The sequence below is a fragment of the Bacillus sp. EB01 genome (genome assembly GCF_000613125.1).
Lineage (GTDB): Bacteria > Bacillota > Bacilli > Bacillales > Cytobacillaceae > Bacillus_D.
Genome location: NZ_HG964497.1, coordinates 2,868,971 through 2,984,313, shown reverse-complemented (window position 1 = coordinate 2,984,313; position 115,343 = coordinate 2,868,971). Strand labels below are relative to the sequence as shown.

Genomic DNA, 115,343 nt, shown 5'->3' with positions numbered 1-115,343 from the left:
AAGCATTCGCAATGGCTCTCTGGAAGTTGAAAGCAATGATTTCGAAAAGGTTCTGGGACGTCCAGCTACACCGGTCAAAGAGGCATTAACTGAAATTGTTAATGAAATTTCCCAGACAAAATAAACAAACAAAATTCAACCGGCCTATCTTAAATAGAAATGGCCGGTTTTTATGTTAATGTATGTTTTAAAAGTGGGAAGGCTTCTTCTTTAGATACCCTTATGATGACACCAGGCAAATGCTTTTTAAAATACTTGGCCACACTTTCATGGATATCGTTACGGTACCATTTGGACAAACCCTGTTCTTCAAATAGTTCCGGCATACCAAGCCTCTCTGAACGTTTTCCAAAAGAACCATCGCCTATCGACAGTGTATCAATCCAAATCGCATCTGCAATTCCACTTAGTCTTTCCGGAAAATCAGGCGTAAACGGCAAAACAGGCGAAATAGCAGCCTGGGTAAAAATACCCGCATCATGGAGTTGTTTAAGAGCTTTCAACCGCAGTTTTATGCCTGGTGCAAGGGGGGCGAATAAACGCTTGATTTCTTCTCTATCTGTTTCGACAGTCATCGATACAAGAAGCCTGCATTTATCTTTTAACTTAACTAGCAGATCGATATCTCTTGTAATTAACGGCCCGCGTGTTTGGATTTGCAGAAAATCCGGGGGATGTTGGACCATTTCCTCCAAAATAGACCTGGTTATTGCTGTTTTCCGTTCAATTGGCTGATAGGGGTCGGTTGCAGAAGACATAAAGATGTTACTGGGCTTGCCTTTCCTTCGAAGTTTCAACAGTTCATCCCGATAATTTTCTGCGGCATTCTTTTTAATGTCCAGCCACTCTCCCCAGGGGACATCCCTGAATTTTTGAATAGGCATTTCCCTGACATAACAGTATCGACATGAAAAACTGCATCCGCTATATGGATTTAAGGAATGGGTAAAACCTACATCCAAATACCCGGTAGCTTCAGTTAGGATTTTCTTGGCACTAATTTCTCTTTGCTGAATTTGCATATGGTTAACTCCTTTATTATAGTGTAACTCATTTCTGCAAACACGAGGAGAAATCATTACTTTTGCGGTGGTAAACAAAAAACCCAGTCTTAAACTCACTGGGCTGGCTGTTTTTATGGTTTTAATACAACTTTAATGCAATCTTCTGTTTTGGTGTCAAAAACCTCATATCCATGCTTAGCCTGGTCGAGCGGGAGGACGTGTGTAATAACATCGCTAGGATCTACTTTTCCGGAATTGAACAAGTCATATAGGAAAGGCATATACGGAATAACTGGTGCCTGTCCCATTTTTAGATCAATATTTCTCTGGAACAAGTCTCCAAGCGGAAAAGCATTGTATCGTCCTCCATAAACGCCTGTTATTTGGATAGTGCCGCCTTTTCTAACCGCCTGGCTGGCAATTACGATCGCCCCCATCGCTCCGCCCTGAAGCTTCAGTCCGCTTGCAAGGAATTCCATTTCGGTCCACTTTCCATCCATACCGACAGCATCGATGACTATATCTGCTCCGCCCTTTGTAATTTCCTTTAGGTACTGTCCGGTGTTTTCATGCTGTTCAAAATTCACAATCTCAACCTTGTTGTGTCTCTTAGCATGCTGCAGCCGGTAGTCAATGTAATCTACAGCAATAACCCTTTTTGCTCCTTTGTACCAGGCGAACTTTTGGGCAAGCAGTCCAACCGGGCCGCAACCAAGCACTATGACTGTATCTCCCTCTTTGACGCCGGCATGGTCAACCGTCCAGTAGGCGGTTGAAGCTGCATCGGCAAGCAAACAAAGCTTTTCATCTTCAACTTCGCAAGCTTCAGGAATTTTAAAAGGCGTAAAGTTTCCGTAAGGGACACGCATATACTCAGCTTGCCCGCCAGCATAGCCGCCAGTGAGTTCAGAGTAGCCGAAGAATCCGCCCATGTCACCATGGGGATTGGAATTATCACATTGGCTGGTTAGATCATGATTACAATACCAGCACGAGCCGCAACTCACGTTGAAAGGGATAATGACCCGGTCACCTTTTTTTAAATTCCTTACATCTGGCCCGATTTCCTCAACAATCCCCATCGGCTCATGCCCAATGACAAAGTCAGTAGGCATGCTTGGAATCATACCATGAATTAAATGAAGGTCCGACCCACAAATTGCGGAACTTGTTATTTTAACGATAATATCATCGGAATTCTTAATTGTGGGATCTTTCACTTCTCTTACTTCTACATTTTTAATCCCTTGATAGGTAACAGCTTTCATCTAAGTATTTCTCTCCTTTTATTCATTTGGAGTAGCGAACATTCCGCCCCGGTCGGTGTCATTATGGAAGAGAGTCATTTGTCCAATTTGAACGGCTGTCTCTGCTCCTTTTAAATCAACTGGATACTGCTCCTTAAAATTATAGGGGTGAAGCCATTTTCTCTCGATCATTAAGTCGGAAATTTCTCCGTGTAAATCAATTGCTTGCATCAATTGTTTAGTTAATACTCTTTTAAGTTCCGGATTCGCAACTTCTGCAATGGCAAAGCCATAATTACGAATACCATTTTTTACAGAAAGCAAGAAATCCATTGCAAATGCAGAATCAGCCAGATTCGGCATGCCTTCCGCGTTTCTCGGGTCTAGATAGTCTTTCATGATTCCACCTCCTGGTTAATGAAGAATTTCACTTTGTTTATAAAAAGGCAGTAGCTCATTTATAGCATCTGTTGATTGTTGAACATCTTTTTGCATTAACTGTTTCAACTCATTATTAAAGCAAATCCCTTGCATTAATTTTGACCTAAGTAAACATACAGTTTTCATATTGATGATTTCATGTGTCTCCAAAGTTTCGTGTAGAGCCAACTTTTGCTGCTCCATCAATTCTTCACCTCTCCTTTTTTATATTCAAAAGTATTTTCCCAATGAGGTTTTCTTTTTATTCACAATCAAAGGGAGAATATATTTTCTGACATGAATATTCCATTCATGTCATTCAAATAAATAAGAAGGTAAAAAACTTTAATGGGAGTGAAAATGATGGTCAAATATCTAGGATTGCATGAGACTCTGGAAGTACACGAATTGTTAACCTTTAAAAACCTGTGTTTAACCAAATCAACAACAATGGGTCCTTTGGCACAGGATGAAGAATTAAAAACAATTCTTTCAAATGATGTTTCTGCAGGACAGCAGCAAATTCAGCATTTGCAGCAATTTTTAACAAATCGGGGGGCCAACCAATGAATGAATTTATCCAAAACATGGTAGGAATGGGCGGTATGACTGACCAGGTTATCGCAACTGATTTCTTAATGTCTGCTAAAGCAGGAATAAGAAATTACACAATTGCAATAACAGAAGCGGCTACCCCGGAATTAAGAACAGTATTAAGAGAACATTTACAGGCTGCTATTCAAACTCATGAAAATATCAGCAGCTATATGATGTCAAAAGGATACTATCATCCGTATAATCTAAGTGAGCAGCTGCAGGTTGATTTAACTGCATCACAAACAGCAACAAACCTGGCACAGCAATAGGTTTTTGTTTATTAAGGGAAGGCTTAACAAGGTGACGCACTTACGAATGAGCCTGTGTAGAATTGACTTTGCACAGGTTTATTCTTTTACAGGTTACGATCTTTTGGTAAATATTTTTTATAGATAGTCTAAAAAGACTTTAGTAAGAAAACAGCATGGAAGTTTAACAATGTTGAAGGCAGCGCAATATTTTCAAAAATTACTCTATCAATCTCCTTGAATAAAAGAAATGCAATGATTAGATCATTTATCTGGGTTAAGAGAGGAGATTGTCTTGAAAAATAAGCTAACAAATCAACCTTTGTCTCCATCCTTGGCGTGGGGCCAAAAAACTGATGTGAATCATTACTGTGCAGCAATGGAGAAGATGCCGGTCAAAACTTAAAACAATTGCTCGATTACCTTGTCCATCGTGAATGTTAGAGAATATTCAAGCTGAAAACCTGTTCCTGCATGAGGGTTTCTTTTTAATAGAAGAACCGGTGTTCTCCAAGCGGAGTTTCGTCTGATAAAACGTTGTTAAATAAAAGAATCGAGGGTCTGCAGGAGGAGTTTTGTCTAATAAAAGATTTTTTTTGAACTGTAAATGAACCAGCCCTTTTACAATAAATAAGAGCGCTAATCTCATTGAACTGCATCCCAATTGTTACACAAGGAGTTAATAATTGGAGGTGTGTTTTTTATGGCGAGATTTACTGTTGAACAAAAACTAGATGCCGTTTTTCGATACGAAAACGGAGGAGAAAGTCTTAATTCTATTGCCTAATCTTTAGGAATTTCTAATACAGTAAAGGTTTATTTTTTGATAAAAAAATATAAATTACACGGGTTGGAAGCACTAAAGAAGAGCTATACAGCATTTACATTAGAATATAATCTAAACGTACTCAATTATAGGGACGAAAATGGGTTGTCTACCAACTGCAGTGCGGTTCAATTTATCTTCTCCAGGCAATATTGTTAACTACCTTCACTGACAGCAGAATGATCGTCAAGATTTAAAAGAACAGGCTGCGAAGTGTATCGCAGCCTTACTTGTACTCTCTATTAAATGGATAAAGGTTCAAGTTCGAAATAACAGTCCACTTTTATTTTTGCACTCTCCCAGAATTTTATCCATTCTTCTTCTGACATGGGCTTTGAAGCGGGTCCCATTGTCTGTCCGCCTATTTCAAGGGGATCCACTTTCAATTCCTGGAATTTTTTCAGCAGTGAAACGGTGCCCTCTTCCATATAGTCCTCGAGCTCGTCGGCTAATTCGTAAATGCTGTCCTGCCTGTCCAGGTCTTTGGTGCCTCGGTATTCATCGATTCTGCCTCTATAATGAATCTTAAATGAAACCGTATGGTCATGTAGATTTACATGTGTCGTAACACGTGAACGGACTTCCCCCAGAGAGACGTCCAATGGTGTAATGATCATGTTATTAAGAAAATGATAGTTGTTAAGAAGCTGAAAAAATTGGTCTTGATTCTTATCAGAACCCCCTTTTAACTTTCCATTCCTAAAAAATCCAGTGCCCTCATAGCTAAAATCGTCTTTATCCACCTTAAATACCGGAATGAACGGATCTGAATAAGGAGAATACACTTTTTCCATAAACTCATGAATATTTGTAACTGTAATTTCTCCCTTTTGACCCTTTTCGTAATGCTTAAACATCCTGTATAGATAGTAATCCAAATCTTTTTGCTGCTCCATACGATTCTTGATAAAGGCTTCGAAATCACCTTTCAATACTACGAGATAAAGCCGCGGAGATACATCTGGATCGGCTAATAGCGTGTCAATCAATGATACAATTCCATTTCTGGCAACCTTTTCATCAATAAACAGCATACGGAGCTGCCCGAGCTTAATTTCCCGGTAATATTTCAAATTAAAGCTCCTCTTTCCCTGATCTAATAATGTGACATTGGTGGAAAAAAATTGTTTATCTTCCTTCATGACGGGAGGAACCAATGTAGAGACTTTTAATTTACCTTTTTCTCCTCCCGGTTCAACGGACAAAAAGGTCACAGGCGCAATTTCTTCAACTGTGTTGTCATTTGTAAGAGGAGAACAGCCAGTTAAAAGACATATACTGCTTAATATATACATAAATGAAGTGAGTGCCCTCATAGACTGGAACGCCTCCCCTTTATTTTAGTGGCAGCCAGGAGGAGAGATGGAATTAGTAAATAAGTAAAGGCACCAGACCATAATTGCACGTTTGCCCAGCGGTTTAGTTCTTTTCCTTCTCTCCAATAGAACAGCTGAATTAAAAACACACCTGCCAGGACAAGTAAGCACACAGCGAAAAAACCTTTACGTGTAGTTTCTTTATACTGAGTTCCTGCAGAAATGCGTATAGCACCATATAAACAAAGCAGCAAAACGGATATAAAGAAAACATAGTGAAACATATGCAGGGAAATCATGATAATTTCCACTCTCTCAAAAACAGGAGACTGAAGGTACCTGATCATATTAACTACCGGAAAACCTATTTTCCCCAGGTAAGTGGTTCCGAAAAAGAACAGACATGCCAAGAAAAGCAGCAAATACTCTAAAATAGAAATCGCATTTGCAATCGATAAATATCTAAGCATCTTTTGCTTGGAATTTATCCAAGGCAGCAACAGAATTAAGTACTCCGGTCCTGATAAAGAGGACCAGACCATTAATATGCCTTTCCAGGGTTTATGTGACCAATCTGTTGGGATCAAAGGATATAGATCATGCAGCTCAGCTGCAGGAGGAAAGAAATATGGAATATAAAGCAGTATGATCCAAAAGGTACATAGGAAAGCAATAATGCCAAAGCGCAGTGTTTTTTCCATCCCCTGACTGGCAATATAGGTGCTTATTAGTAAAATTAACAGGATAATCCAAGGTCGCTGCATAGCAGGAAAAATAAATTGATGGACGATTTCAGCATATCCCAGAATAATCATACTCATCTTTATAAAAATGAACGCAATCCCGGCAAAGGCTATCATACGAAGCGTCCTCCGGCCTAAAAGATCAGCGAATCCATGATACCCCTGCTGCGTATATTTAGAAGACAGGCACTTTGATAAAATAAACAGGTTAATCTGAGATAGGATTCCTACTGCCAGTATCCCTAATAATAAATACGGCATCTCTAAAAACTTTGGCAAAAATAATATAAAATAAAGCATTTGTGAACGGTTAGCGAATGCAATAATATATCCTTTTCCAAGTTGAGCAGTCTTATCAAATAATATAAAATCCCCCATTTAGTGATCATCTCCTCGGTTATATCTCCATCTAAAGAGAGGATGTAAATGTGCTGGACGCTTTTTCATCCATGGAATAGGAGCCCGAATGAAGAAATCCATCCAATCTCTCCAATAGAGGGGCGCAACCGGAGCAAAATATGGCTGCTTCAAGCTTGTAAGTCCATTAAGGTGTGCGAGCATATAGACCATTCCTAACACAATTCCTGGAATTCCCAGTAACGATGCTAAAATTAAAAATACAAATTGTATGAGTGTGTTAGTCTTACTTAACAGATAATTTGGAACTAAAAAAGACGCAATTGCAGCTACACCCACTAAAACAATCAACACCTTGCTTACAAATCCTGCTTCCACTGCTGCCTGGCCAATAACAATACCACCGATTGTACCCAGAGTTGTGCTTGTTTTTGTTGGCATCCTCAAACTGGCTTCTTTAATAATTTCCAGAATCAGAAGCATTAATAGCGCTTCCCAGAAGGGGCTAAATGGCAGTTTACTCCTGGATTCTAATAAAACAAACAGAATCTGCAGCGGAATGATCTGATAGTGATGGGCGGTTAACGCAACATACATAGGGATTAATGTAATAGACGCCAAGTAGCTTACATACCGAAGGCATCGCAGGAAACTGGCAACCATCCATTTGTGGATATAGTCCTCTGGTGATTGAAAGAGATGAAAAAAGGTGATAGGAGCAACTAACGCAAACGGTGTATTTGCCACAAGAATGACGATTTTTCCAAGTCCAAGAGAATAGGCACATTGATCGGGACGATCTGTCTGCTGAAACTGCGGAAAGACCGAATGGATGTGATCCTCCATAAACGCTACCAGATTCGACTGTTCAATCACCATATCAAAATTTATTTTGGTAATTTTTTTGCGGGCGATATCTACAATATCTGGATTGGCGATTCCCTCTACATACAGTAATACAACCTTCGCTTTAGTCAGGTACCCGGCAGAAAACTTTTCCGTTTTAAGTTCAGTCAGAGGAAGCCTTCTTCGAAGCAAAGTGATATTTTGGTCAATCTGTTCGGTGAAGCTGTCCTTAGGACCGTATAATATAGTTTCTGTTTCCGATGATTCAATGCTTCTCCCTAAAGGATTTTCAAATGGAACAGCCCACCAGCGTCCCTTGCCGTCATCAAGGAGCACATGTCCCAACATCATCAGCCGCTGTGCTTCATCAAGGCTGGTCAGAGCAGCCGCTTTTACTGAGGCAATGCAGGTATGGATCATATCTTCAGAACAATTTTTTAACGGCTGAATGATTGATTCATTTAACCTTTCCACGTCAATCAATGTTCGGATGAAAATAAGAGTTATATTCCGGTCTTTATTAATACTGTGTTCTATCATTTCTCCATCATCCATATTTGAAATCAGGGCCTTGACAGCAGCTATAGATAAATCATTATTTTTTTGAAAAAGCTGGTTGCCGTCCTTATTTTCATAACGGATTGGTTTGCTCTTCTTTTTCCAAAACATATATTTTCTCACCTGAAATCCTTAATAAGTTCTGTAAAAACTCCCTTTCTTTCCAGACTTTATTATGCTCATTCCGCCTTTTCTTATCCATTTCCACATCGGAAAAGCGCCCCCGTCAATGCGGAGACGCCCAGTGTAATTCATGCTAATTGTAAATAAAAAACTAATTTATGAAAGAGAGTTAAACCTGGGTTTATGATCTTTCAGGGGAGCTGCAACCTATCCATAATAATGCAGTTTACCGTTTCTTTACATAAATTCCCATTACATCTTTCTGTAACCTGTTAAATTAAAGGAATTAGGAATACGAAAAGAGGCTCCGGAGCCGCCGTATTATGCGGTCATTTTTACCTCACAGCTAACACCGAAGATATCTCCTATGGCTGGACAAGCCTGCATTTTTTGAAAGAATGAAAGGCGGAAAGAGCTTGTACAACCCGGCAGAATTGAAGAGGAGTGGTGTATTGCTGGGGAAGTTGGAGGCGGCGACCGGAGAGGCAAAGCAGGCTGGAAGAATGGAAGCAGATGAGAAAAAAAGCATTGGCGTCATCAGTTTTTACTGAGAGCAGGTGAAAAGGATTGACCGGATGCTTATGCAGGAATTGCGCTTGCCTCACTTAACGATCCGCACGGGGACAGTGGACCGATTCCAGGGGATGGAGATGGATTTGATTTTGTTAAGTATGTTGTGCAATCACGATTCTTAGCATGACGATATCGGCTTTACCAAAGGCTACCGCAGGCTGAATGTCGCTCTGTCGAGGGAAAGGGAGCTGCTTGTGATGATTGGCAGTACACAGATGTTTCAAAGCCAACAAAACATTCGGGTGCTAGACAAATGTATTCTCACGTATTGGAATCTGTAAAAAAACACGATGGCCTGCGAATCCTTGAAGAGGTGAGCCTGGGCGTTTGGCCGGGTAACGGGTTGAAAATGGACATTCTCATGAAGATGATACTCCTCACGTTCGAACAATCCCAAATCCGACGCGCAGCCAATTTGTCCGAGTTCCTATTGGTAGAGGAACTGTTCATTGAGGATTTATTGAAGAAAATGCAGCGTATGGGCTTGATCCGTTTGGAAAATGGAACTTACAAACTGACATCGAAAGGGCAGGACCAGCTAAAGACCAGAATCATGGAAGAGGAACTGGAAGAAGAGTTGACCGTACTTTCATACAGCCCGCTCCACGATGAGATTTGGCTAGAGATGAATGAGCCTTTGCCTGAATCGGACGAAGAACTGCTTCTTTATCGGTATGCATATAATCAGAGTGTGGCCAGTTTAGAGCTGATCTTGCAATTTCTCGCTGAAAGAGAAAACCGAGTGGACGAAGACAGCTTTCAAACAGTGGTGTCCGCCGTGAATAGCTTTAAGTAACAGAAAGTCGAATACCTCCCGTGCCTGGATTTTCAATTGTACAACAAAGAACAGGATACCTATTATGCGCGTGTCTGGAATACTTGGCTCGGACGCTGGGATGACATTTGAGAAACAGATAGAAGAGAACGGTTGGAGTGGCGTGACAAGTAATTGGGTTTTCTCGACGGAACTCCAATAGGGAAAAGGGGATTCGTCGAGTAAATAGGATTTTCTAGACGAAACTTCAGTAAGCAGATGGAGATTCGTCGAGTAAATAGGGTTTTCTAGACGAAACTTCAGTAGGCAGATATAGATTCGTCGAGTAAATAGGGTTTTCTAGACGATACTCCATTAGGAAGAAGGGGATTCGTCCAGTAATAAGTATTCTAGATCATATTCCAACAGCCGTAGAATTACCGAGTAGTATGTAACGTTAAAGCGAATTAATTGATCCCTCTAAGAGTAAGCTATTAAAAAACTCTGGAGGGAAAGCAATGAGAGACAACAAAGAAAAGCATCAGAATACTCAATCCAACATTCAAAATGAATCTGTACACGAGATAAATAATATAGATTATGGACTTGAATCAGTGGCAAAAGGCAATGATTTCGCCGAGGGAGATAAAGATAATCCTCCAAACTGCGGTGGGTTATAAGGTGGCATTACCTCTAAGCAAGCTGCCAGGTTTCTAACAACTGAAGGCCTGCAAGTGTATGTAAGAATGTATCCGTCTTATGGAATTTCGAATAATGAAAAGTATACGGATTGGTTTTTGTAGGTAAATACCCAAAAGAAAAAAACGCACAAATGTTGAAGTAGTAACATTTGAGCGTTTCTTTTATATTGGCTCTGTTAAACTATTATATGTTTATTTTACTATCCAGCCACCGTCAACTGGTACAATTGCCCCGTGCATAAAGGAAGCATCTTCGCTTGCCAGGAATAATGCAACATCAGCAATTTCCTCTGCTTGGCCGTATCTGCCTGCAGGAACAGAGTTTACAGCTTCCATTACGGCTGCTGAACCTTCTTCAAAAATTTGTTTTGTCATACCAGTTTCAACTGCTCCAGGGGCAATAGCATTTGCTCTTATTCCTTTTTGACCGTAATCAAAAGACAGCTGTTTGGTATACCCGGCAATAGCATGTTTAGATGCTGTATATGCTGCACCACCGCCTCCAGCTACAAATGCAGCAATGGAAGCAATATTAATAACGACACCTTGACCGTTTTCAATCATTTGTGGAAGAACGGCATTCGTTACGTAGTAAACACCTTTCAGGTTGATGTTAATAGTTCTGTCCCAAAGTTCTTCTGAGGTTTCCAGGGTAGGAGCGTATCCATCCAGAATCCCGGCTGTATTACTTAAAATATCAATTCTTCCATACTGCTCTAATCCTTTGTTTACGGCAGCTTCTACACTGGCTTTAATTGACACATCTATTTCTACTGCCAGTGCATCGCCTCCTTCAGCATTAATTTGTTCTACAACTTTTTGTACCCCATTAAGATTGATATCAGCGGCTATAACTTTTGCCCCTTCTTTTGCAAAAAGGCTAGCTTGAGCTTTACCCATTCCAGATCCTGCACCTGTAATAAACGCAACTTTGTTATCTAATTTCGCCATGTTTACCTCTCCTTTTAATTATATTCAAACGCTCCAAATTAACTTAAGAGCTAATTTGTAACAGGAAGATTGTGTAGTATATCAATTGCTAGTTCCACAAACCCGCTTCGTTAGTAAAAGAAGGACATCACATTGGATTTTGATAGTTGCAAACTATGTATATTTATCAACCATTCCAAAAGTAATTAATATTTTAAAATATATTGTTTTCGAGATTAGTGTAACTCTACTAAAAAAATTGTTCAAAGATAACGGTTTCTAGGTGCCTGTCACTCCCTGGGATTTTGTCGAATGTTATCTAATTGTATAACGGGCAGAATTACGAGAATGATAGGGATTATTTTATGCCAAAAGGGTGGGTCTTTCATTATCTAAACGACAGCTATATGCCAAGGTAAATCGTGTCTTTTTACCCTATTTTTCAAAAACAGCTAGGACTATATATTCAAAATTTATAATATTCAGTCAAATATTTGCTAACCTTCTATTCTTTTCCTTACCATATAAGTGAATGAATGAAGAGGAGGGGTTTGTATGAAGAAAGTTTGGAGAGTCGGTTTGTTTGCATTACTATCTATTCTATTATTGGTTGGGACACTACCGCTCAACGGGCAGGCTAAAAAGCCAAAGTTCAGTTATGACGGTTACAGTCAAGTTGACGTTGGCAAGGACGGAATGGTGGCAACTGCCCATCCGCTCGCCTCTGAAATTGGAGCGGACGTGCTCAAAAAAGGGGGCAATGCGATTGATGCTGCTGTAGCAATCCAGTTTGCCCTTAATGTTGTTGAACCGATGATGTCAGGGATTGGCGGCGGCGGTTTCATGATGGTGTATGATGGCAAGACAAAGGAAACAACAATTGTGAACAGCCGTGAACGTGCCCCAGCTGGCGCTACACCTGATATGTTCCTCGATGAAAATGGCAATCCAATTCCTTTTGCTACTCGTTCAACTGGCGGGAAAGCTGTTGGCGTTCCCGGAACATTAAAGGGGCTTGAAACGGCACTTGAGATGTGGGGAACGAGAAATATGCAGGAATTGATCGGACCTGCCGTTAAGCTTGCTCACAAAGGGTTCCCGATTGATTCTGTCCTTGCCGAAGCGATTGCCGACAATCAGGCAATGCTCTCGCGTACAGCTGCTAAAGACGTCTTCCTTCCGGGTGGTAAACCCCTTCAGGAAGGAGATATCCTCGTACAGGAAGATCTGGCTAAAACTTTTAAGCTAATCCGCTCAAAAGGGACAGATGCCTTCTATAAAGGAGAAGTAGCTGAAGCGATTGCGGATGTTGTCCAGGATTTCGGCGGTTCGATGAAGGTCAGTGACCTGCAGAAATATGATGTCAGGATCGACAAACCAATCTGGGGAGACTACCAGGGATACCAGATTGCCAGCATGCCGCCTCCAAGTTCTGGCGGAGTATTTCTTCTGCAAATGCTAAAGATTCTTGATGGTTTTGATTTGTCCCAATACGATGTAAATTCTGTAGAGAAGTATCATTTGCTTGCGGAAACGATGCATCTGGCCTATGCCGACCGTGCTGCATTTGCCGGTGATCCTGAGTTTGTCAAAGTGCCTGTTAACGGATTGCTGCATCCAAATTATATTAAAGAGCGCCAGGCACTAATCAGCCTGAACAGTGTGAACAAGAACGTAACAGCAGGCGATCCTTGGAAATATGAAAATGGCTCTGCAAATTATAAGGCAACAAGCCAGCCGAATGACCGTAAATATGGGGAGACTACCCACTTTACTGTAGCCGACAGGTGGGGGAATGTCGTTTCGTATACAACGACAATCGAGCAGCTTTTCGGGACAGGCATCATGGTTCCGGGCTACGGAGTTATGCTGAACAATGAATTAACCGATTTTGATGCCGTTCCTGGCGGTGCGAACGAAGTCCAGCCGAACAAACGGCCATTGAGCAGTATGACGCCGACAATTGTGTATGAGGATGGCAAGCCGGTATTGACTGTTGGTTCACCGGGTGGTCCGACAATTATCACTTCTGTCCTCCAAACAATTATCCATGCAATCGAATATGACATGGAGCTCAAAGCGGCTGTCGAGCAGCCACGGATTTACACAAATAACCTAAATTCGTACCGTTTCGAAGAGGGAATTGGCCAAGATATCATTTCGAGGCTGAATGGAATGGGGCATAAATTTGGACCTGCTCCAACTACAATTGGCAATGTCCAGAGCATCCTCATTGACCATGAAAAAGGAATCTTCAAAGGAGTTGCGGACTCCAGCCGAAATGGCGCCGCAATTGGTATCGATTTAAAGGGGAAAAGGAAGTAAGTTTTACGCAAAGAGGGACGGTTCTCATTCGCTTAATGAATGGGGACCGTCCTATTTTACGTCCATGACTATCGCTGAAAATAAATGAAAGCGACCAGCCAAGAAGTTCCCAATAAATAAGGTAAGGCTGCTTACCTGAATTCTGTTTTTTAATAAAAGCTCTTCTTGCAATGGTTTTTGCCCTTTTTCGCTGCCAGAAAAACCGATTTTTATTACCATCGAAAAAATATACGAAAATTCGTGAATTTATAGTAAAAAACTATTTAAATGATATTGGATTTGTGTTGTAATTAAAATTGTAGAAAAAGACGATAGGAGGTCGTGCAATGGGATATCGTCAAGGAGCTTTTGAGTTTGTCGGGAGTTTTTCAAATGAGCTATTGACGTTAATTGTTCAACTAGAGGAAGCATTATTTACACAGCCTCAGACTGTCCTTATGCAGGCTCGGCTTTATACTGAGCAGCTGGTCAAGCTTGTCAGTAAGGAAGAAGGAATTGAGAATGTATATCCTTTAAAGCATGCTGAACGTATACATAAACTTTACCGGCAGAACGCGATTGAGGAAGATTTATATATAAAGCTGGAATGGATTCGGAAAAAAGGGAATAAGGCTGCCCACGATGTGTCTGCCGTTAGTATTGAAGATGGTTTAAAGGCCCATAAATACCTGTTTGATATTAGTGTTTGGTATATGCAGGTTTATGTGAGCTATGATTTTGAAGCGCCGATCTACAAGCTGCCTGTCCCGGAAAAAGGAAGTGGCGCCCTTTCGGAACAGGAATTGAGCGTGCTCATTAAACCGTACCTGGAACAAAGCTTCAAACAGATGGATGAAATGAAGAAGGAAATCCAGCGGGAACTGGATGAACTGAAACGGATAAAGGATAACGCGATTTCTAGCACAATAGAAGAAACTGAAGTGGAAAAAGAAGTCGTCAGTTTCTCGCTGCTCAATTATCTGGAGGAGAAACAGATTCCCTATATTGATAACCGGACTAAGAATGGCGCACTTTGGGTCATAGGCGGTTGGGAGCTGAACGAGAAGCTGTTTCCGCTGAAAGAAAACCGAATTTACTTCCGTTTTATGAAAAAGGGAGGAAGGGCGACTAATTACAAGCCTGGCTGGTTTTTACTGAATAAAAACCTTAATGACCCTAAAGTAGAAAAAGTGGCAGGCGTGAATGAAGTAGAAACTAAATATGATGTGCCTAATGGGGTGGAAGAGCATCCTGTAAAACCTGAACCAATCACGGCCATTCAACTTGAAAAAGTGGCAGCTGGTTTTTGGAGGAAGGCTGGACAGCTCCTTATACCTACAACATTGTTTACTAAAGATATTAGTGAATTTCCGCTTGATGGATTAAAACGTCTGCAGCAGCATACTTCCATCCAAAAGCTTGGCGATTTAACAGAAGAGCATTTGCGAGACATTTATAAGTCATCTCGGGATGATTTTCATGCTGTGCTTGAGGATTTATTCTGGCTTGGCTTCCGCTTTGACGGGAGGCTGGCTTCGTTTCAGCCGCTCTCTGCCACCGCTGTTGAACATCAAATTGTGGTTGCTGGACATGGCGAAGAAGACATCCGGCAGCTTCTTTCACCTCTATTGGCCAAGAAATTCCTAGATAAACAAATAAACAAATTAATAGATTTACATGGCTATCTAGGCCAATCGATTAAATGGCTGACAAAGATGGAAGCGGAGAAGGTAGTCGCGCAAATTGAGGGTGGATTGCAATCAGGAAAAAATTATGATCAGGAAACTTCAAAGGTTCACGAACATCCACATTCTGAATCAAGAATTGTCAATACCAAGAATGCGCCACATTTGGAAGAACCTTACCAAGAAGGCACCTTGGAGTTAAGTTTTCAAGGTGAAAAGATGACTGTTCGCAGTGATCTGGCCAGAATGAGAATCGACGAGCTTGGTATTCTTGGATGTAATAATATGATTCGTCAGTTAATCGGGTTGGGCATGATTTCCTTACGTGATTTTCCACATTCTCTCGATGGACTGCACCTTAGATTGATAAGTGTTGGTGAACGAACGATCAGGAAGTTCTGGGATCAGGTAGGAGAAAAGAATGGACAAGAGAATGTACCGGAACTGCCAGCTTTCGATTCGGAAGGAAATAAACTGGTTTACTTTTATAGTAAAACACTTGTCATACCAAAGTATTTAATGGATTTTCCTATTCGAAAAGAAGATTTTCCTTTTGCAGAAAAAGCGGTTGACGGTATGGCTGCAAACGGGATGGAAAAAGTCGGGGAGCTGCCGACTCAATTTGAGGAGATCGGTAATGTTGAAGGCGCCGGTAAGAAACGAGTTCAGATGATTTTTGACAAGTTGACCTCGCTAATTGAATTGGCGAACCAGCACTATCAACTTCAACAGCTCCCTTTGAACGAAAGGCTGGCTCTTGAACTTGCTTCCTATGAGAACTGGATGACAAGGCTAATGGAAGATGAGGATTTCTTAAAGGCGGAGAAGATATCTCCGCGCTACTTGGATCTTATGCAAAGGCGTTACAATGCAATGCTGTCTGGTACTCATTTGACACTTGAGGTACTAGGTGAACAGGAAGGTGTAACCAGGGAACGGATTCGTCAAATTCTTCAAAAAGGTGATATTCGTGTTGCCCGGAGAATTCGTGGATTGATTGCAATCATTAAGCAGTTAGTTGAGGAATCGGCTCAATTTTTCTCTGCTTCATTCCTGGATCGTGGCCTTTTCTCTCACTATATTCTAACCGTGACACTTGAGGAAGCAGGCCTCTCCATTGTCAGCGTGAATGACTCAATGTTCCTGTCCCTTCTTGATAAAGAGAAAATTGAAGATTACAAAATTGGGATAAAGAAGGAACTGGAAGAAGTCTTCTCTCTACATGTTATAACGCCAACAGACTTTATGGACTTTTGTCAGGATAAGGGGAAAGAGGATGGCGTAAATCCAGAATTTATTGAGAAAACAGCTGAACAACATGTCAACTGGCTGAATGCCGACCAGGGGCTTTTAAAGGGGATGCGCAAATTCCAGGCAGTTGAAATGGTCATGCTTCAATATCCGAACGGGGTTGAAGTGTATAAACGTGAGGAAGAGCTGCTTGAAAAAGCCAATGATCTTATGCCCGGGGAATTTACGGGGGAACGTGACTTTTATGCCATTGCCACCAGGGCGGATGTTTCGGACCGTATTTTGTTATGGGGACGGGGTGTATATATTCATTCCTCATTTGTTACGACCGACTCAGAATGGGTTCAGAGTGTAGAACGGCTTGCACACACAATGCTGGAGTCCGAAGAGTTTATTCACGTCCGTAAGCTCTATGATGCTGTCATTGAAGAGGCAGAGAAGCGAAAAGTACCGAATGAATACGCTCTTTATACATTACTCAGGAAATATTCGACGGGTCTTGTGACAATGACCAAATTTCCGTACATTCAGCCTGAAGGCTCTGTTAGACGGGCAAATGCAGACTATATTGAACAATTTATCCGCGATAAAGGTGGTTCTGTTCAGTTTGATGAACTTTATGAGCTATTTGTTGAAAAACGGGGCTGGAAACGGTTTACGCTTGAACTTAATCTGTCGTCAAACGAGCAGTTCGTTCAGTACAAATATGGTCATTATACATTGCTGTCATTATTCGATCATATTCAGCTAGACCAAATTCCGTTTGTTGTTCAGGCTATCCATAACAATCTTGAGGAGTCTCCATTAATCTCGATTCATTCTGTTTTCATGGAGCATGAGGTTGTTTTGAAGAGCATGGGGATTGAGTCGAAGCAAATCTTATATGCAATCCTGAGAAACCGGGGTGTACCCCATGCGATTTTTGCCCAATATCCTTATATTCTAAAACCTGGACATAAGATTGATTCATTATCGGGAACGCGCTACATTGAACAATTTATCCTGGAAAGGGACGATATTGTTGCCCGCGAGGAAGTCATGGAGTGGGTTGAAACCGTCTTCGGCGGGGACGAAAGAATTCTTGATATTACGTTGAGCAAGGTGCCGGAGATTCTTTACTATGCCAAAGGACAATTTGGAGAATATGTCCACAAGCAAACAATTGGTCTAACCCAAGAAAAAGAAGAAATCCTTCATCAGGCCATTAAGAAACGACTTCCTGAAGTAATGGCAGCAAAGGGTAGGGATTATGCGCTTGTCAGCGATATTTTCGATGAGACAATGCTCCCTGAATTAGATAAAGGGATATTCTGGACATCGGATTTACTGGAGGATGTTATTAAGAAATCTGGTAAGTGGACGGTTCTCGGTTCCTATAACGAGGTTATTTTGCCGCTGGATTCACCGATTAAAAACGAAGTCGATTTTGTTGAATATATTTTATCGCACCATTTCAATGGGGCGGCAAAAGTAAATGAACTGCTCCGGTTCTTAACAGATATTCGCTATTCTTCCGGCAAGATGCTGTTTGCAGTTGAAGAGGCACTCAAGAATGGGGAAGCGCCATTTATGGTAGACGGTGATGAAATCATGTTAAAAAGTTTAATTTTGGGAGGAACAAAAGGGAATGGATAATGTATTGATCGCCCGCTTATCCTCCTTATTGGAGGAAGAAGACCCGCTGGTGCTGGAGCTTATCATTGATACCGTCAAACAGGTAGAGGAAAGCCAGCTATCGGTCGAGGCACATGCAAAAAAACTTGAACGGGTACTGGACAGAAAGCTAATGCAGATGGGAGGTGGTGGTAAATGATTATTCATTCTCTTGAGATGGAGAACTTCCGCCAATATTACGGCCAGCAGGCCATCCAATTTGCTGCTTCAAACGGAGAACAGATTGTCACAGTTGTGCTCGGAGAAAACGGAAGAGGCAAAACCGGAATTTACCGGGCAATTATGCTTGCGTTATTTGGAGATACGAAGCTTGACCAAGATTCCTCTGAAGCAAATATCATCCTGACTAATCTGAAGGCGCTCGAGGAAAATCCAAAAGGGGTACAATCTGCTGTTACTGTCCGGTTCATGAATCAACAGCATTCCTTCCGGTTAACCCGGTCCTTTTTCGCTTTGAAGGCCGAGGACGGAACGATAAAGGAACAACCGTTCAGTATTGTCCTTGAAAATGAGACAACCAATGAATCATGGACGTCTGAAAAAGACATCCAGCCGCTCATTCAAAAGATGGTCGATGAACGTGTTAAGCATTACTTCTTTTTCGATGGAGAGAGGATTGAGCGGCTGACCCGCGTTGCCCTTCAACAGCGCGAAGAGATTGCCATCGGGGTAAAAAATCTGCTGAAGATTGACCATGTGATGAAGTCCAGGGAAGTATTGAAAAAACTCTTTTCAAAAGTTAAAAAAGAGCTTGAACAGCATTCAAAAGGTGAATACAAACGAGCACTTTTAGAGCTTTCGGAAATGGAACAAAAAGATGCGAGCTTGGCCGAACAGCAAAAAGAACTTATGTCAAGCAGGATTGCTTCAGAAGACAGGCTCCAGGAAGTTGACGGGCTGCTGAAGAATTTTGAAAGCATAAAGGGCTTATTTTTAGAACGGGAAGGTCTTGAGAGGGAAGCACTCCAAATCCAGAACTCAGTTTCTGCAAAAATGGACCAGGCCAGGATGATGAATAAATACTTGCCGCTGCTTTTGGGTGAGGACAGCTACCATGCAACACTAGCTAGACTCCGAGGGGAAATTGATTACTCGGCTACTATCGGCATTGAATCATCGTTCATTTCCCAGCTCCTTGAGGACATGAGATGTATTTGCGGGAATGACCTCCATCATGAACGGCATGCACAGCAGCAACTCGTCTCACTAAAGGAATCCGTCGAGGCCTACGAAAAGAACAAAACACTCCATGATTTGTACCAGGCAATTGAGAAGCTATTGTCCTTTCTTGAGGGCAGGGCTGATACATGTGCGGTGATTTTAAATGAAGTTAGACAACTCCATACACAGCAGGAAGAGGTAAGATGGAAGCTTGAACAAATTAACGGCCGTCTCCGTTCAGTTGGAGAGGATGAAATTACGTCTTTGAACGAAGAGCGGACACAACTTTCCCAATCACTTGTGCAGATGGATTTCGATTCGAAAAAGCTTGAAGAGGAACAGGAAGAATTAAAGAAGGAGCTAATACGCAAGGAACAGGAGGTCCAGGAACTTAAACGTAAATCTGGCATCCGCGAGCAGCTCCTTCAGAAGCACGACGTCTTAAAAAGGTCGATCGCTTCCATGACTTCGCTCATCGCAGCCTTTGAGAAGGAAGTCATTGAAGAACTGGAAAGGGCAACAGAGCAAAACCTGCACTATCTGCTTGATGATGCAGGCCGTGCGATGATTAAAAAAGTGAAGATAAAGCCAGATTATTCGATTGAGGTTTTGAATGCCTTCAACCAACCGTTCCTAGCCAACATTTCACAGGGACAGCGTCAGGTTTTATCAATCAGCTTTATAACTGCACTTGCCCAGGTGGCAGGAGGGAATTCCACTCTTGAAATGCCGCTATTGATGGACACGCCATTTGGCCGATTGTCCTCTGTTCACCAGCAAGGTTTGATTGAATACTTGCCTCAGATTTGTTCGCAATGGGTACTGCTAGTCACCGACCGCGAATTCGGACCGGAGGAGCAGGCATTGTTCTCTGAATCAAATGTGATTGGCAGATATTATAAATTAACATCGCTTGAGCCAGGTGTCACAGTCATTGAAGAGGCGAACACAATGGAGCTTGCCAAAGGGGTGAGAATGAATGGATGAAATTGGACAGCTGAGGATTTACGTAGCGGAAAAGCACTTTCCAGTTTACCATGAACTAGGAAAAACGTTATTCTCACAAAACAGTGAATTCTTTATCCTTTGTACATTTGTCGGACGCCGTCTGAACGAACAGGAAGATATACCGAAAAAACAGGAGCTGTGCAGGGCACTAACGCTCACCGATCACGACTGGATTTCGTTGCGTTCCTTGTACTTTAACAAGAATGGAAGTCTTGGAACCTATAAGCAGCTGACCCAGGAAGCCGAGAGATACGCTTTTTCCGGCCTTGAGCATCTGCTCAATAACGAGTTGAAGGACTTTGTCGCAAAAGACGAAGCGGGGAAAGTTCATTTGAATGGAAACCTCGAGGAGCTTCAGTTGCGAATTCTTGAGTATGTAATACAGCAAAAAGAAGAGGCACCGTTTTAATGTAAAGGCAATATATTAATAAGCAAACTCCTTGGGATGAAAGGTAAGTTCCCAGGGAGTTTTTTAACGTTTCCTTTTTCGTTTTAAAGATGGTATAAGTTCTTAATAAAGAATATAATTAGGACAAAAGGAGGGGATTGAAATGAAGCTTAATAGATTAATTTCTAGCAGTTTAATAATTAGCTCTCTGATTTTGTCACTGCCTTTTGCTGCCTCGGCGAAGAATGCTGTTAAAAAGGATTTTGATTATGTTGCATTGGGGGATTCGCTTGCAGCAGGGAGAACGCCTTACGGGGAACATAAAGATGGATATGTAGACTACCTGTCTGACAGATTTGTACAGTCACAATATAAAATTGAGTTGGACAATTATGGGGTTTCGGGATATAGGACTACAAATATATTAAATGAACTGACTAACCAAGCCAATCCAAAGTATAATTCATTAAGGGCTTCTATAAAGGACGCTGAGCTGGTAACAATTGATATAGGGGCAAATGATTTGCTTGCTAAATTAGAAGACATACAGAAAAACCCTTCACTTGCCACGAGTGTCCTACAAACAATTGGTGGGAACTTGCACTTAATTCTCAGCCAGATTGATAGTTTTAATGATAATACAAAGGTTTATGTAATGGGCTATTACAATCCATACCCGCATCGGACTAACCAAGCTAGCTGTTTTATTACCTTTGCTGTCTAGCTTTAATCAAATGATTGAAAGGGTGGCATTGGCAAACGGTGATGTTTTTGTACCGACAGCCGACTTGATTAAAAAATACGAAAAAGAATACATTCCAAACCATGCCGATATCCATATTAGCCTAGAAGGATACGAAGCAATTGCCAAACAGTTCTGGAAAACATACCTAAGAACAAGAAATTCATAGTTAATAAGGGCGGTTCTCCTTTGCGAAATGAAAGGAGGGCCGTCCTTTTTATTATTGATTGGATAGTGTTACATGTGGCTGCGTGTGTCAGAATTATGAATAGTGGGGATATATGCTTCGTTGTGGGTGAAATAATTGTGAATAAGGGATAAAAAAGTTCATTCAACGCGATAAATTTTTAGAAACGGCCGATATTTTATTTAGGCTGCCAAGAGGGGAGGTTCTCATTCGTAAATAATAGAAAGACGGACCCTTTTTTTGTTCCTTCCTGCTGGCGCAGATGGGGACGATTCTACTTTGCCAAATGAAATAGCAACAAGAGCGAGCGGATAGGAAAAATAGGAAACTTGCAATATTGTAGCCTAAAAGAACTAGAGTCTATTAGCTTATGAATAAGCCGAATTAATCATTTTCCCACTATAACAACCCGCTTTACAAAACCTTAAAATACTCCTGGCATACACTTAACAAATCCTCTTTATAATCACCTTGTACTCGATTATTAAAGGGGGAAAATTCATGGCGCGGTTAAGCAACAAAGTATTGGCAGCTTCCATGTCTATTAGTCTATTAATGACTGGAATGATTGGAAGTTCAGTTTCAGCTAAAGAACATAAAGTTCCACCAGGTCTTGCGAAGAAAGAAAATGTTAAAGTTCAATTGTTGAGTGTAAACGATCTTCATGGCAAAATCAATGTAAGCGAACAGCTCAATAATGACCCAAATACATATGGAAACGCTGCTTACCTTGCTACATATCTTCGTGATCGTGAACAAACCAATGAAAACACATTAATCGTCCATTCCGGAGACATGGTGGGAGGAAGCCCGCCTGTATCAGCCCTGTTTCAAGATGAGCCAACTGTTGAAATTATGGAATCGATTGGATTTGATGTAGGAACTGTTGGAAACCACGAATTTGACGAAGGTGTTGACGAACTTCTTCGTTTAACTTACGGTGGAGACCATCCTGATGGAACACCTAACTTTGACGGCACCAATTTTCCAATGGTCGCGGCCAATGTAGTCTATAAGGACAGTGGAGAACTGGTACTACCACCATATTACATAAAGAATGTAAAAGGACAAAAAATTGGCTTTATTGGTGTTGCAACAACCGAAACACCAAACAATGTGGTTGCAAAAGGAATCACAACTATTGAATTTACTGATGAAGCAGAAGCAATCAACAAGTATATTCCAGAACTGACCAAGCGCGGCGCGGAAGCAATTGTCGTCCTTGCCCACGTTCCTGGAAGTCAGGCCGGTGAATCTGCAAATGGAGAAATTGAGCAAATGGCCACCGAAATCAGTGATAAGGTTGATGTCATTGTTGCCGCTCACAACCATCAAAAGGTAGATGCCGTAGTCGACAATAAGCTGATTGTTCAAGCCGGGGAATATGGAAAAGCCTTTGCTGATATCGATCTTGAAATTGATCGAGTGACAGGGGATATTGTTAAAAAAGAAGCAGAGATCGTAGATGTCATCCAACAGGGAGTCACTCCTGACCCTGAGGTATCCGCTATTTTGGAAAAATACTCAACCGCTATCGCGCCTAAATTGAATGAAGTCATCGGGCAGGCAAGCGTCTTTTTACAAGGTGGTTATATAACAAAAGATTATTTTGGCGACAATGCTCTTGGGAATTTGATTGCAGACGGAATGAATGCAGCAATGGGAAGTGACTTTGCCATGATGAATGGCGGAGGAATACGTGCCAACCTGAATGCAGGCGAAATTACCTGGGAAGAACTGTACAATATCCAGCCATTTGGCAACACATTGGTCACAGTCGAAGTACTGGGATCGGAAATGGATGAAATTGTGAATGCACAAATTTCATCTTACGGCCCAGATGCATCCATTGGCGGCTTCCGCTATAAATGGGACAGCGCAACCAGCAAAGTGACTGAAATAACCCTGGCCGATGGAACTCCTATTGATCAGAATGCAACGTATACACTGACTGTCAACAATTATATGTATGACCATTACTCTGACAAGTATAAGCTCCGTGAGTACGGCGAAAATCCTGCCCAAGGCCCGGAAGACCTTCAGGCAACCGTTGATTTTGTAAAGAGCTTCACATCTCCAATCGCTTACGAAGCAGAAGGACGGATTATTAATATATCAGCGATGCATTAAAAGATAGTTTCCAAGAAGAGTTTGCTCTTATCGGGCAAGCTCTTTTTATATTTTGAGCAAGTGGAGTAATCAGTTTTCGTTCTCTTGGTAGTGTTAACGGGTGGGCGGTTGTGTCTGACTTGTGAATAGAGGCGATATATTATTTGTTCAGGGTTATAAAATTGTAATTGAGGGTTATAAAATTTTTATTCAGGGATAAAAAAAGTTCATTCAGGGCGATAAAGTGAAAATTCAATCGGTGTGGGTTCTTCATTCCCCGCTGATTAATCAATGGGTGATAAACCACTCACCAATACTTGAGAGCCCTCGCTTCATTGAATTTTTGCAGCATTGACACTATTCATAAATGACTCCTATGTCGCAATTCTAGGTTTAGTTTTAACTGAATCTAGCAGTATGTCCCCTAACTCCCTGATATTGGCATTGGACCGGCGAGGGTTTTCTGTTTGCATAAAAAAATATTCTATGATACTCTCAATGTGTAAACGGTTACACATTAGAGGTGAAAGAATTGGTTACCATCCGGGATGTTGCCAAAAGAGCTGGAGTATCGGTCGCGACCGTTTCCAGAGCTTTGAATGACAAAGGCTATGTGCATGAGGATACTAGGAAACTAGTAAACAATGCGATTGATGAACTGAATTACAAACCAAATGAAGTAGCAAGATCGTTATATAAAAAGAAATCAAGGTTAATCGGTTTGCTGCTTCCGGATATAAGGAACCCATTTTTTCCTGAACTCGCCCGTGGTGTTGAGGATGAAATGCAGGAGCGTGATTTCCGTCTGATTATTGGAAATGCTGATGAACAGCCAGCTAAAGAAAGTGACTACATCCAGACATTTAAACAAAATAATGTAATCGGTATCATTTCGGCCACGAACCGGAACGAAACAGATTCCTACGAAAATTTATCCATCCCAGTGGTTTTTCTCGACCGGACAAGCACCATGCATCCTTCGGTTTATGCAGATGGGATAACTGGCGGTAAGATGGCAGCGAGAGAAATCATTAAAAGGGGAAGCAAGCGGATTACGCTGCTTAGGGGACCGGTTGAAATGAGGACCGCGCAGGATCGATTCAAAGGAGCTTTGGACGAACTTGCCGATTCCAATGTCGATTTTAATGTGATGAGTACGGGTTCGTTTACTTTTGCCGATGCCGAAAAGACAGCTAAGGAATTATTTCATAAATTTCCCGAGACAGATGGAGTGATTGCCGGGAATGACCTTGGTGCCGCAGCGATTTTGCATGAGGCATTAAGAAGGGGTATATCGATTCCTGATGATCTGCAAATTATTGGGTATGATGATATACCGCTCAGCAGTTTGCTATTCCCGCCGTTATCGACGATTAGGCAGCCTGCCTATGATATGGGAAGAGAGGCGGCAAAACTGTTGATTCAACTTCTTGAAGAAGGAAATGTGGAAGAAAAGAATATTCAGTTGTCAGTTACATTTGTGGAAAGACAGACGACTAGAAAGGTGGAGGACAATGGCTAAAATAACAGTGATCGGAAGTTCCTCGATGGATTTGGTAGTAACCGCTTCGAAAAGACCGGACAAAGGTGAAACCATTTTGGGTGAATCCTTCAAGACTGTACCGGGCGGCAAAGGAGCAAACCAGGCGGTTGCAGCGGCCCGGTTAGGGGCAGAGGTATATATGGTTGGCTGTGTGGGGGACGATGCATTCGGAAAAGAAATCCTCGACAATTTTAAAAAGAATAATGTTAATACGATGTATGTGGAACCGGTTACAGGAATAGAGAGTGGGACGGCTCATATTACTCTTACCGAAGGTGACAACAGCATCATTGTTGTAAAAGGAGCGAATGATTATGTCACTCCTGGCTTCGTAGAAAAAGCCCTGGATGTGATTCGTGACTCGGACATTGTCCTGATCCAGCAGGAAATCCCTGAAGAAACTGTTGAGTATGTTAGTGAAAAATGCCGGGAATTCGGTGTTCCACTTCTATTAAATCCTGCACCAGCCCGCCGGATTAGCAAGAATGTTATCGAAAAAGCTGCATTCATCACACCGAATGAATTGGAAGCATCAATCCTGTTCGATGGAAAGGATTTGCACGAGGCTTTATTGGCATATCCAAACAAAGTATTTATCACTGAGGGCAAAAATGGCGTCCGTTTCCATGATGGAGAGAAGGAGATTGTTGTTCCTTCTTATAAAGTAGAAGCTGTTGATACAACAGGTGCGGGGGATACATTCAATGCGGCATTTGCGGTTGCTCTTGCTGAAGGGAAAAGCTTTGAGGAAGGCCTGAAATTTGCAAACCGGGCTGCTTCACTTTCAGTTACAAAGTTTGGTGCGCAGGGCGGCATGCCTAGCCGGAAAGAAGTAGAGGAGAGGTTGTAGACATGAAACGCCATGGTATATTGAACAGTCATATTGCCAAAGTGCTAACTGACCTTGGCCATACTGATTTTATAGTGATTGCCGATGCTGGATTGCCAATACCGGAGGGAGTGACCAAAATTGATTTGGCTCTCCTTCCGGGAAAGCCTTCTTTTCAGGAAGTGGTCGAAGCGGTCGCAGACGATATGGTCATTGAAAAATGTGTAATCGCTTCTGAAATTGAAGCGAATAATCCCAAAGTAAAAGATTATCTTATCGGGAAATTTGCTGACATTGATGTGGAACGGGTTACACATGAAGATTTTAAACAGTTAACGAAAAATGCCAAGGCGGTCATTCGCACAGGCGAAATAACTCCATATGCAAACTGTATTTTACAATCAGGTGTGTTTTTTTAAAAAAAGGGGTGAAAAACATGCAAGTTACTATGCAGAACATTCATAAAGCGTTTGGGGCCAATCAAGTCTTGACGGGTGTGAATTTTGAAATGCTCGATGGAGAAGTTCACGCTTTGATGGGAGAAAACGGCGCCGGGAAATCGACGATGATGAACGTCCTGACAGGGCTTCATGCACGTGATACAGGTACGATTCTCATTGATGGGAAAGAGACCTATTTTAAAAACCCGAAAGAAGCTGAGCAAAACGGAATTACATTTATCCATCAGGAACTGAATATTTGGCCTGATATGACGGTGCTCGAGAACTTGTTTATCGGAAAAGAATTGAAGACCTCGTTTGGTCTTCTTAATACAAAAGAAATGAAAACCCTCGCAAGGAAGCAGTTTGAACGGTTGAACGTCACGATTCCTTTGGATAAAGAAGCAGGCCTTTGCTCGGTTGGTGAACAGCAGATGATTGAAATCGCCAAGGCACTGATGACGGATGCCAAGGTCATCATCATGGACGAGCCGACTGCCGCTTTAACTGAAAGGGAAATCAGCAAACTTTTCGACATTATCTCTTCCCTTAAAAAGGAAGGCGTTTCGATTGTGTATATTTCACACCGAATGGAAGAGATTTTTGCCATCTGTGACCGGATTACCGTCATGAGGGATGGAAAGACAGTCGATACAAAAGCAGTTTCCGAGACGAATTTCGATGAAGTAGTAAGGAAAATGGTCGGCCGGGAATTAACGGACCGATTTCCAAAACGGTCTTCCAATCCGGGGGAAGTGGTCCTGGAAGTGAAAGGATTAACAAAACGCGGTGGGTTTGAAGATGTTAGCTTCTCAGTTCGGTCGGGAGAAATTGTTGGCGTATCCGGGCTGATGGGTGCAGGCAGAACAGAAATCATGCGGGCCATCTTTGGGCTTGATAATTTTGACAGCGGTGAAATTTGGCTGAACGGGAAGAAAACGGTCATTAAATCTGCTGATCGGGCTGTAAGAGCCGGGATTGGTTTTATTACAGAGGACCGGAAAGACGAAGGCTTAATTCTCGATTTTTCGATTAAGGACAATATTGTGCTGCCTTCTTTATTCAGTTTTGCACCGAAAGGCATTATCAACGAAAAAAGCGAAAATGATTTTGTGGATCTGCTAATCAAACGCCTGACCGTTAAAACAGAATCCCGGGAGATTGCAGTTGGGAATCTGTCAGGGGGCAATCAGCAAAAAGTCGTTATCGCCAAATGGATTGGAATTGGCCCGAAAGTGCTGATTCTCGATGAACCGACAAGAGGCGTGGACGTCGGTGCTAAACGGGAAATTTATCAGCTGATGAATGAATTGACAGACCGGGGCGTGGCAATCATTATGGTTTCCTCGGAACTGCCTGAAGTGCTGGGAATGAGCGACCGGATCCTTGTCGTTCATGAAGGGAAAATTAGTGGAGAATTGACACGTGATCAAGCTACTCAGGAAACTATTATGACATTGGCAACAGGAGGTCAGTGAGATGAATGCAACCAATTTACCAGTAAAAAACGCAAAAGGGAACTATGTTAATACGGTAACCCAAAAACTTGGGCCGCTGCTAGGACTTATCATTCTGATTGCAATCGTTTCTGTACTCAACCCTAGTTTTCTTGAACCTTTGAATATATTAAACTTGCTGCGCCAGGTGGCTATTAATGCCCTGATTGCATTTGGGATGACGTTTGTTATTTTAACAGGGGGAATTGATTTATCTGTCGGTGCGATTCTGGCATTATCAAGTGCGTTAACGGCTGGGATGATTGTTTCTGGTATCGACCCTATTTTCGCAATCGTGATCGGCTGTATTCTTGGCGCTGTCATGGGGACTGTGAATGGCCTGCTGATTACAAAAGGCAAAATGGCTCCGTTCATTGCCACTCTGGCAACAATGACGATCTTCAGAGGATTGACACTTGTCTATAAAGACGGTAATCCAATTACCGGACTCGGAGATAATATCTTGTTCCAACTATTTGGCCGAGGCTATTTCCTTGGAATACCTGTTCCTGCTATTACGATGATTGTTACGTTTGTACTGTTATATATTCTTCTTCACAAAACGCCATTTGGTAGGAAAACCTATGCTATTGGCGGGAATGAAAAAGCGGCGCTCATTTCCGGGATTAAGGTTCCAAATGTGAAGGTAATGATTTACGCTCTGTCTGGTTTAATGGCTGCCCTGGCAGGTGCGATTTTGACATCCCGATTGAATTCTGCCCAGCCAACAGCAGGTACTTCCTACGAACTGGATGCCATTGCAGCGGTAGTATTGGGCGGTACAAGCCTATCCGGCGGGAAGGGACGTATTGTTGGAACACTGATTGGTGCGCTGATCATTGGGATTTTAAATAATGGCTTGAACCTTCTCGGCGTTTCTTCATTCTATCAAATGGTCGTAAAAGGGATTGTTATTGCCATTGCTGTATTACTTGACCGAAAGAAATAAGCATAAGGAGCGGAATTTTTATGAAAAAATTGGCCTTACTTATCATATCAATGTCAGTCTTGCTTTTAGGAGCATGTTCGATGCAGCCGCCTGAATGGGCTAAGCCTGCAAAAAAGGATGATATAAAGGATTTGAAGATTGGACTTTCTGTTTCCACCTTAAATAACCCGTTCTTTGTTTCCTTGAAAAATGGTGTTGAAAAAGAGGCAAAGGCACTCGGCGTGGAAGTAAAGATTGTCGATGCCCAAAATGACTCAGCAAAACAAATTAACGATGTTGAAGACTTAATCCAGCAGGGTGTCGATCTTCTTCTCATCAACCCAACCGATTCCGCAGCCATTTCAACCGCTGTCGAATCGGCGAATACAATTGGAATCCCTGTTGTTACTCTAGACCGTTCCGCAGAAAAAGGAAAGGTTGAAACGCTGGTTGCATCCGATAACATTAAAGGCGGCGAAATGGCAGCCGAATATATTGTCGAGAAACTCGGAGAAAATGCCAAGGTAGCAGAGCTTGAAGGTGTACCAGGTGCCTCCGCAACCCGTGAAAGAGGGAAAGGGTTCCATAATATTGCCGATGAGAAGTTAGATATTGTCGCAAAACAATCGGCTGATTTCGACCGTACCAAGGGGTTAACCGTAATGGAAAACCTGCTTCAGGCAAACCCTGATATCCAAGCAGTCTTCGCGCATAATGATGAGATGGCACTTGGCGCTATTGAAGCGATAAGCAGCTCAGGGAAAGACATCATGGTCCTTGGCTTTGACGGAAATGATGATGCGCTAAATGCGATTAAAGCGGGGAAAATGGAAGCCACGGTTGCCCAGCAGCCAGAGCTGATCGGAAAACTTGCTGTCGAAGCCGGTATTGATGTAATTCAAGGTAAGAAGGTGGAGGAAAACATTCCGGCACCGCTGAAGCTAGTTGTAAAAGAATAGTAAATAGGGACGGTACTCCACTTTTTAATGGAAATGGAGGGCCGTCCCTTTGTGTAGGGTTGATTATAGGAATATGGTGACGTCGATTAGAACGTGTTTTGGGTGGTTCAGGACAATTTCCCAAGTTTATAGGACATTTCCCAAAAAATACAGGACACATTTTAAACTTTTCAGGGCAGATTTCGATGGATTCAGGACAGATTTTTAAAGAAACAGGACAAATTGAAATTGAGGATGCTGCACTGCCCTTTAACTTGGGCTCCTTGGTGGGTTAAACTGGAAAATAACCTATAGATTCAGGCGGTTATAAAAGAAAAACGGGAGTAGCCCTCCCGTTTTCGTCTATTGTTTTAAGTGAGCAGGATTTGGCAACTAGATTCCTAGTAAAAAAACATCCGAAATCCAATTCCGACTAGAAGAACGGAAAGCAATTGAATGATCACCTTGCCCGGAATTTTTTGCGAGAGGAATACTCCGATTTTCTTTTGCTTTCCTTGAAAATCAAATTTAATGGTAGCAAATAACGGAAAACCCATTAGAAGTGTTGCTAATTAACCATGTAATCAAGACAGTCACTAGTCAGGGTACGTGAGCATGACTATGCACCCTAATGACCCGGGCCAGACCCTTACTATATTGCCGCTTGAAAAATAGTGAAAAGTTACTATCAGCGGCATAGCTAGTTAACCATGTTATCACCAACAGTCACTAGTTAGGTACATGAGCATGACTATGCACTCTAATGACCCGGGCCAGACTCTTACTACATCACTGGAGGAAAAATAGTGAAAAATTGCTATTAGTGACATAGCTAATTTACCATGCTAGCACGAAAAGTCACTAGTAACTAAACAGATGAGTGAGGAAACCAAGTGAAAATAACAGGTACATCTTCTTATATATTAATAGAAGTAGACAATAAAGTGGTGAAAGTGCAGGGAGAGCTGCTAGTGAATGGTTTCGCTGCTTATACCGACACGATGAAAAATTGGGAACCTCCGCATGAAAAAGAGACAATTGACAGCGAGTTGAAGCAAAAAATCATTCAGGAGGCACTTGATTATACAAAAGACTCCCAGTTCAAAATCGAATTTGTTTAAGCCTGTCACGACCCGCGTTTGTAGAACAGAAAATTTTCGGGCTATGACAGGCTTTCTCTACCCTTTTAGTCTTTCTAATTCTGTAAGCAACCGGATGCCCTGTTTTGTGATGTGAAGTGTTTCTGTTTCACAGGAGAAATAAACATTGTTCGTCAAGTCGGCTAGGGAAAGTTTTCCTTCTTTAAAGATGCTTGCTCCCGTATCGCATGATACAAACCTTTCTGTTTGATACACAAACGGATAAGGCGTGTGTCCGTGGACAATTTTTCTGTTGCCAATCCGTTTTGTCATGGGGTTTGCCGGCTGAAGGTACAACTGCCTTAGTTGCATGAAGGTTACATCTTCTTTTTGGTTTGTGAGTGGTTCGAACGAATCGATCCCAGCATGGGTAAAGAAATGTTCTTCATCCTTAACATAGAGGGGGAGGTTGGCAAGCCAGACTAGGTGCTCGTTCCGTTCCGTTATTGTTACAAACTCTGTATTTAACTCTTTAATTACTTCAGTTCCCCCATGATACAGCCACATATGGCTTTTCCCCTCAAAGGCATAGCGCCGCATCATAATTTCATGATTTCCGAGTGTAACAAAAATGTTTTCCGGATGCTGTTCCTGCATCCTCTTTAAGAAACGGACGACCTTCGCTGATTGCGGGCCCCGGTCAATCATATCACCGACAACAACAAGCGTATCCTGTTCCGGATTGAATTTTGCCTCGGCCAACAAGGCTTTCAAAGGTTCAAACTGGCCGTGAATATCTGATATAGCGAACTTTCTATTCATATGTCCCTCCTTATTTTCATTCTAGCTTTTTTTAGGAAAGGAGCTAAGATCTTCCTTCTTCTCTAATAGTATAGTAAAATTTTAGCAACAATGAAATTTCGACAGGGGTAATCATGCAGGTTGAAAAGCGGTTGATTGTTAATTCGGATAAAGGGAATTTGCTTCAGGAATTGGTAGATTCAATGAATGAGTGCAAGAGATTTTATTTTAGTGTTGCCTTTATTAACTTCAGCGGACTTCAGCTGTTGCTTGATCCGCTGCGTGAGGCAGAGAAAAAAGGTATTACTGGAAAGATTATTACTTCTACGTATCTTAATTTTACAGATGCGAAAGCATTGGAGAAAATTAGAGAGTTTAGCAACGTGGATTTAAAGGTGTTTGTGACTGATAAGGAGATCGGCTTCCATACGAAGGCTTATATTTTTGAATATATAGATTCATATAAAGTCATCATCGGTTCATCCAATATTACGCAGAGCGCGCTGAAAAGTAATGTTGAATGGAACGTGGAGGTCATTTCAAAGAGCGATGCTTTTTTTATAAAAGAGGTCTTGAAAGAGTATGATGCTCTATGGGAAAGGTCCCAAGTTGCAGACGAAAAGCTGATTGCGGAATACGAGGAATTCTTAAAGACTCTAAAGGGAGCCCAATCCCAGCAGCGATTAATTTTTGAAAAACCGGAATATATCACTCCGAACCGGATGCAGCGGCGTGCGATTGATAATCTTGCCCGACTCCGTGGGTTTGGGGAAAAGAAGGCGCTTGTAATTGCTGCAACAGGAACAGGGAAAACGTATATGTCCGCGTTTGATGTGAAAAGCTTTCGGCCCAAGAGGCTGATTTTTGTTGTACATAGGGAAGAGATTCTCAGAAAAGCGAAGGAAACGTTTGAAAAGCTGCTACCGAATGAAAACCTTACATTTGGTTTGTTGACAGGAAATCATAAAGAGAAGAATGCGGATTTTGTGTTTGCAACAATTCAAACTCTGTCAAAGACCTACCAAGAGTTTAAACAGAGTGAGTTTGATTACCTTATCATTGATGAAGCTCACCATGCAACCAGTCCAACCTATCAAGATGTTTTGAACTATTTTACTCCGAAGTTCACACTTGGGATGACTGCGACACCGGAACGGAGCGACGGGTACAATGTGTTTGACCTTTTTGATAATAATGTCGCACTTGAGGTACGGCTGCACGAGGCGCTGGATGATGAGCTGGTTATTCCGTTCCACTACTTTGGTATTACCGATATAGAGGGAATTGATTTAAGCGATGTTTCGATTGATGACATTGCCGAAGTGACAAAGCGCCTCAAGGTGAATGAGCGGGTAGATTTTATCATAGAGAAGATGGAATTCTACGGACACGATGGAGATAAGCGCAAGTGTCTTGGCTTTTGTGCGAGTATCGAGCATGCCGAGTACATGGCTGCAGAGTTTAACCACAGAGGCTATAAGAGTGCATGCCTGACTGGAGGAGACTCCGCTGACATTCGTGAACGAACCATTAACCGTTTGGAAAATGACCAGGATGAACTGGAGTTTATTTTTACAGTCGATATTTTTAACGAAGGTGTGGACATTCCTTCGGTGAACACAGTTCTTATGTTAAGGCCGACCAACTCACCGATTATTTTTATCCAGCAGCTTGGGCGCGGTTTACGTAAGTATGCTAACAAGAGCTTCCTGACGGTGCTCGATTTCATCGGGAATCATAATAAAACATTCTTGATTGCCCTGGCGCTTAATGGCAGCCGCTATTATGACAAGGAAAGCCTGAAGGTGGCAATAGCAACGGGTTTTGCGAATATTCCCGGCTGTACTCATATCCAAATGGACAAGATCTCCCAGGAACGAATCCTCGAGCAGATTGATCAGGAAAACTTTAATTCAATGAAGTATCTGAAGGAAGAGTACTTTGAGTTTAAAAAGCTTAACCAGGGACGAATTCCCTACTTCTTATTGGATTATCTGAAATATGACGGGGCACCCGACCCGGTGAAGTTCATCGACAAAGAGAAAACGTATTTGCAGTTTGTCGCTAAAGTGGAGAAGACGGAGCGGTTGAAAGCGTTATTGAGCGACGATGTTTTTGAAAAAGCACTAAAGGAACTTTCAGGTAAATTACCGCTAAAGCGGGTGTATGAGTTTGTTGTGATCAAGTATCTGCTTGACCATGACCATATCTCGTCCGCGGTGGCAAAGAATGAAATCTTGAAGTGGATCCAGTTTGTCGATGATGATAGTGTTCTTCATGCGCTGCAAACCTTGAATCAGGACTTTTACGACAGTGGGGAATTGAGCCGGAATTTGAAGCTGTTTGATTTGCAGGATGGAATTTTAGTGCGGACACCCGTTTTTGAAAAAGTTCTCCGAAATGAGGAGTACAGGAAGTATTTAGAAGACATTGTGATGTATGGCATTTTCCGGTATGAAAAAGAATTCAAGAACGAGTACTATGGTGTACCGCATTTCAAATTGTACGAACAGTATAAAATGAATGATGCAGCCTTGCTGTCCAATTTTAGAAAAATCCATAGTTCATTTAGAGGATCAGGCCTGCTTACCCATGGAAATGACTACTTCTTGTATATTGATTTGCATAAGGACGCAGACGTTGAGGAAAAGCTTGCCTATAAGGATGAAATAATCGACACACGGCATTTCCAATGGCAAACGCCTCATACAACTTCTCAGCATACAAATACTGGACAAAATATCATCTACAACAGGGCCAGGGGAATACATCTGCACTTGTTTATCAGGAAATACAAAGTTATCGATGGCAAGAATGAACCGTTTATTTATATTGGTAAAGGCAACACGACCAGCTTTGAAGGCAACAAACCAATCACGGTCCAAATGGAACTTGAACATGAGCTTCCATACAATCTATTCATTGAATTTACGAAAAAAGTATAGTCACCTGGACTATACTTTTTCGTTTATCAACTTTTCGACTGCTGGAATGTCTGCCGGTGCCCATACTAGGGAGTTCAGGTTTTCGCGTTTTAGCCAGATTAGTTTTGAATGCTCAGTAGGGATTGGCGTACCGCTAACGATCTTGCATTTAATCGCAATCAAATTAATGATGAATGTTTCATATTCTTGGATGATGTCGTTATGTATATCTGAAGGTTTAACCTCGCAATGCAGTTCCTCTTTAATCTCCCTCGTAAGTGCAGTAAATATATCCTCATCCGGCTCTACTTTCCCGCCTGGAAACTCCCACATATTCGGAATCGACATTTCTGGAGACCGAAGTGCACACAGAATCTCGTTTTGTTCATTTTCAATGATAGCCGCTACTACTTTTACAGTTTTCTTCATGGGGTCCTCCGTTTCTAAAATATATTTATTATAATAACATTTTTGCGAGTTTTAGACAGGTCAAATAGGGGTCTTCCTTTGAAGAGAATCTTCGCTGCTTCTCCTTATACCGAAAACAATCATCTTAAATTAAAGAGTCTGATTTTGCACAAATAAACCGGGCGATATTTGGTCTACTTTTTGCACGCTATTCGCAGTATAGTATAGACAAGCGGCAGGGAAACCATTAATAATAAGGTTTTCACTAAGAATGGCGGGATATTCACAATCTAGCTGCCATCCCGCAAGTAAGCACATCTTTGCACTTGCTTCAGTATGACAAAGTCCTGTTTTGCACAAAGTAATAGTGCGGAAATCAGACTAAAGTTATACTAACGGGGCAAAGGAGGCGAGAAGAATGTCATTGGATCAACGAAGCAGTGCTTTATTGGCATATTTGTCCCGGTCGGATTCGTATGTTCCTATTAAGGAATTAACCGAACAATTCAATATATCGCGGCGGACGGTTTACTACGATGTTGAAAAAATCAATGGATGGCTGTCAGAGCGGAAGCTTCCGGAGGTCAAATATGTTAGGTCTGCAGGCTTCCATCTTGAAGAGGAAGCAAGAAGCGAAGTTCCTGCATTGCTTGGTACAACGCCTTCGTGGCAGTATGAGTATTCTGCTGATGAGCGAAAGGCATTAATTGCAATCTTTTTAATGGCCAGAGAGGCACCTCTTTTCCTTGAGGATTTAATGGAAGAAACAAGGGTAAGCCGGAACACAACACTAGAAGATGTGAAAAGTCTAAAACATGAGCTATCCAAATTCGAGCTCGAGCTTGTTTCCAGGCGCAAGTCAGGTTACTTAATCCTTGGGGATGAGGATGATAAGAGAAAGGCACTTGTTTTTTATCTCCAACAAGTATTGTCCGACCAAAAGCTCCAGTCATTCTTCAGTCAAATTCCTTTTCTTATCAATCAAAACCGTGAGCGACCCACTATTTTTGATTTTGAAAAAATGAAAGCGGTTCAGGGCATTCTGACAGAAACCGAAAAAGAACTGAATGTCATTTTTACGGACGATTTCATGCAAAACCTCACACTGCGGCTAGTGCTATTTGGACGCAGGCTTGCTCAGGGGAAACGGATTGAAATTGATTCGGTTGAAAAAGAAATCCTTAGGGATGCACGGGAATACAAGGCAGCAAAAGAAACAGCAGCCAAACTATCAAAACTTTTCGAAGTCGATTTTCCGGAGGATGAAATATTCTACCTAACCAAGCATCTGCTCAGTTCAAGAGTCCAGTTTTCAGAATTACATGATGAGAATGTTTCGCCTTTGCTTGAGAAGGTTGTTGATTCCATGGTGACCGACTTCCAGAAATATGCTTGCGTATTTTTTAAGGATGTTCATGAGATAAAGAAAAATCTTCTCCTTCATATCAAGCCTGCATACTACAGGCTGAAATACTGCCTGGAAGATCAAAGTGATACAGCGGATATGATCAAAGAAAAATATCAAGATATTTTTCAACTGACAAGGAAAGTAGTCCATTACCTGGAGGATGCGGCGGGAAATCGGGCAAATGACAATGAAGTGGCTTTGATCGCGACCCACTTTGGCGGATGGATGAGAAGAGCCGGGGCAAAGGCTCCCGAGCGAAAGAAGGCTTTGCTTGTTTGTACGCTGGGGCTTGGGACTTCAAAACTATTGCAGCATCAGTTGGAAGGCTTGTTTTCGACAGTCGATATCCTTGGAAGCGTCTCGCTACGGGAATACCGAAACGGAAAAAATGACGCCGATTTCATTATTTCAACCATCCCGCTTGAGAAAACGGACAAACCAATCTTTGTAGTATCGCCGATTCTGTCAGATGCCGAAAAAGCCGGCCTCCTGAAAAAAGTAAATGCACTCATGAACTCGGGTCCGCAGCAACAAAGGAATTCAACCGAGGCATTGCTCAATTTAATTGGACAATATGCAGATATTCATAATCGTGAAGCATTGGAAATTGGGCTGAAGAAATTCCTTTTGTCATCACCAAAAATTGAGGCAGGTATAGAGAAACCGTCGTTATCCGATCTTCTTCCAATTGAAAACATTTTGATTAGAAAAGAAGCAGGCGATTGGAAGGAAGCTATCAAATTGGCTTCCGAACCTCTTCTAAACAAAGGCATGATCACGGAGAAATATGTACAGGCAATGATCGATTCCCTGGTAAAAATGGGACCTTACGTTGTGATAGCACCGTATTTTGCAATACCACATGCCCGGCCTGAAGAAGGGGTCAATAAGCTTGGCATGAGTCTTATGAAACTCGACAGAAGCGTGGAATTTTCCGGGGCAGGCAGTCATCCTGTCAATCTAATACTCATCCTTGCTGCCACAGACGGGGAATCCCATTTAAAGGCAATGGGTGAACTGACAAACTTATTGGGAGACCAATCAACCATTAGGAAAATCATGGCGGCAAAAACGCCTGAACAAATTGTTGAAATGCTGTCTGCCGGACAGGTCTAGATTTTAAGAATAAAACTAAAATTTTATTGAAAGGGTTTTCAAAATGAAGTTTTTAGATATGAATCTCGTAGCCCTTGATGTAGATGCAGGAACTCCGGATGAAGCAATCCGGGCGGCGGGTAACCTTTTAGTAGAAGCGGAGGTGGCCGAGGCGAAGTATGTTGATGCGATGGTTGAATCGTATCATAAAAATGGGCCGTATTTTGTCCTTGCCCCCCAAATCGCCTTGCCGCACGCTAGGCCGGAGGATGGGGTAAAGGAGGCGTCGGTATCCTTCATCCGGCTGAGAGAGCCTGTGGTCTTTGGCAATGCGGCTAATGATCCTGTATCCTTTGTCTTTGCTCTTGGTGCATCTTCCAGTGAGCAGCATCTGCAAATCCTTCAAAAACTGATCGTTCTTCTTGGGGATCAGGGCAATGTGGAAAAATTGGCTAAGGCAACAACCTATAACGATATCAAACTACTAATCGGAGGTAATGTATGATGAAAATTTTATGTGTATGCGGACTTGGCCAGGGAACTAGCCTTATCCTGCGAATGAATGTAGAAACAGTTTTGCGTGATCTTGGTATCTCTGCAGATGTTGAACATACGGATGTTTCAACTGCTTCCAGTGTTTCATCAGATTATATTGTTACTAGCAATGAACTGGCACAGACCCTTCAAGGTACAGCCTCAAAGGTGATTATCGTTAATAACTACTTTGACATGAACGAAATCAAGACGGCTTTACAGGAACAGTTACAGTAACAAATTATATTTAGGGGGAAAAACGAATGGAAATCATTCAATGGTTGGCCACAAACTTTTTCGGGACACCTGCTATTCTTCTTGGGTTCATTGTCCTATTGGGGCTTTTACTGCAGAAGAAAAGCTCAAGCCAGGTCATCAGCGGCACCTTTAAAGCAATAATTGGATTCCTTATTATCAATGCTGGTGCAGGTGTCATTGTTGGTGCACTTACTGTGTTTGAACCAATGTGGAAAGAAGTATTCAATCTTCAGGGTGAATCCCTTGGTGAGTTCATGGGGCAGGAAGCGTTTAACTCCAAATACGGAAGCGCCGTCACCCTTGCTATGACACTCGGATTCCTGGTTAACGTGCTCCTGGCCCGCTTTACCAAATTCAAGTACATCTATCTGACAGGCCACATGATGTTCTGGACAACGACTATTTTTGCGGGGATTGTCATTGATGCAGTCGGAGATGTTTCGTTCATTAAGTTAGTCCTTTTCCTTGCTGTCATTATGGGGATTTACTGGACGTTGCAGCCTGCTTTGACACAGCCATTTATGCGGAAAATTACTGGCAATGACAATATTGCACTCGGCCATACATCCGCATCTGTTGCCCTTCTTGCTGCCTTGGTTGGTAAAATTGCAGGAAACAAAGAAAACGATTCTGAAAAAATCAAGCTTCCTAAGGGACTCGAGTTCCTTCGTGATTCAAACGTTATTACAGCATTGACAATGGGCCTCTTGTTCTTGGTCGGCGCCATTATTCTTTCTACAAAGGATACAAAGGGCGCGGCTGACTTGATTGCACAAGCTGGCGACCAGAATTTTATCATCTACTCTATCATCCAATCATTCACCTTTGCTGCAGGTATTGCGGTTGTGCTTCTTGGTGTAAGGATGTTCATTGGTGAGATCGTTCCTGCCTTCAACGGTATTGCGACCAAACTTGTACCTGGTGCAAAACCTGCACTTGACAGCCCAATTGTGTACCCGTATGCACCAAACGCCGTTATTCTTGGATTCCTTGGAGCATTTGTCGGAGCACTAATCTGGCTTGTTGTTCTCGGTAACACCGTAAGCTATGTCTTCGTTCCGACTATGATTGTGCTCTTCTTCCACGGTGCGACTGCAGGCGTATTCGGTAACGCAACAGGCGGTGTCCGCGGCGCGTTGCTTGGAGGGTTCATCACTTCAACCGTTGTAGCATGGGGACAATTCATCATGGTAAAAATGCTTATCGATAGCACAGTACCTGATACAGCGATGTGGGCAGCGGACTCTGATATGTTCATCCTTGGCCCGATCGTCCGCTTCCTGGCACAGCTACTGTTTTAATAACTAAATTTATTCAAGATAAAGGGCATCCAATATGCCCTTTATCTATTCCATTTTTCATTAACGGAGGGAATCAACATGAGCTTCATTCGTACTTTGCGCGGGGACATCGCCCCATCCGAATTGGGATTCACTTATTCCCATGAACATATCGTCTGCCGTCCTGCTTATTGGGAGGAGAGAGGAGCAGACGATCTTCTTCTGGACGACAAAGAAAAATCAAAAAAAGATGTAGAAGACTTTAAACGCCATGGCGGCAAATCGATTGTAGATGCGACAGCGATTGATTATGGCCGCGACGTCCAGGCCGTCAAAGAGATTTCTGATGAACTCGATATTCATATTGTCGGGACTGCCGGCTTCAACAAAAGCTTTCTGTGGGATGCGAAAATAAAAGAGGAACTGAAACCAATCATTGGTGATTATAAGACGTATTACGAATGGATTGACCGTGTAACCATTAACCAGCTTACTGATGTGGTCATCAGGGAGGTCGAAGAGGGTCTGGAGGGAACACCTTTTAAAGCCGGACAGGTGAAATTCGGTACAGGCTATAACCGCATCATACCGCTTGAGGAAAAGACACTCCGTGCTGTGGCACGTGCCCATCATGAAACGAAAGCACCTCTGCATTCCCACACTGAAGCAGGAACGATGGGACTTGAGCAAATCGAACTTTTGAAATCCGAAGGTGTTGATTTGAATTATATGAGCTTTGGGCATATGGACCGGAATCCGGATCCTTATTATCACGAGCAAATTGCCTCGACTGGCGCGTACCTAAGCTTTGACGGTATTGCCAAAATCAAGTATGCACCGGAAAGCACGAGGATAGCCTGCATTCTTGAACTTGTCAAAAAAGGGTATGAAGATCAGATACTTGTCAGTGGTGACACCGCCCGCAAAACCTACTATAAACATTATGATTACGGACTTGGGCTCGAATATATCATCGCCAAATGGGTACCTAGGTTCATCGATGATGCGAACCGTCAAGGTTTTGATGGCAAAGCATTGATCCATAAGTTCTTTGTCGAAAATCCTGCCCGATGCTTTACATTTAAGAAGTAATTTATAGCAAGACCCGGCTCGATAGTTCATTGACCAGAACCGGTCCTAAAATCATGGATTGGAGGGTACAGTATTGATTTTCCAAAACGAAAACTCCTTTGAAGTAAAAGAAAAGATCCAAAAATTCCAGATTGCCATCCTGCCGATTGGCGCGGTGGAGGCTCATGGCCCCCACCTGCCGATTGGGACAGATAATTATCTGGCAGAGCGCCTGTCAGAGCGTGTTGCCGAAAGGACAGGAGCATTCATTCTGCCTACGCTTCCTTATGGCCAGGTCTGGAGTCTGAAAAACTTTCCGGGAAGCATCAACGTCAGCAATGAGTCATTGATCAGCTTACTGTTTGATATTGGTATAAGCCTTTACGAGCAGGGATTTAAGATGTTCGTGATAATTAATGGCCATCTCGGCAATGCCGTCGCCATGAAGGAAGCTGCTCGTAAATTGTATAGCACTTATCCTGATTTTCGGGTGTTGTATTTGTTTTACCCCGGCGTTAAGCAGGTTACTGAAGAAGTCCGTGAGGTAAAATCTGCCCATGCTACTTACTTTCATGCGTGTGAAATCGAAACGTCCTATATGTTATATCTTGCTCCGGAATATGTGGATATGGCACGTGCAATCACCGATATACCAAACATTCCGCCAAGTGCAGACATCATGCCGACTCCATGGGAGGAATTCACCAAGACCGCAGTTCTTGGTGATGCAAGGGCTGCTACTGCGGAAAAAGGTGAGAAAATCATTGAAGTAGCAATTGAGAATATGATCAAGCTGATTGAAGGTGCGAAAAATGGGATTAAGTGAATTGACTAAATTGGACAATTTCCTTCTGTTCAATTTTTTGGCAAAGGACAAAGAAAATGCAGAGGAAATCATCAAAGCAGGGGAAGGCTATGTCGTGCCTGGCATTGTGGCTTCTGATTTCGAAAAAACTGAAGACGGAATCGCCAAAGTAGGAGAATTGAAGGAAGTGGCTGAAGTCGTTTCCATCGGGCTTGGCGACAATGGCAATCCCGCGAATTGGGACCGGGTGCTTGCGATAGCGGCAGGTTCCAACCCTGGCCATATTAACCAGCCTTTTGACAAATCTAGCTATTCAAAAGGGTACTTGAAGGCTTTGGGACAGGACCAGGCAGTGAATGGACTCGTTTCACCCAGCGGCAAAGTTGGGAAAGTCAAGCTTGCTACCGGCCTGGAAGTTACTGTCGAGGATTTGCTGGAGCTTGCCCTTGCAATGGGAATCGACTCCATCAAATTCATGCCGCTAAAAGGCCTTCAGCATCTTGATGAATTGGTTTATTTGTGCAGGGAAGCTGCAAAGAAGGGCATCGCATCGATAGAGCCTGCAGGCGGAATCTCCGCCGAAAATATCCAGGGAATCGTGGATGCGGTGAGGGATACAGGCATTTCGGTCTTCATGCCGCATATTTTTGGTTCGACGATTGACAAAGAAACAGGAAAGACGATTCCAGAGGAAGTAGCTAAGATTGTAGAAACTGTAAGGAGGTAGTTTAAATGCTAGACACTTATTTTAGAAAAATTCAGCAGGTTCTAGAAAATGTGCTGAAAACAGAGCGGAATGTAATGGAAAAGGCGGCCGGAAAAGTTGCGGATGCAATAATGGATGGCGGGATCATCCAGCTGTTCGGCTGTGGGCACTCCCACATTTTGACCGAAGAAGTTTTTTATCGCGCGGGCGGCCTAGTGCCAATCAAGCCGATTTTTGTTGAACCATTGATGCTTCATGAAGGGGCCCTTAGATCATCACAGCTTGAAAGAGAGAACGGCTATGCAGAAGAATTCATGAAGGGACAGGACATCCGTCCAAATGATATCGTGTTTGTGCTGTCTACCTCCGGGCGTAATCCAGTGCCGGTAGATGTCGCACAGAAGGCTAAGGAAAATGGGGCGTTCACAATCGGGCTGACATCGCTTGAATATTCCCAGAGCCAGCCATCTCGGCATACAAGCGGCAAGCATTTATTCAACTCGGTTGACCTTGTCATCAATAATCACTCGGTGCCTGGAGATGCAATTCTCAGTCACGAACAAGTGAAAGTGCCTTTTTCACCGACATCGACCGTCATCGGCGCTGCTATCCTGAATGCGGTTCTTGCTGAGGCAATAAAAATCATGGCTGAAAGAGGTTTTGTACCACCGATCTTCTTAAGTGGTAATATCGATGGAGCGGATTCTCACAACAACACGCTGGTTGAGAGATACCAGAATAGAATTCCTTTATTATCATAAGCTAAACGAACAATAGCCCAATGGAATAATAGAATTGGAGCATCTTTCAAAGTTACTGAACTTGTCATTGACGAGTATAAAAGAATATTAATCAGGGGCGTTTCTTCATCATCTATTGAAGTAGAAATCGCCCCTTTTTGATGTGCCTAAGCAAATAATGAACTGTGATAAAAGTAATTGCTTATAAAGATATTGATACGTTGCTACTGAAAATGGGGGCACAACTCCTAAGGTTGGTTACCATATATGGCGAAAAAATGTAAATAGTTAGAAAACTAGTAAAATATATTTTTTAAATTGATTGACTGATAATGATTATCATTATATATTAGAAAATGTAGAGAGTTGAAAATGATTCTCAATTACAAAAACATTCACGAGGTGCAAATTATGAAGAAGAAGGTAACCGTTCTGAGTTTGGTTTTATTGCTAGTTTTAGGCGCTTTGGCCGGCTGTACGAGTGCAAACAAAACTTCAGAAAAACAGCCCGCTGATAAAAAAGAAGCCGAAGAAAAGAAAGAGCCTGGCGTAGTAAATCTTTATACAAGCAGGCATTATGAGTCTGATAACGAACTATATAAAATTTTTGAAGAAAAGACCGGAATCAAAGTAAACGTAGTTGAAGGAAAAGGCGACGAACTAATGGAGCGCTTGAAGGTTGAAGGGGACGCAACTGAAGCGGACTTATATTTTACAGCTGATGCCGGTAACCTTCATATAGCAAAAGAATCTGATTTGCTGCAGCCGGTTGAAAGTGAAGTTCTTACCAAAAACATTCCTGAAAATCTTCGTGACGATGAAAACTATTGGTTTGGAATGGCAAAAAGAGCACGTGTCCTTGTGTATGCGAAAGATCGTGTAAAGCCTGAGGACCTGTCCACTTATGAAGCAATGGCAACACCTGAATGGAAAGGAAAAGTTGTTGCGCGTCCTGCTGACAATATGTATAACATTTCACTTCTTTCTTCTTTCATTGAAGTAATGGGTGAAGAGGAAGCAAAGAAATGGGCTAAAGGATTTGCTGGAAATATGGCAAGAGACCCACAAGGAAATGACCGCGACCAGGCAAAGGCAGTTGTAGCCGGTGAAGCGGATGTAGCACTAATGAATACTTACTATGTAGGACTTATGTCAGTTTCGGAAGACCCTGAGGAAAAGAAAGTAGCTGAACAAGTAGGCGTATTCTTCCCGAACCAGGAAACAACTGGAACCCACATCAACGTAAGTGCGATTGCGGTGACGAAGCATGCCAAGAACAAAGAAAACGCGATTAAATTCATGGAGTTCTTATCAAGCGAAGAAGCACAGGGTAAGTTTGCTGAAGTTAACTTCGAGTATCCGGCAAACCCTAACGTTGAGCCATCTGAGTTCTTAAAAGCATGGGGTGATTTCAAAGAACAGGATATTAAACTTTCCGTTCTTGGTGAACATCAACAGCAGGCAATCAAGATTTTCAACGAGGTAGGCTGGAAATAATCTGAAGCAACCTTCACTGCATTGTTCACAATAAATTCAGTATCTAAATGAGAATGAAATTCGTTATATTTAGGGGGGATGTTACTTTAAGCATCCTCCCAATAGTGTTTATTTATAGGGAGTGTCGGTGTTGAGATTGAGGAGGCTTGTAAAACAACAATTAAATATTTGGTCCTTGCTTAGCCTGGCCTTCGTTACAATCATCATCATACCGAACCTCATTATTGGAGTTCAGCTTTTTACCGAGCCGAATGAAAACTGGGAGCATATTAAGGAATATTTATTAAAGGATTATATTCGGAATACGCTGGTGATAATTTTTTTCACCGCGATTGCAACAACCATAGTAGGAACAAGTCTCGCATGGCTTGTGGCCATGTATGATTTCCCACTCAAGAAATTCCTGAAGTGGGCGTTGATTTTGCCCTTGGCCATTCCACCGTATATCGCTGCCTATACGTACCACGGAATCGTTAACTACACCGGGGTTATTCAAACTACCCTTAGGAATTCATTTGATATCACAGTTAACCAGCAGTACTTTAACATAATGAATATTCAGGGGGCAGTTTTTATTTTCACCGTGACTCTGTTTCCCTACGTATATACGATTACAAAAAGTTTTTTTCAAAATCAATCTTCGTCCATGATTGAAAATGCCCGCCTTCTCGGGGGAGGCCCATTAAGAATATTTTTTCGAGTTGCATTGCCGATTTCCAAAGCATCCATTGTTGGAAGTGTAACGCTAGTCATTTTGGAAGTCCTCAATGATTATGGGGTTGTCAGCTACTTTGGGATCCAGACTTTTAGTACTTCAATATTCCGGACATGGTACGGGATGAAAGATCTTGATTCTGCGCTCAAGCTTGCCGGTTCACTGATGCTCTTGGTCATCATTGTCCTCGTTCTTGAGAAGGTTTTGCAGGGAAGAAAACGATATAGCTTTTCAACTACGAAGGTTCGGCCTGTACAGCCGAAAAAGCTAAAGGGCATGAAGGCATGGCTTGTATGTGCCTATACTTTTGGAATCTTTTCAATTGCTTTTATCATTCCCTTTCTTCAGCTGGTTAGATGGGCGTTCATGACATATGAGAAAGTGCTGAATAAGGATTTCCTGATACTTGCTTATAACTCGATTTATGTAGCTGCAATCGCAAGTATCATTATCGTGATTATCGGGCTTGTGATTGCCAACTTTACCAGGATGAACTCGGGGATTGCAGCGAAATTGGTTTCCAGGGTGACGACTTTGGGTTATTCGATCCCTGGAGCGGCGATTGCCATAGCGTTTATTACAATTTTTCTCTGGCTGGATACGACGAATAAACATCTGTTGTTAAAAATTGGCCTGGTGCCGACGATTGTCTGGCGAACTACCTTGGCCATGCTGATTTCAGCCTATATTATCCGCTTTTTGGCAATAGGATATAATTCGATTGAATCAGGGTTTGAAAAGGTTGGGAACAGTTTTACAGAAGCATCCCGGATGTTGGGTGCTTCCACTATGAAGACGTTTTTCAAGGTCGACCTTCCGCTGGTAAAGGGAGCTGTGCTTAGTGGCTTTATTCTAGTGTTTGTCGATATTCTGAAAGAGCTGCCATTGACGTTATTTTTACAGCCCTTCAATTTTTCAACCTTAGCCACGCAGGCGTTCAAGTATGCAAACGATGAAAGAGTACAGGAAGCGTCATTGGCCTCGTTAATAATCATCCTATTTAGTGCGATTTTCATTTTCTTTTTCCATAAACTTGCAGATAAGGAGAGCAGCTAATGTTTGTAAATATCAGTAACCTACAGTATACGTATAGAAATGCAAAGGAAGCTGTCATCAAGGACTTTAACCTGGATATAGAAAAAGGTGAAATTGTTGCGATTCTTGGCGCGAGCGGAAGCGGAAAAAGTACGATTCTTAGGTTGATTGCCGGCCTTGAAACTCCCGGAAACGGAACAATTACCATTGGCGGCGAAACCGTTTGTGATCATCGCACTTTCGTCCAGCCTGAAAAACGTGGAATCGGGTTTGTATTCCAGGATTATGCTCTTTTCCCGCATATGACCGTGGAAAAAAATATTTTGTTCGGGTTGAAAAAGAAGAGCAGGAAAGATAAGCATGCACGTCTTGAGGAAATGCTGAACCTTGTAAATCTTAGTGACTATGCAGACCGTTACCCTCATGAGTTAAGCGGTGGACAACAACAGCGGGTGGCACTGGCAAGAGCGCTGGCTCCTGAGCCATCTTTATTAATTCTCGATGAGCCCTTCAGCAATCTTGATGCGGACTTGCAGAAAAAAATTAGAGGCGAGCTCAGGGACTTGATTAAACAGACTGGTATAACGTCCATATTCGTAACTCATGACAAGGATGATGCAAAAGCCATGGCGGACCGTATTGTCTATATTGAAAATGGAAAAGTAAAGATGTCATCAGTGAAAGGGAAGCAACAAGAACCGGAGCTGTTGTTCTGCTGAGACACCAGTTTTAAACTCCACAATAGTGAAATTTTACATTAAAACGGCATATGGGAGTTGTCCCTAATTTGCCTGAATGCCTGTCACGGCCCATGTGACGTCGAGTGCTACTGAATCGACGTCCTGGGAGTGACGGGCTTTTTTGTGGGGACAAAGATTGTGTAATTCCACCGAAGTGCCCATAGAACTCAGGAAGGTGCCCATAGAAATTAGAAAAGTGGAAAACGCTTTGTGAAGGAGGTTCTCCATATAAACACATGCAAAGGAAGTTTCTTGAATAGTATGAAGTAACGCAAAGTATCCGGATAAATCCCCACCATGGTTAGTTTTAGATAGCAATCCAAAGATAATCAACTAATGATGACCATTTCGGGGAGAGGACCTACCCGCGATTAAACCAGGTATGAAATGGGGTACCAGTCCGGTAGTACAGCTGCTAACCAACGTAACATAGGAGGGTTGGAAGCGGTGAAATAATACAAGAGCAGGAGGTATATCATGCCAAGCGGAGTACACAGCGTAGACTTGTCTGTACCAATTGAAAAAGTTTGGGGCTTTGTAAGTTCGATTAATAATTGGGCACCACTTGTTCCAGGGTATATTGAACACGAAATCATAAGTGATATGGAATCGACCTGGGCCTTTAAGGGCGATCTTGGTTTCATAAAGAAAACAATTAAATTGAAAGTGGACATTACAAAGTGGGAGGAGCCTAACCGTGTCACGTTTGACCTGACAGGACTTTCGGATAAGTTTGCTGGAAATGGATATTTTGAAGCGAAAAGGCTGGACGGCAATTTCACTAGGATGACTGGCTGCCTGAATATTACGGCGCGTGGGGCAACGGCTTCTATGGCCAATAGCGTTCTGAAGAATTTCGTCCCCAAAACCACTGAAGAATTGACGCTGACTGTCGCGAATAAAATTAGGGAAATTGAAAATGTGAACGTGTAAGGTGGTTGTAGAAGTGCAACCGCTTAAGATGAGTACCTTAAAAGATAGTTTTATTGTGTAGGTGAATCATAAGGGCCTGACTCCAGCAAAAGCTCGGGAGGACGGCCCTTTATTTATGACTTTTTATAAAATTATTACTGTTTTTTCGGTTCGCATAAACTTTTTTGAGCTCTTTGGAAATACTGCGCCTGTAGCGCACCATCTCCAGAAGAAATCATGTTTCCTTTTGCCAATTGCTCCTTTTAACAAGATTCCGGGCAAAATGCAGTTGGGCAGACCTTTAGTGTGATAGGTCTTACCGTCTTCGAAATTGTTAAGGACAAACACATCATCTATGACTGTCTGTACTTCAAATAATCCATCAGCAGAATGGATCAGTGTACCCAAGCGCTGTTGATCTGCTTCAAAATCTTTTTGAATATCAAAATCGTGATCATGGATATGAGGGAAATGATGGAGGACAAGGGAATTCAGTGCTGCTTCCCCTGTTTTTATATCATCCTTATTCATACGTATAAAATCCTCAACAGTTTTGAACCAGGCAGTTCCAGTTTTGCGATCAAGCCAACGGACAAATTTCCGAAGTTCTGTAAAAAATTCTTCAGTTTTATCGGCGGTCTTTGAAATTAAAATTCTGCCTGGGAAGTAGGTAGAGATGAATTCTTCCCAAAAAAGTGGAGTGCATTCCTGCCAGGATGAGGGACTTAAATCTTCAAGATAATCAGTGAGATAGTAGGAGAGGTGAAAGAGAAATTCATTTCGGTTGGGGTCTTTTGGTTTGCCAAGTTTGTAGGCAATAAGGTCGTCTCCATAGAAGAAGGCAAGTGCGCGGTTTCTCATTTGAAATTTTGAACCAATCTGGAGTTTTTTAAGTATCTTTTCGCGGGTTTGGGACTTGGTGAAGGGGATAGTAAAGGAATGGATCTGGAATTTTTCGCAGCAATGTTCCGCCGCTAATCCGCTGCCGCAGCTGCATAGTGGCCTTTTTTTCATACTGTTTTCAACCTGCTTTCCGAAGGGGTTTTTGCCTGAAGTGTGAGGGAGTGTATTGTGGTGTTAGAGGCATGTTTAGTATATCAATAAAACTATTGTTTATTAATTATTGGAAAATATTCTTTTTAGTGTAAATTAGGGGACAGTTCTTATCTGTGGGATGGAACCGTCCCTAATTTTATTGTAAGAGTTCATATAATAAAATAATTTTAAGTCTAATTCATTACTCGTTGGTGACGGAAAATTAGATTCATTTATTAAGGTAGATATCTGAATGAGCATTTTAGATTTTATAGCAGTGCAAAAAGGGTAGTTTAATAAAGATACGAAAAGAATGAAAGAATCGGAAAGGGGTTCCTATTTTGAAAGTTTTAGTAGTCGGGGCAAACGGCCAAATCGGAAAGCAATTAGTGAATCTGTTACATGATAGCAGCAAGCACACCGTCAAGGCATTTGTACGGAAAGAAGAGCAAGCAAGGAAGTATGAACAATCCGGTATAGAAGCGGTATTAGGCAATCTTGAGGGAACAGTTGAGGAACTTGGGGAGACAGTGAAAGGCTGTGACGCAGTTGTGTTTTCGGCCGGTTCAGGCGGGCATACGGGACTGGATAAAACGCTGCTGATTGATCTAGATGGAGCGGTGAAAATGATGGAAGCTGCTGAAAGGGCAGGAGTAGGGCGATTCATCATGGTAAGTGCGCTTCAGGCTCATAACCGGGAAAATTGGAATGAGCAAATTAAGCCTTATTACGTCGCAAAGCACTATGCGGATCGGATGCTCGTTCAAAGCGGGCTCAACTACACGATTATTCGCCCGGGAGGTCTACTGAATGAACCGGGAACAGGCAAGGTAACTTTAGCGGAAAACCTGGAGCGAGGTTCGATTCCGAGGGAGGATGTAGCAAAGACGATTCTGGCAGTTATTGATCATGAAAATGCATATAATAAGGCTTTTGATTTAGTTTCAGGGGAAACGCAAATCGAGGAGGCAATTAAAAGTTTATAAATAAAAGATGAAGAAGGGACGTTTCTCATGCGCCGCAGGTGAGAAACGTCCCTATTTAGTTAAGCAGTTCAGCCTGAATGATGTAACGTTCGGGAGCACTGCCGACATAATTAAAGGGATAGCATGTTGTCAATGTTAGGGTTGGGCTGTCTTTTTTTACAATGACGCTTCGATCATCAGGATCGGTGATGAAAATCTTGTTTATTTTGTACGTATAGATAGAGTTGTTAAAAGAAATAGTCAATAGGTCTCCATCCTTTAATTCATCCAGCCCGTAAAAAACAGTGTCCCTGTGGCCGCTTAATACGGTATGTCCACCACCATCAGGCGGAGTGGTGAGTTTGCTGGAAAACATACCAACTCCCTTTTTTAAAGTTCTTTCATCCGTTCCCCAGTAAACTGAATATTTCCGATTAAGCTTTGGAATCATCAGATAAGCGACCTTTTCACCTTTCGAAAAATTGGCAGCCGATTGTGGAGTTGCTTTAGGTCCGCTGGCCTTTGGCTTCATATTCATAGTATCCGGGATAACCTCTTCTTCAGCCTTTAAGTTCAGGGGAGGTGCAGTTTCCCGTTTTATAGCGGAAAGCTCTTCTCTTGTCATTTCCTCAGCAGCTGACCGGCCTATGTGCCATTCGAATAAATGATAAGAACCCAATAGAACTCCAGTTATAATAAGAAAATATCCTAGTACAACCCTACTCATAATAGTCACCTCAATGGAAAAACGGCAATGAGGTTTTGCCGTTTTCCCTGTGTTGCGAATCTTAGCTTGTCTGCTTTTTACGGAAAACAAGAAGATAGCCAAGTAATGCTAAGCCTGCCCCCAGCCCAATCATAGTAATCGAATTGGAAGCTGTTTCTGGCAATGCTTCACCTTCAGTGGTCGAATCTGTTGAACCTGAGGTATCATTAGAATTATCATTGGAATTATCATCATTGCTTGACGTTTGTGTTGCTACGAAATTATCATATTCAGATTGAGAAACCTCACAAGGCAGCCCGTCATTGTCCCTGTCCAAATCATGAGGGTCATTAGTTGCACTGTACCCGTTGGAATGCCAGAAGCTCATAACTTCTTCGTTACTAGAAAATTCACCACAATCCCTGTCCGCCTCAGCAAAAGCTGCATTCGAATAACCTACCAACAAGAAAGCAAACGACAAAAATGAAACGATAAATTTCTTCATTACGTTTCCTCCTCCTAGAGTAAGATTGTGAACGTAACCAATTTTATGGGAATAAAGTCGAAATAACAAATAATTTAATAGATTATTAACAAAAATGGTATGTAGTTCCCAGAAAATTTGTTCTTTTAGGAAAAAGGACACCTATAACGTGTATAGGGACGTTTCTCATCTGTAGCAGATGAAAACCGTCCCTAAATTTCTTTTAGTCTTCGATAGAATTTACTTCAAATAGATAAGAAGTTGATTCGGTACTTTCATAGGCCTCTTCAATAATGTTTCCATGTTCATTTTTTTCTTCGTGCGTTTTTTTCATTGCATAAGTTGCAACAGAGTAACCCTCTACAGGTAACTGGTCTTGATCAACTTCTTGTATTTTTCCATTGTTTACAATAAAACCACCTTGATTATCTGTATCATATTCCATCCATTCTCCTGAACTTCTTATAACATAATAAGAAAAGTCGCCTTTGGATCTTGTAATATCTTGAATATCAAGGACACCGAGATTTTTAAAGAAAAGGTCAGCGTCAACTAACCGGTCGTATTGAAGCCAGTTATCAAGCTGACTGTGAACAACCCGATATCTGTTTTTTTCACTATCATATTGTATTGTATAATGTTTTAAGCCCTTGTCCTCTGAGCTGATCAGTTCCAAATGTAGATCTCTGATTGTGCCCTTTTTATTATATTCAACTACAAAATCCTGGAGACTCAAACTGTTATTCTCCAAGTCTAATTCGTGCCGGATTCGTTCATATTCCTCTTGGAAGTTTATCGTATAAACCGACCCTAGCTTATGTTCGATGGATACAGCACGGCCTTGCCATTCCAGATTCGCAAAAGGCAAAAGCCACTGAACGACGATGAATGTAAGGAAACCAAAAACAGAGGCGGTTCGCTTAATATTTACATTCAGCTTCGGGCGAAAAAGCAGCAGGTACACAATAAATCCAAGCGGTATTGAAATGAGATTAAAGTGGAAAGCAAATGAACCTAGTACAAAGTATCCTATCATTTTCAAAGGAAAATTAGGCTCTGGCTCTTCGCTTTTTCTCACTAAATAAAAGAAACTGCCTAATAAAATAACTGTGTAGGTTATGGATGCCATTTCTAACCCCCGAATAGATTTTAGTCGTCCCTAGTGTTCTTTGATTTTACCATAATATTGAAAATATTATTGGAGGAACTAGAAAATAATTCATTCAGGCAGGGGATGTAGAATTGAACGACATCCGCGTCAACCTCATCCTTTTTCCGGAGAACGAGTCTGTGTATGGATTGGCCACAACAGTCGCCAGCTGCATTAGGACCTAGCGGTTATCCTCGTAAGAACCCGTATTGAAGCCGCGGGGAAGGAAGTTTGAAGTAGATGAAACTTCCGATGACGCGTTTTTTGCTTAATAGTAAATAGGGGACAGTTTTCATTGCAACAGATGAGAACCGTCTCTTTTTTTACATAAAAATTACCAATAATGCCATACTTCGACAAAAATTTCCAGTCTTAATTGATACTATTAATATGTTGTTTATATTTTTAAAAGGAGGAAAGCGAATGAAATGGTTAAACACTAACCATTCGGGATGCAGAAAATCGTTGATTTTGACACTTGTCATTTTCTTCACAGCATTTTCTGTAATGCCGGCAAATGGGTTGGCGGAAAATGCTGTTCCAACTGCTACAAAGGCAGAGATTGAGCAAAGCATTTCGACTGGGCAAAGCTGGCTCACAGGCAGCCAAAACCAGGATGGCAGCTGGGGAACTCATTTTGCTGAAAAGATGAGGAATACTTCGGAAATCACGAAGTACCTGACTGAGAGCCTGCCAAATGATGCCTCACTTCTAAAATCATCAGAATGGTTAAAGAATCAGGAAACTGCTAATTTTGATTTTATGGCGAGAACCCTATCCCAAAAAGGCAGCAAGGAACTTCAAACTCTTTTGGGTGCCCAAAGCACGGATGGGGGATGGGGCCTTGCTGAAGGTTATGACAGCGATGTTTTTGACACCGCCTTAATCCTAGGAGCTCTGTTGGAAAAAGATCCTTCCAATAAAGACATCATTCAAAAAGGAATTGCGTATCTGATTAAGCAGCAAAAGGAAAACGGCAGTTGGGGCTACCACGACCGCCAGCAAGACAGTGTATTTGTTACAGCACAGATTATCCTCTTATTAAATGAGTTTATCCTTAAAACGGATTCAACCTCTAGTGAAGTATTGTCCTCTCTGATTCAAGCCGGTGACTTTATCCTATCATTGCAGCAGGAAAACCAAACATGGGGACTTGAAGAAGGCACACTACTAAAAACCCTCATGGCGTATCAAGCCGTTTTGGAAACGAATGGGCTCCAGCCAGTAGGCCTAGTACATGATGCAATCCTTCAGCTTCAAGAGGAAAACGGAAGCTGGGCGAACGATCCATACATTACGTTATGGGCGCTCAAAGCACTCAATTGTCACCTGGAGTCAACAAGTGTCGCTATTTCCGCAATTGAATTATACAAGGTAACACAATCAGAAAAGGTTCAGAGCGACCTGTTTGAAGCATACGAAATACTGGAAATAAACCCAATCTATGAATCTTCTACTGAGCAATTACAGGTACAAGCCTTTATTAAAACGCCAGCCGGGAAGTACGAAACCGTCCAAGCAGAGGAAGGTTTAATCTGGAATACCCAAAACCGTACACCGGGCGATTACACCGCAGTTGTCCAAATAAAAAATAAACAAACCGGGAAAATCGCTGCAACCAGCCAGAAGGCTTTCAAAATTATTCCAAGTAATAGAATCGATAGTGCGACAATCCTAACCTCACCAGATAAAACGTCTGTTGGACAATCCAAGGAAGTGAATGTCCAACTCTCACTCTTCCATTCCAGCAATGTGAATGGCGAAGCAACACAGAAAGTCGAAGTATATTCAAAATCTGGTGAACTGGTTGCTTCTCAGGAAAAAGTAGTTTCCACTAACCCAGCAGAACCGAACATCAATACAAATATGCTTAAGTTCACACCGGAAGTCGGACAAGAGACAACGTATACGATAAAGGGCTACGTTTACAAGGATGGCAAGGCTGTAACCGAGACGGAAAAGAATTTCGAAGTGCTGCCACCGCCACCTCCGACAAGGATTGACGCAGAGCAAGCCTTAAACAAGGAAATCGTAAATCCGGGTTCGGATACTGTGAATGCTGAGTTTATATTAAAAGGGCTTGGAGCCCCAACCGAGCCGGAAAGAAAACCACTTGATATGATTTTTGTCATCGATACATCCGGCAGCATGGATGGCTCTGTAACACAAACAAAGGAAGCAACGAAGAAACTGATGGAGCTGATACAGCCAGGGGACCGGGGCGGAGTCATCTTTTTCCATTACTGGGCAGATGTCATCCAGAATCTCACAACGGATATCAATCTTTTGAAAAAGGCTGCCGATAAAGCGGATGCCTGGGGAGGAACATCGATTGATTCTGGCATTAACTCAGCGAGAAGCTTATTCAAGAAAGAAAGCAATAGTGAACGGGAGAAAGTCATTGTCTTATTATCGGATGGGCAATCTACAAGAAGTTCTGCCTTAAATCAAGCAAATGCAGCAAACGTAGAAGGGATTACCATCCACACCATTGGCCTTGGTTCCGGTGTAGATAAGTATCTGATGGAGCAAATTGCGATCGCTACTGAGGGAACGTACCGCTTTAGCCCAAGTGCCGGGGAGCTTGAGGAAATGATGAATGGAATCGGCGGAGAGGTCTTTAATCTTGCCGGCAAAAATGTCGTCCTTACCACAACCCTGCCAAGTGGCATAACGGTCGATCAGACAAAGTCTACTCCTGCACCTAAAATTGTTAACAACGCGAATGGAACGAAAACGGTTGAATGGAATTATGACATCATCGTCATGAACCAGACACAGCCAATCACACTCGCCATGACGGGAACTTCCTTCTCCCCAGGAGAAACAGAGGACATCACAACTAACACAAAACTGACTTATACGGCAAAAAGCGGTGAGCAAATCGCGGTTCCATTGCCGAACATGCAAGTGAAGGTAAACGATTCCCTGCAAACGCGGATTCAGTTAAATGATTCCGACTTTACCGCAAATGAAAACGCTGAAATCCATATTGAAGTTGAAAACAACTCTGATCAGGCTGCTGATTTACAAGCAGTTGTTGAAATTGTGGATAATAGCGGCGGTGTGGTGTCAGAGGTCGGAACGTATCCGATTGACCAGCTCGCAGCAAAAGAAATACATGCCCAAGACCTCGTCTGGAATACTGGTAATACATATACAGGCGACTATGCAGTAAAGGTAACTCTTGTTCAGAACGACGGCCAAAAGGTATCCGAGGCAACTGCGCCTTTTATGATTATTGCCCAGGGTAGTGTTGAGGCCGAGACCACTACAGACCAGGCTGAGTATCAGTCGGGACAGGACGTGGTCATCAAGCATCGTATTGAAAACGGTGCAACAAATAAAGACTTTGCAAATCTTGCAATCAAAACAACCGTCATAAATTCGGATAACCAGTCCCAATTTGAAGACGAAATGGTACTGCCTTACCTGTCTGCACAAGTGAGTGCGGATCGCTCCCTAACGTGGAAGAGCGGCCAGGCCCTGCCAGGTAAGTATACGGTGAAAACGGAGATATGGGACGGAGATGTCCTAGTAGCCTCTGATGAAACAGTAATGACAATCTTACCAACGGCTGACCTCGGCTATGGCTTGGAAGGCACATTGACAGTGGGAGACAAGAAGGTCATTAGCGGCAAACCGGTTGACCTGAACTACACTGTCACTAATACGGGAAACAGCACCGTAAAGGATGCCAAAACAGAAGTACTGGTCATACAACCGGAAACCGGGCAAGTGGTCAAAACGTTTGAAGATCAGACCGAACTGGCCATCAATGGAACCATTACAAAAAGCTACTCCTACAATACAAAGGGCTTAAAAATCGGGAACTACCTTGCCGTTTTAAGAACAACCCTGCAGAATGGCGAAATTATAGCGCTCGATAGCGGTTCGTTCTCAGTGGATGTCTCAATTGAAGTCAGCAAATCGGTAAAAGAGGGATCCAGAATCCTTGTCTGGACCGAAAAGCCCGAAGCCAACACATGGATTGAAAAATTGGTGAAGGAATCGGATTATGCCACTGTGGTGACAACTGCCCAGGACTTCATGAAAGAACTCAGGTCCAACAAATATAATGTGTACCTTGTGACTGATACACAACAGCCGCTGACAGGGCTTGACGATCAGGAACTGCTTGCAAAAATCCATAATGGCCATCGTTTGATTGCAACGGCGAATGCCAATCTGGCAAACTTCCAGACCTTTAATCCTTTTGGCGCCAAACTGATTGGAACTCAGACAATCACTAAAAGCAGCCTTTCCTCTAAGGCATTTTCAAGCTTTACTGGCACTTTTGAGGGGGCTTTGCAAAAATACGACCTAACTACTGGTGAGACGTGGGCAACCCTTGGCAGCCACCCTGCAATCGTAGCAAATGAATACGGGAACGGAATGGCCGTGCATGTAGGCTTCGACAGCCGCCAACTACAGGGACTGACATCTGAACAGCTTGAAGGCGCTATGATCAAACAAATCACACCGAAGGAACCATCCTCCACACCTGGAGACGTACAAATGGTTGAAATAAAGGTGAAATCAAATGGCGGCCCGATTGACGTCCAGTTAACTGAAGTCGTCCCTGAAGGGATCCGCGTGATAGATCCGATGGATTTGGATTTCACGGCTCAAGAAAACAATTATAATTGGAAAAAAACAATGGAACCAGATGAGGAAATAACCCTTCATTATCTGATTGCCAACCCAATGGTAAGCGGGCACTATTCGCTGGTTACCGAAAATGGTATTTGGGATCAAGGGGAATTCTTCAATTTTGAAAGCAAGGAACTTCAACTCGAATTCACCCAGAGTGAAGAAACCCTTCTACTTGAGGCTGTGGGCTCCCTGAAATCTGCCAGCATCTCAAGTACCAAAGGCAAAGGACTGCTGAAAAACCTGTCCAATACGCTAAGAGGATATTTAGTGTATCAGCCAAAAACAAATGAAGAACTGGAACTTGCAATTGAAGAAGTCAAAAAGGGGCTTCATGTTTTGGCGAATGAAAGTGACCAGGACACGCTAAGGTTGAAACTGGAGCGAGTGCTGAGCCTATACCAATCGAACTGGTATACCGGAGGTAGAAAAGGGTCATGAAATCAATAAAAACAAGGATAAAATTCATATCCATCATCCTGCTTTTCACCGTCTACTTCTCATTCGGGTTCCCGACCATGAATGTCGTCATGACCTATCAGGCGAAGGATAAGTTTTTGCAGCTTGGGGCAGTTAATGCCCAGGCTGCATCAAGCCTTCCGAAAACGGAGCTTGAAAAATTGTCCGCGGGTATAAGCGAAACCTTTGGGGAAATGGACGAAAACCTAGAGAAGAAAAACATCAAGATGATACAGGCAGCTGTAAAAGATACAAAACAATTAATCAAGTCATCAGAGGCTGATATCAAAAAAGAGTTCAGCAAGCAAAAAGGGAAAGCTAAAAAGTATCCTAAAGCAATTGAACGACTTGAAGGGTATCAAGCTGAGTTCAACAAGAAGCTTGAAGGTGTTAAGAGGGAGCTTACAGAGCTAGAGTCCATGTTAGGTAGCAAGAACTTAAAAGACTCCGAGTTTAAGAAGGTAAAAGAAAAGCTCGGCGAACTCCACCAACAGCTATCACCTGAGGCCCCGCATTTTCCAACAGGCAATACGCTGCCAAACCGGGACATGGAGCTAAAGGCGCACGAACTGGCAACTGAAAACGAAGTCACCCCGGCCTACCTGGGCTCTGAAGAAAGCCAGAACCTTGTCCAGACACCGGAGGATCTAGCGGAAACTGCTGAAACAAAAGCAACCGATGACATCAAAAAACTGGCCGATTCCCTGGATGGATCAGCCCTGTCGCTTTATGACTATGTCAGGAATAAGGTCAAATTCGAACCGTACCTCGGTTCGCGAAAAGGTGCAACAGGAACTCTTCAGCAATTGGCTGGAAATGATGTTGATCAGGCTTCGCTCTTAATCTCGCTGCTTCGTTATAAAGGGATACCTGCACGTTATGTAACCGGGACGGTAGAAATTCCGATTGAACAGGTAAAAAATTGGGTCGGCGTCACCAACCCGCAACAGGCAGTCAGGACTCTTGGAGCGCTCGGAATTCCGCTTAAGGCCGTCCATGGGCAGGGCAAAATCGTGGCTGTCCAAATGGAACATACGTGGGTAGAAGCGAAAGTTCCGTATGAAGACTACCGCGGTGCAGGCGCGCAAAAAGGTGAAACTGCCTGGGTTCCACTCGACCCAAGCTTCAAGCAAAACGTCTACAAAGAAGGCTTGAAGTTTGAGGAATTGACTGGATTGAATAAAGAAGTGCTGCTTGACGCAGCGCAAAACTCAGGTGACCAATCAGGCGATGAGGAGACGGTTACCAATCTTGACATGAACGCTATCCAAGGCCATCTTTCGGGAGCAATGTCCAAGCTTGAGGCATATATCCACGAGCAAGGACTTGAAAATGCTCAATTGAATGATGTAATTGGCAGTTGGGAAGTAAAAGAGCAAAAGCTCGGGATCCTTCCACTCACACTACCTTATAAAACGGTTGCTATCACCAAAGAATTAACATCGTTGCCGAACGAGATGAATGAGTGGGTCAGTTTCAGTATCCGCGGCGGAAGCCCGTTTGGATTCAACTTTTCAGGTGAGGATGCCTTCAAGCATAAAGCGAAGGCAGTGGACTTGTACGGAAAAAGAATTACACTCTCATGGGCACCTGCCACCGAAGAGGACGCAAACATCATTTCCGAATATGGTGGTATTTTCAAGACTCCAACCTACATGGTTGAAGTAACTCCGCTATTAAAAGTGGATGGTAATACCGTAGCAGAGGGCAAGCCGGTCGGGCTCGCCTATACCCAGGAATTTGTTATGGGCTTCAGCGCACCAGGCATGGGTGAAGAAGAAGTGAAAAACCCTGTAACAGCTGGAGCGTTCTACGCGGTAGGACTTGATTTTGGGAAAATTGCTTCCGGAGAACTGGATCAAATCAAAGTAAATGTCGAAGCTTTGAAGAACAAAGTTAATCCAGACACCATGTATACAGATGAAGCCCTCGGAGAAATTTTAAACGGGGTTGTAAAATCCTACTTTGGACAGCTCGATGTTGCCAGACAGCTTATTTCACAGCAATATGACGTTTCAGCAAACCGGCTTCTGAGCGGAGCAATGACCGGTTATCAGCTAAATGTCGGCTATATGTTCATGGCTCCTGCAAAGATAGCGCCTGGAGGCATGTATATCGATGTCGACCGGAATATTGCTTCCGTTGTCAGCAAAAAAGGCAAGAAACAAGACGAACTATCGTTCATGCTTGCAACAGGTTCCCTGGAATCGGCAATGGAACATGGCATTTACGAACAGTTCCTCGGACTTCCTTCCGTATCAACCATTAAGGTGCTGGAGGAGGCCAACAAGCGGGGTATTCCTATTTACACCGTAACGAAACAAAACATAAGTAAAGTCCTGCCGAAGTTAAAGATTAGCAGTACCGTTAAAAATGACATTACCAATTCGGTGAACAAAGGCCGCATCGTGACTATTCCAGAAGAGGAAATCCAGTATTATGACTGGCACGGAACCGGCTATATTGCTATGGATCCTAAGAGTGGCGCGGCGGGCTATATGATCAGTGGGGGAACCGCTGGAGGATCAACGAGCCTGCCGGTTGATATTGCTTCCTTGATTGCCCTAATCGACGGATTCATTGCACTTATCTCGGCAATATCCCTGCTGGCATCAGGGACGATTATTGGGGTATTCTTAGGATTGGTACTTGTCATCCTGGCTATTGCATTCCTGGTCCAACTGTTTGATTTGATGTATCAATATTATGTGTTGGGGGATACCTCTGTAGGGGGGGCAATTATTACCCAAGCTATTATTAGCATAGTAGCTGCACTGGGTGGCAGCCTTCTTGTCAAGTTTTTCCCTGGAATCAAGAGTACAATCGATGACATCTACAATGCCATCGCCACGAGATTGGCTAATCGGGCAGCAGCCGATAGGCTGGCGAATCAATTTTCTAAGGATTTCGTCAATGAAGTAGTAAAAAAATCTGGTACAGACAGTCTTCCGAAGGTTGAAAACCTTGTAAAACAACTGACAGATTCAGGGGTAAGCAAAGATATCATTGAACGCATCGGAAAAAACGAGGGAGCCGAGGGCTTGGAGAATCTGCAAAAGCTTATTGACCTTGGCCTTAGTCCAAGCCAGATTAGCAAGATTCTTGATAACGGAATCAACCTAGCCGATGCAATTAGACTGGCGGAGAAAAATATCCTCCCTGATGATTATGCGAAATACGGAATTAGGAATGGGACGGATGTTAGGGAATTATTTGAATCACTAACCGAAAGGAATTTAACTCTAGGTGACCTTTCTAGATTAGTAGATTCTGGATTATCTCCTTCAATCATCTCAAAATATGATATTAGATCCTCTGGGGAGATAACGAAAACAATAGATGATTGGAATAAATTTAAAGATGTAAACTTAAAAAGCCTTAATACAGGGGATGCTACCAGACTTATCCGTTCACTTGAAACAGTTGGAATGAAGACGGAAGCATTGATAAAATATGGCTTTGACAGCATGGCTCCACATATTGTCAAAAGCTTTAAAAACTTCGATTTGGAAATCGTAGAAAGTACAGGGGAAGAATTATTCAGGAGAGGTTATCCTGGAGAACCTGACAGAGCGTTAGGTAAGTTCTGGGGCGATAAATATAGGACAATTGAAGAAGCAAGAAACGACTTGGCCATTTTAGAAGAATGGGGTAATCCGCTTACAGGCGAATTCAGGATTTCGGTTCCAAATGGTCAGAAGATGCTCAAAGGACCTGCAGCCGAGCAATATGGCACGGGGGAATATCGGCCAGGTGGGGGAATTCAGTATTGGCTAAACGAGGTACCCAACTCGTGGTTAATTAAATAATGAGGAGGACAGCATGGGTGCGGACAAAGATTTTATAGTCTTGATCACCAAAGCCAAGAACGAAATTGAGAAGCATGATTATGCAAACGACTTCGTACTAACTGCGATGCTTGAGCAGCTGGACAGGTTAAAGGATTTTGTGGAAACAAATTCTTTAAACAAAAATATAACAACATTGGGAGTAGTGCGTTACACTATTGAGTACGAGGTGCCTGGAGAAATTGGCGCAGTTGTAAACGAGATCGACCGATACTACAACAATGTCTATAAAAGAAGTTAAAAGCCAAAGTAGGAGCAGGGGCCATGAAGTTACCGGCCCTTGCTTTACTAAGCTAGTTAGGCATATAACGCAACAAAAAGGCAGAAAAGAATCTGCCTTTTTGTTTGCGTTTTTTAGAGTTTAAAAAATTCTCCTATTTCATAAGTAGATTGGTAGGTAAAGAGGATGCCTTTTCCTCCTAAAAATCTCTTTCATTCTCCCTGGTGGTTGGATCTTCAATTCTGTTTGAGGATTCAGGGATTGCATCGTAAACGGCAGGGTCGACATTGTGGATCGACCCGTCGGCCAATGCGCTGAATAAATCATAAAGTGGAGCTTTGACTGTTTCTTTTAGCATACCGGCCTGTTTTTGCCCCAGGGTCTGGCTTTGGCCTTTGATTTCCATTAGCATGATTGCGGCGTCATTCAAGGCAAACGCCCCAAGGGCTGTGCCTGGAAGGTTTACATCAGGATATTTCTGTACCGCGCCAAAGTGCGAGAAGCCTCTTTGCAGGGTTTGGGCAGCAAGTGCATTGACCTGCTTGCCAAGCTTAAGGACATCCGCATCGACCTCATACTGTTTTCCAGTGAACGGATCTGTGTAAGGATCGGCCACTACAGCCGCCAGCTGCATTGGGACTGAGCGGTTATCCTCGTCAGAAACTGTATTGAAGCCGCGGTGATGGACGTCTACATAAACATCAGGCTTGAATTGCTTGAACACACTGGATACGGTCCTGGACTCAGCGGTAACGAAGAAACCGCCGTAGTTGCTGTTATTGGTAGTACGGTTATTTAGGAAGTTTGCAATTTTTCCCTTATCTTCGTTTTCAATTCTGAAATCGAGGTTGGGATTGTAGTCCCGGTTCTGGTCATATCCAGGGATTCCATAAACGACGCGGCCGTTGTTATTTTGCGCCCTTTCGCTGCCATCGCTATTGTAGTACCAAGGGGCTTTTGTATCAGCAGGAAGCTGGATGTTCGATGGGAGCCAGGTCTGGTGAGTATAACGAGTTGGATACCATTTTTCCTGATAGAGATTGTCGGATCCCTCAGGATTGATCCTAGGCATGATCCAAATTGAAACGTTTTTCAGAATCTTGTCCACTTCTGCGGAGTTAGAAGATAATTTTTGAATAATGTCCAGTGCAGCTTCTGTGCCGATTTGTTCATTCCCATGGATTTGTGTTGTGATTAGAATCCGTTTTTTAGTCGGATCCGCTTCACCGAATTTGACTACATACAGAGGCTCTCCTTTATCTGCTTCTGTCTGATAGCCGTCAGGAGAAAGGTTAGAATAGCCGGCAATCTCAAGTTTCATTTTCCCTTTAGACGCAGCTTCAAGCTTTTGCAGAGCCTTGTATAATTCGGGGTTTGACATGTAACTCGACAATGAAACATTTTGTTCATTTTCGATGTACGGACCGTTCGGCCTTGACTGAGGGTCAGCGAAAACAGGGGTTGATGCAACCATTGCTAAGGCGAGTGTTGCTGGGATGACTGCTTTAGTCCACTTCTTCATAAAAAAACCTCCTGATTATTATTTGAGCGGCGATTCTTATGTAAGACGAAACTTTAGGTTTGCTCAACAATTATTTTAATGCAGAAACGGATTGAAGTTAATTGAAAATATGAAATTTTGGGAAAATTAAAACTTTAGTCCTAACTTCCTTATCTATAATTAATTCATTTAGCCTATACTCCATCTTTTTGTAAAACTGAAAAATAAGGAATATGAACTTTTACTGTTCATAGTGACAAATACAGATCAGGTATTCAGCAAAAATACATATACGAACGGATTTGGGGAACATGATGAAGGACAATGCAACTGTCCTGGTTCATATTAATTGCCTAAGGGTGAAAATTGAGGAAGACTCAGGTAATTCTCAGCAGATTCAAACAGTGTGGGTAAGGGCTATCGTTTAGGACGTAAATCTATATCATAAGTTTTACTTTTAATAAAATGCAGTTTAAAACCCTGTTGTTTACTATAAAAAGATACAACAGGGTTTTATTTTATATAAAGTAAATTTAACTGCTAAAAGTATTAATCCTCTTACTTCCAAAATGTTGCTAGGAATCCGATGGTATTATCCATAAACTCTTCAAAGGTGGTAGAATAATTTTTCCGGTGATTATATCCTTTTCGAATCGTTTCTATTAATAGGAGGGGAACAGGTTTCCCATTAATTAAATGGTAATATTGATCATATGCCTTTTTCAAATGCTCCCATCTCATATCATTTCCCGGCTGGACATATTCAGATACATCAATTATTTTTGCTCTGCCATTTTGTAATAGTATATTTTTCAGGTGGATGTCTCGAGGGTTTAATCCTTTTTCACGAACATATTTCCTTGCCTGATCGACATCTTCAATTACCTGTTTGGGAATAGAAATACCTTGAAGCAAACAATCGTATAAAGTGACTCCACCCTCAAAATTTAGAACCAGATAATTATCCTTATTACCAAAACATGTTGAAAAATAGGGTGAGTCTCCTAATACTTCATAGACTTCCGCCTCTATTTGAGCTTTTTGGATTTTATCATCCGCGTATAGTTTAAATACATAAGCTGGAAGATCAATGGATTGAAAAACAGCTGCGTCAGTTCCTATACCAATACACTTTAAATGATTAGAGTTTCCATGGATTGATACAGGTTCGTTGTTTGGATTTGACGAAACCGAAATTTTAGATAAGTGTTTTTCAGCAACTATCCACTCCTTTCTCATTAGCCACATCTCCTTTTTAAAAGTTTATTGTTGTTCTGATAGGTTCAGTTACAACTTCAGATGTTTTATATTACTTCTCACTAAGCTACCTTCTTTTTCTCTTGTATACCTTTTGTAGATTGAAATTTATATTCTTTATAGAAATATATAATTTCTAGTAAACCTATACACAAAACTAGCCAAACACCTCCGGCCATGTAGCCTGCTAGTACATCAGAAGGGTAATGCACCCCCAAGTAAATACGACTGATACCTATCAATAAAATAATTAAACTGAACAAAAATATCCAGCCTACCTTTAAAAGAGGTTTGTACTTACTTCTTATCACTGAATAGCCTAAAAATCCGTAATAAGTCATACTACCCATGGAGTGACCACTAGGAAAACTAAACCCATCCGCCTCGATGATTCGATTGACGGTGGGGCGCTCTCTTTCAAAGAAGCTCTTTAACCAAAGATTTACTAGGCCTCCTCCTGCTACAGCCATGAAGTAAGATAGTATTCCCCATACATTTTTGTGTTTTATGAAAAGCCAAATCATACTAATCACGAGAAGAAGGCCGAGCATTAATTTGGATCCCATTTCCGTAATTAACAGCATAAGTCTATCCATTAATGGGGAAGCATAAAATCCGATAGTATCAATAATTTTCTGATCAAAGAGAAAAGGCCTTTTTTCCATTAATTCACTTGATAAAAGAATAAATACGTATACACAAGCAATAGAAAAAAACAAACCCATAATTCCCCAAACTGCAACTTGAGAGGGGAAAGACCCACACTCTCTACGTGTACGAAACAATATAAAAACACTCCTCTCTAATGAAAAAACAAATAGACTCCATAAAAGAGGAAAGACCTTTACTATAAGTAGTAGAGGTCTTTAAAAATAAATAGACCTCTACCAAATATACTGGTAAAGGTCTGGCTAACAATTGACATTGCTAACAAAGCCGAGGACTTTCATCCTGAAATGACGACCTTGTTATTAAAGCTACTCCCCTTCGGAGAATAATATATAGTTTAATTACTACTATTATAGCAATAAAGGAGTTTAACATCAAAAAAACCGTATAACTACTAATTACGAAGAAAAGGTGTTTAATTGGCAATAAATTGGGTAAGTCCTTGGAATACAAATTAAGTGAGACTCAAAGAGGAAAGATAGCTAAGGTGAAAGAAAGTATAAGTAGACGTGGTGTTTGGAGTATTGCGATTTTAAGTCCACTTCATTTAGGAAATGTAATTCCTTTTTTAGCGGGAATGTCTAATATAAAACTTCCTCTTTATACTGGACTTACCATGCTGGGAATGGCTCCTTCTACTTTTATCTTCTTGAGTATTGGTCATATTTACGAAGGAGATATAAAAACTATAGTTACTATGATCACCAAATATCAAACTATGTTTCTTTACGGAGTTGGAGTCATATTACTTATGTTTTTTGGGTGGAAAATCCACAAATATCTTAACCATAAAAAGAAGGTTGAACACATGAGATAATAAGGGAGGAGAGCTATAAATCTTACAGCTTCACGTCCATTTATTTATTACGATTGCTTTTGATGTTTTATTATTATCAGGCAGCATAAAAAGAAAGCCGGTTCTTCGTTTAGGAAAACCGGCTTTTAGCTTATTTCTCACCACTAAGCTCACTAGAATTTTATTTTGAATTTTATGGGGTTAATAGTCTTCCAAAACATTATTCCACGTGTCTGCCAGTTCTATTGAATCTGAAACACGGTATATGAGAATCCTCCCCGTTTTATCCACATTTTAAACTTTCTTTGGAGATATCCGATATTTGAAAAATAAAGATAATATATGGACCATGTAACGGATATTAAAATGGGAAGTTGTTAAAAACAAATGTAAAGTAAGGGGAAATATGATGAAATGGTATTTGAATTTGAAAATTCGCTGGAAGTTAATCTGGGCTTTCGTGACACTTTATTTCTTTACGGTTGTTGTGAGTGCAATTGGCGTTATTAGTCTTAAACACTCGGAATCTGATTATAATCATCTATACGATGCTTACGGAATCGCAACTGCGGATATGGGGCGCGCAAATAACAATTTCAATGATTTGAAAGCTGCAGTTATGGAATTGTTTATAACAGAAGATAAACAAGAGAAAGAAAAAACAATCGCAAGAATTCAAGATTTAAGCGAAGAGATAGATCGTAACTTAACAGCAGTTGGAAGCAGCATTGAAGGCGAGGAAATGAGTGATACGTTTAATTCACTGACTGAAACTTTCAAAGATTACGATATGATCAGAATTGAAGTGGTTGGCCTCGTTTTAGAGAACAAGAACAATGAAGCACGTGATTTGAATAATACCGAGGGAATCCAGGCCGCGAATGAAATAGGCCACTATTTCGATGTAGCGTTACAATTAAAAAGTGAAGAGGGTAAAAAGCTAACAAATGAGTTAAGAGCGCAAACAGGCCAAATTGTTATTTATATTATTTCGGCTGCAGTTATTGCCTTTTTGCTCGGTGTTATTATGGCAATTTTCATTATACGCAACATCAGGAAGCCTATTGAAAAAATGGTTGAAACAGCTGAACAGATTGCGGAAGGCAACTTGGATGTACAAATCTCGATTAATACTAAAGATGAGATTGGCGCCTTGGCAAGTGCTTTTCGTAAAATGTCCAATAACCTGAATCAGACTATGTTAGAAATCCAAACCGCCGCTGACCAGGTTGCATCTGGTTCCAGACAAATATCAGAATCAAGCATTTCTTTATCGCAAGGCGCGACCGAACAAGCAAGTTCAGTTGAACAATTGTCGGCTACCGTTGAAGAAATCTCTGCTCAGACAAAACATAATGCTGACCATGCCAGCGAGGCTAACAGGTTAGCGGAAATAACCAGGCAGAGTGCCGAAGAGGGTAATACCCGTATGAATGAAATGCTAAAGGCAATGGACGATATCCATGAATCTTCCGAAAGCATTTTTAAAATCATTAAAGTGATCGATGAAATTGCCTTTCAGACAAATATACTCGCTCTAAATGCAGCAGTTGAAGCGGCAAGGGCCGGGCAGCATGGAAAAGGCTTTGCTGTAGTTGCTGATGAAGTACGAAGCCTTGCCGCAAGATCAGCTAAAGCGGCTAAAGAAACGTCAGAATTGATAGAAGGCTCAATCCGGAAGGCGGATGGTGGGATGAAGATTGCCGACGAGACGGCAACGGCACTTGAGAAGATTCTAGAAGATATAGCCAAGGTGGCAACACATATTCATGATATCTCCGTTGCTTCGAATGAACAATCGATTGGCATCTCACAAATTAACCAGGGGATCATGCAGGTGTCACAGGTTATTCAGTCCAACTCTGCCACATCGGAACAGGGTGCGGTTGCAAGTGAGCAGTTGTCCAATCAGGCAGAAGCACTGAGAAGCAAAGTAGGGCAGTTTAAGCTGAAAAACACAATAAATAAGTTAGGCCCTGAGCAAAAGAGTATAGGGCATCTGCCACAGCAAGAAGTTGGAAATGCTTTGGCCCAAGCAGCTGTCGCCCGAAACGAGATTGATTTGAACGAAAATGAAATTGGAAAGTATTAAGATTATAGAAGGCCCTGTCACTGAATTGCTGACAGGGCATTTTTATCGTTCTCATTAGGATGGATAAAACAAAAAGAGAACTAAATGAATTCATTCTTCTTTTTGGAAATTGATTATTTATTTAACATATGATCTAAATAACGAATTACTTCTTCAGGCTTACCGGATACTTGTTCTTCTCTTTCTTGGTCCTTTACCAGTTTTAGTTTCGCTTTTCTTAAAACTTCTTCTTCAATTGCCTTTGGAACTACGACAACTCCATCAGCATCTGCGACAACGATGTCTCCTGGGGTAACAGCGGTTCCGCCACAAGATATTGGCACGTTTACTTCACCCCAGCCGCCTTTAGCGCTTGCTGCAACGGTTGTACCTTTGCAGAATACTGGAAAATTAAGCTTTTTGACTCCGATAATGTCACGGATTACACCATCGGTTACAATACCCTTAATACCTAATGTTTGCGCAAGCCCGAGGATGAAATCCCCTGCGATAGTCCGGTAGGTATCGCCTTTGGCATCGACAACAATAATATCTCCTGGTTTCGCCTCGCGAATTGCGCGTAAAACGCATTGATTATCCCCAACAGGCATTTTTACCGTATAGGCACGCCCTGCAATCCTGTATTCCTCTTTTAACGGTTTAATTAACGGATCCATATTATTTAACCCGTCCATTGTGTCAGAAATGCATGTTGTGGGAAGGTCTTGAAATGCTGAAACGATTTCGTCCATCGTTATCCTCCTTTAATTTGTATTTTTTATCTTACAAAAAATATCCTTTTTTCTATAATAGTAGAAAAGATTGGATGACTGAAACAAAAAGGAGTAAATTTCCAAATATTATTTTTAGATATTGTTGTAGGAAGGAATTAGGGCGAAGTTGTCGTATAAGTAAATTAGCTTTTAAACATGGGGGTTGTTTCGTATGGCTAACGGTGTTGAGGATTTTTATTGCGATGAAGTCTTGAGTGGTAAGACAGCAGTTGAAAAAGTTTGGGAAACTGACGATACTCTTGCTTTTTACCATACTCGTCCTTTTTATGATGTGCATATCGTTGTAATCCCGAAGAAACACATTCCTTCACTAATTGATGTTAAACCAGAAGATAAAGATATCTTTAACGATCTATTTTCCGTAATCCAGAAGGTATCAAAACAAGTAAACGACAAATACGGTGCCTGTACCGTATCCACCAATATAGGTGAGTACCAAAGCAACAAACATATGCATTGGCACGTCCATTATGGTAATCGTATTAAATATTAAGACGGTACTTGGTGCTAAAGGGCAATTGAACAAGGAAATTATTAGACCGCCAGAAATAAACGTATGCTCAATAGAAAACACCGTTCAACATTCTGAACGGTGTTTAGAAATTAAATTAGATTCCAGTTTTTATGCCAAAACCTACTAATATTAATCCAGTTGATTTTTGGAACGCCTTCTGGAATCTGGAGTTATTCAACCATTTTTTTGCGTAATCAATTAGATTAACAAGAAATAAAAACCACAAGACAGCGAGTAGAGTTAGGATTAGAGCTAATACAATCAATTGCTGGTTTACATTTTCATTTAAATTGATAAATTGCGGCATGATTGTTATATAAACTAAAACAGTCTTAGGATTAAGAATATTACTAAGTAACGCCTGCATAAATGAACTTTTATTATGCCTTTCTGAATTATCTATAGGTGTATTTGCATGAGCTTTAATCTCTTCTAAAGAGAATGTGCTTTTAGCAAAAAAACTTTTGACTCCTAAATAAATTAAGTATGCGGCACCCAAATACTTGATGGTATTGAAAAGGATCATGGACTTTGCAACAACAACAGCTAACCCAAGGATAGCAATAATTGTCCAAAAAGATAGTCCCGCTGCCATTCCAAGAACTGTATAACGTCCAGCCTTCGGACCATAACTAAGTGTATTTTTCACCAGGAGCATAGTGTCTGCGCCTGGTATAATAACCATCATAGCAACAATTAATATGTATGTTAGCAAGCTATCCATCTGATTCTTCCTTTCTCTATTGATAACGACCAGCTAAATAATAATTTTTATGATTATATCATAGTAGTTTAAATGTTCCGAGCCTAAAAATAATATGTTCCCCTTTAAGTAGGCAGATCAAAAAATAAACTGTTTACTTAAAGGGGAGTTTTTTTTTTGTATTATTTTACTCCTATACTATGATATAACCTCCCTAAAGAATCGCTAGCATTATTTTAATATAATGTTATATGCTTTCAGTAGATCCAATAACTACCTAAAACCCGCGACTATCGTTCTATTTAAAAATCTTGTCCAAATGTTATCATATGAGGATGTATCGGTTCATAAGATGAAATTTGTGGGCTGTATTTTCATTGGAACTTCTCAATCTAAAGTAAGATTGCTAGTAAAGTATACGCATCAAGAAAGAAGGGTACACAACATGTCGTTTATTTCATCATTTGCTATGGCTTTTTCATTCATGGGTCTGGATGAAAATATTTTAAAAGACCTAGGGATTTCAATAGGGATATTGGTTGCATTTATTCTATTTCGAAACCTGTTTACGAAGTATGTATTTCAGTTAATTATAAAATTGACCAAAAAAACGCCGACTGAATTCTTAACTCAAATCTGCTTAAGCTTTGAGAAGCCTTTAAGCTGGGCGTTTATTATTGTTGGTTTGTATGTCTCCATGGATTATTTTCCGTTCATCGAACAGCATAATGAGTTGTTTTTGAAGTTTCTGCGTTCGATGGTGATAGTTTTAATAACATGGGGATTTTTTAATTTGTCGTCTCCTACTACAGGTATTTTAATCAGTTTGAATCAGAGGATGAACAATCGAATTGATTTGATTCTTCTGCCGTTTCTATCGAGAACGATCCGCGTTATCCTGGTTGCAATCAGCATCAGCATTATTGGACAGGAATTCGATTATGACGTAAACGGGCTGGTCGCCGGGCTTGGATTAGGCGGGCTGGCATTTGCTTTGGCCGCAAAAGAAGCGGTAGGAAATATTATCGGCGGGGTCGTCATCGTTACGGAAAAACCTTTTTCAATAGGGGATTGGATTTATACGCCAAGTGTTGAAGGGACGGTAGAAGATATTAATTTCCGAAGCACGAAAGTTCGTACGTTCAGCCAGGCGCTGGTTACGGTACCGAATGCAACACTGGCAAACGAGGCGATTACAAATTGGAGCCGGATGGGAAAAAGACGAGTTAATTTTAATTTAGGACTCAATTATTTGACCAACAAGGACCAAATTCAAAAGGTAGTTAAAAAGATTGACCAGCTATTGAACAATCGTGACGATATCCACCCGGATACGATTATGGTGGCTTTTGACCATTATGGGGATAGCGGTCTTGATATACTGATCTATTTCTTCACAACGACAACGGATTGGGGAGAACATGTCAAAATTAAACACGAAGTCAACCTGGCGATCATGGGGATATTAGAGGAAGAGGGAGTGGCAGTTGCCTTTCCTACCCGTACCATTTATGTTTCCCAGGAATCAAATGAAATGTTCCCTTCGATGGGGTCCTCTTTTGACCGAGATAATTAAAGATTTAAGCCCTCTACGTTCAAACATTAGCGATTGGATATTGGGCGTAGAGGGTTCACTTTTAAAGGAATAGTAATGTATTAAAAATTTGTAATCAAATCTCATTAGTAAAGGCAGCTATCCGCTGTCTTTTTTTGTGTCATTAAGACTTTTTATAACGGAGTTTGTTTTCAAAAAGGAGTATAGTACCTTTTTGCAGAAATCTTTAATGAGTTTCCGTGGACAGGCTTAGTTTAAAAAGGAACTAACTTTCATTATTGAACAAACGTGAGGTTAGAAAATAAAGAATACATATACAAAGGAGTTTTTATGAGAAACAGGGGATCTGCCATCTTGGTAAAAGACAATCAAGTTGTGTTGATTAAGAGGGTTAGGGGAGAACTTACTTATTTCGTTTTTCCTGGCGGCGGAATTGAAGAAGGGGAAACGCCTGAAGAGGCAACAAAAAGGGAAGCTCTTGAAGAATTAGGTGTAAATATAGAAGTTAAGGAATGCTTTGCCGAGGTTGTGTATAACGGTACACAATATTTCTTCTTATGCGATATTATTGATGGCACCATAGGTAATGGGCAAGGGGAAGAATACTCTAATGCAAGCATGGAACTAGGTACCTATCAGCCGATTTGGGTGGATATTAATAAACTCCGAATAATAGAAGTGAGACCAAAAGAAGTTGCAGATAAATTATTGTCCATTCAGCTAAAGGGACAGGTTGAAGAATAGAAGCGGGATTCCTAAAGAAAAGGGGATACTTTATGGTTAAACATTGCTGCGGAGATATGACTTATTGGGCAAATTTTGCTTGCGAATTTCATGAAGATCCTTTTCAATGTCCTGATCATTTAATCCATTATAGTGCCAAGTTTGATGAATATGGAGTAATCATACATGATGGAGGATCCTCATTAATAGTAATTTCTTACTGTCCATGGTGTGGCAAGAAGCTCCCGTTGTCAAAAAGAGATTTGTGGTTCGATACTCTTGAAGAGTTAGGTTATAACAACCCTTTCGAGCAAGAAATACCAGAAAAATTACAGACGGACAAATGGTGGAACAAATAAGTTTTCCAATGGAATATAAAATTTGTCTTGATACAGGGGATTTTTATCCTTTTTAGGTATTCCCGCTTATTCAACAAATGGGGCGATCTGTCCTTTTATTTAACAATCGGTCTAGATTGTTGAATAAAAGGGCACAGAACCGAGATTGAAGTAATACTTTTTTATAGTTGACAATGGAAAATTTATGAAATATACTTTAAATTGAACAGTGGTCAATAAGGAGGTAATCATGTCGCCAAGAAAGACTGTCCAACAAGAACTAACAAGAGAAATGATTATGGAAGCTGCAAGAGACCTATTTGTGGAAAGAGGATATCAGCATGTATCTATGAGACAAATAGCAAAAGAATTAGATTACAGTCATGGTGCACTTTATTATCATTTTAAAAATAAAGCTGAGTTGTTTTTTGCATTAGTGGAAGACCATTTTTCCATGCTGGATCAAATACTGGATGAAGTCATGCATCAAGAGATTGAAAATAAGGAAAAACTAAGGAATATCCTTCTAGGCTTCATTAAATTTGGCCTTACACACCAAAGCCATTATGAAATTATGTTCTTGATAAAAGATGAGGAAGTAAGAAATTTTATCAATCAAGGTCCAAATAAAAGCTATGAGAAATTTGCACAATGCATTTTCGATTTATGTGATAAAAACATTTCTCTTCAAAATATATACAGCATTTTTTTATCGCTGCATGGCTTTGTCACACATTATTGCCGCCATGTTACTACCTATGAAGAGGTAAAAGATTTGGCCGATTCTCATGCGAAATTTTTGATGCGATTAGTTGATTAATTTTTTTAAAATAATTTGACCAGTGGTTAATAAAGGGAGGGAATAGTTATGCAAAAAGCTTTGGTATTAGGGGCTTCAGGAGGTATGGGTTATTCCATTGTTAAGGAATTATCGAGTAAAGGAATAATGGTAACAGCGTTCGCACGTACTCGTGAAAAATTGGAAAAACTGTTTGCGGACGATGCCAATATAACAATATATACAGGAGATGTATTTCGTATAGACGATTTAGACGGGGCGGCTAATGGCGTGGACACTATTTTTCAATCTGCCAACATTCCTTATGTTGAATGGGAGGAGAAACTTCCGATAATGATGTCTAATATTCTTCAAACCGCCGAGAAGCATTCCTCCAAGCTGGCGATCGTTGATAATATTTATGCCTACGGAAGGAGCGTAGGGGAAAAAACGAGTGAAACAACAGTTAAAAATCCGCATACGAAAAAAGGACGCATTCGCCTGGAAGTTGAAAACTTGGTCAAGAAATCAAAGGTTCCTGCACTAATTGCACATTTTCCTGATTTTTATGGACCCAATGCAGAAAACACGATTTTGAATTATACCCTGTTAAATATAGTGAAAGATAAAAATTCCAGATTTGTGGGTAACCAAAGCATTTCCAGGGAATTTATCTATACACCAGACGGCGCCAAGGCAATAGTTAGTTTGTCCCTTCAAGAGAAGGCATACGGACAAAGTTGGAATATACCTGGCTTTGGCACCATTTCGGGAGATGAAATAGTCGAAACGGTCCGAGAAATAACTGGGTATCAAAAAGGCGTATCTACTGTTTCGAAGAATATGATTCGATTTTTGGGCCTTTTTAATCGCCAAATGCGTGAAGTGGTTGAGATGTTTTACTTGAATGAAGAACCAATTGTACTAAATGGTGAAAAGTATGAAAATTTTATTGGTCCAATCCCTCGTACCTCCTATCGTGAAGGTCTAAGGCAGACGATTGAGTATATGAAACAAACGCAATGAGAACTTTACTTAAAGATCCATTTTGCCACTTAAAGTGGCTTTTCTTATTTTGATACAAAAAGAATTAACGCTTTTTTACATTTCCTATTGAACAAACGTGGCAGCAAGCATCCTTCCTAAGTTTGTGAACAGCTGTACTTTAAACAAAACAGGTAAGACCGATTTTGCTCAGGTACACCCAATGTAAAGTTGAATAGAATTGCAAAACAAGACCAACACAGTTTACTGTTGGTCTTTTCATTGTATTTAAATGATATTAATTATTTGATATTCTAACAGGCTTGCCATATTTGAAGTACTCCTATTGATTGTTCTCTCCAGATTGGAATATCGGAATTGGAGTTATTTAATCTAAAACAAGCCCCCTGATTTCTCAGGGAGCCCGATGGAGTAAACTTTTAATTAATTTACTTTAATCGTGTGCGTTGTTGAATTGGTTGCGCCTTTGTCGTCAGTAACAGTTAACGTTACCGTGTAGGTTCCTCTAGCATTAAATTTGTGCTGGACAGTTGCACCGGAACCGGTTGTACCATCGCCGAAGTTCCACTCATACTTAACGATTTTTCCATCCGGATCACTGGACCCCGAACCGTCAAATGTTGTAACCTTCTTCTGCTTAGCTGTAGCATCACCGCTGATGACAGCGATTGGTGCTTTGTTTTCTGCCGGAGGTTGGACTACGTAAAGCTTTCCTGGCGCTGCAGCTTCGACCTTGTTGCCGGCCTGATCGGATGCCTTGATGACAATCACGCCGCCTTCAATTTTAAGCGTGTCAGGAGTCTTATACGTTCCTTCATAATGGCCCGGAGACGTTTCGGTCATGGTTATTTCATTGTTTCCGCCAGAAACCATTAATGGCAATTCGATACGGAAGGAAGCGTTGAGTCCTTCTTCACTGTCGAAGGACACATTTACGTTTTCACCCGGTTTAATGCGAACATCGCTGGCTGGTGTGATGTTTGTAATTTCAGGGGCGCTAATGTCGACTACTACATTACGGGTAATTGTCGTTGCATTGCCCGCACGGTCAGTAGAAACTATCGTAATTGTATTTGCACCGCCATCTAAGAGTATTTTGTGCGAGAAGCTTCCATCAGAATTAACGTTTACGGATTGCCCGTTCACTGTTAAGGTTGCAAGATTCTCATCACTTGTAGTCCCTTTTACATATACCATTTCAACATTTGTTTTATGATCCTGAACTGGTGCTGTGACGTTGAGAACAGGCGCAGTTTGATCCAGGGTCACGTTGACTGGCTCAGAGCGGTCTGTGATCTTTCCGTTTACAACAGCTTCAGCGGTTAATGCATTTGCTCCTGTATTTAATGTTGTTTCGATACTGAACTTTCCGTTTTCAACTGTTCCAGTGCCAACTTCTTCTGTACCATTGTACAGCTTTACAGTAGCACCGTTTGCTTGAGAAGTTCCTTTTACCGTCACCGTTTCATCCTTTGTGAAGGAGCCGTCTGCAGGAGACGTAATAACAGGTGCGGTAACAGGGTATTGAACAACCGCGCGAATCATGTAGTTGCCCTCGGCAGCAGGAGACTGGCTCCAGGCACCGCTGACTCGTTGCCAGCTGCGCAGAGCGTTCTTGCCGTCTTCATCAGTTGCTAATCCCGGTGTGTTAGGATTCGCGAATGACTGGATATAGACAACGTAGAAATCACCTTCGACCATAACAGGTTCCTGGAAGCTCACTGATGTCCAGGTGCCATCACGCTTGGCCGTGCCGTTTAGCGGTCCCGCCAGTAATCGGCCAGGTGCACCATTTGCACCAGTCGCATCATAAATCGCATATTGGAATGCTGTGCCCCCTGGTACTGGCCATTCTGTATCCCAGAAGCGGAACATTGCGCCGGTTACTTGCGCCGCTCCATTTTCAGGCGTCATCTTAACAGCCCACGCATTTCCTGCTGCGTTCCAGGCACGGGCATTTTCCGCTGTACCGTCGTCATAGCCGATGGTTCCTTCAAATCCGATAAATGGTTTCAACGCTACATTTGCTTCAGCTGAACCATTCCCTTTAACGGTGACAATTGAATTTTTATTGTAGTATTGATCGGCGGAAACCGCTAAAGTATAGGTGCCTTCCAATACCTCAAGCGAGAATGCGCCGTTTTCATCAGTTGTGACTGGTGTAATCCGGGCATCTTCCAATACCATTACAGTCGCGCCTGCGATTGGTGCATGTGATCTTTCGTCTGTCACCACGCCCGTAATCGTACCATGTGGGATCGGTTCAAGTGTAAAGTTGGCCGATGTATCTCTGCCATCAACAATTGTGATTGCACGGGTTTGTGGATAAAATCCGTATGCTTCTGCACGAAGCGTATAGTCACCGGCTACATGGATCATGCTGAAATTTCCGTTGCTGGCGTCGGTTCTAGTAGAACGACCGGTTTCCAGAACAGTCACTGTCGCATTGGCAGGCAAGCTTTGCAGCCCAACTCCGCCTTGAGTTTCCTTTGTATTTGGCATAGCATCCTTTTCTGTCCTGGACAGTTTTACTGCTGGTTCACCATAAACTGCTTTCGGTTTTTCTACTTCCTGAATGTCATCTGCTTTTGCAGAACCTTGCGGTGAAGCCGCTGCCAATACAGCAAAGTTATCGATATACCAGCCTAGCTTTACGACACTTCCATCAGACGTAACGCGGTATCGTACTTGGACCTCATGGCCGGCGTAAGCTCCTAAATCATACGTCACGGTAGACCAGTTTTTGCCGTTTGTTGAGTGGCTGAAGAGCCCGAGCTGGGTCCAGGTTGTTCCGCCATCCTTGGTAATTTCGACGAAGCCTTTATCGTAGTTTGTCTCAAGCTCATACCAGTGAGCGAAGGCAAGTGTTGCGTTTGTTGTTTGCGTTAGGTCGATGACTGGAGAGACGAGTGAGAAATTGCTGCTGCTCTCATAATTTCCGTCTAGATCTGTTCCCCATACATTTGGAGCGGATGGAGGGATAGGTGCAACGGTTCCGGAAGGAGTGCCGCGCTCCCATTCATCACGCGTACCAGAATGCGTCCAGCCATTATCGGTTTCTCCATCAAAGTTATCGCTGTACACCGTTACTGGAGCAGTAACAGTTACAGACGCTTCGTTAGAGTGTCCACTTACGTTTCCAAAGTAATCTTTTGCGGTGACGACATAGTAATAGGTTTCATCATTAGCGGTGTTGGAATCTGTAAAGCTGTTAGCTGTAGTCGTTCCGATTTGCTCATAGCCTTCACCGGAAACGGATGAGCGATAAACCATGTATTCTTTCAAATCGGCATCAGCTGTTGCTGACCAGTTAAGCGATACAATTCCAAGTGAATTTGCTTGCGCAGTTAAGTTGGCAGGAACAGCAGGTGCAACATCATCCGCACCAATAAGTGACACATCGTCGATATACCAACCATCCCGTGCTTGAGACCCATCACTATGCAGGTTGAAAATGACATATACTTGTTCCCCTGCAAATTGGGTAAGGTCAACCATTTGATTTTTCCAGCCATTGCTTGCCCCTGTGAACTGGGCTAGTGGGACAAATTGATAATTAGTGGATTCTGCCGCTGCATACACAACGCCTCTGTCAAAATTGGTCTCCAGGTTGAACCAGTGCTTGAAGGAGAGAAGAGCACCCTCATTACTGTCCAAAAGATCAATTGGAGGCATCATCATGTAGGAGTTGGAATTGTTAGAATACGGTCCGTCTACGTTGGTTGCAATCAGCTTTTCACCGGAAGCTGCGGAACCAGGGCCGCCGACAGGAACACCCCATTCCCAGGTGTTATTCGTTCCACCCGTTGTAAAGCCGAGAATGTTCGTTTCGAAGTCCTGCGTGTAACCTGGCTTCACGCCGTTGGAAACTTCAATTGAATATTTATTTGTTTCAAAACCGTTATTGCCGTAGTCGTTTACACGGATGTAGTATTCCGTACCTTGAGTATCAACAAGGAAGTACGGAATATTTCCTTCGTACACACCGTTTTTGTAATCACCAGATTTCCGTTCCATAGGAATGAACGTCCAGTGGGTACTGCCTTTTACCCGGGCATACGCTTCTACTGTAACGACGCCGATATTATCCGATACACGGGCAGAAATTGGAATATCCAATCCTGTGTAGGCCTGTGTTACAGGTGTGTGCTCGAGAACCGGCTTTTCAAAGTCATCGCCGGCGGTTGCGACCCGGCCGGATACTGAACCAAGTCCGCTCAGAATGGAACCGACTGCATCAGCGGCATTGATTAAACCACTTCCGTACCCGTTGTTCGGGCTTGTCGGATACTCAGCATCTGTTAATGGTATTGATGTTGATTGGATTATTTCTTCCAGTTGGTCAACCGTGAGAGACGAGTTTACTTGAAGGAGCAAAGCGGCAAGTGCCGTCGTATGCGGACCCGCCATCGATGTCCCGTTCCATCCGCCTTCATAGCCCCCGCCTGGTACAGAAGAGCGGACATTTACTCCTGGTGCCGCTACTTCAGGCTTAATTTCACCATAAGGAGACGGGCCCTCGAGTGAGAAGGAAGCCAATTGATTGTTGATATCTGTTGCTCCTGTTGCAAAGGATTCCGGATAGTTGGCAGGATTCGCTACAGAGCCAGGACCACCTGGGTTACCGGTGCGAACGTTTCCTGCTGAAAACTCAGGGAAAATTTGTGCAGCACGCCATGCCTGAACCATTGGGCGGAACCACTCGTCAAGGCCAGGGCCGCCGCCCCATGAGTTGTTCACAACGTCTGGTGCCATTTCCGGGTGGAGATTGCCTTCGCTATCAACCGGAGCAATCAGCCATTGAGCGCCGCGCAAAATAATGTTATCAGTCGTGGATGGATTGAAAATCCGGACTGCAATCCATTTCGCGCCAGGTGCAACTCCAATTTGGTTCGAACCGTTTGCTTCTGAACCAACCATTGTGCCCATTGTATGTGTTCCGTGGCCATCCGTATCGGCTGGCATTGAGGCGCCACTGTGTGGGTCGTACCAGCTGAGTTCTGGATCGACGACATTGCCGTTCGCGTCGTAGCCGCGCCATTTGCGCTGCAGAGCAGGGTGATTCAGTTCGACACCTGAATCAAGATTTGCAACGACTATGCCAGTTCCATCGATTCCCATCTCCCAGGCTCCAGGAGCATCGACCTTATTGATGTTCCACTCAATATTATTAGGCTGGATATCTGCTTCTAACATCGCGCCTTCCGGTGATTTTTCTGCTTTATTAAGGAAGCGCTCTTCGTTGGGCAGAAGTTTTTCTACCTCAGCACGTAAAGCAATCTTCTCCATTACTTCTTTTGTACTCGTAACAGCCATTGCGTTTACGATAAAGAAGCTTTCGTAGCTTTTTACTTCTCCTTTGGATTTCATGTTTTCTAAGTATTTATCCAAACCATATTGTGTACGGGATGCTGTTTCCCGAAGTGACGAAACAACAGCATTACGCATGGATAGCTTGGCAGCGGCTGGAGTTTCTTTTTTCTTTGCCGAGGCTTGGTGGGCTTTTTTCGAAACAGCATTCACATCCGCTTGATCTTTCATCTTAATGAGGTAGGTGACGTATTCATCATCTTCAAATTGTTTTGCTAGTTTAGAAGCAATTTTGTCAGCGGCTAATTGGGGGGCGTTTGTTTTCATATCAACTTGATTTTTGGAAGTACTTCCTGTAGCAAAGGCAGGGGCAGTGAGTGTTAGTGTAAGAATGAATATTAGGCATAGTGAAACCCATTTCCGCAATCGTTTACTTTTGACCAATACATTCCAACTCCCTCTTAAATTAGTGAATACAATATCCAATAAAATGTATATAGTTCTAGACTGTCCTCCTTTCCTCTTTAGCGTATCGGAATCTTAATGCATAAACAATCTATAAAAATACAACCTAATCCATTATTGGTAAGATTTTCCCAACATGGAAATACTATTGTAATCTAGCAAATAATAAAATTTAAATACGGAGGTATGAAGATGCATCTATGGTTTTATCTGGAGAAGGGAAGTGAAAGGCATTTTTATTTATACTTTTATTGCAGAGGGAATTTCGACAAATACTGTCATAACAGCAGACATAACCAATCTTTATGTGGGCAGGAAAGATATCACTGAGATTGATAGGTTTTTTAGACATTTGACTATTTATCTACCGAATCCCGCAAAATACATAATCTTCTAAATCGACAAATACTGTGTGAATTGGCCTAAGAAAAGATAGGGGGGACCACTCAATAATAAATGGTGAAGGAGGTCCAAACGAAAGATGGGAGGTCAATCAGGATGTTCATAAACCATGGAAATTCGCTGGAAATTACTTTAGTGAGTTGAAAGAAGACTGAACGAAATACATTTAAAATACGAGGTTTATTGTAAGGAAAAGTATTTGGGTGAAAAATTTCCCATAATTTTTAACTATTGAAAAGGTTTTCATTGTATGGTATTTTAATTACGTAAACGTTTTCGTTAGAGCGTACTAGAATGAAGAAGGTGGGAAATGGCCTTTATGGCTTATACAATTAAAGATGTGGCAAAAAAGGCAAATGTATCTATTGCAACCGTCTCCCGAATATTGAATGGCCAGCCTGGTTATTCTGCGAAAACAAAGCAAAAGGTCCTTCAAGTGATTGAAGATCTTGGATATCAACCGAATGCTGTTGCTAGAGGCTTAATCAATAACAAGACTCATACAATCGGAGTTTTATTTCCATCCTTGGGAGGCTCCTTGGTGACAGACTTGTTAAGAGGAATTGAAAAGGCAGCCAGTGACCAAGGATCGAGTGTCATTGTATGCCACACAGAATCCGATGCCGAGAAGACGATGAAGTATCTCCGGCTATTAGGGGAAAAGCGTGTAGACGGAATTATTTTCACAAGCGAAGTTTTACTTAAGGAATACTATCAGGTTATCGAAAAAATGAATGTACCACTTGTGCTGCTATCGACTAAATCTGATTCATTACCGGTTCCCTATGTTAAGGTTGATGATTTCCAAGCAGCTTATTCAGCAACAGAGTATTTGATTCAAAAAGGACATAGAAACATCGGAATGATCAGCGGCAACAGTGAAGATATCATCGCAGGTAAACCAAGGATTGAAGGTTTTATTCAAGCCATGAAGGACAATCATATTCCTTTTGATGAAAATCATATCGTTAATACAGGCGGCTTTGGATTTGACAGGGGGATAACCGGGATGCGGGATATGTTAAATCAGGTACCTGATGTCACAGCCATTTTTGCTGCAAGTGATGAGATCGCAATTGGAGCAATTTCAATAGCCAATATTCTTGGAAAAAAAGTACCGGAAGACATTTCAATTATCGGGTACGATGATATTAATCTCGCAAGCATGTCAGTTCCACCGCTAACTACGATTCACCAGCCATTCATTAAAATGGGTGAGCTTGCCGGAAAGATGCTGCTGGACATGATGGAAACAGACCAGGTTCCTGATAGCAAAATTATTGAACATACGATTATTGAACGAAATAGTGTAAAGGAACTGTGATTCCTTTCCTTTACATACCGTTTTACGTAAACGCTTACTCTTTCTTATGGGCATTTACGTAAACGTTTACTTTAGACTGAGGACACGTTCTTTATTTAAATTGTTTTTTTTACTGGTATACGTAAACGTTTACTCTACCAAACATTAGGAGGCACATACAATGTTAAAGAACAAAATCGCAATGGGTTTTATGAGTGTTGCACTCGGCGCAACCATTTTGGCAGGCTGCTCTTCTGGGGACGGAGCAAGCAGCGATGGAAAGGTTACTCTTGAATTGTTTTCGAACAAAGTTGAAAACATTAATACCTATAAAGGTTTCATTAAAGAATTCGAAGAACAAAATCCGGATATTAAAATTAAACTCGATGCACCTCCTGAAGCTGAAACAGTTCTTAAAACCCGTTTAACGAAAAATGACCTTCCTGACGTGATGGCAATCGGCGGGAACGCCACTTATGGAGAACTGGGAAGGGCAGGGGTTCTAGAGGACTTCTCCGATTCCGAGCTGCTCAAAACTGTCCAGCCTTCCTATGTGGATATGATTGGCAGATTGGTTGGCCCGGATGAAAAAGGAACCTATGGATTGCCATATGCTACGAATGCAAATGCGGTCATCTACAACAAAGAGAAGTTTGATGCGCTTGGCCTTGAAGTTCCAAAAACCTGGGATGAATTTGTTGCAGCATTGGATAAAGCTAAGCAAGCTGGTGAAATTCCAATTTACTTTACATTAAAAGATGCCTGGACTGGAATGATTGCCTGGAACTCTCTTGGCGCTAATATTGCCGGAGAAGAATTTGCAGAAAAGAAAAACAATGGCAATGCTAGTTTTGTAGAAAGCTATGATGAAGTTGCGGACAAGATGTTGACACTTACAAGCTATGGCCACAAAGATAACATGGGAGTAGCATATGGCGATGGCAACAATGCGTTTGCAAGCGGAAAAGGGGTCTTATACCTTCAAGGGAACTGGGCTATTCCTGAAATTAAAAAAGCAAATCCTGATATTCAGCTTGGCGTATTCCCAATGCCTGTCACAAACGATCCGGCACAAAATAAACTTGTATCTGGCGTTGACGTTGTCCTGACAATGAATAAGGACACTGAACACAAAGAAGAAGCGACTAAATTTATTGAATTCATGATGAATAAAGAAACAGCGAAGAAGTATACGGACGAACAGAAAGCGTTCTCTGCCATTCAAGATGTTTACCAGGAAGATCCAGTCTTTGAAGGAATTAAAGCAAACTTTGAAACAGGCGCGCTTACAAGTTTCCCTGACCACTATTACCCTGCAGGAATGGGAGCGGACGGCTACCTTCAGGAATTCGTTTCTAAAAAGGACAAGGAAAAGTTCTTGAAGAAATTGGATACTGAGTGGGAAAAGGTTCAAAATCGTTAATTTGAAAGACGGGGCATCGGTAGGTGATGGTGCCCTGTTCCTTCTCTACCTCTAGCTCCAGCGCCTATCGTCTAGCAAACTTCAGGTCTCCTCCCTACGATAAGTCATGCACGAACACGCTTACGCTCTTCGTGATTCCTTTATCTCAGTCGAAGCCCATCCATTTTGTACGGCGATAACCAAGGCGCCTGCACTTGTTTAAAAAAGGAGGTTTACCTTAATGAAGAAAAGCAACTTTTACTTGTTAATTGCTGTACCCGCCTGTGTACTTTTCTTTATCTTTCATACTTATCCTGCTTTACAGGGAATCTTTTATAGTTTTACAGATTGGAAGGGTTACGGAAACTGGAACTTTGTTGGACTTAAAAACTATTTAAATGTATTTAAGGATGACCGGGCAGGGGATGCTTACCTGTTTACGTTCCAATTTGCAATTGTTACAACGATTCTTGTAAATATTATTAGCCTGTTGATTGCGATGGGCCTTAACTCGAAGATTAAATTCCAAAAATCATTGAGGGCTGTTTATTTTCTTCCATATATATTAAGTATTTTGATTGTAGGGTTTATCTTTAACTTTATTTTCGCACATATGCTGCCACAAATTGGTGAGTCTCTCGGCTGGGATTGGCTATCGAGGAATATACTGGGAGACCCAGACCTTGCCTGGCTGGGAATTGTTCTGGTTGCAGTCTGGCAGTCTGTTGCGTTTAGTACCATTCTTTACTTGGCAGGGCTTGTTACGATTCCTGAGGATTTGTACGAAGCTGCTAGTATTGACGGTGCTGGTGCCTGGAGAAAGTTCTGGAGTATCACGTTTCCGATGATCGCTGCATTTTTCACGATTAATATGGTTTTATCTATGAAAGGTTTCCTTCAAGTGTTTGACCAGATTGTCGCACTGACTGGAGGAGGTCCGGGAAGATCGACAGAATCGATTTCGCTGCTCATTTATCGAGGTGGATTTGAAGGCGGGGAATTCGCTTATCAATCAGCGAATGCTGTTATATACTTTATCGTGATTGTCGCCATATCGCTCTTCCAACTCAAAGTGTTGAACAAGAGGGAGGCTAAGTACGAATGATTCAAAAAAGGACAAACTGGACCGTCACGATTCTTTTAATCTTAGGCTCATTAGTGATTCTTTTTCCATTGTATCTAACGGTTACCATAGCTTTTAAAACTCCGCCTGAAATGGCAGGAAACCTGTTGGCTCTTCCCAAATCATGGTCATTCGATAATTTCACTAGGGCTATCGAGATGACGAACTTTTTCAATGCATTAAAAAATAGTGCAGTTGTAACCGTGGTTGTCACATTTTTCACCGTACTGACAAACTCTCTGGTTGCTTATGCTATCGCAAGGAACATGCACAAAAGGTTCTTTAAATCTTTGTACTATTATTTTTTGAGCGCGATGTTTATACCTTTCCCAATTATTATGCTCCCGCTTGTTAAACAAACAAGTGCATGGGGTATGGATAATCTGGGCGGTTTGATTATTTTATACATTGTCTTTAATCTATCCTTCAATATTTTCATTTACATTGGTTTTATTCGTTCCATTCCACTCGAGTTGGAAGAAGCTGCGATCATGGATGGAGCAAGTTCATGGAAGGTATTTTGGAAGGTTATTTTCCCTTTGCTTGCCCCAATGAATGCAACAGTAGCAATTATCACTGCACTTGGCGCCTGGAATGACTTTATGCTGCCGCTTGTTCTGCTTAGTGACCGGGAAATGGCTACACTTCCTTTGGTTCAGTACGTCTTCCAATCCCAGTTCAGTACTGACTATAATCTGGCATTCGCATCCTATTTAATGGCACTTGCCCCAATGATTATTGTGTATATTTTTGCCCAAAAGTGGATTATTAGCGGTGTAATGAAAGGTTCAATTAAATAGTAGGACAAGATGGAAAACTGATATGAACGGAGTGAATTCTTTTGGAAAAGAATTGGTGGAAAGAAAGTGTTATTTATCAAATTTATCCTAGAAGTTTCAATGATTCGAATGGAGACGGAGTAGGTGATTTGAACGGAATTACCGAGAAATTACCGTACTTGAGAGAATTGGGCATTGATGTTATCTGGCTTTCTCCTGTTTACAAATCCCCGAATGATGATAACGGATATGATATTTCGGACTACCGGAATATCATGGATGAGTTTGGCACAATGGCTGACTTTGATAGAATGCTTGAAGAAGCCCATAAAAATGGCATCAAAATTATGATGGACCTTGTTGTGAATCACTCAAGCGATGAACACGAATGGTTTAAGCACTCCAGAACGTCCAAGAATAACCCTTACCGGGATTATTATATTTGGAAAAAAGGAAAAGATGGGCAGCCGCCAACCAATTGGGGCGCTGCATTCGGTGGAAGTGTCTGGGAATATGACGAACAGACAGACGAGTACTACTTGCATCTTTTTAGCAAAAAACAGCCTGACTTAAATTGGGAAAATCCTGTCCTCAGGCAGGAAGTGTATGATATGATGCGCTTTTGGCTTGATAAGGGTGTAGATGGCTTCCGAATGGATGTGATCAATTTCATTTCCAAGGATACTGATTACCCAGAAGGTGAAGTTGAATATGGATTGCCTTATGGGAACGGAAGCAAGTATTACATGAACGGGCCAAGAATTCACGAATTTCTCCAGGAGATGAATCGCGAGGCTTTAAGCGGATACGACACCATCACGGTAGGTGAAATGCCCGGGGTATCTGTTGAGCAAGGAAAACTCTATACAGGTGAATCAAGAAAAGAACTGAATATGGTTTTCCATTTCGAGCATGTTGGCATTGGCGATGGTAAGTATGGCAAATGGGATCCAAAGGAATGGAAACTAACCGATTTGAAAAAGATTTTTACAAAATGGCAAAAGGGCCTCGAAAACAATGGATGGAATAGCTTGTATTGGAGCAACCACGATCAGCCGCGGGCCATTTCCCGATGGGGTAACGATTCGGAGGAATATCGGGTAATTTCCGGTAAAATGATCGCCACCTGCCTTCATATGATGCAAGGTTCTCCTTATATTTATCAGGGCGAAGAAATTGGAATGACGAACGTAAAATTCGATTCTATTGAAGATTACCGGGATATTGAGACATTGAACGCGTATCGTGATTTGACTCCAACATTCCTGTCACATGATGAAATTTTCAAGGGAATCCATGAAAGAAGCCGGGATAATTCAAGGACTCCGGTCCAATGGGATAACAGCACGAATGCCGGGTTTACTGAAGGAACGCCTTGGATCAAGGTGAATCCGAATTATAAAGATATTAATGTGGAAGCGGCTCTAGAAGACAAAGACTCGATTTTCTATTATTATCAAAAATTGATTCAGCTTAGGAAACAGAATGAAATTATTGTTTATGGAACATATGATATCATCTTTGAAGACGATGAACAGATTTATGCTTTCACAAGGACTCTCGAAAATGAACAACTTTTGGTCATTTGCAACTTCAGTAAGGAAACACCTGACTTTGTATTGCCTGAGAGCATTTCATACTCTACTAAAGAGCTGCTGATTTCAAACTATGAAGTGGATACAAATCAGCCAATTGAACAATTGCGCCTGAAGCCTTATGAGGCAAGGGTTTACCGGTTGAAGAAGTAAAATCTATTAAGAGGGGGCGGTAGCCTCCTCTTTTTCTATTGGCGGAGTTTCCTCTATAGGGACGGTTAGTCCTCACCTCAAAGTTTCAGGAGTAAACCGAGGAAACTTATATTATGTTTAAATATGATAAAACCGTATTTATATGTACCCCGGCTGTACAATTAATCTCCTAAGGAAGCTTTGGGGATTTTTTTTGTTGGCAGACATACTTAAACTTTAAGTAAATAAGATGTAAAAGGTTATTCATAATTTTCCTATTTTCATCCGCATGAGTAAATAGTACTATTGTTTTAAAGGTTTTTATGTTGATATGGCAGGTGAAGTATGAAAAAGGTGCTATTTATTGTGTTTATCTTTCTTTTCGTCCCTAGAGTCCATGCTGATCAAGTTCCAGTTATTAAAAGCGGTGCCGCTATTGTATTGGATGCAAAGAGCGGCGAAATTCTTTTTGAAAAAAACTCAAGGGAAAGGAAGTACCCGGCTAGTTTGACTAAGGTAGCCACGGCGATTTATGCGATTGAAAAAGGGAACCTCGATGATACAGTAACCGTCAGCCAGACCGCCAGAGAAACTGAAGGCTCACGTGTTTATCTTGAAGCAGGGGAACAGGTTTCGCTAAGAAAACTCATTGAAGGACTTTTGATTAATTCCGGGAATGATGCCGGGGTCGCTATAGCCGAGCATCTTGATGGTTCAATTGAACAGTTTTCCCAAAAATTAAATGAATATTTAAAGGAAATTGGGGCGGAGGAAACCACTTTTCAAAATCCACACGGCCTGTTTGCCCCCAATCATCAAACATCGGCGAGGGATTTGGCGGTAATTACACAACATGCGCTGAAAAATGAAGAGTTCAGAAGGATCTTTGGTACGAAACAGCTAAAGTGGCAGGGCCAGTCGTGGAAAACCACATTATTTACACATCATAAATTACTGAGAGAAAGACCTTACGAGGGAATTATCGGCGGAAAAACAGGATATATTGACGAAGCAGGCCATACGTTGGTAACAGCTGCAGAGAGAGCTGGGACAAGTATTATTGTTGTAACGTTGAAAGGCGCTGCGCGTAAAGACGCTTACAATGACACGGTTGCTTTGCTCGATTATGCATTCGGGAATTTTAAGACGGATTTTATTCCCGAGGGAACCATCATCCCTATGGATAATGGGGAATATAAGACCACAAGGGACGTTTACTTTACACAGCCAGCTAACCAGACGGTGACCATGAAAATGAATGCCGAGGGAACATTAGAAATATTCGGTGAAGATAAGCATCTCATTACGTCAATCAAATTAGAGAACTTCAAAAAAGAAACTATTAAGGAGACGGCCAAGGAGAATCCTCCTCCAAAATCATCAAAGGAAGAAAAGCGTAATTTTCTTGTTTTGCTTCCTGGAACACTCGTTGGCATTCTGGCGTTTATTGGAGTATTCATCATACGAATCCAAAAGAAAATGTCTAGGCAAAATAGCAAGTCCTATGAAAGTTAGCTGGACAAATTTCCTAGGACAGAAGCCATAAGATAGATTTTTGAGAGGATTGCCTGAACATCTTGAAAGTGGAATGGCGGTTTAATCCAATGGAGTAAAAAAAGCCTGATTCCTCGATTGTATAAACGGGAAATCAGGCCTTTTCTTATCTGCAGATAAGCACAGATTTATATATTAATTGAATACCATACCGCCATCAGTCAGGATATTTTGGCCTGTGATGTAATCGGAGTTTGATGAAGCCAGGAATGAAACCAGATTTGCCACATCTTCCGGAGTTTGAGCGCGGCCAAGTGCGATGCCTTGAGTGAATTTCTCAAATGCTTCGCCTTTTTTCGTGCCCATATGTTCCATCATTTTTTCATCCAAGCGTTCCCACATGCTGGTTCCGACGATACCTGGGCAGTAGGAGTTAACGGTAATTTTATGCTGTGCCAGTTCCTTCGCAGCGGTTTGAGTTAAACCTTTAACTGCAAATTTTGTAGCGGAATATACTCCCAGCATTTCAAAACCTTCCTGGCCTGCGATTGAACAAGCATTGATGATTTTACCGCCAGTACCTTGTTTGATCATTTGGTTCGCAGCTGCCTGAATACCATAGATGACACCTTTAACGTTAACATCTAAAGCAAAATCAACTGATTTAGGTTCTACTTTAGTAAGAGGTGCGACTTGGCCTTCCACACCAGCATTATTGATAAAAACATCTACACTTCCGAAAGTATCGACAGCGTGTTGAACGAGTGCTTTTTGATCTTCAAGATTTGTCACATTCCCAACAAAAGATGTGACGTTAAATCCTTTGTCTTTAAGTTCTGCCGCAGTTTCTGTTACTGTTTTTTCATTAAGATCACTTAAGACAATTGCAAAGCCTTCGCTTGCTAGACGTTCAGCCAATGCTTTTCCGATTCCTTGGCCGGAACCTGTAATAACTGCTGTTTTTTGTGCCATAATGTACAATTCCTCCTTACTTTTTAAAATACTATTACTCAACCGGTTGGTATGCTAGTATACTTTTTTATTATAATTCTAATATTATAACAATTCAAAGAAACTGCTTACTTAGTATTTCCGGAAAAAATAGTTTTTAGTAAAAAGTAAATTTTGTCTTGCTTTTCAGTTGAGACTACCAAGTTAATCTACAAAAAAACTAGCTTGGAATATTAGTAATCCTTTCCGAATCGCGTGGATTGTATTCTTTCCTATCTGGGAAATCAATTTTAGCCAATGTAGGAACAGTTCAAGTGCATTTTCACATTTTGTAATACCGAAATGACCTTGATAGGTTGCATCAACGACCGGCACTGCAGGTCGCTAAAAAATTCAGGACAACTTTTCAATTATTCAGGACACATTTTTTGAAATTCAGGACATTTCCCGGATGATTCAGGACATTTCCCAAACGATTCAGGACAGATTTTCAGATATTCAGGACAAACCAGCAAATCAGCCGCTGACGGTGTATGACGGATTATCAGTAGAAGAATGAAGAAAGCAGCCAAACTGGGACTAGCTAAATAATCTCATTCGCTGATCGCCCAAGCATCTATTAATCTGATTAAATTTCCAGCCAACAAAAAAGAGAAGGGAGCAATTTTGCTTCCTTCTCTTTCACCACTAAATTATTTATTCCTGCCCTTTAGGATCGGGAGCACCAACGACCGATACATCTGTAAGATTCATATTCGGATAGTAGGAAGTCAGGATCTTGTCATAACTTACTCCAGCCAAGCCAAGCTGGGAAGCACCATATTGGCTCATTCCGGCACCATGGCCATTTCCGCCGCCATAGAAGACAACTTTTTCGTCATCTTTTTCAAAGCTGAAAAATGCAGAATTGAGAATCGAACCATTTTTTAATGTTGTATTTGTATAGTCTGTGCTGCCGCCAGCGGCGCGATAGATAATGATATCTTGTGCACTGCCTGTATCAGCTTTATTAGGACGAATCGTAAAGCGAATATTGTATTCTTTCAAGATCTTGTATGTTCCTGTTGATCCTTCGATAACGAGCTCCATAATATTTCCGCCGTCACCGCGCTTCGTAACATACATATCCCTGAATTCACCGATTCCCGCTGCTGGAATCGGTTTGCTTACGAACTCGCCGCCTTCATTTTTTGTTAAAACGAATTTTGGATCGGCAGCATACCGTGGGGCTAAATTTTTATTGATTGTGTTTTGAAGTTCAGTTTTGGTTAGAGTTATTTTCCATCTAAAATACAGGGAAGTGTCGTCATAGCCTTTGTAAGAAAGGTTTTTGTAAAAATTAAGAACTTCCTGCTCGTTTTGTGTATCAATGTTCAGCATCTTTGTTGAATCATTGGGATCAAATGTATAGCTTTGTGCCAATAGGTATGGAACAACTTGTCCAGGGAAGGAGCCATCGGCATCTGCCCAAACCTGATGTTTTGAAGCACCGAATCCGCCGGAGGTTGAATAATATCTCGCATCTACGAGACTGCCATCAGCACCATACATAATTTTTCCTGCAGTTTCCTGAACAGCCTGTGTCGTTAGAGCATTTTCAGGTGAGTTGTTATACACCTGGCTCATGACACTATCAAGGACAAAATAACCATCTTTTGCAAAGCGGTCACTCAGGTAATCACCCAATGCATACGTTCTGGCTGCTACAGCTTGGGCTTTCAACGCATTCAGGCCAAAGCTTGAAGGCATTTCACTAGGAACTACCTGGTACAGGTACTCCTCTAATCCAACTTCGTTAATTAACTGAAGCTTATTTCCCTTTACAGAAGTGATTTCAAAAGTGCCTCTGTAAGCAGGGGTATATAGCGGGCTTCCTCTTTTAATTGTCTCTACTTTAATTTTGCTTGCTTCATCGGTAGAAATATAAATTCTATTTTTCGTAGAGAATGCTTCAGAACCATCTTCCTTCACAACCGAAACAGTGCCATCAACCGATTTAAATGTGACAATCTCATTAGAGGCAGACTCAAAAGTTGCATCCGCCAGCTTGTCCACAATCTGTAGACCACTAGGCGAGCTTAATTTGATTTCATTATGATCCATCGTGGTGAAGTTGGTTGTCATAATACCAACTCTCATGTTTTCCACAGGCGTAACCCCATCTATCGTAATCTGAATAATTTCACGCTCTCCATTTACCTTAACGGCAATATTTTCTGCTCCAACTCGAACATCGCGCAGAGATTTTATATATTGTTTTCCATCTACCCATTGAGAGACTTTGTATTCTTCAGCTAGCTTAAGTTTACCCTGATATTCCAGTTCCAAGGTTCGATTAGCCGTATCCTTGGCCATTATCTTTTCTGTAAAAGTCATTTGAGGTTTTGCGGCGGAAGCAGTTGAGTTGCCGGAGAAGAGGCTAAAAAAGAGACCGGAGACAATAAATACAATGGACAACACACTGATGAATTTTCTTACTTGTTTTGTTAGCATTTTATCCTCCTTGAATTTAAATGATAGCGCTTTCAAGTGCTGCGAAGAATCTTCTAGTTTTCCGGACCATCCCTCCTCTAGCAAACTATCTTTCTATGACACTTAAATTATAGGGACCAAGAACAGATATAGTCAACATATAATTTCATATTTTTTAAAATTATTCTGAAATTTTGTTTCACCAAAATTTAAAATTATATTTTAAAATTTAAATAAACTAATTGAAATTATATTTTAAAAAGTTATAATAAAGTTGTAAAAAAGAATGAATCTTGGGGGCTAAATATTTCATGTATGTACTTGGGATTGATGGCGGTGGAACAAAAACAAAGGGAGTTATTGCCGATCGGTTTGGAAAAGTATATGCAAGTGAAACGGTTGGCGCAACCAATCATAACGGTGTGGATCTAAAGGTTGTGGAAAGAGAACTGGCAGTATTATTTAGTTCTTTAAAGAGCCAGGACGAAAAGTCATTTTCAATGGTCCACACTGTATTTGCAGGTATGTCAGGTGTTGATCGGCCTGAAGCGAGGGCGGCAATGGAGAAGCTGCTTGCAAACTTCGTGCCCGCCGATGTCAGGATTATTGTTGATAATGATGCAGTGAATGCACTGTACTCCGGGACGTTAGGTGTTCCTGGAATCGTACAAATAGCTGGAACTGGGTCGATTACATTTGGGATAAATGCTGAAGGGGATCGGCAAAGAGTCGGCGGCTGGGGCTATTTAATTGACGATGAAGGCAGCGGTTACGACATCGGCAGGGCAGCATTGAATTCGGTTTTTAAAGCGTACGATGGAAGAGGGCCAGCTACGATTTTGACAGACTCGGTTCTAGGGCATTTCGGGGTTGGGGACGTACCGGACCTTATCCGCTTTGTTTATGAAACCGGAAAATCAAGAAGCGCCATCGCACCGCTTAGTAAATACGTTACAGATGCGGCGGCTCAACATGATGAAGTAGCCCGGCAAATTATTCATGATGCCGGCTCCAAATTCGCGGAAGCCATTGGATGTTTAAAGAAGAAACTCTTTAAGGATTATACTGGACCGATTCCAGTTGTAATGGCTGGCGGGGTCTTTCATCGAGAAGATCTGCTGAAGCCAATCATCCATGAAAAACTGGAAAAACTGAATATAGAGGTTCAGTTGATTAAGCCAGCAATTGCACCTGTAGGTGGAGCAGTAATAGCAGGATTGGCAAGCAGTGATCAACAACTAGATACAAGTTTTGTAGAAAATATGAATGGGGTTTGAAATAAAAATACAAAAATATTAATATGTCTTGAATTTTTATTTCACATTTTGGAGCACCCTGATATAATGGGGTTATCTAAATCAGTTGGACGAAATGCAGTGAGGAAGAGGGGCTGCCCTGAGTGAGATACATACCATGGGATATAAGTAGGTTATCACAGTTGGTCGATTTGTGGAATTCGGAAATTGGATCCCACTTTCCAATGACCAGGGAGCTTTTTAAACAAAACAGCTTTGATGATGAAAACATCCTGCCACAAGGATCGTGGATGGCGATTGATGACGACGGTCAGATAGCAGGGTTCATAGTTTCAAAGATATGGAGAGAGAAAATTGCTATACCGATAGATAAAAAAACAGGCTGGGTTCAGGTATTAATTGTTCGAACTTCTAACCGCCATAGCGGAATTGGAAGCGCTTTACTGGAGAAGAGCGAGAAAGCATTCAGAGATAATAACTGCAAGAAAGTGTTGTTGGGCCGTGATCCGTATCATTACTTTCCTGGCATTCCTAAGGATGATGTTAATACTAAAAAGTGGTTTGAACTAAAAGGTTATCAGGCTGGTGGTGTTGAAGCGGATTTAATTCAGCATTATCAAACCACTGATAAAATAGCCAGGCCGGAGTTTAAGGATATTCAATTTACACTTCTTCAAGAAAATGAAAAGGAACAGCTGCTTTCTTTCCTGCATCGCTGTTTTCCTGGGAGATGGGAATATGAAGCCCATCACTATTTCAGGAAAGGCGGAATTGGAAGAGAATTTGTCCTATTAAAAAAGAATGGGAACATTATTGGCTTCTGCAGGATCAACGACCCCGATTCACCTTTTATTGCCCAGAATGTTTATTGGGCTCCACTGTTTAAGGAACCATTGGGTGGAATTGGGCCATTGGGAATTGAGCGGACAGAAAGAAATAATGGATATGGTTTAGCGATTGTCCAAGCGGCCGTCTCCTTTTTAAGAGATAGAGGGATAGATAGAATCGTCATTGATTGGACCGGATTAACCAAGTTTTACGGCAAGCTCGGCTTCAGAACTTGGAAAGAATATCAGCAATTTTACAAAGCATTATAGTTATACAGTGTTTTACAAGCTTCTCACGGATGAGGGTGGGCCGGAGTGAATTAATCTATCCATGAGTAGTTTCATAATTTTTCTAAATCAGCAAGTTGGAAAGGCGTGTCCAATGTGAATGTTAACTTAACTGGATTAACCACCGAGCAGCGGAATGAACGGTCGCGAAATATAGACCAGCTTTCAACCCATGAAATCATAACCCTAATGAATAAAGAAGATAGCAGCGTTGCCGAAGCAATTCAAGAGGTGCTGCCGCAAATTGAAGCGGCAATCGAAGTGATTTATCATACCCTCAAAAATAATGGACGGTTGTTTTATGTCGGTGCCGGTACTAGCGGCAGGCTTGGCGTGCTGGATGCGGCGGAATGTCCACCGACCTTTTGTACACCGCCTGAACTGGTCCAGGCCTTAATCGCTGGGGGAGAATCGGCGATGTTTACTGCAGTTGAAGGTGCCGAGGATTATCCGGAGGAAGGTGCAAAGGATCTGGAGAACAGGGGCTTCAACAAAAACGATGTTGTCGTAGGTATTGCGGCAAGCGGACGGACACCTTATGTGATTGGTGCCCTTCAGTATGCACGAAAAATTGGAGCGGCAACGGTTTCGCTGGCTTGCAATGAAAATGCAGAAATAAGCAAATATGCCGATCATCAAATTGAAGTGGTAGTCGGGCCGGAAATCCTATCAGGCTCAACACGCTTAAAGGCGGCAACTGCCCAAAAGATGATCTTAAATATGCTGTCGACGACCACGATGATTAAGCTTGGCAAAATATACGACAATCTTATGGTCGATTTAAACGCAAGCAATTTAAAGTTAGTCGAGAGAGCCAAACAAATAGTTATGGAAATTACAGGCGCTTCGTATGAACAAGCCGAAAAATCTCTGAAAGAAACCAATCAAAAAGTAAAGCCGGCTATTGTGATGCTGATGGGCGGGGTTTCGGTTGAGAAGGCAAATGAAGTGATTGAGTTGGCAAATGGTTTTACCCGAAAGGCAATCGAACTTGCCAAAGAAGGGCAGCAGTCATAAATGAAAAGGCGAATTCTCGACTTCCTTCAAGATGAAATAAACCAGGAACATATCCCTGGGGCTGTGATCCATATTTCCTGCCAAGGCGAAACGATCCTGCAAGAAGCGATTGGCTCCCGGGTGATTTATCCAGAGAAACAGCCAATGCAGCTCGATACTGTTTTTGATTTGGCGTCGTTAACAAAAGTGGTTGCGACATTGCCGATGGTTCTGAAGCTTATCGAAGAGGGGGTATGGCGGCTCGATGATAAAGTTGCCCATTTCCTGCCGGATTTCGGAAAACACGGAAAAGCGGACATTACGTTAAAAAACCTATTAACCCACACGTCATGCTTGGCCGCTCATTATGAATATTTCCGCGAAAATTTGAACACTGAACAAATTTTGGAACGGATTTATGATGAGAAGCTGGTGGCTGGCATTGGCGAAAAAGTGATTTATAGCGACCTCGGGTTCATTACACTGTATAGATTAATCGAAACCGTAACTGGTGAACGATTTGAAGCTTATGTGAAACGAGAATTGTTCGACAAGCTAGATATGAAAGACACAGGGTTTCTCCCGAGTTTCGGAAAGTCTCGTTACGCTGCAACAGAATACAGCGAAAAATTAAACGGATATAAGCAGGGAATTGTTCATGATGACAATACCGATAGCATGGGCGGGATTAGCGGCCATGCGGGCTTATTCTCGACCATCCACGACCTAGCAAATTATGCTAGTATGGTTGAAAATGATGGCGTTTTCAAAGGGAATCGTATTTTATCAAAACAATCATTGCAGATTGCCAGGATGAATTACTCGCCGTTCAGCGATGAATTCAGGGGCCTGGGCTGGGTCATGAAAAGTCCGCTCCAATCAAGCTGCGGCGACCTTTTCTCTGCTTCCTCCTATGGCCATACCGGCTTTACCGGAACGAGTATATGGTTTGATCCGGAGATCAAGCTGCATGTCATCTTGCTGACAAATCGGGTCCACTTTGGCAGGAACGATCCAATCCTTCGGTTGAGGCCTAGGCTGCACAATATCATTCGCTCACATTTCAATTGATCAGGGGGAAGTAATGTGGAAAAGAAAATTCACCTTATGCTTGTCGGGGCTCATTGCGGCGATGTAGAACTTCAAGCCGGCGCGATCGCCCATAAATATGCAAAAGCTGGCCATAGAGTCACATTATTGCATTTAACTGCAGGTGAGAAAGGGACACCGGCGGGAGTGACTGTGGAGGAGTATCGCCAGCAAAAAATAAATGAGGCCGAAAAGGCTGCCGCTGTATTAGGCGCCGAGAGCATTACCCTTGATTATAAAGATGCTGAATTAAAGGATGACGATGCAACCATATCCCATGTAGCCACCCTGTTCAGAAAATTAAACCCGAATGTCGTTATCACCCATTGGGAGAATAGTATGCATCCCGATCATGCCCTTTGTCCAAAAATTGTTCAAGCCGCATGGTTAAGAGCTGCGCTTCCGGGTTTTGATTTGGAGGGGCTTCCGCCGCACTCCTTAACACGGATGTTCCATAGTGAGAATTGGGAGGACATGGAAGGGTACATTCCGGATATCTATGTGGATGTCAGCGATGAGTTTGATACATATCTTGAGGCGCTCAGCCAATATTGGTTCGTCATGAACTCAAAGGATTTTCGCTATTACGATTACTATAAGGCACTTGGAACGATGAGAGGATGCCTGAACCGGACTGCCTATGCTCAAACATTAAAGTTCCCTGTTGGGGCGAATATCAGGAGAGGTCCAAGCATTCCAGGTTTTGATCTTTAAAGGAGGCGCAAAATCTTGAAAAGCAGTGAACTGCGCAAAAAAGTCGGACAGCTGTTGGTCGTTGGTTTTAAAGGAACAACCGCATCCGAAGAAATAAAAGAACTAATCAGGGAGCATCATGTGGGAGGAATCATTCTCTTTGGGCGGAACATCGGGACTCCTCAAGACATTTTAAATCTGACGAACGAGCTTCAAAAAGAAGCGAAAGAGGCCGGACATGAACAGCCGCTTCTGATTTGCATCGACCAGGAGAATGGAGTTGTCCGCCGCCTTGGCGAAGGGGCGACCATCTTCCCCGGTGCCATGCTGTTAGGAGCAACCGGGAACCCGGAAAATGCCTATCAGGTTGGCCTTGCTACCGGAAAAGAACTCAAGGCTCTCGGGATCAACTGGAATCTCGCACCCGTGCTTGATGTCAACAATAATTCCGATAATCCTGTTATCGGAGTGCGTTCCTATGGCGAATCGGCCGACAAGGTTGGCTTATTCGGCCAAAACGCTATGAAAGGCATGCAGGATGCCGGTGTCATTACTACATTGAAGCATTTCCCGGGACATGGAGATACGAATGTCGATTCACACCTGGATCTTCCGGTTATCTCCCATAGCTTGGAAAGGCTTTATGAAATTGAATTAAAGCCATTTATCGAAAATATAAAACAAGGTGCCGATACGATCATGTCCGCACATGTGTATTTTCCAGCCATCGAGGATTCACCTGGTGTTCCAGCGACTTTATCCAAAAAAGTCATTACCGGACTTCTCCGGGAGCAGCTCGGGTTTGATGGTGTCATTACGACCGATTGCATGGAAATGAACGCGATTGCCAATACGATCGGTACCGCTGCCGGTGGTGTGGCCGCCATTAAAGCAGGGGTGGATCTGGTAATGGTTTCCCATCTCCACAACCTCCAGAAAGACACCATCGATTCAATTGTTGCGGCAGTTGATGCTGGTAAGATCGAAGAGGCAGCCATTGATGCTGCGGTAGGGCGGATTCAAAGATTGAAAGATAAATATGTTCGTTGGGATGATTTGGATTTTGGAACCGATGCGCCAGTTCCTTCCATCGTCGGCTGCGCGGAGCATGAGCAATTGGCTGATGTGATTTATAAGCAGGGCATCACTGTTGTGAAAAATAATAATATTTTGCCGCTCGATCAAGTGGGCAGCCAAAAAGTCCTTGTAGTTTATTCGGAAAATAACTATACGATGCAAGTGGAAGATAAGCGTTATTCGTCCATGCACCTTGGCGAGGCTGTTAAGGAAAATGATCCCGGCACACATATATTGCAGTTATCCAATCCGGCAACAGCTGAAGAAATCAATAAAGCCGCTGAGCTGGCAAAGGATTTTGATGTCATTATCATTGGCACATTAACCGCCAAGCCAGGCGATTCACAAGTTGGGCTTGTGGAAGGGCTGTACGGTACAGGCGTGCCGGTAGTGGTTATCGCAATGAGGAGCCCGTATGATTTAGCCTATTTGCCTGATGTCCATGCTTATATTTGCACATATGAATTCCCGTATCCTGCGCTTAGAATAGCCGTCCAGGCGATTTACGGAAAGGTACAGGTAACAGGCAAACTGCCAGTCACCATACCAAACTAAGGTGGCGCGTAAAAACTGAAGGGAGGTTGGAACGTGAATAAGGACAAAACTGAAAAGATAGTTATCGGCCTCATGTCGGGAACTTCCCTGGATGGAATTGATGCAGCATTGGTATCCATTAAAGAGGAAAAAGAAGACATCCAATTAAATCTTTTGCATTTTACGACACTGCCATATTCAGAGATGGTACGCGAAACGATTTTGCGGCTATGCGACCCTGACAAGGCGCGTATAGAGGATATATCGGCGATGAACATGCTGCTTGGCGAACTGTTTGCTGATGCTGCCAAAAAGGTCGTAACTGAGGCAAACAAGACGATGGATGAAATTGATCTCATAAGTTCACATGGCCAAACGATATTTCACCAGCCGGAACACGCTGAAATTGCTGGATATTCAATTTCCTCGACGCTGCAAATCGGAGATATTGGCCTTATTGCTGAACGCACCGGCGTTACAACGGTCGGTGACTTCCGAACAAGAGACATGGCCGCTGGAGGACAAGGGGCACCTTTGGTACCTTATGCCGATCAATTGTTGTTTCGGGAAAAAGGGCACGGCCGTGTATTGGTGAACATCGGCGGGATTGCCAACATCACAGTTTTGCCGCCTGAAATCAGCGAAGAAAGCATCCTTGCATTTGATACCGGTCCAGGCAATATGATCATCGATGCCTTTGCCGGCTGGGCTACTAATGGAAAGCAGAGCTTTGATGAAAATGGCTCGATTGCGGCAGGCGGCAAGGCAGATGAAGATTGGCTCAACAAACTTTTAGCCCATGAATACTACAAACAAACACCCCCGAAAAGTACGGGCAGGGAACTGTTTGGCATTGAGTATGCGAGAAAATGCTGGGAAGAATCCAGCTTGTCTGCAGCTGATAAACTGGCCACCGTCACAGAGTTAACAGCAAGGACGCTAGCTTCGGATATTACAAGATATATAGAAAGCCACAAAATCAAAGAAGTATTTGTCAGCGGCGGAGGATGGCATAACCGTACTTTAATAGAACGGCTGCAAATCCAGCTTCCTAATGCGATAAAGATAGGCAGCACCGAAGAGCTTGGTATTCCAGGCGATGCGAAAGAAGCTGTCGTATTTGCTCTGCTGGGTTACCAGTGTTTGATGAAACGATACAACAATCTGCCATCAGCTACAGGGGCGAGAAGTGAAGTTATTATGGGGAAAATCGCCTGGTAGGATAGGCAATTGATACGGAAAGGAGGCGAGGGCCGGAAATAATCGGTGACAATCTTGCTGAATCTCATAAGGACATTTTATTTTTAAAAAAATTTAGGGGGAAATCCAATGAAGAAAATGCTTAACTTATTTCTTGCGGCTAGTTTAAGTATTGGAGCTTTGGCAGCATGCAGCAGTGACAGTACAAAGGGTTCCGACAGCGGCAAAGATTGGAAGGGAACCATCACCGTATGGGACGGCCCGCGCTGGCCGGATGACAAAGATAACAAATATCACTGGATGGAAGAAAAAATCAAGCAATTTGAAGCAGAGCATGAAGGTGTCAAAGTGGAGCTTGTCCAAGTTCCTTGGGCAGAACTGCCAAATAAACTTGGTGTTTCGATTGCAGGGAAATCATGGCCTGATATTGCTCCGGTAGACATTAGCGGAAGTGCTGTCAGCATCGATCAAATTGACCAGGGTGTTATTGAATCGGTTGATGATCTTTATTCAAAAGATGAACTGAAGGATTTCTATCCGAACGCTCTTGATGCATACAAGTATGATGGCAAGTTATACGGCATTCCGAACTCTATGACGGTCCACACTATGCTATTGAATCTTGACCTGTTTAAAGAGCGCGGCGTTGAGCCACCTGCAAATGGCGAATGGACTTGGGATGAATTCATGGACGCTGCGGAAAAATTGACATTTGACCGCGATGGCGATGGCAAAACAGACGTTTACGGATTTTCTACTTACATTTTGCCTGGATATTATGAAGCATGGCCTTTCTTCTATATTGATGGCGGCAGCCCTTTAAGTGATGATATGAAGAAATTTACTTTCAATAGTCCTGAAGCAGTTGAAGCGATTCAACGCCTGGCTGACTTGAAACTGAAGGATAAAGTTTCTCCTGAATCATCAGGTGGAGCTGACGTAGGCGGCACGTTCCAAGCGTGGGCAAATGAACAGCAAAGAACAGTTGCTATGCAGGCTTGGGCAACATGGGCAATTGGTGCAGCACAAGGCAAATTCCCTACTAATTTCGCAGTTGCTAACTACCCAACTGGAAAATCCGGCAAACCAGTTACAATTGGCGGTGTAGGCGGCTGGACTATGTTCCATCAAGAAGATAAAGGCAAGAAAGCAATGGTTGGCGAATTTATGAAGTTTATCAATACAACAGACGAACAGTTCACAATGGCACAGAAATATGGAACGTTCCCTGCACGAATCAGCACAGCTGATAAAGATCCATATAAAGATAATCCACAAATGGCGCGTGCACAGGAAATGTCTTCACAAGTTGTGATGCTTCCACGCCATCCTGAATGGAAAAAGATTGATGAAGCCATCCAGACAGAGCTTCAGCTTGTATTCAATGGCGAAAAAACCGCCAAGCAAGCAATGGACGATGCTCAAAAGAAAGTGGATGAGCTGCTAGAATAAGTAGTTACTGGCTTGGTGCTGTCTCATAAGGGATCAGACCCTTTGTGAGGCAGCCCAAGTTTTATCAAGATTGGGGGAGTTAACTTGAAACCCGTTCACCAGGCACACACAGCCGCTGATGTTAAAGTTGCCACTAAACAAACATCCCTTTTGACTCAAATCAAAAAGAATTATACCGCCTACCTTTTTTTACTTCCAAAATTAATTCTGTTTACAGCGTTTATAGTGATTCCCGTGATATGGGCTTTTGTTTTATCCTTCCAGGAATATAAAATTTTTGGAAGTGAATGGGCAGGATTGGACAATTATGTAAAGGTTTTTAAAAGCGAAGCATTTTTCGATGCTTTAGGAAACACGTTTCTCTTTACGGTAGTAACTGTACCATTCAACGTCATTAGCGCACTCATCATCGCTTCTCTTATTCATCCGCTTGGCAAATGGTCACAGAGCTTCTTCAGGGGAGCTTTTTATCTGCCAACCGTTACTTCGATGGTTATCGTGGCAATGGTGTGGCGCTGGATGTATAACAATGATTTCGGTTTATTCAACTACGTGCTTAGCTGGTTCGGAGTAGAACCGATTAACTGGCTAGGACAAACTTCAACAGCATTATGGTCACTGATTATAATGCAATGTTTAATTCCATTTGGGGTTGGGATTATTTTATACCTGGCAGCGATGGGATCCATTTCGCACTCGTTATATGAAGCTGCAACCATAGATGGTGCGGGCAGTCTTCAGAAATGGCTTCAAATTACGATTCCGTTGCTGAAACCGACTACTCTGTATTTGGTTTTGTTAAGTACGATTGGTTCCTTCCAGGTTTTCACTCAGATTATTATGATGACTGGCGGTGGGCCCGGAACGTCCACGGAAACGCTCGTCCATCTCATTTATAAAACAGGATTCAGGGATTTTGAATTTGGTTATGCTGCCGCGCAATCAATCGTTTTGTTCTTTATTATTTTAGTATTTTCGATAATTCAATTCCGAGTCCTTCGGAATGATGATTAGGAGGGGAAACAAGATGATGAAATTAAATAAAGCGGTCACTTATGCACTTCTGCTAGTCTTTTCTATCGTTTCCCTTCTGCCGTTGTATTGGGTGTTCAGTACTTCCATGCAATTAAGCAAATATCAGGATGAAGAATTAACAAAACCTGTTTCATACGTGGATTCAAATCCGCCAAAAATGTATCCAATGGGTATCCCCGAGTATTTTGAGCACTGGGGCAAAGCCCGTGATGCCGACAAGGCCGGGGATGAGAAGGCTGAAGTGTATCACCGCGAAATCATGGACCAGATAGTGGATGATACTTTTTCCGGATTTACCGCATTGTTTAGTAAAAATAACATTGGCCGCTGGTTCTTAAACAGTATTTATATCGCAGTAGTAGTAACGGTGGGGATTTTGCTGTTCGACTCAATGGCCGGGTATGTGCTCGCCAAAAAGCAATTTCCAGGGAGAAACCTCATTTTCTATGCCATCGTCGGAACAATGATGATTCCAGGGCAAGTAACATTGGTCCCAATGTTTATGATGGTTAAAAATCTGGGGATTATGGACACGCATTGGGCGCTGATATTTCCTGACTTATCAATGGTGTTTGGTGTGTTTCTAATGAGGCAGTTTATGTACTCCATTCCAGATGAGCTTTTGGACGCTGCAAAAATTGATGGAGCAGGCGAATGGAAAACGTTCTGGAAAATCGTTTTGCCCCTGGCAAGGCCGGGTTTGGCCGCATTGGGTATTTTCACCTTTATGAATGTGTGGAATTCCTTCCTATGGCCGATTATTGTATTGAACGATGCAAACCTGTATACGCTCCCTGTAGGATTGAAGACGTTGCAAGATGCGAACCTGGCAAGCTTTAAGCTGCTGATGAGCGGGGCGGCAATTGCATCTGTTCCAATGATTATTGTTTTCATCTTATTCCAGCGCCATTTTGTAAAAGGCCTGACTCTTGGCGGCGTAAAAGAATAAAGACAGTAAAAAGAGAGTTATTCATATACAGTTAGACCCCTGCCTGCCATTCGAATTTTTGTGGAAAAAGGCGGGGATTAACTGTTTGAAGTCCCGATTGGATTCTAATCATCATGTGGAATATGATACCTTTCACCTAAGTTTAGGTTCTCTAAGCTCTCTTTCTTACTTCTTGTGAAAGTAGGTACAAATGTGAGAATTGGCCTTGATGTTTTTTTTGAAAAATATGTTGGGAAGTTTCCAGGAAAAAGACTCGGTCTTGTCACGAATATGACAGGAGTAAATCAAAGGCTTGTCCCGACGATTGACCTATTTCATGGGCATCCGGACCTTCATTTGACAGCACTGTATGCACCGGAACACGGGATACGCGGCAGTGCCAAAGAGGGAGAAAAGGTTCAGTCGGCAATTGATCCCTATACAGGATTGACGGTTTATAGTTTATACGGAGCATCGAAAAAGCCGAGTAAAGAAATGTTGGAGTCAGTTGATGTTGTATTCTTTGATTTACAGGATATTGGGGCAAGGTATTACACGTTTATTTATACGATGGCGTATATGATGGAGGCTTGTGCCGAAAGCGGAAAACACTTTGTGGTCCTTGACCGCCCCAATCCGATTTCAGGAATCACTGTCGAAGGCAATTTAGTGGAAGAAAAGTTTCGGTCTTTCGTTGGCCTGTATCCGATTCCGAACAGACACGGCATGACAGTCGGGGAAATTGCCCTGCTGTACAAGCATGAATTTGGGATTAACTGTGATCTTACCGTAATTCCTATGGAGGGCTGGAACCGCGAGCTTTATTATGACGAGACAGAATTGTTTTGGATTCCGCCTACACCCAATACAACTGGCATCGATATGGCTACCTTGTATCCAGGGACATGTTTAGTGGAGGGTACGAACCTTTCTGAGGGCAGGGGGACAACGCGTCCATTCGAATATGTCGGAGCTCCTTATATTGATGGCTACCATTTGGCAAGAGCGTTCAATGCTAAGCAGCTGCCTGGTGTTTTGGCACGCCCGGTTTCATTTATTCCAACCTACCAGAAACACAAGGAAGAAGCTTGCGAGGGTGTACAGCTTCATGTAGTGAACAGGAAGGAGCTTCATTCCTTAAAGACTGGCTTGGCTTTGCTCGAAATTATTGCTGAGTTGTATCCAAATGACTTTACGTTTGTGCAGTATGGTGAAAATCAGAGATACATGTTTGATTTGCTGGCTGGCACGGACCGTTTACGGAATATAATCCTGAATGGGCAAGTAAAGGATTTCTTGGAACAGTGTGAACAGCAAACAGAAGCTTTTAAAACACAAAGAAAGCCATATCTTCTTTATAAATAAACCCATTTGTATTTGAGACGGACTTAGGAAAGGGCGTGTGTTTGTGATATCATACCGTTGTTATGAACCTGGCGATGAACAGCAAATCGTCGAGCTTTGGAACAAAAGCCTTCCGCTTGACCCGATTACTTCCAGGAGATTCCGCAACCTTGTTTTACTGGATGCCAATTTCGATCCGAAAGGCCTTCAGCTGGCAGTGGAAGATGACAAAGTAATTGGCTGTGTTTATGCAGTAAGAAGACTGCTGCCAATGTTCGGTACGGACTTGGAACCGGAAAATGGCTGGATTCCGTTCTTTTTTGTTCATCAGGATTTCCGCCGTTCGGGTGTCGGAAATGTGTTAATGGAGGCAGCCAACAACTTTCTTGCAGCAGAAGGGCGGAAAAATGTATTTTTCGCATCGTATGCTCCCAATTACATTTTGCCTGGAATAGATGAGGCTGCCTATCCGGAGGGATACGCTTTTCTTTTGTGGCAGGGGTTTGAAAAACAGTATTCACCAGTTGCCATGGACAAAACGCTGGTTGGTTATACGTATCCGGAACCGGTGCTTCAATTGAAGAAACAACGTGAGCAAGAAGGATATTCCTTTGTGATTGCCCAAGACAAAGACATATATGAAGTGATACAATTTGCCAACAACGAGTTTAACCCGGACTGGGGCCGGGCGATTCGGGAAGGGCTGCTGCAGGGGCTTCCGCTCAATCAGGTGTTGATTGCAAGAAACGCCAGCAAACTGGTTGGATTTTGCCTTCATGGCGGCTATGAAGGAATCCCTGACCGTTTTGGGCCGTTTGGTATAGATTCTGAAGAACAAGGAAAGGGCCTTGGGAAGATTCTGTTGCATGAATGCTTGAAAAATATGCGTTCCTTGGGCCTTCATGGCGCCTGGTTCCTTTGGACCGGTGAAAAAAGTGCTGCCGGCCATCTTTATAAAAATAGTGGATTTGAAATCACACGCCGATTTCATGTGATGAAGAAATCTATATAGAATAAAACGAATCTGTTAAGAGAGTTGATGCCATATGTCATATATGACAGGAGGGCTCGTAATGCTGTCAGAAATGCATTCGACACTTCCTCCTTCTGAAGAAAAAATAGCGTTATATATTCTCGAAAATCCTCAAACAGCGGTATCTTTAACTGCAAATGAGCTTGGGAAAAGAAGTTCAACCAGCAGTGCTGCAGTAATCCGGCTATGTAAGTCACTTGGATTAAAAGGGTTCCAGGAACTGAAACTCCGGATTGCCGGGGACCTGCAGAAAAATAGGGCTGTTGGGTTTCGTGATATTGAACCCAATGAAAATGCTGTATCGATCATTGAGAAAATGACGAGCAACAGTATTCAAACGATACGGGAAACTGCGGAATTACTGGATCACGAAGAACTTGAACGAGCTGTAAAACTGTGCCAAAATGCTGAAACTATCCATTTTTTTGGTGTAGGAGCATCGAGCATCATTGCTCAGGATGCCCAGCAAAAGTTTTTACGAATTGACAAAAAAGCAACGGCTTTCCAGGATTTCCATATGGCCGCAACGCTAGTGGCCAATGCGAAAGAAAATGATGTTGTTGTCGGGATTTCTTTTTCAGGAAAAACCTTTGAGGTAGCAAAAATTCTTGAGCTGGCACATAAAAAGGGTGCCCATACCATTAGCTTGACGAAGTATGGCTCGTCTTTAGTCACTGAACAGGCGGATATTAAGCTGTATACATCTGCAACAAGGGAGCCCACATTCAGAAGCGGGGCCACATCCTCGCGTATTGCCCAGCTTCATGTGATTGATATCTTATTTATGTGTGTGGCATCGCAGGCATACGCCCAGACAGTAAAACATCTGGACGAAACAAGAGAAATCATTGATATTCTAAGAGACCATATAAAACCAAAACAAAGATAGCGGAGATAATTTTCGTTTGCTGAAGGCAAGCTTTCGCTGCACGATGGTTTTAAGACAGTTCCCTCATAAAAAACAATAAAAAGAAGAGTATGCACCTTGTGGTATTGTTTAATGGCCAAACCAAACAATCCATAAGAACGGCATACTTTTCTTTTATTATATGAGTAAAACTAACTTATCCCAAACAACAACTTTTAGCTTTTATTCTGATCTTTTTCTTAACAGCCACAACGGTCTGGAAAGGACCTTTGAGTATAAGGCATCAATTCAACCTGGCAATGATGCCGATAGTATAGGAGGAGGGAGTGGAAGCCCGGATTCTCATACTGTATCATTTATGATGAAATTCCTGGGAATGTTCCATACAATAGGTTGTTTTGAGCAAGATAAATGAGGATAATCATCATTTTTCGTGGTTAACACTGTCCCCAAGTTGTTTTTATGTTATACTAGTATTATTGTGGAAAAATATTTTACGGAAGAAGGGAGGTTAAATAGTTTATCTTCCATAAGTATGTTAATAAATGCACATTCTGTTATCCTTCAAAAGCAGCAATTATTCTTGGAAGGGATATTGAATGTGGAACGTTAATCGCGGGAAGGATACAGTCTGTGTAGAACATCATGAAAGGATGATTACATGAGTTTGAATCAGACATTGGAGATTAAAGAAGAAAAAGACGATTATTCATTTGAACAGGTTCCGGTAGAAAAACGGAATATGGGGTGGTTTAGTGTAACCAATATAACGTTTGGTATCGCCACCGCAATTTTTTATTTTCAAACAGGTAGTGTTATGGCACTTCAGTTTGGCGCAATGAACGCCATTATTTCAGCCATTTATGCCATCGTGATTGCAGGACTTTTAGGTACAGTCATTGCCTATTTATCCGCGAAATCAGGGATGAACGTAAATCTAATGTCTAGACAGGGTTTTGGATATATTGGTGCTTCGTTAACCTCCTTAATTTACGCATCCAATTTCATCATGTATTGTGCATTCGAAGGTATGATCCTCGTTACGGCCGTACATGCATTTTTCCCCGCAATTCCATTATGGCTACTAATTGTAGTATTTGGATCAATTGTTATTCCGCTCAACTGGTTCGGAATTAAACAATTGGATAAATTACAAAAATGGTCATTACCCATCTTTGGTATCTTCTTAATTACCACAATCATTGTCGCGTTCAATACATCATCTAAATTCGATGGTCAATTTTGGACGTATCTGCCGGATGGTGTTCAGATCGGCGGAACAGCGTTGCTTTTATGTATCGGAATGCAGCACGGAATTATGGGACTTACAGCTTTAATTGCATCAGATTATGCGCGATTCCTTAAACCAAAGGATATTAAACTTGGTTCAATTATGATTGGATTTATTCCCCAAATTTTCTGTTTTGGTGTTATGGGAGTACTTGGAATCTGGTTTGGTGTCCGATTGGGTGAATCGAATCCGGGTGTTTACATTGTCACACTTCTTGGGTTGGGTGGAGTAGTATTTACGATGTTAACACAATTGCGTATTAACATTACAAATATTTATAGTGCTTCCCTATCACTGTCCAATTTCTTTGAGAATGTATTTCATTTCAAACCCAAACGTCGTTTCTGGATCGTTGTCTCAGCTGTCGTTTCAATGGCGCTGATGCTTGGCGGAATTTTAGAACATTTAACTAGCGCAATGACGTTCCAGGGAGTTCTCCTGATGGCATGGGCTGCAATTTTAGTCACAGATGCATTAGTCGTGAAAAAAATGTTAAAGATCGTACCGAAAGAATATGAAGCAAGACAAGAAAAATTATATAAATGGAATCCAGCTGGGGTTGTTCCGCTGCTTATCTCAAGTGTAATCGGAACCATCGCTGCACTAGGATACATGGGTACGTTCCTGCAAAACACTGCGACTTTCTTTGGTGCTATATTAGCCTCAATCCTCACGGTGGTCGTAGCGGTTTATACGAAGGGCAAATACTACAGTAAAGTTCCAGCCCAAGTAAAAAATCTGCCACAGAAAAAAGAAAGACAAATGTACACCTCTCCAAGAGAAAATACAAATTGATTAAAAGGGACGGTTCTCATCCGGCTGATGGGAACCGTCCTTTCATTCGTCTAGCTCCATAAGGAATGCTTGGCAGCATAAGCATAGCCGAGAAAAAAGCTTCACCAAAATTGCAGCACATTAGAGGAGCGCCTAGCGCCTAGTGTGCTTCGGTCCTCTCGTTACGGTAATCCCTCATCGATTTGCTAACTATTTTCTAAACCGATTTGCTATTTTTTCTAATATATGTTATTCTAAATAAGAATTATTTTTGTTCGGTGTAAAGGATGCAAAAAGTTCGACTTTTCGTCTTTTCGTCTTAATGATCACTTTGGGCAGGGATAGTAATACAATGTGCTTTAGCACTAGGAGGCAACAAACATGGAACAAGGTACAGTTAAATGGTTTAACGCAGAAAAAGGTTTTGGATTCATCGAGCGCGAAGGTGGAGAAGATGTATTCGTTCATTTCTCTGCAATCCAATCTGAAGGTTTCAAATCATTAGACGAAGGTCAAAAAGTAACTTTCGACGTTGAGCAAGGTGCACGTGGACCTCAAGCTGCAAACGTTCAAAAAGCTTAATACTCTTAAATGACCAAAACAGACCCTGTAAAAGGGTCTGTTTTTTTGTGTTTTCTTTTAACAGGTATTATAAATAGTTTTAAAACAATAAGTAACCATTATTTTCCTAGGAGAGGCAGGAAATATGACTACAAAAATAGAAATTATTTTCTTTTTTAAAATAATATTCTTACTATTTTAAAAAATTTGATATGATGATGTTATCTTATTACTCCTAAATCGGTGGTTATCATATGAATTTACTTAAAGAGTTATCCATAAAAATGAAAAACCTTCCTTTCGGCAGTATTCGGACCAAAATGATTCTTTTTTTCCTCATGGTCGCCTTAATTCCATTACTATTGTTTGGTGTGCTTTCCTATGAAAAATCCTCTGAAATCATTAATGATCAATACAATGAATATGAGGAATTTGCTGTATCCCAGCTTAATAAACAACTTGAAAACACGTTTGAACAAATGTTTGTTATATCGAGCGATATTAATCATTACTTATCCGACCCGACACTGGTTATTTTAAAAGAAGAAATTCCCCATTCCTATACAGATTTCATCGAAAATAAAAACTTTGAAAGATACCTCGAAGCCCATAAAACCTATAATACAAAAGGAATCTATTTAATTACAAATACAGGCTATTATTATGGAAACAGCCGCCTTAATATCCATAAGCTCTTTCAAAAACCGTTTTGGAAACAAGTAAATAGCTTGAAGGAAGGGGAGCTTTGGATCGGTTTCTACAATACAGACCATTATTATAATAGTGAAAAGACTGAAAAAGTGATGGGGATGGTTTTTCCGATAGATAGCCAGTTTGGCGTCTTAAAAGGAAGCAAATTATTAATCGAAACTAATGCCGAGGAACTGTTTTCTTATATAAATTTCCTCGAAAATAAGCTTCATGCTTCAATTACTCTTAAAAATGGAGCGAATCAAGTCGTTTATAAGACGGGGAATGCCCCAAAGGAAGAGGAAACTGATATTGTCTGGAATAACCATTTTGATGGGTTTGGCTGGGACATTCATATCCGGATCCCTGTTGAATATTATTATCAATCCTCAAATGTCATCTACCGATATACAATAATGGGCATTATTTTTTCAATTGTGCTAGTTACTCTTTTAGCAGCTTTCTTATCTATCCCGCTTACAAAACGGATTACAGGCCTTAAATCTTCAATGGAATTGGTCAGTAAAGGAAACCTGGATACTCAAGTGGAAGTTACTTCAAAGGATGAATTGGGAGTTTTGGCACAAAGCTTTAACGAAATGGTTAATCGAATTAAAGGATTAATTGAACAGATTAGCTATACAGAGAGATTAAAAAGACAAGCCGAATTAAGGGCATTTCATTATCAAATCAATCCCCACTTATTATTCAATACATTAAATTCGATACAATGGAAAGCCAGGCTCTCCGGAGCAAAAGAAGTCCAGCAAATGATATACCATTTGACTGAGGTGCTTCATGAAAACCTTAATTTTTCTGATGAGTTAATAACGTTGGAAAAGGAATTGCAAACTATTCAGCATTATTTGAAGGTACAGGAGGCCCGTTACGGGAAAACCTTCGAATATATAGAAAATATACAGGAAAATTGCCTGAGCTATTTAATCCCTCGAATGACGCTTCAGCCATTATTTGAAAATATTTTTTTCCATGCATTTGAAGATGGAATAGGAAGAATTGAACTCAAGCTTATTGCAAAGGGCGGCATTTTGGAACTCACCCTTGAGGATAATGGAAAAGGGATGGATGAAAATACAATTAAAAATCATCTTAATCCGATGAATCCAAAAGAAAAAGGAAGGGGCGGAATCGGCGTATATAACGTAGATCAGCGCGTAAAGCTTCATTTTGGGACAGAGTTTGGGTTATCTATTAAATCTGTTGTGGGTAAGAAGACGGTTTTTACTATTATATGGCCAAAAAGGAGGCTTTCTGATGATAAAAGTTCTAATTTCTGATGATGAGAGAATCGTTAGAAAAGGGTTAATCGCAACCATTGATTGGAATAAATTCGGTATGGAAGTCATTGGTGATGCTTCCAACGGACAAAGGGCATGGGAACTATTTTTGGAACATTCTCCAGAAATAATAATTACGGATATCGTCATGCCGGAGATGAATGGAATTGAACTGGCTAGAAAAGTTAAACAGCATTCTCCTTCTGCAAAAATATTATTACTTAGCTGCCATCGTGATTTCGAGTACGCACAAGAAGGCTTGAATATTGGGGCTTCAGGTTATATTTTGAAAACTGCGTTTCAAGACCAGGAATTTGAAGACTATTTGGAGAGGTTCCAAAAAGAATTGTCTCACTCAAAAGGACAGGGGCAGGAAGATTCTGCTCTACTAAGAAAGGAATTTTATGCATGGCTTTGCGGTTTTACCAACTCCTTTCCAAAAATGCTCCAGAACCTTTTTGTTGCTGACTGGAATTGGAAGAAGGAACCTTATTATATTTTTTTACTAAGTGGAATGGATTGCGATGAGCATATTCAACTATTTTCCGAGCAAAAACGATTTGCTAAAATTCCATGCGGCGAGGAACAGGCATTTATCTTCATACCGGCGGAAACAAAAGAAACGTTGGAAAAGTGTTTAATTAAGGAAAAGAGTGAAAACTCAGCGGTTAACTGGAGAGTGGGAGGCCCTTTTAAAGGTTCTGAAGAATGGATGGAAGGTGTTTTATATCTTTATAAACTATTAAAAATTGAGAAGCAGTTTAAATTCTCGACCGAGGAATGGCCATTACCAATTCAGCAGGCAACAAAAATGATGATTGAGCATTTAGAGCAGCCTCTATCATCAAGCGATATAGCAGCTAAAGTAGGTTTGAGCAGGAGCCATTTTAGCACGATGTTCAAAAAAACGGTTGGAGAGAGCTTTATTGAATTTACTGAAAGAATGAGAATAAACACTGCATGCGATCTCCTAGAGAATACATCACTTACTCAGCAGGAGATTAGTGAAAAAATAGGTATACAGGATGGAAAGTATTTCAGCAAATGGTTTAAAAAATGTACAGGTAAAACACCGTCTGATTATCGGCAAAACAAAAAGGTGAATTTTATCTAACAAATTTCCTCCTTATATTTTAAAAATTCAAACAATAATACAAAAAGAATAAGATAGGATTAGGTTCAAGACCGCTTTCATTCACGTTAAAATGAAAGCGGTTTCCAATTTAATTAGGAAAAAAGGGAGACTTGGATGAAGAAATTAACGATGCTTTTGCTAGCACTCCTGTTTATCTTTTTTGCCAGTGCATGTTCAAACAGAGAAACGATCGGCCCCAAAGCGAATGAGGAGACGAAAGAAGAAAGAGGTAAAACAGTTCTTCGTTTTGCAACATGGGATTCAGGGGAAGCGCTGAAAATCCAGGAGGATATTGCTAAAAGATTTGAGGAGATAAACCCAAATGTAAAGGTCCAGGTTGAAGCATATGGTGATGAATTTGATCAAAAGCTGGCTACGTCCTTTGGTACAAAAAATCCTCCGGATGTCGTTTATATGTGGAACTTCCCAGCCTATTTTCAGTCGCTGGAACCGCTAGACCAGTTTGTAAAAAACGATTCTGAACTAGATTTGAACGATTTTTACCAAGGCTTGTTCAATTATTCAAGTATGTATGGAAAGTTGTATGGAATCCCAGCGGGTTTTACGACGAGGGTAGTTTATTTTAACAAGGATTTATTCGACATTGCCGGCATGCCTTATCCTGAGGAAGGCTGGACATGGGATGATTTCCAAGCGGTTGCGGAAAAACTGACCGTTCCATCGAAAAAACAGTATGGATTCGGAATAAGGCCGGAACCGGATACGTATGACTTGCAAGGTTTTATCTGGAGTAATGGGTCAAGCTTTATAAGTGAAGATGGAAAAGAAGTTGAAGGTTATATGAATAGCCCTGAAACGATTGAAGCAATTAACTTCTTTGCTGACATGCTAAAGGATAAGAGTGCAGTTCTGGTTGGCGGTAAAAATCAGCAAAGTGGGGAAGAGTTTTTTAAAGAAGGCAAAATAGCGATGTGGGAAACCGGTATTTGGCCATTGGAAGAGTTTAAAGAAGCAAAAGTAAACTTTGGAACAGTGGAAATGCCTGCTTTTTCAGGGAAATCTGTGAAAGGAGTCATTGCATCCTCCGCGGTTTCAATAGCAGAGGATTCAAAAAACAAGGAACTGGCCTGGGAATTCGTAAAATTCTATTCCTCAGCAGAAGCGATTAAAAGGAGAACCGCCGATCTGCCGGTCCGCATAAGTGTTGTAAAAGATATAAAGACCGAGGAAGATCCATTGATTAAGCCATTCTACAAAATGCTAGAAAGATCAAACGATACCCCTGCATTCCATCTTAATAAAAATTGGGATGAAATCAATCGAAATCTTTCTTCAGCCATCAATGCAATTATGCTAGAGCAGGATGCTGAGACGCTCCTGAATAAGGCAGTAAAAGATTCAGAGATTTACATTAAATAACAGTAGGTTATAAGTATTTTCAAACAATATATTCAACTTGAAAAAATCGTTTTGTGCAGTTCTGTTGATTGAAGTGGAAGGCGCGAAGACTCGTTCGAAAATGCAAAAAGCGCATTTTCTCCTGCGGTGCTTCTTCGGGGAGGATTATTCAACGTCCTGCGGGAGCTGCGTGACAGGTGAGACCCCACAGTCGCCAAGGGCATCGAGGAGGCTCACCGCACGCCCCGCGGAAAGCGAAGCGCCTGTAACGGAAATCAACAGACCATTTAGAAAATTATTTTCAATTTATAGTAATCATTTTGAAGGGGCGGAATCAATATGGTGGATTACTTTGGCTTGCAAAATAAGGTTTGTGTAGTGACAGGGGGAGCTTCAGGAATTGGACTGGCAACAGGCACACTTCTGGCTGAAGTTGGAGCAAAAGTTGTTTTATTGGATATTAACGAAGACAAAGGACAAAAGGCAGCGGCGGACCTGCAAATGAAAAACTATAAAGTTGATTTCTTCCGTTGTGATGTGACAAAAGCTTCCGATTGCATATCAGTCAGAAATTACCTTGAAGAAAACTATGGACGAGTAGATGTTCTTTTTAACAATGCAGGTGTGATCAGAAGGAAATCAGTAGTAGATTTGGATGAATCAGATTGGAATTTGGTCATTGACGTATCGCTTAAAGGAATTTACCTCCTATCAAAATATTTAATTCCGCTAATGGCCAGCGGCGGGGGTGGAAGCATTATTAACACTGGCTCAGGCTGGGGGATAAAGGGCGGAGATCAAGCGGCTGCCTATTGCGCAGCGAAAGCGGGTGTCGTGAATTTGAGTAAAGCAATGGCTATTGACCATGGCCCGCAAAATATCCGGGTAAATTGCATCTGCCCGGGAGATACGGATACTCCCCTATTAAGGGATGAAGCGAGACAACTAAACAAGGAAGAAAAAGCTTTCCTTGTATCGTCTGCAAAAGGGCGGCCATTAGAAAGGCTTGGGACCCCAAGAGATATTGCCAATGGAGTTTTGTTCCTGGCAAGTGATTTATCAACATGGGTAAGTGGGTCAGATTTAATAGTCGATGGAGGCGGGCTTGCTTAGCTAGTTTCAAAGTAATCAAAACCACTAAATTGTTAGGAGGAATTGAAGATGGGACAGAAGGTTCATCCTTACATACCAAACATGGTACCTGAAGTTCAAGCTGAAATGTTGAAGGTAATTGGAGCGGAATCAATCATGGATTTATATGCAGGCATTCCACAAGAGCTCCAGCTAAAGGAAACGCTAAACTTGCCGCCGGCATTAACAGAGTATGAGCTAAGACGCCATATAGAAGGAGTACTTAATAAAAACACAAGCACTAAGGAATTTATCAATTTTCTTGGAGCTGGCTGTTGGCAGCATTTTATCCCGGCTGTTTGTGATGAAATCAATCAGCGTTCGGAATTTTTAACAGCATATGCTGGAGAACCTTACGAGGATCATGGGCGTTTTCAGGCACTTTTTGAATATCAAAGCTTGGTTGCTGAACTGGTGGACATGGATGTTGTTAATGTACCTACATTTGACTGGGGACAAGCTGCAGCTACAGCAATCAGGATGGCTGGAAGGATTACCGGAAGGAATAAGGTTTTGCTGGCAAGGACGGTAGGCCCTGAGCGGAGCAAAATTATCATTAATTATGGGACTCCGCAACTAGAATTCGAATTTATTAGCTTTGACATTAAGTCAGGCGCAATAGATTTGGAAGATTTAAAAGCAAAATTAACAGAAGATGTTGCTGCAGTCTATTTTGAGAATCCCTCCTATCTTGGGTTTATCGAGGAACAGGGTGAAGAGATTTCATCTTTATTAAAAAGAAACGGATCACTTCTGGTTGTGGGTGTTGACCCTATATCTCTTGGAGTGCTTGCGCCACCTAGCCACTACGGAGCCGACATCGTATGCGGCGATTTGCAGCCGCTTGGCATGCACATGAATTATAGCGGCGGGCAGGCCGGCTTCATTGCAACCCGGG

At 41.9% G+C, this 115,343-nt stretch carries 94 protein-coding genes and 1 pseudogene (1 of these 95 cut by a window edge); 73 read left to right on the top strand and 22 right to left on the bottom strand.

The window, feature by feature from the left end; all coding sequences use genetic code 11:
• A protein-coding gene (locus TY16_RS13655) for an SDR family oxidoreductase (RefSeq protein WP_043932447.1) crosses the window boundary here: on the top strand, positions 1-124 show its 3' portion. The gene continues 749 nt to the left of window position 1, outside the view; the window shows 124 of its 873 coding nt (coding positions 750-873); its start codon lies beyond the left edge, outside the window; the stop codon is at positions 122-124.
• A 46-nt stretch (positions 125-170) separates the two neighbouring features.
• Here TY16_RS13655 and TY16_RS13650 read toward each other — a convergent pair whose 3' ends face one another.
• The 4 genes from TY16_RS13650 to TY16_RS13635 form a co-directional block, all read right to left on the bottom strand.
• Positions 171-1,022, bottom strand: coding sequence for an SPL family radical SAM protein (locus TY16_RS13650; RefSeq protein ID WP_043932446.1), 852 nt, complete (start codon positions 1,020-1,022; stop codon positions 171-173).
• A 113-nt stretch (positions 1,023-1,135) separates the two neighbouring features.
• Positions 1,136-2,272 (bottom strand): zinc-dependent alcohol dehydrogenase, encoded by a 1,137-nt coding sequence (locus tag TY16_RS13645; protein WP_043932445.1) that lies wholly within the window; start codon positions 2,270-2,272, stop codon positions 1,136-1,138.
• A gap of 18 nt (positions 2,273-2,290) precedes the next feature.
• A complete protein-coding gene (locus TY16_RS13640; RefSeq protein ID WP_043932444.1) occupies positions 2,291-2,650 on the bottom strand; it encodes a spore coat protein in 360 nt (119 codons plus the stop codon).
• Between the two features lie 15 nt (positions 2,651-2,665).
• Positions 2,666-2,875 (bottom strand): hypothetical protein, encoded by a 210-nt coding sequence (locus TY16_RS13635; RefSeq protein ID WP_043932443.1) that lies wholly within the window; start codon positions 2,873-2,875, stop codon positions 2,666-2,668.
• A 159-nt stretch (positions 2,876-3,034) separates the two neighbouring features.
• Between TY16_RS13635 and TY16_RS13630 the strand changes: the two genes are divergently transcribed.
• A complete protein-coding gene (locus TY16_RS13630; RefSeq protein ID WP_043932442.1) occupies positions 3,035-3,241 on the top strand; it encodes a hypothetical protein in 207 nt (68 codons plus the stop codon).
• Positions 3,238-3,537 carry a spore coat protein gene (locus TY16_RS13625; protein ID WP_043932441.1) on the top strand — a complete coding sequence of 100 codons (300 nt, stop codon included), beginning with the start codon at positions 3,238-3,240 and terminating at the stop codon, positions 3,535-3,537. Before TY16_RS13630 ends, TY16_RS13625 begins: the two co-directional genes overlap by 4 nt.
• A gap of 1,047 nt (positions 3,538-4,584) precedes the next feature.
• Here the strand turns inward: TY16_RS13625 and TY16_RS13620 are convergent.
• The 3 genes from TY16_RS13620 to TY16_RS13610 are packed head-to-tail and all read right to left on the bottom strand — an operon-like array spanning position 4,585 to position 8,273.
• The gene (locus TY16_RS13620) at positions 4,585-5,658 is read right to left on the bottom strand and encodes a Ger(x)C family spore germination protein (RefSeq protein ID WP_043932440.1); all 1,074 of its coding nucleotides are present in this window, start codon (positions 5,656-5,658) and stop codon (positions 4,585-4,587) included.
• A complete protein-coding gene (locus TY16_RS13615; RefSeq protein WP_043932439.1) occupies positions 5,655-6,779 on the bottom strand; it encodes a GerAB/ArcD/ProY family transporter in 1,125 nt (374 codons plus the stop codon). Before TY16_RS13615 ends, TY16_RS13620 begins: the two co-directional genes overlap by 4 nt.
• Entirely contained in the window at positions 6,780-8,273 is a 1,494-nt protein-coding gene (locus TY16_RS13610; protein WP_043932438.1) for a spore germination protein, read from the bottom strand.
• 428 nt (positions 8,274-8,701) lie between these two features.
• Between TY16_RS13610 and TY16_RS27105 the strand changes: the two genes are divergently transcribed.
• The 4 genes from TY16_RS27105 to TY16_RS26600 all read left to right on the top strand — a co-directional run bounded on the left by TY16_RS27105 (position 8,702) and on the right by TY16_RS26600 (position 10,292).
• Positions 8,702-8,836, top strand: a complete 135-nt coding sequence (locus TY16_RS27105) for a hypothetical protein (RefSeq protein ID WP_269320300.1) — start codon at positions 8,702-8,704, stop codon at positions 8,834-8,836.
• Between the two features lie 24 nt (positions 8,837-8,860).
• A complete protein-coding gene (locus tag TY16_RS27290) occupies positions 8,861-8,980 on the top strand; it encodes a hypothetical protein (RefSeq protein ID WP_442853218.1) in 120 nt (39 codons plus the stop codon).
• Positions 8,981-9,111: 131 nt separating this feature from the next.
• A complete protein-coding gene (locus tag TY16_RS26605) occupies positions 9,112-9,654 on the top strand; it encodes a hypothetical protein (RefSeq protein WP_052342725.1) in 543 nt (180 codons plus the stop codon).
• Between the two features lie 476 nt (positions 9,655-10,130).
• A complete protein-coding gene (locus TY16_RS26600) occupies positions 10,131-10,292 on the top strand; it encodes a hypothetical protein (RefSeq protein ID WP_197028395.1) in 162 nt (53 codons plus the stop codon).
• 213 nt (positions 10,293-10,505) lie between these two features.
• On the opposite strand, the gene TY16_RS13600 is transcribed toward TY16_RS26600, so the two are convergent.
• A complete protein-coding gene (locus TY16_RS13600) occupies positions 10,506-11,264 on the bottom strand; it encodes a 3-oxoacyl-ACP reductase (protein ID WP_043932437.1) in 759 nt (252 codons plus the stop codon).
• 534 nt (positions 11,265-11,798) lie between these two features.
• Here TY16_RS13600 and ggt point away from each other — a divergent pair.
• The 15 genes from ggt to TY16_RS13530 all read left to right on the top strand — a co-directional run bounded on the left by ggt (position 11,799) and on the right by TY16_RS13530 (position 31,047).
• Complete coding sequence (gene ggt / locus TY16_RS13595) at positions 11,799-13,568, top strand: gamma-glutamyltransferase (protein ID WP_043932436.1); 1,770 nt, start codon at positions 11,799-11,801, stop codon at positions 13,566-13,568.
• A gap of 326 nt (positions 13,569-13,894) precedes the next feature.
• Positions 13,895-18,118 (top strand): DUF4145 domain-containing protein, encoded by a 4,224-nt coding sequence (locus TY16_RS13590; RefSeq protein ID WP_043932435.1) that lies wholly within the window; start codon positions 13,895-13,897, stop codon positions 18,116-18,118.
• A complete protein-coding gene (locus TY16_RS13585; RefSeq protein ID WP_043932434.1) occupies positions 18,111-18,296 on the top strand; it encodes a hypothetical protein in 186 nt (61 codons plus the stop codon). The genes TY16_RS13590 and TY16_RS13585 overlap by 8 nt, the downstream gene beginning before the upstream one ends.
• Positions 18,293-20,305: an AAA family ATPase gene (locus tag TY16_RS13580; RefSeq protein WP_043932433.1), complete on the top strand. Its 2,013-nt coding sequence runs from the start codon at positions 18,293-18,295 to the stop codon at positions 20,303-20,305. Before TY16_RS13585 ends, TY16_RS13580 begins: the two co-directional genes overlap by 4 nt.
• The gene (locus TY16_RS13575; protein WP_043932432.1) at positions 20,298-20,735 is read left to right on the top strand and encodes a hypothetical protein; all 438 of its coding nucleotides are present in this window, start codon (positions 20,298-20,300) and stop codon (positions 20,733-20,735) included. The genes TY16_RS13580 and TY16_RS13575 overlap by 8 nt, the downstream gene beginning before the upstream one ends.
• A gap of 142 nt (positions 20,736-20,877) precedes the next feature.
• A complete protein-coding gene (locus TY16_RS13570; protein WP_043932431.1) occupies positions 20,878-21,438 on the top strand; it encodes a GDSL-type esterase/lipase family protein in 561 nt (186 codons plus the stop codon).
• A 10-nt stretch (positions 21,439-21,448) separates the two neighbouring features.
• Positions 21,449-21,625 (top strand): hypothetical protein, encoded by a 177-nt coding sequence (locus TY16_RS26260; RefSeq protein WP_155922246.1) that lies wholly within the window; start codon positions 21,449-21,451, stop codon positions 21,623-21,625.
• Between the two features lie 519 nt (positions 21,626-22,144).
• Positions 22,145-23,773, top strand: a complete 1,629-nt coding sequence (locus tag TY16_RS13565; protein WP_052342724.1) for a bifunctional metallophosphatase/5'-nucleotidase — start codon at positions 22,145-22,147, stop codon at positions 23,771-23,773.
• A 511-nt stretch (positions 23,774-24,284) separates the two neighbouring features.
• Positions 24,285-25,274 (top strand): LacI family DNA-binding transcriptional regulator, encoded by a 990-nt coding sequence (locus TY16_RS13560; protein WP_043932430.1) that lies wholly within the window; start codon positions 24,285-24,287, stop codon positions 25,272-25,274.
• Entirely contained in the window at positions 25,267-26,145 is an 879-nt protein-coding gene (gene rbsK / locus TY16_RS13555) for a ribokinase (protein WP_043932429.1), read from the top strand. The genes TY16_RS13560 and rbsK overlap by 8 nt, the downstream gene beginning before the upstream one ends.
• Positions 26,146-26,147: 2 nt before the next feature.
• On the top strand, positions 26,148-26,543 hold the full coding sequence (gene rbsD, locus TY16_RS13550; RefSeq protein ID WP_043932428.1) for a D-ribose pyranase: 396 nt from the start codon (positions 26,148-26,150) through the stop codon (positions 26,541-26,543).
• 17 nt (positions 26,544-26,560) lie between these two features.
• A complete protein-coding gene (locus TY16_RS13545) occupies positions 26,561-28,042 on the top strand; it encodes a sugar ABC transporter ATP-binding protein (RefSeq protein WP_043932427.1) in 1,482 nt (493 codons plus the stop codon).
• Position 28,043: 1 nt separating this feature from the next.
• Positions 28,044-29,009: a ribose ABC transporter permease RbsC gene (gene rbsC / locus TY16_RS13540; RefSeq protein ID WP_043932426.1), complete on the top strand. Its 966-nt coding sequence runs from the start codon at positions 28,044-28,046 to the stop codon at positions 29,007-29,009.
• Between the two features lie 20 nt (positions 29,010-29,029).
• Positions 29,030-29,947 carry a ribose ABC transporter substrate-binding protein RbsB gene (gene rbsB, locus TY16_RS13535; protein ID WP_043932425.1) on the top strand — a complete coding sequence of 306 codons (918 nt, stop codon included), beginning with the start codon at positions 29,030-29,032 and terminating at the stop codon, positions 29,945-29,947.
• 872 nt (positions 29,948-30,819) lie between these two features.
• Entirely contained in the window at positions 30,820-31,047 is a 228-nt protein-coding gene (locus TY16_RS13530) for an Imm74 family immunity protein (RefSeq protein WP_043932424.1), read from the top strand.
• Positions 31,048-31,104: 57 nt separating this feature from the next.
• Here TY16_RS13530 and TY16_RS13525 read toward each other — a convergent pair whose 3' ends face one another.
• On the bottom strand, positions 31,105-31,827 hold the full coding sequence (locus TY16_RS13525) for a metallophosphoesterase (protein ID WP_052342723.1): 723 nt from the start codon (positions 31,825-31,827) through the stop codon (positions 31,105-31,107).
• Between the two features lie 113 nt (positions 31,828-31,940).
• Here TY16_RS13525 and TY16_RS13520 point away from each other — a divergent pair, with 113 nt between their 5' ends.
• Entirely contained in the window at positions 31,941-34,751 is a 2,811-nt protein-coding gene (locus TY16_RS13520) for a DEAD/DEAH box helicase (protein WP_081772975.1), read from the top strand.
• A gap of 9 nt (positions 34,752-34,760) precedes the next feature.
• Here the strand turns inward: TY16_RS13520 and TY16_RS13515 are convergent, their stop codons facing one another.
• A complete protein-coding gene (locus TY16_RS13515) occupies positions 34,761-35,159 on the bottom strand; it encodes a (deoxy)nucleoside triphosphate pyrophosphohydrolase (RefSeq protein ID WP_043932422.1) in 399 nt (132 codons plus the stop codon).
• Between the two features lie 397 nt (positions 35,160-35,556).
• Between TY16_RS13515 and TY16_RS13510 the strand changes: the two genes are divergently transcribed.
• The 12 genes from TY16_RS13510 (at position 35,557) to TY16_RS13455 (ending at position 47,955) form a co-directional block, all read left to right on the top strand.
• A complete protein-coding gene (locus TY16_RS13510) occupies positions 35,557-37,662 on the top strand; it encodes a BglG family transcription antiterminator (RefSeq protein WP_043932421.1) in 2,106 nt (701 codons plus the stop codon).
• 43 nt (positions 37,663-37,705) lie between these two features.
• Positions 37,706-38,146 carry a PTS sugar transporter subunit IIA gene (locus TY16_RS13505; protein ID WP_043932420.1) on the top strand — a complete coding sequence of 147 codons (441 nt, stop codon included), beginning with the start codon at positions 37,706-37,708 and terminating at the stop codon, positions 38,144-38,146.
• Positions 38,146-38,412, top strand: a complete 267-nt coding sequence (locus TY16_RS13500) for a PTS sugar transporter subunit IIB (protein ID WP_043934725.1) — start codon at positions 38,146-38,148, stop codon at positions 38,410-38,412. Before TY16_RS13505 ends, TY16_RS13500 begins: the two co-directional genes overlap by 1 nt.
• 26 nt (positions 38,413-38,438) lie before the next feature.
• The gene (locus TY16_RS13495) at positions 38,439-39,734 is read left to right on the top strand and encodes a PTS ascorbate transporter subunit IIC (protein ID WP_043932419.1); all 1,296 of its coding nucleotides are present in this window, start codon (positions 38,439-38,441) and stop codon (positions 39,732-39,734) included.
• A gap of 78 nt (positions 39,735-39,812) precedes the next feature.
• Positions 39,813-40,805 carry a phosphotriesterase family protein gene (locus TY16_RS13490; protein WP_043932418.1) on the top strand — a complete coding sequence of 331 codons (993 nt, stop codon included), beginning with the start codon at positions 39,813-39,815 and terminating at the stop codon, positions 40,803-40,805.
• Positions 40,806-40,878: 73 nt separating this feature from the next.
• Positions 40,879-41,610, top strand: a complete 732-nt coding sequence (locus TY16_RS13485) for a creatininase family protein (protein WP_043932417.1) — start codon at positions 40,879-40,881, stop codon at positions 41,608-41,610.
• A complete protein-coding gene (locus TY16_RS13480) occupies positions 41,588-42,316 on the top strand; it encodes a KDGP aldolase (protein ID WP_442853217.1) in 729 nt (242 codons plus the stop codon). The genes TY16_RS13485 and TY16_RS13480 overlap by 23 nt, the downstream gene beginning before the upstream one ends.
• A gap of 5 nt (positions 42,317-42,321) precedes the next feature.
• Positions 42,322-43,056 (top strand): SIS domain-containing protein, encoded by a 735-nt coding sequence (locus tag TY16_RS13475; RefSeq protein WP_043932415.1) that lies wholly within the window; start codon positions 42,322-42,324, stop codon positions 43,054-43,056.
• A 390-nt stretch (positions 43,057-43,446) separates the two neighbouring features.
• Positions 43,447-44,532 carry a Fe(3+) ABC transporter substrate-binding protein gene (locus tag TY16_RS13470; protein ID WP_043932414.1) on the top strand — a complete coding sequence of 362 codons (1,086 nt, stop codon included), beginning with the start codon at positions 43,447-43,449 and terminating at the stop codon, positions 44,530-44,532.
• 130 nt (positions 44,533-44,662) lie between these two features.
• On the top strand, positions 44,663-46,303 hold the full coding sequence (locus tag TY16_RS13465; RefSeq protein ID WP_081772974.1) for an ABC transporter permease: 1,641 nt from the start codon (positions 44,663-44,665) through the stop codon (positions 46,301-46,303).
• Positions 46,303-47,001, top strand: a complete 699-nt coding sequence (locus TY16_RS13460) for an ABC transporter ATP-binding protein (RefSeq protein ID WP_043932413.1) — start codon at positions 46,303-46,305, stop codon at positions 46,999-47,001. Before TY16_RS13465 ends, TY16_RS13460 begins: the two co-directional genes overlap by 1 nt.
• A gap of 498 nt (positions 47,002-47,499) precedes the next feature.
• Positions 47,500-47,955: a CoxG family protein gene (locus TY16_RS13455; protein ID WP_043932412.1), complete on the top strand. Its 456-nt coding sequence runs from the start codon at positions 47,500-47,502 to the stop codon at positions 47,953-47,955.
• Between the two features lie 123 nt (positions 47,956-48,078).
• Here TY16_RS13455 and TY16_RS13450 read toward each other — a convergent pair whose 3' ends face one another.
• Positions 48,079-48,948: a hypothetical protein gene (locus TY16_RS13450; protein WP_043932411.1), complete on the bottom strand. Its 870-nt coding sequence runs from the start codon at positions 48,946-48,948 to the stop codon at positions 48,079-48,081.
• 362 nt (positions 48,949-49,310) lie between these two features.
• Here TY16_RS13450 and TY16_RS13445 point away from each other — a divergent pair, with 362 nt between their 5' ends.
• Positions 49,311-49,955, top strand: a complete 645-nt coding sequence (locus tag TY16_RS13445; protein ID WP_043932410.1) for an SDR family oxidoreductase — start codon at positions 49,311-49,313, stop codon at positions 49,953-49,955.
• A 55-nt stretch (positions 49,956-50,010) separates the two neighbouring features.
• Here the strand turns inward: TY16_RS13445 and TY16_RS13440 are convergent, their stop codons facing one another.
• The 3 genes from TY16_RS13440 to TY16_RS13430 form a co-directional block, all read right to left on the bottom strand.
• Complete coding sequence (locus TY16_RS13440) at positions 50,011-50,670, bottom strand: class D sortase (RefSeq protein WP_043934723.1); 660 nt, start codon at positions 50,668-50,670, stop codon at positions 50,011-50,013.
• 52 nt (positions 50,671-50,722) lie between these two features.
• Positions 50,723-51,145, bottom strand: a complete 423-nt coding sequence (locus TY16_RS13435) for an excalibur calcium-binding domain-containing protein (protein WP_043932409.1) — start codon at positions 51,143-51,145, stop codon at positions 50,723-50,725.
• Positions 51,146-51,347: 202 nt separating this feature from the next.
• The gene (locus TY16_RS13430) at positions 51,348-52,253 is read right to left on the bottom strand and encodes a hypothetical protein (protein ID WP_043932408.1); all 906 of its coding nucleotides are present in this window, start codon (positions 52,251-52,253) and stop codon (positions 51,348-51,350) included.
• A 444-nt stretch (positions 52,254-52,697) separates the two neighbouring features.
• Here TY16_RS13430 and TY16_RS13425 point away from each other — a divergent pair, with 444 nt between their 5' ends.
• Genes TY16_RS13425 through TY16_RS13415 form a run of 3 tightly spaced genes read left to right on the top strand, consistent with a single transcriptional unit; the run spans position 52,698 to position 61,475 of the window.
• Positions 52,698-57,368 carry a VWA domain-containing protein gene (locus TY16_RS13425; RefSeq protein WP_043932407.1) on the top strand — a complete coding sequence of 1,557 codons (4,671 nt, stop codon included), beginning with the start codon at positions 52,698-52,700 and terminating at the stop codon, positions 57,366-57,368.
• Positions 57,365-61,195: a transglutaminase domain-containing protein gene (locus TY16_RS13420; protein WP_052342721.1), complete on the top strand. Its 3,831-nt coding sequence runs from the start codon at positions 57,365-57,367 to the stop codon at positions 61,193-61,195. The genes TY16_RS13425 and TY16_RS13420 overlap by 4 nt, the downstream gene beginning before the upstream one ends.
• Before the next feature lie 13 nt (positions 61,196-61,208).
• Entirely contained in the window at positions 61,209-61,475 is a 267-nt protein-coding gene (locus TY16_RS13415; protein WP_043932406.1) for a hypothetical protein, read from the top strand.
• Positions 61,476-61,653: 178 nt separating this feature from the next.
• On the opposite strand, the gene TY16_RS13410 is transcribed toward TY16_RS13415, so the two are convergent.
• The 3 genes from TY16_RS13410 to TY16_RS13400 all read right to left on the bottom strand — a co-directional run bounded on the left by TY16_RS13410 (position 61,654) and on the right by TY16_RS13400 (position 64,997).
• Positions 61,654-62,976, bottom strand: coding sequence for a M14 family zinc carboxypeptidase (locus TY16_RS13410; protein WP_043932405.1), 1,323 nt, complete (start codon positions 62,974-62,976; stop codon positions 61,654-61,656).
• Between the two features lie 537 nt (positions 62,977-63,513).
• Positions 63,514-64,194, bottom strand: a complete 681-nt coding sequence (locus TY16_RS13405; protein ID WP_043932404.1) for a serine/threonine protein kinase — start codon at positions 64,192-64,194, stop codon at positions 63,514-63,516.
• 80 nt (positions 64,195-64,274) lie between these two features.
• Positions 64,275-64,997 carry a phosphatase PAP2 family protein gene (locus TY16_RS13400; protein ID WP_052342720.1) on the bottom strand — a complete coding sequence of 241 codons (723 nt, stop codon included), beginning with the start codon at positions 64,995-64,997 and terminating at the stop codon, positions 64,275-64,277.
• Between the two features lie 281 nt (positions 64,998-65,278).
• Between TY16_RS13400 and TY16_RS13395 the strand changes: the two genes are divergently transcribed.
• Entirely contained in the window at positions 65,279-65,698 is a 420-nt protein-coding gene (locus tag TY16_RS13395) for a VTT domain-containing protein (protein WP_155922245.1), read from the top strand.
• Positions 65,699-66,086: 388 nt separating this feature from the next.
• On the top strand, positions 66,087-67,769 hold the full coding sequence (locus tag TY16_RS13390) for a methyl-accepting chemotaxis protein (protein WP_043932402.1): 1,683 nt from the start codon (positions 66,087-66,089) through the stop codon (positions 67,767-67,769).
• A gap of 113 nt (positions 67,770-67,882) precedes the next feature.
• Here TY16_RS13390 and TY16_RS13385 read toward each other — a convergent pair whose 3' ends face one another.
• Positions 67,883-68,500: an RraA family protein gene (locus tag TY16_RS13385; protein ID WP_043932401.1), complete on the bottom strand. Its 618-nt coding sequence runs from the start codon at positions 68,498-68,500 to the stop codon at positions 67,883-67,885.
• 193 nt (positions 68,501-68,693) lie between these two features.
• Here TY16_RS13385 and TY16_RS13380 point away from each other — a divergent pair, with 193 nt between their 5' ends.
• The gene (locus TY16_RS13380) at positions 68,694-69,035 is read left to right on the top strand and encodes an HIT family protein (RefSeq protein WP_043932400.1); all 342 of its coding nucleotides are present in this window, start codon (positions 68,694-68,696) and stop codon (positions 69,033-69,035) included.
• A 115-nt stretch (positions 69,036-69,150) separates the two neighbouring features.
• Here the strand turns inward: TY16_RS13380 and TY16_RS13375 are convergent, their stop codons facing one another.
• Positions 69,151-69,780 carry a homoserine/threonine efflux transporter gene (locus TY16_RS13375; protein ID WP_043932399.1) on the bottom strand — a complete coding sequence of 210 codons (630 nt, stop codon included), beginning with the start codon at positions 69,778-69,780 and terminating at the stop codon, positions 69,151-69,153.
• Positions 69,781-70,204: 424 nt separating this feature from the next.
• Between TY16_RS13375 and TY16_RS13370 the strand changes: the two genes are divergently transcribed.
• The 5 genes from TY16_RS13370 to TY16_RS13350 all read left to right on the top strand — a co-directional run bounded on the left by TY16_RS13370 (position 70,205) and on the right by TY16_RS13350 (position 74,179).
• Positions 70,205-71,335 (top strand): mechanosensitive ion channel family protein, encoded by a 1,131-nt coding sequence (locus TY16_RS13370; protein WP_231505612.1) that lies wholly within the window; start codon positions 70,205-70,207, stop codon positions 71,333-71,335.
• A 309-nt stretch (positions 71,336-71,644) separates the two neighbouring features.
• Positions 71,645-72,058, top strand: coding sequence for an NUDIX hydrolase (locus TY16_RS13365; protein WP_043932398.1), 414 nt, complete (start codon positions 71,645-71,647; stop codon positions 72,056-72,058).
• 32 nt (positions 72,059-72,090) lie between these two features.
• On the top strand, positions 72,091-72,396 hold the full coding sequence (locus tag TY16_RS13360) for a DUF6980 family protein (RefSeq protein ID WP_043932397.1): 306 nt from the start codon (positions 72,091-72,093) through the stop codon (positions 72,394-72,396).
• Between the two features lie 229 nt (positions 72,397-72,625).
• Positions 72,626-73,195, top strand: coding sequence for a TetR/AcrR family transcriptional regulator (locus TY16_RS13355; protein ID WP_043932396.1), 570 nt, complete (start codon positions 72,626-72,628; stop codon positions 73,193-73,195).
• A gap of 48 nt (positions 73,196-73,243) precedes the next feature.
• Positions 73,244-74,179 (top strand): SDR family NAD(P)-dependent oxidoreductase, encoded by a 936-nt coding sequence (locus tag TY16_RS13350; RefSeq protein ID WP_043932395.1) that lies wholly within the window; start codon positions 73,244-73,246, stop codon positions 74,177-74,179.
• Between the two features lie 402 nt (positions 74,180-74,581).
• On the opposite strand, the gene TY16_RS13345 is transcribed toward TY16_RS13350, so the two are convergent.
• Positions 74,582-79,912 carry a S8 family serine peptidase gene (locus TY16_RS13345; protein WP_043934719.1) on the bottom strand — a complete coding sequence of 1,777 codons (5,331 nt, stop codon included), beginning with the start codon at positions 79,910-79,912 and terminating at the stop codon, positions 74,582-74,584.
• Positions 79,913-80,654: 742 nt separating this feature from the next.
• Between TY16_RS13345 and TY16_RS13340 the strand changes: the two genes are divergently transcribed.
• The 6 genes from TY16_RS13340 (at position 80,655) to TY16_RS13315 (ending at position 88,184) form a co-directional block, all read left to right on the top strand.
• Positions 80,655-81,659, top strand: coding sequence for a LacI family DNA-binding transcriptional regulator (locus TY16_RS13340; protein ID WP_043934718.1), 1,005 nt, complete (start codon positions 80,655-80,657; stop codon positions 81,657-81,659).
• Positions 81,660-81,819: 160 nt separating this feature from the next.
• The gene (locus tag TY16_RS13335) at positions 81,820-83,061 is read left to right on the top strand and encodes an ABC transporter substrate-binding protein (protein ID WP_043932394.1); all 1,242 of its coding nucleotides are present in this window, start codon (positions 81,820-81,822) and stop codon (positions 83,059-83,061) included.
• Positions 83,062-83,281: 220 nt separating this feature from the next.
• Entirely contained in the window at positions 83,282-84,145 is an 864-nt protein-coding gene (locus TY16_RS13330; RefSeq protein ID WP_043932393.1) for a carbohydrate ABC transporter permease, read from the top strand.
• Positions 84,145-84,963 carry a carbohydrate ABC transporter permease gene (locus TY16_RS13325; RefSeq protein WP_043934717.1) on the top strand — a complete coding sequence of 273 codons (819 nt, stop codon included), beginning with the start codon at positions 84,145-84,147 and terminating at the stop codon, positions 84,961-84,963. The genes TY16_RS13330 and TY16_RS13325 overlap by 1 nt, the downstream gene beginning before the upstream one ends.
• 41 nt (positions 84,964-85,004) lie before the next feature.
• The gene (locus TY16_RS13320; protein ID WP_043932392.1) at positions 85,005-86,690 is read left to right on the top strand and encodes a glycoside hydrolase family 13 protein; all 1,686 of its coding nucleotides are present in this window, start codon (positions 85,005-85,007) and stop codon (positions 86,688-86,690) included.
• 324 nt (positions 86,691-87,014) lie between these two features.
• Positions 87,015-88,184, top strand: a complete 1,170-nt coding sequence (locus TY16_RS13315; protein WP_043932391.1) for a D-alanyl-D-alanine carboxypeptidase family protein — start codon at positions 87,015-87,017, stop codon at positions 88,182-88,184.
• A gap of 174 nt (positions 88,185-88,358) precedes the next feature.
• Here the strand turns inward: TY16_RS13315 and TY16_RS13310 are convergent, their stop codons facing one another.
• Both TY16_RS13310 and TY16_RS13305 read right to left on the bottom strand, forming a co-directional pair.
• Positions 88,359-89,135, bottom strand: coding sequence for an acetoin reductase (locus tag TY16_RS13310; protein WP_043932390.1), 777 nt, complete (start codon positions 89,133-89,135; stop codon positions 88,359-88,361).
• A gap of 675 nt (positions 89,136-89,810) precedes the next feature.
• Complete coding sequence (locus TY16_RS13305) at positions 89,811-91,607, bottom strand: SpoIID/LytB domain-containing protein (RefSeq protein ID WP_052342719.1); 1,797 nt, start codon at positions 91,605-91,607, stop codon at positions 89,811-89,813.
• A gap of 290 nt (positions 91,608-91,897) precedes the next feature.
• Here TY16_RS13305 and TY16_RS13300 point away from each other — a divergent pair, with 290 nt between their 5' ends.
• The 20 genes and pseudogenes from TY16_RS13300 to TY16_RS13205 all read left to right on the top strand — a co-directional run.
• On the top strand, positions 91,898-92,863 hold the full coding sequence (locus tag TY16_RS13300) for an N-acetylglucosamine kinase (RefSeq protein ID WP_043932389.1): 966 nt from the start codon (positions 91,898-91,900) through the stop codon (positions 92,861-92,863).
• Positions 92,864-92,985: 122 nt separating this feature from the next.
• Entirely contained in the window at positions 92,986-93,939 is a 954-nt protein-coding gene (locus TY16_RS13295; RefSeq protein ID WP_043932388.1) for a GNAT family N-acetyltransferase, read from the top strand.
• 114 nt (positions 93,940-94,053) lie between these two features.
• Entirely contained in the window at positions 94,054-94,974 is a 921-nt protein-coding gene (murQ, locus tag TY16_RS13290) for an N-acetylmuramic acid 6-phosphate etherase (RefSeq protein WP_043932387.1), read from the top strand.
• Entirely contained in the window at positions 94,975-96,024 is a 1,050-nt protein-coding gene (locus TY16_RS13285) for a serine hydrolase domain-containing protein (RefSeq protein ID WP_043932386.1), read from the top strand.
• A 15-nt stretch (positions 96,025-96,039) separates the two neighbouring features.
• The gene (locus TY16_RS13280; protein ID WP_043932385.1) at positions 96,040-96,756 is read left to right on the top strand and encodes a PIG-L deacetylase family protein; all 717 of its coding nucleotides are present in this window, start codon (positions 96,040-96,042) and stop codon (positions 96,754-96,756) included.
• 15 nt (positions 96,757-96,771) lie between these two features.
• Complete coding sequence (gene nagZ / locus TY16_RS13275) at positions 96,772-98,367, top strand: beta-N-acetylhexosaminidase (protein ID WP_043932384.1); 1,596 nt, start codon at positions 96,772-96,774, stop codon at positions 98,365-98,367.
• 33 nt (positions 98,368-98,400) lie between these two features.
• On the top strand, positions 98,401-99,567 hold the full coding sequence (locus TY16_RS13270) for an anhydro-N-acetylmuramic acid kinase (RefSeq protein ID WP_231505611.1): 1,167 nt from the start codon (positions 98,401-98,403) through the stop codon (positions 99,565-99,567).
• Positions 99,568-99,675: 108 nt separating this feature from the next.
• The gene (locus tag TY16_RS13265; RefSeq protein WP_043932383.1) at positions 99,676-100,998 is read left to right on the top strand and encodes an ABC transporter substrate-binding protein; all 1,323 of its coding nucleotides are present in this window, start codon (positions 99,676-99,678) and stop codon (positions 100,996-100,998) included.
• 84 nt (positions 100,999-101,082) lie between these two features.
• Entirely contained in the window at positions 101,083-102,012 is a 930-nt protein-coding gene (locus TY16_RS13260) for a carbohydrate ABC transporter permease (RefSeq protein WP_043932382.1), read from the top strand.
• Between the two features lie 13 nt (positions 102,013-102,025).
• Complete coding sequence (locus TY16_RS13255) at positions 102,026-102,982, top strand: carbohydrate ABC transporter permease (RefSeq protein WP_155922244.1); 957 nt, start codon at positions 102,026-102,028, stop codon at positions 102,980-102,982.
• Between the two features lie 192 nt (positions 102,983-103,174).
• Positions 103,175-104,326: an exo-beta-N-acetylmuramidase NamZ family protein gene (locus tag TY16_RS13250; protein ID WP_043932381.1), complete on the top strand. Its 1,152-nt coding sequence runs from the start codon at positions 103,175-103,177 to the stop codon at positions 104,324-104,326.
• Positions 104,327-104,369: 43 nt separating this feature from the next.
• Complete coding sequence (locus TY16_RS13245) at positions 104,370-105,317, top strand: GNAT family N-acetyltransferase (protein ID WP_043934713.1); 948 nt, start codon at positions 104,370-104,372, stop codon at positions 105,315-105,317.
• A 61-nt stretch (positions 105,318-105,378) separates the two neighbouring features.
• Positions 105,379-106,227 (top strand): MurR/RpiR family transcriptional regulator, encoded by an 849-nt coding sequence (locus tag TY16_RS13240; RefSeq protein ID WP_081772970.1) that lies wholly within the window; start codon positions 105,379-105,381, stop codon positions 106,225-106,227.
• A 640-nt stretch (positions 106,228-106,867) separates the two neighbouring features.
• The gene (locus TY16_RS13235) at positions 106,868-108,292 is read left to right on the top strand and encodes a purine-cytosine permease family protein (protein ID WP_043932379.1); all 1,425 of its coding nucleotides are present in this window, start codon (positions 106,868-106,870) and stop codon (positions 108,290-108,292) included.
• Positions 108,293-108,652: 360 nt separating this feature from the next.
• Positions 108,653-108,853 (top strand): cold-shock protein, encoded by a 201-nt coding sequence (locus TY16_RS13230; protein WP_026694123.1) that lies wholly within the window; start codon positions 108,653-108,655, stop codon positions 108,851-108,853.
• A 233-nt stretch (positions 108,854-109,086) separates the two neighbouring features.
• A complete protein-coding gene (locus tag TY16_RS13225; protein WP_052342718.1) occupies positions 109,087-110,820 on the top strand; it encodes a sensor histidine kinase in 1,734 nt (577 codons plus the stop codon).
• On the top strand, positions 110,798-111,934 hold the full coding sequence (locus tag TY16_RS13220; protein ID WP_052342717.1) for a response regulator: 1,137 nt from the start codon (positions 110,798-110,800) through the stop codon (positions 111,932-111,934). Before TY16_RS13225 ends, TY16_RS13220 begins: the two co-directional genes overlap by 23 nt.
• Before the next feature lie 135 nt (positions 111,935-112,069).
• Entirely contained in the window at positions 112,070-113,335 is a 1,266-nt protein-coding gene (locus TY16_RS13215) for an ABC transporter substrate-binding protein (RefSeq protein ID WP_043932378.1), read from the top strand.
• 318 nt (positions 113,336-113,653) lie between these two features.
• The gene (locus TY16_RS13210) at positions 113,654-114,427 is read left to right on the top strand and encodes an SDR family NAD(P)-dependent oxidoreductase (RefSeq protein WP_043932377.1); all 774 of its coding nucleotides are present in this window, start codon (positions 113,654-113,656) and stop codon (positions 114,425-114,427) included.
• 48 nt (positions 114,428-114,475) lie between these two features.
• Positions 114,476-115,343: pseudogene (locus TY16_RS13205) on the top strand (aminomethyl-transferring glycine dehydrogenase subunit GcvPA); the annotation flags it as partial.

Coding starts and splice junctions, on each gene's coding strand:
- TY16_RS13620 (WP_043932440.1), bottom strand. CDS start 5,658: ATGAGGGCACTCACTTCATTTATGTATATATTAAGCAGTATATGTCTT.
- TY16_RS26260 (WP_155922246.1), top strand. CDS start 21,449: ATGATTGAAAGGGTGGCATTGGCAAACGGTGATGTTTTTGTACCGACA.
- TY16_RS13590 (WP_043932435.1), top strand. CDS start 13,895: ATGGGATATCGTCAAGGAGCTTTTGAGTTTGTCGGGAGTTTTTCAAAT.
- TY16_RS13475 (WP_043932415.1), top strand. CDS start 42,322: ATGCTAGACACTTATTTTAGAAAAATTCAGCAGGTTCTAGAAAATGTG.
- TY16_RS13335 (WP_043932394.1), top strand. CDS start 81,820: ATGTTAAAGAACAAAATCGCAATGGGTTTTATGAGTGTTGCACTCGGC.
- TY16_RS13610 (WP_043932438.1), bottom strand. CDS start 8,273: ATGTTTTGGAAAAAGAAGAGCAAACCAATCCGTTATGAAAATAAGGAC.
- TY16_RS13455 (WP_043932412.1), top strand. CDS start 47,500: ATGCCAAGCGGAGTACACAGCGTAGACTTGTCTGTACCAATTGAAAAA.
- TY16_RS13240 (WP_081772970.1), top strand. CDS start 105,379: ATGCTGTCAGAAATGCATTCGACACTTCCTCCTTCTGAAGAAAAAATA.
- TY16_RS13355 (WP_043932396.1), top strand. CDS start 72,626: ATGTCGCCAAGAAAGACTGTCCAACAAGAACTAACAAGAGAAATGATT.
- TY16_RS13515 (WP_043932422.1), bottom strand. CDS start 35,159: ATGAAGAAAACTGTAAAAGTAGTAGCGGCTATCATTGAAAATGAACAA.
- TY16_RS13255 (WP_155922244.1), top strand. CDS start 102,026: ATGATGAAATTAAATAAAGCGGTCACTTATGCACTTCTGCTAGTCTTT.
- TY16_RS13495 (WP_043932419.1), top strand. CDS start 38,439: ATGGAAATCATTCAATGGTTGGCCACAAACTTTTTCGGGACACCTGCT.
- TY16_RS13520 (WP_081772975.1), top strand. CDS start 31,941: ATGCAGGTTGAAAAGCGGTTGATTGTTAATTCGGATAAAGGGAATTTG.
- TY16_RS26605 (WP_052342725.1), top strand. CDS start 9,112: ATGTATTCTCACGTATTGGAATCTGTAAAAAAACACGATGGCCTGCGA.
- TY16_RS13500 (WP_043934725.1), top strand. CDS start 38,146: ATGAAAATTTTATGTGTATGCGGACTTGGCCAGGGAACTAGCCTTATC.
- TY16_RS13360 (WP_043932397.1), top strand. CDS start 72,091: ATGGTTAAACATTGCTGCGGAGATATGACTTATTGGGCAAATTTTGCT.
- TY16_RS13365 (WP_043932398.1), top strand. CDS start 71,645: ATGAGAAACAGGGGATCTGCCATCTTGGTAAAAGACAATCAAGTTGTG.
- TY16_RS13405 (WP_043932404.1), bottom strand. CDS start 64,194: ATGAGAAAGGAGTGGATAGTTGCTGAAAAACACTTATCTAAAATTTCG.
- TY16_RS13630 (WP_043932442.1), top strand. CDS start 3,035: ATGGTCAAATATCTAGGATTGCATGAGACTCTGGAAGTACACGAATTG.
- TY16_RS13415 (WP_043932406.1), top strand. CDS start 61,209: ATGGGTGCGGACAAAGATTTTATAGTCTTGATCACCAAAGCCAAGAAC.
- TY16_RS13570 (WP_043932431.1), top strand. CDS start 20,878: ATGAAGCTTAATAGATTAATTTCTAGCAGTTTAATAATTAGCTCTCTG.
- TY16_RS13380 (WP_043932400.1), top strand. CDS start 68,694: ATGGCTAACGGTGTTGAGGATTTTTATTGCGATGAAGTCTTGAGTGGT.
- TY16_RS13300 (WP_043932389.1), top strand. CDS start 91,898: ATGTATGTACTTGGGATTGATGGCGGTGGAACAAAAACAAAGGGAGTT.
- rbsB (WP_043932425.1), top strand. CDS start 29,030: ATGAAAAAATTGGCCTTACTTATCATATCAATGTCAGTCTTGCTTTTA.
- TY16_RS26600 (WP_197028395.1), top strand. CDS start 10,131: ATGAGAGACAACAAAGAAAAGCATCAGAATACTCAATCCAACATTCAA.
- TY16_RS13385 (WP_043932401.1), bottom strand. CDS start 68,500: ATGGACGAAATCGTTTCAGCATTTCAAGACCTTCCCACAACATGCATT.
- TY16_RS13225 (WP_052342718.1), top strand. CDS start 109,087: ATGAATTTACTTAAAGAGTTATCCATAAAAATGAAAAACCTTCCTTTC.
- TY16_RS13410 (WP_043932405.1), bottom strand. CDS start 62,976: ATGAAGAAGTGGACTAAAGCAGTCATCCCAGCAACACTCGCCTTAGCA.
- TY16_RS13490 (WP_043932418.1), top strand. CDS start 39,813: ATGAGCTTCATTCGTACTTTGCGCGGGGACATCGCCCCATCCGAATTG.
- TY16_RS13580 (WP_043932433.1), top strand. CDS start 18,293: ATGATTATTCATTCTCTTGAGATGGAGAACTTCCGCCAATATTACGGC.
- TY16_RS13625 (WP_043932441.1), top strand. CDS start 3,238: ATGAATGAATTTATCCAAAACATGGTAGGAATGGGCGGTATGACTGAC.
- TY16_RS13645 (WP_043932445.1), bottom strand. CDS start 2,272: ATGAAAGCTGTTACCTATCAAGGGATTAAAAATGTAGAAGTAAGAGAA.
- TY16_RS13375 (WP_043932399.1), bottom strand. CDS start 69,780: ATGGATAGCTTGCTAACATACATATTAATTGTTGCTATGATGGTTATT.
- TY16_RS13315 (WP_043932391.1), top strand. CDS start 87,015: ATGAAAAAGGTGCTATTTATTGTGTTTATCTTTCTTTTCGTCCCTAGA.
- TY16_RS13510 (WP_043932421.1), top strand. CDS start 35,557: ATGTCATTGGATCAACGAAGCAGTGCTTTATTGGCATATTTGTCCCGG.
- TY16_RS13640 (WP_043932444.1), bottom strand. CDS start 2,650: ATGAAAGACTATCTAGACCCGAGAAACGCGGAAGGCATGCCGAATCTG.
- TY16_RS13265 (WP_043932383.1), top strand. CDS start 99,676: ATGAAGAAAATGCTTAACTTATTTCTTGCGGCTAGTTTAAGTATTGGA.
- rbsK (WP_043932429.1), top strand. CDS start 25,267: ATGGCTAAAATAACAGTGATCGGAAGTTCCTCGATGGATTTGGTAGTA.
- TY16_RS13350 (WP_043932395.1), top strand. CDS start 73,244: ATGCAAAAAGCTTTGGTATTAGGGGCTTCAGGAGGTATGGGTTATTCC.
- TY16_RS13575 (WP_043932432.1), top strand. CDS start 20,298: ATGGATGAAATTGGACAGCTGAGGATTTACGTAGCGGAAAAGCACTTT.
- TY16_RS13330 (WP_043932393.1), top strand. CDS start 83,282: ATGAAGAAAAGCAACTTTTACTTGTTAATTGCTGTACCCGCCTGTGTA.
- TY16_RS13220 (WP_052342717.1), top strand. CDS start 110,798: ATGATAAAAGTTCTAATTTCTGATGATGAGAGAATCGTTAGAAAAGGG.
- TY16_RS13390 (WP_043932402.1), top strand. CDS start 66,087: ATGAAATGGTATTTGAATTTGAAAATTCGCTGGAAGTTAATCTGGGCT.
- rbsC (WP_043932426.1), top strand. CDS start 28,044: ATGAATGCAACCAATTTACCAGTAAAAAACGCAAAAGGGAACTATGTT.
- ggt (WP_043932436.1), top strand. CDS start 11,799: ATGAAGAAAGTTTGGAGAGTCGGTTTGTTTGCATTACTATCTATTCTA.
- TY16_RS27290 (WP_442853218.1), top strand. CDS start 8,861: ATGCTTATGCAGGAATTGCGCTTGCCTCACTTAACGATCCGCACGGGG.
- TY16_RS13470 (WP_043932414.1), top strand. CDS start 43,447: ATGAAGAAGAAGGTAACCGTTCTGAGTTTGGTTTTATTGCTAGTTTTA.
- TY16_RS13305 (WP_052342719.1), bottom strand. CDS start 91,607: ATGCTAACAAAACAAGTAAGAAAATTCATCAGTGTGTTGTCCATTGTA.
- TY16_RS13615 (WP_043932439.1), bottom strand. CDS start 6,779: ATGGGGGATTTTATATTATTTGATAAGACTGCTCAACTTGGAAAAGGA.
- TY16_RS13650 (WP_043932446.1), bottom strand. CDS start 1,022: ATGCAAATTCAGCAAAGAGAAATTAGTGCCAAGAAAATCCTAACTGAA.
- TY16_RS13235 (WP_043932379.1), top strand. CDS start 106,868: ATGAGTTTGAATCAGACATTGGAGATTAAAGAAGAAAAAGACGATTAT.
- TY16_RS13435 (WP_043932409.1), bottom strand. CDS start 51,145: ATGAAGAAATTTATCGTTTCATTTTTGTCGTTTGCTTTCTTGTTGGTA.
- TY16_RS13450 (WP_043932411.1), bottom strand. CDS start 48,948: ATGAAAAAAAGGCCACTATGCAGCTGCGGCAGCGGATTAGCGGCGGAA.
- TY16_RS13460 (WP_043932413.1), top strand. CDS start 46,303: ATGTTTGTAAATATCAGTAACCTACAGTATACGTATAGAAATGCAAAG.
- TY16_RS13545 (WP_043932427.1), top strand. CDS start 26,561: ATGCAAGTTACTATGCAGAACATTCATAAAGCGTTTGGGGCCAATCAA.
- TY16_RS13230 (WP_026694123.1), top strand. CDS start 108,653: ATGGAACAAGGTACAGTTAAATGGTTTAACGCAGAAAAAGGTTTTGGA.
- TY16_RS13285 (WP_043932386.1), top strand. CDS start 94,975: ATGAAAAGGCGAATTCTCGACTTCCTTCAAGATGAAATAAACCAGGAA.
- TY16_RS13525 (WP_052342723.1), bottom strand. CDS start 31,827: ATGAATAGAAAGTTCGCTATATCAGATATTCACGGCCAGTTTGAACCT.
- TY16_RS13370 (WP_231505612.1), top strand. CDS start 70,205: ATGTCGTTTATTTCATCATTTGCTATGGCTTTTTCATTCATGGGTCTG.
- TY16_RS13635 (WP_043932443.1), bottom strand. CDS start 2,875: ATGGAGCAGCAAAAGTTGGCTCTACACGAAACTTTGGAGACACATGAA.
- TY16_RS13215 (WP_043932378.1), top strand. CDS start 112,070: ATGAAGAAATTAACGATGCTTTTGCTAGCACTCCTGTTTATCTTTTTT.
- TY16_RS13585 (WP_043932434.1), top strand. CDS start 18,111: ATGGATAATGTATTGATCGCCCGCTTATCCTCCTTATTGGAGGAAGAA.
- TY16_RS13600 (WP_043932437.1), bottom strand. CDS start 11,264: ATGGCGAAATTAGATAACAAAGTTGCGTTTATTACAGGTGCAGGATCT.
- TY16_RS13310 (WP_043932390.1), bottom strand. CDS start 89,135: ATGGCACAAAAAACAGCAGTTATTACAGGTTCCGGCCAAGGAATCGGA.
- TY16_RS13210 (WP_043932377.1), top strand. CDS start 113,654: ATGGTGGATTACTTTGGCTTGCAAAATAAGGTTTGTGTAGTGACAGGG.
- TY16_RS13340 (WP_043934718.1), top strand. CDS start 80,655: ATGGCTTATACAATTAAAGATGTGGCAAAAAAGGCAAATGTATCTATT.
- TY16_RS13420 (WP_052342721.1), top strand. CDS start 57,365: ATGAAATCAATAAAAACAAGGATAAAATTCATATCCATCATCCTGCTT.
- rbsD (WP_043932428.1), top strand. CDS start 26,148: ATGAAACGCCATGGTATATTGAACAGTCATATTGCCAAAGTGCTAACT.
- TY16_RS13505 (WP_043932420.1), top strand. CDS start 37,706: ATGAAGTTTTTAGATATGAATCTCGTAGCCCTTGATGTAGATGCAGGA.
- TY16_RS13430 (WP_043932408.1), bottom strand. CDS start 52,253: ATGGCATCCATAACCTACACAGTTATTTTATTAGGCAGTTTCTTTTAT.
- TY16_RS13425 (WP_043932407.1), top strand. CDS start 52,698: ATGAAATGGTTAAACACTAACCATTCGGGATGCAGAAAATCGTTGATT.
- TY16_RS13565 (WP_052342724.1), top strand. CDS start 22,145: ATGGCGCGGTTAAGCAACAAAGTATTGGCAGCTTCCATGTCTATTAGT.